Origin of the sequence: Microbulbifer sp. TB1203, from assembly GCF_030997045.1 — a bacterium.
Classification (GTDB): domain Bacteria; phylum Pseudomonadota; class Gammaproteobacteria; order Pseudomonadales; family Cellvibrionaceae; genus Microbulbifer.
This window is the reverse complement of sequence record NZ_CP116899.1, coordinates 1,268,776-1,384,118: the sequence shown is the minus strand read 5'-3', so window position 1 is coordinate 1,384,118 and position 115,343 is coordinate 1,268,776. Positions and strand designations below refer to the sequence as shown.

Below are 115,343 nucleotides of genomic sequence, written 5' to 3'. Positions count from 1 at the left end.
ATCGCGGCCGCGTGAAGCGCGTCTACATGCAAGCGGACGCCGAGTACCGCATGGACCCGGAGGACTTCAACCTCTGGTATGTGCGCAACGATCGGGGCGAGATGGTGCCCCTGTCCAGCTTTGCCAGCTACCGCTGGAAGTACGGTTCGCCGCGCCTGGAGCGCTACAACGGCGTGGCGGCCATGCAGATCAACGGTCAGGCCGCGCCCGGCGTCAGCTCCGGCGAGGCTATGGCAGAAGTCACGCGGCTGGTGGCTACCCTGCCGCAGGGAATCGGCATGGAGTGGACCGGTCTGTCCTATGAGGAGCGCGCCGCCGGCGCGCAGACGCCGCTGCTGTATGCACTGTCGCTGCTGGTCGTCTTCCTGTGCCTGGCGGCGCTGTACGAGAGCTGGACGGTGCCCACCTCGGTACTGCTGATGGCCCCGCTGGGGATTCTCGGCGCGGTGCTGGCGAGCAACCTGCGCGGCATGGAACGGGATATCTATTTCCAGGTGGCCATGCTCACCACCGTGGGCCTGACCAGCAAGAACGCCATCCTGATCGTGGAGTTCGCCAAGCAGAACCTGGAGAGCGGTATGGAGCTGGTGCAGGCCACCATGCAGGCGGTGCGCGACCGCTTGCGGCCGATTATCATGACGTCGCTGGCGTTTGGTCTCGGCGTACTGCCCCTGGCCATCGCCTCCGGCGCCGGCTCCGGGGCCCAGCGCGCCATCGGCACCGGGGTGTTGGGCGGCATGATCGTGGGCACATCGCTGGGGATTTTCTTTATCCCGCTGTTTTTTGTGGTGGTGCAGAAGCTGTTTGGCCGCAGGCAGCCCGGAGAAGTGGCGGTGAAAACCAGTGATACGGCACTGCCCCGCGAGGAAGCCGCCGAAGCCCTGTAGGAGCGGCCCATGGCCGCGATCGAGCTTGCCGCCGATTCGAGCCATCCATGATGCCCTGCGGGCGCCTTCGGCGCCCAAATTGGTCCAGCCAAATTCGATCGCGGCCATGGGCCGCTCCTACAATTCCCTTCCTGTTTATGCCCCGCAGCCTCGCGGGGCACATCCGAAAAAACCGCTTTCGCGCCAATCACAAAACTGCACCGCAGTTTTCTGTGATATATCACGAATCCCGCGCCAGCCGTCTGGTATTGGCCTGGCCACCTCTGTATAGTCCGCTCGCAATTTTGGCATCGATGTCGCCCGTGCGACGTATCCCGCCCCCGCAGCTGATGGATGCTGGACGGCTGCGCCCGGAACAAAACGTTCCCATTAAGAAGAACAACTAACTGGAAGAACGACAGTTCGCGCTTTTTCCCGATGGAAAAAGCAGCGGGAGCTGTTTTGCTGTTTGTGGCCGGAATCCGCCGGGTTGTCAGATGACCCTATATCTATTCAAGGATCGTGAAATGTTCGAGATAGTTCTGCTTTTCCTCTTGGCCGCGGCCCTGGTGCCGCCGCTCTACCTGTTGGGCCAGGTATCGGTGCTGAAAAAACGTGTTGAACGGGTGCTGGCGACCTCGGCCGGCCCTGAGGAGTGCAGGCATGTCCTGGTCACCGCCCAGCGCGATCTGGTGCAGTCCTTCGATGTTTTCGACAGCCTGCTCGCCTCCCTGCAATATTCACATGGGGCCCTGAGCCCCGCCGCCCGCATGTTTGTCTCCACTTTCCGCGAGCGGGCTGCCGCCTACGTGGAGCGGGGTTGTGAAGGCAGCCTCCTGAGTACGCAACTGCGCGAGGACCGCTTGAAACAGCTGGCAGTGATACTGGCGCAGAAGCACCAGGCGGATCTCATGCGACGAGGCTATCCGCCAGTGAATACGGATGCGCTGGATAACGGGGACTTCAGCGAATATCTCAAACTGCTGAAATATCTTGTGCAGTGCTACCTGGCGCATATCGAAGGCTCGGAAAGCGGGCGGGTCGTCGGGGCCAGGCTCTTCCCTGCAGAGGCTCTTTGAGGCGGTGATGGAAAAGACATCAACGACTGTGCCCGCAATTATCGGCTTGTGCCGGGAATGGTGCCGGGAAACGGAAGCTATCTGGCCCCGCCTGCAGAGGTTTGTGGAGCAGATGTCCGACAGGGTACGAATTCGCGAATTGGGAATTCAGGTTCAACGGGAACTGCCGGAGGATTCCCACACGGTGGCGGAGCTGGCCTATTGGCAGGTGCAGTGGGTACTGGACATGGAACCCGCGCAGCTTTGTGACAATACGGTTGCCATTGCGCGCTTCTGCCGGGTATTTCTCTTCGCCGGCGAACTGGACCGGCGAGCCCTCCCGCCGGGCTCCGAACAGCTTTTCGAAGAACTGCTGGAATATACCCAGTGGATGGAAATCACTCTGCTGATGGAAATACAGGGCACCGTCAAATCTCGCCGGCTGGAGCAACTGGCGGATGCGATCCACCGCAGTTGCCGGCGGCTGCCGGAACCGGCGCGGCTTTCGCGGATTTCACAGCGTTGCGGGCCACTTACAACGCTTTCAGGGAGCGGCCAGTAGTTTTAGAATCCCGGCAGGTCCAATAACACAAAAGGCACGGGAATGAGAAAAGGCACACTGGCGGCGGGATTGGTTTCACTTTTTGCCGGCAATCCGGTTACAGCCGAAGAAAACCGGCTGGAAACCATCGCGGTTACCGGCACCCGCTACGAGCAGCCGCTGCGGAATCACGCCGGCAGCCTTTCCCTGTTGAGCGGTTCCTCGCTCGAACTGATCTCCCACACCCACATCCAGCAGAGCCTGGCTCGCGTGCCCGGAGCGGATTTTGCCCGCGGCAATGGCCAGGAATATCTGCCTTCCCTGCGTTCGCCGGTATTGAGCGGCGCCGGCGCCTGCGGCGGGCTGCTGGCCGCGGAGGACGGCATCCCGCTGCGCGCCGCCGGTTTCTGCAATATCAATGAACTCTTCGAATCCGGCAGCGAAATGGCGCGGCGCATTGAAGTGGTCCGCGGACCCGCCGGAACGCTATACGGCTCCAACGCCATGCACGGTGTAATCAATGTGATCGGCCCGGAGGTAGAAAAGGAAGAGGGAGTGACCATAGGCTTGGAGGGTGGGCCCCACGATTACGCGCGTACAGGTATTTCCGGCAACAGCGGTTTGTCCGGCGCCCGCGGGTTGCGCGCGGATCTTTCTCTGACCCGCGACGGCGGTTACCGCGATCACTCCGGTTTCGATCAGCAGAAACTCCGACTGGCGCACCGTTACGACGGCGTTGAACTATCCGTGACCACGCGGCTGGCTGTTGCCAATCTCAATCAGGAAACCGCCGGCTATATCAAGGGGGAGGGCGCCTACCGCAGCCGGCGCCTGAGCCGCACCAACCCCAACCCGGAGGCATTTCGCGATGCCCAGGCCCTGCGATTGTCGTCGCAGGTGGAAATGGATCTGGAGGAGGGCGCCCGACTGAGCCTGACGCCCTATCTGCGCAAGACGGAAATGGAATTCCTGCAACACTTTCTACCCGGCAAGCCGCTGGAAGAAAACGGCCAGAGCAGTGCAGGTTTTCGCAGCAGCTACCGGACCGATCCCGATGCACCCTGGCAGCTGATCGCGGGATTGGATGCGGAATACACGCGTGCCTTTCTGCTCGAACGCCAGGACACACCCACCGAGGGCTCGGAATTTCTGCGGGAGACGATTCCTCTGGGCCGGCACTACGATTACCAGGTGGACGCGCTGATGGCCGCGCCCTTTGCGCTGGCGAACTGGCAGGCAAGCGAGTCGCTGGCGCTAAACGCCGGCCTGCGTTACGAGACGATGGTTTACGACTATGACAACCGCATGCTCGCCGGGCGCACCGCGGAGGACGGAACGCCCTGCGGTTTCGGCGGCTGCCGTTTCAGCCGGCCGCAAGACCGCGAGGACCGCTTTGAAAACTGGTCGCCGAAAATCGGCGGTATCTATCAAATGGCTGAAAACCAGCAGCTCTTTTTCAACCTGGCCCACGGTTTCCGCGCACCACAGGCCACCGAACTCTACCGCCTGCAACGGCAGCAGACAGTGGCGGAACTGGACCCGGAAGAAATTGCCAGTGTGGAAATCGGTCTGCGCGGTGAAGGGGAAAGACTCGGCTATGAATTGGTGGCCTACGCTATGCACAAGGACAATGTGATTTTTCGCGATGCGGATTTTCTCAACCAATCCAATGGCAAAACAAAGCACCGGGGAGTGGAGCTGGCCCTGGACTATGCACTGGCGGAAGACTGGCAGCTGGAGATGTCCGCCAGCTACGCCGACCACCGCTACCGGGACGACCGCCTGCTGGACGGTATGTCGATAGAGAATAATTTAATGGACTCGGCCCCGCGGCATTTCGGCAGCAGCCGCCTGCTCTGGCAGCCCTCGGCGCAAGTACATGCTGAACTGGAGTGGCTGCACCGGGGGCGCTATTACACCGATCCGCAGAATCTGCACAGCTACCCGGGACACGACCTGCTCAATCTGCGCACCCGGTTTCAATTGGACGAGCGCTGGGCGCTGTCGGCGCGGCTGATCAATCTCACCGACGAAGCCTACGCAGAGCGGGCGGACTACAGCAGTTTTTCCGGCAACCGCTATTTTCCCGGCGAGCCGCGTTCCCTCTACCTGGAACTCCACGCAAACCTCCTGTAGGAGCGGCCAGCGGCCGCGATCAACCTTGCTTCGTAGCTAGCGATATGCGGCTAACACGGAACAGCAACTTCTCCTTGTAGGATGGGCAAAGCGTAGCGTGCCCATCTTCCGGGGCCTCAATGGGCACGCTACGCTTTGCCCATCCTACAAAAATTGCCCTGGCCCCGGCAGCTCTGCAGGGCGGACACTCCATAAACATTCCCCTTTATTTTTCTCTTCGATTGATCGACTTACACAGTCGTGCAATGGATTTTCCATTGATTTTACAAGAGTGCTCGTGTTAGAAGAGGCGCCTCTGCTGTATAAGATCCCAATTTGAGGCCATTTCCTGATTGGCCTGGAAAAGTAAGCGCAAGCGCATTATTGCGGACATGGAGTGTGATGTGGGGGTACCAATAGCAAAAGGAAGCTACTTTTCCTGTTTGTCTGTCATTGCCAGATTTCACCATTTGGCAACCAATCCGACACAGTTAAATCGCGAATTCCCTGAATCCGAATACTTGGCGGCACACGAGGCGATAGCGGCGGCCAACTTCCTCGGCCTTAAAGCCAGGCTTGTCCAGAGAAAGGCCGAAGAGCTGAGCGAGCTGCCCTTGCCGGCAGTGGTCATTTCTGCGGAAGGTGCATGCGCCACACTGGGCCGCATTCACGATGGCAAGGCGCTGCTGCAGAAGGCCAGCGAGCCCAAACCCTATACCGTTCCGGTTGAGGAGTTACTCGATTCCGATTCGGGTGCGATCTCCCTGCTGGTCTTTCGCAGGAAGGGAGTACTGTCCTCTATCCAGCAGAAGTTCGATATCTCCTGGTTTATTCCCGCCATTCTCAAATACAAGAAGTTGCTGGGCCAGGTACTGCTGGCATCCTTCTTTATCCAGCTGTTTGCCCTGGTTACACCGCTGTTCTTCCAGGTGGTGGTGGACAAGGTGCTGGTGCACCAGGGGCTTACCACCCTGGACGTGCTGGCGCTGGGCTTTCTGGTGGTCTGTGTGTTCGATGTGCTGCTCAACGGCCTGCGGACCTATCTGTTCAGCCATACCTCCAATCGCATCGATGTGGTGCTCGGTGCCCGGCTGTTTCACCATCTGCTGCGCCTGCCAATCGCCTATTTCCAGAGCCGCCGGGTCGGCGACACCGTGGCGCGGGTGCGGGAGCTGGACTCCATCCGCCAGTTCATCACCGGTTCGGCGCTGACACTGTGTATCGATCTGTTCTTCACCCTGGTGTTCTTTGCGGTGATGTTTCTCTACAGCCCGACGCTGACCTGGATAGTGCTGGGCTCGCTGCCGCTCTACGTAATCCTTTCAGTGGTCATCACACCGATACTGCGCAATCGCCTCAATGAAAAATTCAAGCTCGGCGCGGAGAACCAGGCATTCCTGGTGGAAGCCTGCAACGGTGTGGAGACGCTCAAGAGCCTGGCGGTGGAGCCGCAGATGCAGCGCCGTTGGGAGGACCAGATGGCGGCCTACGTCAATGCGTCCTTCCGGGCCCTCAACCTGGGCAACGTCGCCAATCAGGTCGCGAGCCTGATCAACAAACTGGTGACCATCGGCATCCTGTGGGTGGGGGCGCACCTGGTGATCGCAGGCGAGCTGAGCGTGGGCATGTTGATCGCCTTCAATATGATCGCCGGCCGGGTCAGCCAGCCGATCCTCAAGCTGGTGCAGCTGTGGCAGGACTTCCAGCAGGCGGGCATTTCCGTCAAACGCCTGGGCGATATCCTCAATACACCCAGGGAGGCCGGGCATGATCCCAACCGCACCACACTGCCGGACATTCGCGGCGAGATCCGCTTCGAGCATGTGAAATTCCGCTACGGGCCGGACAGACCCCTGGTCATCGACGATATCCAGCTCGCCATCAGGCCCGGAGAAATCGTCGGCATAGTGGGCAGGTCGGGTTCCGGCAAGAGCACCCTCACAAAGCTGGTGCAGCGGCTACATGTGCCTGAGGCAGGGCGAGTACTGATCGACGGCGTCGACCTGGCGCTGGTGGACCCGGCCTGGCTGCGCCAGCGGGTCGGGGTGGTGTTGCAGGAGAGTTTCCTGCTCAACCGTACCGTGCGGGAGAACATCGCCCTGGCGGACCCCGGCGCGCCCATTGAGAAAGTGATTGCCGCGGCCAGGCAGTCCGGAGCCTACGATTTTATCCTGGAGCTGCCGGAGGGCTTCGATACCGTGGTCGGCGAGCAGGGCAGCTCCCTCTCCGGCGGGCAGAAGCAGCGCATCGCCATAGCCCGCGCGCTGATGGCAGACCCGAGGATACTGATCTTCGACGAGGCCACCAGCGCCCTGGACTATGAATCGGAAGCGGTGGTGCAGGCCAATATGCGCCAGATCTGCCAGGGCCGAACGGTGTTGATTATCGCCCACCGCCTCTCCGCCGTGCGCGACGCCAACCGCATCGTGGTGATGGACAAGGGGCGCATCGTGGAGCAGGGCGGGCCCAAGCAGCTGCTGCAGAAGAACGGCCACTTCGCCAAGCTCAATGCCATGCAGTCCAACCTGCGGGAGGTGGTGTGAGCAAGCTGCCTTCACTGTTTTCGGCCCGCCCCGGGCGGCGCAAGCGGGATTCACTATTGGACTTCGTGCCCGCGGCGCTGGAGATAGAGCAGTCGCCGCCCAACCCGCTGGGCCTGTGGCTGATCAACAGCATTTGCCTGTTCTTTGTCATCGCCATCCTCTGGGCCATCTTCGGCAAGATAGATATAGTCGCCGTGGCCGAGGGCACCATCGTTCCGGATGGCAAGGTGAAAACCATCCAGGCCAACGAACTGTCGGTGGTGCGGGAAATCCATGTGCTGGAGGGCAGCCGGGTTCAGGAGGGAGATCCCCTGATCACCCTGGACGCCACCAATGCCGCCGCCGACCTGGAGCGCCTGGATGGCGAACTCAAGACATCCCGCGCCCGCCTGGCGCGGGAGCGGGTGTATTCCACCTACCTGCCGCGGCTGGGGGAGGGGAAGGTCGCGATGATGCAGGAGGCACAAGCCGGCCTGCGGGACAAACTCGTCGGTGTGGATGCCCGGGAACAGCTCCCCTTCCAGCAGAGCCTGCTGCGTGGCTACTTTACCGACTACCTGGCCGAAAGCGACCTGATCGACCAGCAGATCGACTCCAAGCAGCAGGAACTCGACATGTCCCGCGCCCTGGTGCGCAAAGCGGAAAAGACCCTGCCCATACTCACCGAGCGCACCGCCTCCCTGGAAAAGCTCCTCAGCCGCGATTTGGTAGCCCGGGACAAATACCTGGAACTGGAACAGCAGCGCATAGACGCGGAGGAAGGGCTGGCACTGGAACAGGAGAGGATAGAGCAGCTCCAGTCGCAGCTTCGCGAACTGGACTTGCAGCGGTCCGCCCTTCTGAGCAAATCGCTGTACAACAGCCTCTCCCAGCAGGAAGAACTGGAGCGGAATATTACCTCCCTGGAAAAGGAGTACGCCAAGGCCCGGCTCAGAAACCACCAGCAGGTGATTCGCGCCCCCATCGCCGGCACCGTCCAGGAGCTGGCAATCCATACCCGCGGCGCGGTGCTCGAGCCCGCCCAGCCACTGATGCAGATAGTGCCCGCCGGCAGCACGCTGGAAGTCCAGGCCTGGGTACTGAATCAGGATATCGGCTTTGTCGAGGAAGGGCAGCCGGTCACCGTCAAGGTATCCACCTTTAACTTTACCAAGTACGGAATCATCGAAGGCACGGTCGCCAACCTGTCCGAGGATGCAGTAATGGACGAGGACAAGGGCTACCGCTACCTGTCCAGTGTCCGCCTGAACACCCAGAGCCTGCAACTGCCGGATCGGGAACTGCCGCTACGTGCTGGTATGCATGTGGTGGCAGAGGTGAAAACCGGTAAGAGAAATATCTACGAGTACTTTACCAAGCCGATTCGCGAATCACTTGGTAGCAGTTTTGGGGAAAGATAAGCATGAATAACAGCATCCAGAGCAACTCCCTGCTCCTGTGTTGGAGTTTTCCTCACAGGCGATTCGGCTGGCTGAGAGTATTTATGATGATAGTTTTCCTCCTGGTCGTAACCGCCTGTGCCACACCCCGGAAGAATGAATCGCCAGATAAGACACAAATCGATTCGAACCTCGCCGACTGTACGACAGAAAGCGAACCAGTAGAGAAGATGATCTGTAAAGATAAAGAGCTACAAGAACTCCACGCGGAACTTCAAGATATACACCTGCAGCTACAGGCAATACCGGAAGCTCGGGTTCCCATAAGAAAATCGCAGCAATCCTGGCTACGGACCAGAAATGGCTGCCGGCAAAGGCACTGTGTGGAATTGGCCTACAGTCTGCGTATCGGTCAGCTGAAAATGATGCTGGATATATGTGAGATGGAAAATAGCAGGATGTACTCTTCTCTGGTGAGGCCTACCGAACAATGCCAGAACTCCCTGGCTGGCCTGGAAACCTCAGGAATAGGTGGCGTAATGCCCATTCTGGGACCAAAACCACAGATACGAAAAGTTTATGGAAAGCTCAGTCCGACTCGGAATACTGTTGCCCCTGCTCGTCCCCAGAGTTCAGGATTTGACAATAAAGATAATTCAAGATACTCGAATACAAAGGTTTCCAGGGAGAGAATATCCTCGGAACAGGATCGGGAAGACGTAAAAGAAGTAAAGCCGGGATTTGATTGTAACCAAAAGCTGAATTACAGCGAAATGTCCATATGCTCAGATTCATATCTGTCTAGCTTGGATAATTATCTAAACCTCCTGTATAGGCAATATCAGGAGCTAAGTTTCTCTCCTGGTACCTTGAAAAATAAACAATTGAAATGGTTGAAGAAGCGCAACTCATGCAAAAAGTATGACTGCATAGAGAAAAATTACAATATCAGAATTTCAGAAATCATCCGCGGAATCAAGAATATTGACAATCGTTTTTCCGCTCTTGAGCCAAGTGTGGTGGTGGGTTTTTTTGAAAAAGAGAAAAAGTCTTATTCCGCCATATCAATAAAGGAAACTATTGGCGGTATTGATGAAAACAAGAAACTTTTCCCTGAAACGTTTTTTCGTCTTGCGTCGGCAGATATCGAGGCATTCGAGAGGGAAAAAAGGGATATGTATAAGTTTTATTACTCATATCAAGTTTCATATAAGAATATCTTTCCTGAGACATTGAAGGGCCAGTTTTTGGTAGATTCTTTGGGTAACTTGATCTCTGTAAATGTATATAAAAATACCAATTTTGAAAAGATTCTTGATGGGATAGCAAAATCTTCTATGCCCAATAGTAAGGACCATCTGGAGATAATGCATAGCGTCTTGATTGAGCTTCGATCTGAAGGAGTGGAAACCACCGGAGATTTCCTCAAATACTTTGAAATGGAGCCATTAAAAATATTAACGGGTTCTGGGAAAATTCCGTGTTCCAAACATAAGAAACGGCCTTACTTGATTAAAGGTAGCGTTCTAAAAGACATTGTTAACTGTAGCTGGGGGAATGATATTATCGACACCTACCAAGGTAGTGATGAAATCGAAGGCAGCTGGGGAGATGAAATAATAGCAGCCGGCGCAGGTGATGACATCATAGACGGTAGCTGGGGTAATGAAATGATCTATGCCGGCCCGGGAAATGACAGCATTGAGGGAAGTCACGGGAGTTTAACGCTTTTGTATGGTGCTGACTGGGGCAATGATTCTGTATCAGGGATTTGCGATCTTATCATCTTTTCCTCGGAAAATAAGTCTGATGAAATACTTTGGGAAAATAAACGAGAAATCGTAAACAAAAGAACTGGTGATAAAGTCAAGCTGACGAGCCAATGCAAAGATGTGCACTTCTCAAGCATTGGTTTTGAGTAACTGGCGCCACCGTACGGAATAGGGCAGCTATTATGAGTAGAAGAACGAAAACCATCCGTCACATTGCTTATTCGATAATCATGTTGCTCGTATCGACTATTTGCCATGCGGATCTTGTCGACGAAACCTCAACGACTACTATAAGCGTGCGAGAAATAAAGCAATCGGAAAGGCAGGAGCCTCGGAGCTTTGAAGGTCCGAGTTTCGACTGCAAGAAAGCTTCGACAAAAGTCGAAAAGACAATCTGTAATTACAGATACCTGTCGGATCTTGACCGAGAACTGGACGAAATATACAAGCAAAAGAGATCAATTCCGGAAATTCGGGAAAGTGTCAGAGAATCGCAGTTGGATTGGCTGCGCAATGATAGGACCAAGTGTGAAACTGCTGAAGGTATGTCTTATGACGGTAGCGGGCCAAGGATCGTGTCGTGTATCAGTTCCGCCTACCGGAACAGAATACAAGAACTCAATACTTTTAGTGCTCCTTTTCATTCCAGTATAGAAATACTTGACTCAAGGAGTGGGTCGGGTGCAGAACCTTCTGTAGCCTCAGGTAAGCCCATAAAGTTCAAGTTAATGATAGGAGGCGAGTATCCATTGTGTAGAGACTATGTGGATATGCTGAACCAAGCAGGATACAGAGAGGCGCCTGTTTGTGAAAGGAAAATCCTTCCTGATTTTCCAAAATTCAAGGCTGTCGAATGGGCTGAAATAACGGACAAAGAAGAAATAAAAAAAATAAGGAAAGAACAGATAATAATGGAGTTTCTGTGGCCGACAGAGGGCCAAAAGAAAGCGAAAAAATTCTGGCTTGCAGAAGAAAGGAAAATGGATTCCGGGGATTATCCGATTTTGCACAGAGCACATATTGATATTGATCATGATGGAGAGGTTGAAACGGTTTATCGATTTTCAGTATTGAAACCCGAGTTAGAGAAGTACGGAAACTGTACAACATTGAAAACTTATTTTATTAAGCATGATGACGCGAAGAAAAATGAGGAAGTTTATGGTCGTCCGTTAGGTGTTGCTAACACGCTTAATTCAAGATCAGGCCTATCTAGGTTGTTTTATTATGACAGTCGTGTGCGTATGGATTCATGGAGTCAAACTTATAGATATCAACTAACCGTTGCTGACATTGAACCAGGTCCGGGGAGTCATGCTTGCGGTGTAAATATTGTTCAACATGGAGAGGCTGACAAATGATTACGGTTAAAGATCAACTGACAGAAGAGCAGTATGAGGAGTTGCGCTGGAATGTTATCCGGTATATGGAGGAGCGGGGTGGCGAAATTTCATGGAGCCCTTATGTTGATTCTGCCACGCCTCCGCAAACTACCATTGGGGTAGGGTTCAATATCCAAGGAGTTCCTGGTTTAAGAAGGCAGATATACAACCTGCTTGGAATTGACCAAGTAGATGGTCTGGATGACTCCGGTTACCGTCTTCGGCTGGATGCAGCTATAGACAATAATGATCTTGCAGAACTGGATGCCATCATGCTGGAGCGGTATAACGATGCCACGCCCGAGCAGCGTGATGGAATGCCAAGTTCATTCACGATTCCTCACGACGACCTTGATGCGGCAACCCAGACAATCCGTTCGATTTTTGACGATGTAGCAGGTGATCCGGCTACTCCCGCTGCAGGAACCTATGAGGCACGCTTGAATACCTGGCTGGGCTCCGAAACCCTGGTAACGTCCAGCGAGCGCGTGGCGTTGTTATCGCTGATGTACAACGGTGTGCTGTCAAACAGTGTCAACCTGCAAGATGCCGTGCAAGCCGGTGATCGTATCCGCTCCTGGTTTGAGATTCGATATGCCAGCAATCCCGCAAGCGGTGGAGTGAGAGACAGCGGACTTGCCAAGCGGCGTGCTTATGAGGCGGCTTTGTTCGGCCTGTATGACAATCGCTCCGAAGAAGAGCAGGCACAGGACATATACGACTTTTTGAATGCTGCCGACCCCTATGACGGAAGCCAAAGGGTTATCGACCGAATCCTTGCCTATGAAGGTCATACCGGGACGGGTAACCACTATTTCAATAGTTGGATCAATAGCAATACTGTTCGTGATTACGACATTGCTGACCATGGGTTGATTCAGCAGGTTTCTTTCCAAACCCTGTTCCTTCCCATAGCTACAGAGCTTGCCGAGTTCTATGCCACTGATGGTTTGGGAGAAACTGATGAATCTTTCAGTGTGATTCTTTCCGTTATTTCTGGTGCCTCTATTGACAACCAAGTGGTGATTGGCCTGGAAACCAATGGCACGGTCCAGGCAACGAATGTGGGTGAAACCAGCAATGGCAATGACTTGCTGATAGCGGTTGATGAGAATGGTCAAACTCTAAATGGCGGAGCTGGCAGTGATGTGCTGATCGGTGCATCGGGTGTCGATACCTTGAACGGTGGTGAGGAGGGTGACGTTCTGGTTGGCAAAGGCGGTGGTGATCACCTCTACGGCCAGGACGGTTTCGATATCCTGGGGGGCGGCGCGGGTGCGGACACCCTGAACGGCGGCAAAGACGCGGACCTTTTGCTCGGCGGCACCGGTGGCGACACTTATGAATTCAACTCCGGTGACGGCGTAGACACCGTAAAAGACAGCTCCACGGGCAATACCCTTCAACTGGACGGCAGCGCCATTCCCGAACTGACCGGGGTCTCAGCCTCCAACATGATCTACAAAAGTGAAGAGGGCGATATCCGCCTGATCAAAACGGACGATGGGTTTGTCGTCATTTATGGCGACGCTTCCCAAACGGTTTCCGCCATCCAAGTTTCGGGGCTGGAAGACGATTTCGGGTTAACCCTCAGTGATTACCAGGAAGAGGATACTACCCAGCCCGCAATGGATCCGAACAGTTTTGAGGTGGGGGACAGCAATCTGGGTACGCCGGAGGAAGAGGATTGGCTTGACTTCGATCAAGAGTCCAGAAGCCCGGATTTCAACGCCCAACCGATCTTCTTCGACGCAAGCCTGATCAGTTCCGACAATCCAGATTTTCCCGAAGACCCTGGCGTCCACACCTGGAATTTCGACGGCGGCGAGGCCAATGACACTCTGATTGCGGATGGAGACTACTTCAACCCCCGTCTTTTCGGCCTGGACGGCGAGGATACGATCGTTATCGGCGCTTCCGACTGGGCCTGGGCTACCGGTGGGGAGGGCGGCGACTATATCCGGCACACCGGGGGCAAAGGCTTTCTTTTTGGAGATTTCCACCTGCCGGTGGACTTGCCGGAAGAATATCGCGAGTACGACGGGGAAGGCGAAGATACATTGATCAGCGAGTCCACCGCCTTCAAAAGCCTGGACGGCGGCGGTGGCAAGGACATACTGATTGCGGGTGCCGGCGGTGAGGGCTGGCTGATGGGCGGTAGTGGTTCCGACATCATCCAGGGCGGGGACGGTAAAGAGTTTATTTTCGGGGACGGCCGGGCAACCCTGGAGCAAGAAGGGAGTAGAGTCTCTCTCACCTTGCGAATACAGGATATTTTCGCCTCCGGCCTGGAGTATGACGACATCATCGACGCTGGGGATGGGGACAACGTTGTATTTGGCGGCGCCGGCAACGATACCATCACTGCCGGGGATGGCGATGACAAAATCTGGGGCGATGTCGGTAGCGCCCAGTTCCACGGCTCGAATTTACTCCCGGAGGATATTCCGCTCGATATGCACGGGGACGACGTGATCTACGCCGGCGGCGGCAAGAATCAAATCGTCGGCGGTGGCGGCCATGATGTCATTCTCGGGGGCGGAGACGTTGACTGGATCTGGGGCGATGACCCCACCCACGAAGACCTTGAAGGCGGCAACGACTACCTCAACGGCGGCGCTGGCAACGATTATATCCAAGCCGGCGGGGGCAATGACGTCCTGATCGGGGGGGCCGGCTCCGACATCCTGCGCGGTGGCGATGGCGATGATACCTATATCTTCAATCCGGGGGATGGCCTGGACTACATAGTGGATAGCGACGGCGACAACCGAATCGTGATTAATGGCGCTTCACTGCAAAACGCCCGCCTCTATCAATATGGCGACATAAGCTTCGGTGCTGATTTGAACCTGTCGATCGCCTATGGCGAAGGAGACATGATCGACCTCCCTGAATCTACACTGTCCTCCAGCACTGTGATTTTGGGTGGTGCCGCCTATGACTTTTTCGATCTCTGGAGCGCTTACACCCAGCAGTGGCTGCGCAGGAGCGAAGCCATACTGGATGCGATCACGGGCGGCTCCGGTGATTCTCCCGAAAGTGCGCCCGGCACCCAAGTCTCCACAGCCCTGAATGCCTCTATCTCCCCGATGGAAGCTGCGGCAACTGAATCAACCGCCACGCTTACCGACTGGTACGGCGGCCAGCTGGTCGCCATTGATGCCAGCACCGCCGGAATAGACTCTCAAGACCCCAGCACCTGGCTGCAAAACGGCGCCGTCTCCCTCACTGGCATACTCACCTTCTACACCGATGCCGAAGGCACGATCATGGCTGGTGTGCCAGACGGCGAGGGCGGCTACCTGGCCCCCGCGGGCGCAATACAGGAATATCGGCTGCTGCCCGATGGTTCCCTGTTCTCCCGCGAACCCGACTTTGCCCGCGGGGAAGCCCCGGCCCTAGGTCAGGACGTGGAGCCGCCCACCGGCGCCGAGGGCGACACCTCGGGCATCAATGTCGACGACGAAATCATCGACGGCACCAGCGGCGACGACACTATTGATGGCGGTGAGGGTATGGACCTGATCCGTGGCGGCGATGGCTCGGATCTGATCGACGGCGGCGTTGGCAAGGATATCCTCCTCGGCGGAGCGGGGAACGATACGCTACACGGTGGTGACGGCGATGACTTCCTGTACGGCAATGAAGGCGCTGACCAGTTGCAGGGCGGAGCCGGCAACGACTATTTGGATGGTGGGGATGGCGATGACATCCTGCAGGGCGGCAATGGCAACGACCTGCTCAAAGGCGGCAGCGGCAATGACACCTTGAGCGGCGGCGCCGGCTCGGACCAATACTTTTTTGGTCTTGGCGATGGCCAGGACACCATCGACAATAGCGGCGATACCGGAACCAGCACGGTCGCCTTCGCCGAAGAAATCAGCCCCCACGACGTAAAGGTCACCAGAAGCGGCGACCACCTGCTGCTGACGGTCGACGACGGCGGCGATTCAGTAACAATTACTGGCTACTTCACCCAGGACGCCACCACGGAAAGCGCCGTGGATAAAATCACCTTCAACAACGGCCGGACAGTGTGGACCATCGATGACGTTAAGGCACTCGCCCTGATCGGCGACGATGCCGACAACACCTTGCGGGGCTACAACAACAGCGACGACCTGCTGATGGGATTGGAGGGCAACGATCTGCTGATCGGTGGCGCCGGGGAGGATACCCTGGAAGGCGGCACGGGCGATGACACTTTGCAGGGTGGCAGCGGGGACGATACCTACATTGTTGACCTGGCCGAGGGGCACGACCGGATTGTTGACCTCGCAGGCCAGAACAATGTCCTGCAGCTGGGTTCCGACGTGCAGATCGAGGATGTAAAAGCCATACGCGAGGGGAATGACCTGTTGCTCTCGCTGGAGGGCGGCGCCAGCTCGGTCACTATTGCCAACTATTTCGGTGCCGCCGGTGAAACGGTTTCCTCGATTAACTTCGACGATGGCACCGCCTGGGATCTGGCACAGGTGAAACAGCTTGTGCTTACCGGCACCGATGCGGCGGATACCATCACCGGTTACGATTCCGATGACACACTCGTCGGCAAAGGTGGAAACGACCTGCTTACCGGCAACGGCGGCAGCGATACCTATTTGTTCTCCGCCGGGGACGGTCAGGACCTGATCGTTACCGGCGAGACGGATACCGCTACTACGGAAACCATTCTGTTCGACGAGAGTGTCAGCGAGGAATTAGTCTCGGTTCGTCGCAATGGCAACGACGTAATCCTGGATTATGGCGACGGCAACGCGGTAACCGTAAGGGACTTCTTCGTTGCGGAGGGTGCAACGACTTCGGCGATAGATCGGGTGGTGTTCAGCAGCGGGGCGGTGTGGACGACGGAGGACCTGAAAGCCAAGGTGCTGATCGGGGACGTCCAGGGCAACACTATCGAGGCGTACAGCTCCGATGACCTGCTGATCGGCAATGGTGGTAACGACACCCTGATCGGTGGTGCCGGTGACGATACCTATCGTTTTTCTGTCGGGGATGGCGCGGACTTGATTGACGATCAGGCCGGCATCCAGGATCGCATCGAGTTTACCGACGTGAACCCGGCGGATCTGCTGTTGCGGCGAGACGGAGAGGACCTGCTGATCACCAACACCGTCAGCGGCGATACCGTCCGCGTGCAAGAACAGTTCTCGACGATCCCCGGGGAAGTCAGCGCTTCGGCCATCGACAGCATTGTCTTTGCCGATGCCACCGTCTGGGATTACGAGCAGATCAAGCAACAGGCGCTGGCGGGAACCGGCAATGCCGATGAGATCCACGGCCATGCGGATGCAGACACCGTGCACGCGGGAGCCGGGAACGACACCGTGTACGGTGCGCTCGGTGCCGATACCCTCTTCGGTGAAGACGGTGCAGATACCCTCTACGGGGAAGAGGGCGACGATGAAATCCACGGCGGGGCCGGCAATGATTATCTTGCTGGCGGTTCCGGCTACAACCACCTCTACGGTGATGCGGGTGACGATACGCTCGTCGGCAATGGCTTGTTGGATGGGGGCGAAGGCAATGACGTCCTCAGCGGCGAAGGGAACAGCATGTTGATCGGCGGTGCCGGCAACGATACGTTATCCGGCTCTTGGGGTAATGATGTGTATCGCTTTACCGCGGGGGATGGCCTGGACCTGATCAATGATGGTGGTGGCGATCAGGATCAACTGCAATTCACCGATGTCAATCCGGGAGACGTGCTGTTGCGCCGCGACGGCAATGACCTGTTGATCACCAACACCCTGTCCGGGGACAGCATTCGTGTCGCGAACCAATTCTCCACTCAGGCTGGCGTGATCAATGCTGCCGGTATCGACAGTATCGTCTTTGCCGATACCACTGTCTGGAATTACGAGGAAATCAAACAGCAGGCACTGGCCGGCACGGAAGGTAACGACGAAATCTACGGCCATGCGGATGCGGACAACATAACCGCCGGTGCCGGAGACGATACCGTGTACGGTCGCGCAGGCAACGATACCATCGATGGCGGACTGGGTCAGGACAGCCTGTACGGCGAGAGCGGCGACGATGAGATCCACGGCGGTGACGGCGCCGACACCATTCTCGGTGGCGCGGGCAATGATCGGCTCTACGGCGATGAAGGCGACGATGTCATCGAGGATTACTCCGGAGAAAACCTGATTCGCGGTGGCATTGGTGACGATCAGTTGACCGGCAATGGCAGCCTGTATGGCGACGAGGGTGCAGATACACTGACCGGCAGCGGCCTGCTGGATGGCGGTGCCGGAAATGATCTCATTACCGGGGAGGGCAGCGATACGCTGGTCGGCGGAAGCGGCGGCGATGTGATCTCCGCATTCAGCCAGTTCTTCACCCAGAACAGCAACACACTGGAAGGCGGCACCGGCAACGATACCTTGTTTGGCTCTTTCGGCAATGACGAGTACCGGTTCAACCTGGGCGACGGCCACGACACGCTGACCGAGCGCCGCGAAGGAGAGGACTACAGCAATGTGGACCCCTCTTCGGATACGCTGGTATTCGGTGCGGGAATTTCCCAGGCCGACTTGCAGTTCGAGCGTCATGGAAACGATTTGTTTATCCTGCATAGCAACGGTACTGATTCGATCCGCATCACCGACTGGTACAGCGGCGGTACCGACCACTTCAAGATCAATACCATTCAATTTGCCGGTGGCTCCAGTCTGGCGTTATCGGAAATCGAGGACCTGGCTGTCACCTATGGAACCGCGGGGGACGATACCCTGCTGGGCTACCGGAGTCTGGACGACAGAATTCGTGCCGGCGACGGCAACGATCAGGTTTGGGGGCGGGATGGAAACGACACACTTTACGGCGAAGGCGGTGACGACTACCTGGACGGCGATGCCGGTGACGACCTGATCGAGGGCGGCGCCGGGGCGGATACCCTGATTGGTCGGGCAGGTTCGGATACGCTGATTGGCGGTATCGGCGATGACAGCTATGTCTATACCGCTGGCAGTGGCAGCGACCTGATCATTAACGGCGATGGTGGCTACGACGGCCTCTTTTTCCTGGACGGTATCGATAGGGAGCGACTCAGCTTCGAGCGCGACGGCGATGACCTGCTGGTATTGGTCGATGAAGACCCTACGCAATCCGTACGGGTACAAGACCACTTCCTCGGCGGTGATCACGCTATCGACTTCGTGCAGCCGGACGGTGGTTTCCTGCTGGATACCGAGGAAATCAACCAGATAATTGCCGGTGGCGGCAGTGACTACGACGCGGTGATCGAAGGCACGGCAAGTTCCGAGCAACTGGTAGGCACTTCCGGCAGGGATCTGATTCAGGGCCTTGCCGGCGATGATACCCTCTTCGGCATGGCCGGCGACGATGAGCTGCAAGGCGGAGCGGACAACGATTACCTTTCCGGCGGCAATGGCTCCGGAAGCGGTTCCGGCAATGACACTCTACTGGGAGGAGATGGCAACGATATCCTCAATGGAGAGGATGGCGACGATTGGCTCGCCGGCGGCCTGGGCGATGATCGCTACTACTACACCGCCAACGGCGGTGTGGACACGATAGACAATACCGGTGGCGGCTTCGACGGCATATTTACCCTGGATGGGGTAGGGCGCGATCGGCTGAGTTTTCATCAGGATGGGGACGATCTGGTTATCCTGGTGGATTCCGACCTGGGTCAGCAGATACGTGTGACCGGCCATTTTCTCGGCGGCGAGCAGGCAATCAGCTATGTACAGCCGGACGATGGCGGAGCCTCGATAATGGCCACCGATATTCCCGGTTTGCTGCAAGCACTGCCGGACGGCGACGGAGACAGTGGCGGGGACCCCGGCGAGGGTGGAGAACCACCGGTCCCTGAAACTGGCGGTGATGACGTAGTCAATGGCACTGCCGGCGACGATATCCTGCTCGGCGGGGAGGGCAGCGACACGCTCCATGGCGATTCCGGAAACGATACCCTGATCGGTGGATCGGGCGATGACGTATACCTCTATTCGGGCGGGCAGGACACCATCGACAGCCGCGGTGGCGGTACCGATACCCTCCGCTTTATTGGAGGCATTACCTTTTCCGAAGTCGCCTCATATCTCACCAAGTCCGGGGATCACCTGCTTCTCAGGGTCAACGGCGGTCCGGATCAGGTTACCCTGACGAACTTCTTCCTCGGCGGTGAGCACCTGGTCGAAAACATCGAATTCGAAACGGGCGGCTCACTGACGGCCCAGCAGATTTTCGATGCGTTCGGCCTTCCCATGCAGGACCCGCAACCGGCATTCGACAGCACTGTGGAAGGCACCACGGGAGACGACTCCGGGTTGTCCGGCTCCGCGGGACGGGACCTGATCCGGGGAGGCAATGGCAACGACCTGTTGCAGGGTATAGCTGGCGACGATCGCCTGGAGGGTGGCAACGGAGCCGATACCCTGGAGGGCGGAGAGGGCGCGGATGTCCTGTCCGGGGGGCGGGGCGACGACATCTATATTTTCCGTCCTGGAGACGGGCAGGACGTTATCGACAATACTGGCGGCGGCCATGACGAATTGCGCTTCGATGGTATTGACTTCAACCAGATTTCCAGCGGTCTCACCAAGAGCGGCAACGACCTGGTGCTGAACGTCAGTGGCGGCAGCGATTCCGTCACCCTGAAAAACTGGTTCCTGGGTGGAGATTACGTTGTAGACACCATCAGCTTTACCTCCGGCGGCAGTATTACCTCGGAGCAGATATTCGGTGCCTTCGGCCTCTCCAACCCCGATCCGGCCGGCTCTCCCGATTACCAGAATCTGCCCGACGAGCGCAGCTACGCCAACCTGGTAGCGGCCAATGCTTCCGCGCATACCATTCTCGGTTCCTCGGATGCGGACTTTATCGATGCCGGCGCCGGCAATGATGTCATTGATGGCGGGGCGGGGAATGATTACCTGATCGGCGGCGATGGTAACGACACCTATCGCGTGGGTGCCGGTGCTGGACAGGACACGATCAACAACCTGTCCAACAACCCTGCATCGGATACTGATGTCCTGCAATTCCTGGCCGGATTCGACGAAAACAACCTGTGGTTCAGCCGCGATGGCGACAATCTGGTAGTCGATGTGATCGGTTCCGATGAGCAGGTCACGATTCAGGATTGGTATACGGGCAGCGGGCAGCAGCTGGACGAAATCCGCACCGACGATGCCGTGCTGCAGGCCGATATGGTCGACAACCTCGTCAATGCCATGGCGGCATTCGGCGCGCCGCCTGCCGGTGATGCTCAGCTGCCGCAGGAAGTTCGCGACGAGATAGCGCCGGTTATCGCCGCCAACTGGCAGGCAGCCTGACCTGTAGGAGCGGCGACCACCAGGGATGGCGGGGTGCCGCCCAGCGGAAATGCAGATTTTGCAGGAGCAAAAATCTGTCGATGGCCGCGATCGATCTGTGGGTTGAACCACTGCCGATCGCGGCCATGGGCCGCTCCTACACGGTGTGTTCTTGACGTATCGAGAAATGATGAAGTTACAGGGAATTCAAAAACAAAAGGCCAAGGCTCTGTCCCAGCACAAGAGCGGTGCTTATAAAGAAGCCATCGCACTTTACCGGGAAATCCTTGCGAACTGCCCCGACGATGTGGACACCCTATCGAACCTTGGATCCGCCTATCGGTCGATCAAGCGGCCAGAAGTCGCGGTGCTTCTCTACCGCAGGGCGCTTGAATTAAAGGAAACCCGAGGGTATCGGTTCAATTTGGCCAACGCCCTCAAGGATTTGCATCGCTACCCCGAAGCGATCGAAACCTACCGGCAATTGTTGTTGGAGGAGCCAGGTAATTACCACTATCAATTCAATCTCGCTGTCGCTCTTCGGGACAGTGGTGATCACCGAAGCGCGCTGGATGTTTTGTCCGTTATGGAAAGGCGGTATCCGTCAGATCATTCCATCCGTTGGGAGGTGGCACAGAATTTCCTGAGGCTGGGGGATTATCGCAACGGCTGGCGTTATTTCGAGTCCCGTTGGAAACTGGGCAAAATTTCCCTGCCCGAGATGGATGTGCCGGTTTGGCGCGGCGAGCTGCTGGAGGGGAAACACCTGCTGGTAGTAGCCGAACAGGGTTATGGGGATACGTTGCTGATGGCGCGCTATATTCCTCGTCTGGTTGCGTCTTCCTGCCGAGTAACCTTGTTATGCAAACCGGAATTGCACAGTCTTTTCAGTGACTCGCAGATATCCTGTGTCGAAAACCACCTGGAAGTTCCGGTTGTGGATTACCTGGTCCCGATCATGAGCCTGCCGGGCTTGCTGGACCCGGACAATCAATGCACTCCCGAGCCTTTTCCGTTTTCGGTGGACGGTGAAAGGGCAGGGTATTTCGAGCGTATTTTGCGCCCGTCTTCTGAGCGGCCGAATGTCGGTATCGTCTGGTCGGGCAGTATCACCTTTCAGAACAATCACAACCGCTCTATGCGGTTCAGCCGAGTGTTGAAGCTCCTGAGCCCGCTGGATATCAAGTTATACAGCTTCCAGAAAGGTCAGCCCCAGGGAGCACTGCGGACCGCTGATATCGGGCATGCGATTGTCGATGTGGGCGATCTGTGCAACGATTTTTCCGATACCGCGGCCGCCTTGCAGTCGATGGACTTTATCGTGATGACGGACAGCAGCCTCGCCCACCTGGCGGCGAGCCTGGGAAAGCCCGTCGTCAATCTGCTGGACTCCGCCAGCTATTGGTTGTATGGCGCAGAAGGCTCGAGCAGCCCATGGTATTCCTCGATGCATCTGGTTCGACAAAGAGTTCCCGGAAGCTGGGATTCCCTGGAAGAGGAATTTTATGAAGTGATTAAAAACTTGATGGACTCCATCGGCAATCGGTCGGGGTATCTGCAGGCGCGCTCTACGGCCCTTCATTGATCTGCCCAGCCTCCTGTAGGAGCGGCCCGGCCGCTTCTACATCGGTCAGCAGCAGGGCGCTTCCCCGGAATTATTTGCAGTGGTATCGAAAGGCAGGCCACCGCCGCAGCCCTCGAACAGGCCGTAGTGCCGGCTGAAATCGCCGATAAATTCGAAGTGATCGGCAAAGCGGGTATCGCTCAGCATACGCCAGGTATTGCCGCATACAGGGAACACCCGTCCGGTTTCGATCAGGTGGTGTTTGTCCAGAGGGAGCTGGTGGGGGAAGTTGGGCACTGTACCGCGGTAGATCACCGCCTGGCCGTAGTCCTCACAGTCGCTCTCCAGGGCGTCCAGTTTGAACAGGCGGTAGGTGGCGGAGAAAAAACGCAGGCTGCGGGTGCGCGCGGCTAGTTCCGGGTCGGTGATTTCCAGCGGCCGGTCTTCCGCCAGGCGCGGGTCGATAAAGCCGCTTCGCTGGGCCAGGCGCAGGAAGTCGTTCCAGTAGAGGGCGCCGCCCAGGCACTCGCCGTAGAGCACCGGGTCCTCCCGCACGGCCTCGGGCACCCGGCGATCGGCGTAGACATCGGAGAAATAGAATTCGCCGCCTTCCTTGAGCAGCCGGTGCACGCCGCGCAACACCGCGTCCTTGTCCGGCGACAGGTTGACCACGCAGTTGGAGACAATCACATCGAAGCTGCCGGGCTCCAGGTCCAGTTGCTCCAGTTGTTCGATATAGCCGTGCAGGAAGCGCACATTGTCGAAGCCGAACTCCCGCGCATGGTGGTCGCGGTGGCGTTCCGCCACTGCCAGCTGTTCCGGGGTCATATCCACCCCCACCACCAGGCCTTCGGGGCCGACCAGTTGCGCCAGCGCGTAGACGTCGCGGCCGGAGCCGCAGCCCAGGTCCAGTACCCGGCAGCCCTCGAGCAGCGGCGGGCAGACCAGGCCGCAGCCGTAGTAGCGGGTAAGCACTTCCGGGTGGATCTTGGCGAGCAGTGGCTTCAGCCATTCCGGCACCGCGCTGGCATCGCAACAGGCGGTGGTTTTCAGGTCGTCGGAACTTTGCAGCTGGCGGCCGTAGTAGTCCTGTACTGCTTCGCGCATGATTTGCCTCTCCGGTTTTATCGTTCAGTCGCACTGGGGGCGGATTTGTTACGCTGCGAACTGTAGCCGATGAATCGCGGAGAGGCCATGAGTCAGGCCAGCTGTGCGATCCTGTCCCGCGCCGCAGCCAGGCTTCCCTCCCTGGCGTCTTCTACCGCCATGCCCTCCGCGTGCACGAATTCCACGTCGGCGATGCCGATAAAGCCCAGGAACTGGCGCAAAAGCGCGGTCTGCGAGTGGTCCTCGCCGTAGAAACCGCCGCGGGTGATAAACACATAGGCTTTCTTGTTCTTCAGCAGTCCCTCCGGGCCTTCCGGGGTGTAGCGGAAAGTGATCCCGGCGCGGGCGATATGGTCGAAGTAGGCGCGCAGGGTCGATGGAATACTGAAGTTGTACATCGGAACGCCCAGTACCAGCACGTCGGCCCCGGCGATCTCCTCCACCAGGCTATCGGAGAGTTTCACCATCTCCCGCTGTTCCGCGGTACGCTCGTCGGGCGGGGTGATAAAGGCCTGGAAGCGCTGTGCGTCCAGGTGTGGCACTGGTTCTGCCGCCAGGTCGCGGGAGACAACACGGCCATCCGGGTTGCGCGCCTGCCAGTTGCGGGCGAACTGCTCGGCGAGTTGGGAGGACTGCCCATCGCCCTGGAACAGGCTGGTCTGGATTTTGAGTAACGTTGCCATTCGACACCTCCAAAGGGGGTTGTTTTCGAGATGCCGGCATTGAATCATTGATTGATTCGATAAAAAATTATAAAAATGTGTACTTATGCATCGAATGAGTAGATATATGGGCAAGGATAATCACACTGCAACACCGCATATCAGCCTGGAGCAGTGGCGCTGCCTGGTGGCTGTGGTGGATGCGGGGGGCTATGCCCAGGCTGCGGAGCGGCTGCACAAGAGCCAGTCCTCCGTCAGCTATGCGGTGCAAAAGCTCGAGTCGGTACTGAACATCAAGGCGTTTTCCATCGAGGGGCGCCGGGCGGTGCTGACTCCCGCGGGAGAGATGCTCTACCGGCGGGCGAAAGTGTTGCTGGACGAGGCCGCCAGCCTGGAGCGCGCGGCGCACAAGGCCTCCGCCGGTTGGGAGTCGGAAATCGCCATCGCCGTGGAGACGCTGTTTCCCATCTGGCTGCTGCTCGACTGCCTGGACCAGTTCGGCGCCGAGAGTCCGCAGACGCGCATTGAGCTGTTTGAAGTGGTGCTCGGCGGAGCGCCGGAAGCCCTGCAGGAGGGGAGGGTGGACCTGGCGATATCGCCCTATATTCCCCCCGGTTTCAGCGGCCTGCCCCTGCCGCGGCAGGCGAGGATCATTCCTGTCGCGCATCCGGACCACCCCCTGCACCAGTTGAAACGGGAACTGACCCTGCGCGACCTGCGCAAGCATCGCCATCTGACCGTGCGCGACTCCGGTTCCCAGCGGGATAAAAAGGCCCTCACCGTGGAAGTGGAACAGCGCTGGACCCTCTCCAGCATGGCCACCTCCATCGGCGCCGCCTGCCGCGGCTACGGCTTCGCCTGGCTGCCGGAGGACAAGATCCGCAACGAACTGGGGGAGGGGCTGCTTAAACCCCTGCCACTACGCGGTGGCCGCGAACGCTATGTGCAGATGTACCTGATATTCGCCGACCGCGACGCCGCCGGGCCCGGAGCACTGCGCCTGACGGAAATCCTGCAGGAGCGGATCGCCGCCAGTTGCCCCGATCACCGTTGAGCCCGATGGGCGCCTATTTCACTCAGGGCCGCTCCGGGCGCACCTAAACTTCGGGTATGGAACCGAAAGGCGGAGTCTGCGGAAATGGTGACCGAGAAAAAGCTACGAGGCGGGCAGACGGTGAAAATCCGTCCCCTCCGCAAGGAGGATCTGGACCTGGAGCTGGACTTTTTCCGCAACCTGTCACCGGAATCCAGGAACCAGCGCTTTCTCGGCGGTATCAGCACCAAGAACCCTCCCCAGAAACTGATCGATATGTTGCTCGACATCGATCACTTCCAGAGTGAGGCCTATATCGCCCTGGCGGGAGAGGGTGAGGAACAGAAGCAGATCGGGGTTGCCCGCTACGCGGTGGACGCCGGCGGCAGCGCCTGCGAGTGCGCGGCGGTGGTCGCCGACGAGTGGCAGCGCCGCGGCCTGGGCACCCTGCTGATGAACCTCCTGATCGACAGCGCCCGCGATCGGGGTATAAAACGCATGTACACCATCGAATCGGCGGGGAACGCCAAAGTGCGCAAAGTGGCCCGCACCCTCGGGTTCCGGTGCGAGGCCTATCCGGGTGATCCCACCCTGCTTCTCTACAACCTGGATTTGCAACAGGAGTGAGTGACCTGAAGGAGTGCTCACGAGGCCAGCCACAGAGCCACACGGGCAACTTCCTCCGGCTGCGCCACCCTCTTCAGACCGCGCACCAGATCGTTGGCCCTGGCCACTGCGTGCGGATTGCTGCCGGTGGCGCGGCGGAACATCGGGGTGTCGGTGATACCCGGCGCCACCACGCAGACGCGCAACCCCTGATCGGCGTAATCCATTGCGCAGCTCTGCGCCAGAGATGCCCCACCGGGGCGGGTGGAAAAAGCGTGCTGAGAGGAGGTGACGATGATGCTGCCGCCTCCCGCCTTCAGTATCTCCGGGATCTGGTATTTCATCGCCAGGAAAGACTCCCCGCAGGTTGGTGTTGTGAATCCACTGCCATTCCTCCAGGCTGAACTGGTGCAGTGGTTTGAATAAGACTTCGCCGGCATTGTTGAAGGCGATATCGAGTTTCCGAAGGGCGTGCTGCGCCTCAACGTGCCGGTGGTTTTCGGCCGCCAGCACATAGCGCGGCTGTTGCGGCCGCTTCGGGAAAAATACCCGGAGCTGTCCATCGATGAAAGCTACGGTCTGAACCTGATATTGCCGGACGATGCCGCGTTCAAAACAGCGGATTTCAGCGGCGCCAGTAACCCGGATGCCTTCGGGTGGGCGGTGAGGCCCGCCGACTAAGCGGAAGTGGCGACCTCGGGCTCTTCCCGGGGTTCCCCGTACCAGAAGCTGTAAAAATCCTCTGTCACCCGTTGCTCGATATCGGTCGCTTCCTCCCGGGGGCAGAAGAGGGTGACGGTTACCACATCGTGGCCCAGTTCGTTGGTGGTAAAGCTCACTTTGGCATCCGGGCCCGCGAGTTCGACGCCCATGCGGTGTTCGATCATTTTACAGTAGCGCTCCGCCACCTCCCGGAAGGCCTCGCAATGTTCCCGTACCCGCTCAACGAGAAACGCCTTGGCTTTGAGGGGGTTGATGCCCTTGTTTTCGCGCACGATGGAGAAACTGTGCTCGATATAGCGGCGCATGAAGTTGAGGTTCTTGACCGGTTTGGAAAAAAACACGCTGTTGGGGACAAACAGCGTGGTGCCGGTATAGCCATTGCCCAGGCCCTTGGGATCCACCTCCAGCAGGGTGGTGCTCAGCCAGTCGCTGTCGGTCACTTCGCCCATCTGGTCGCCGATCTGGACCCAGTCCCCCACGGTGAAGGAGCGCATTCCCGCCTGGTAGACGCCCCCCACAAAGCAGTGCACCACCTCCCGCAGGGCCAGGACGATCGCCACGGAGAAGGCGGCAATGGATAGCGCAAAGTCCCGCAGTTCGGAAACCCAGATGGCGATCACCCCCACCACCAGCAACAGGTTGCCGATGTTGTGCACTGTGTTGATACGCCGCCGCACATCCTGTTTCGGCCAGCTCCGACGCGTGAAGAAAAACGACAGCAGCCAGCGCAACAGCAGGATGGCGGAAACGGCGACCAGGGTGAGAATCAGTTTGTTTTCCAGGAGGAATTCCAGCATTACAGCTCCACAGCGGATGATTGAGTTTTTGGAGCACACAGGATAAACCCATCGCAGGCGCGAGAAAATTCCTTCCGTTGGCGAGGGGGAGGGGGGGCGGCTATGCTGAGGTCGGAATCCTTCAATTGCCTCGCACTTGGTCAGGCTTGGGGTTGCCCCTGGGAGATGTTAATTCCTCAGGAGCCTGCTTGCAGGCGAACAGGGTTGGCACAGAGCCCGCCTATGTTCGCCTGCAAGGTGCCGTTCAACTCAAACAACGCGTATATGATGAAAAAAGTAGCAATCAATGGACTGGGGCGCATCGGCAGGCTGCTGCTGCGCCGCTACCTGCAGGGCGGCTTCAAGCGCTTCAACCTCGTCGCCGTCAATGACCCCATGCCCCTGGAGAATCTGCTCTACCTGCTGCGCTACGACTCAGTGCACGGCCGCGCGGACTTCGAGGTCTCCGGCGAGCAGGGCAAACTGGCTGTCGGCGCACTGGAGTTGCCATTGTTCGCGGAAAAGGACCCCGCGAAGCTGCCCTGGAGCGAGGAGGGGGTCGACGTGGTAATCGAGTGCAGCGGTCACTTTACCAAGCGGGCGGGGGCAGCCAAACATCTCGAAGCTGGCGCCCGTCGTGTCGTGATCAGCGCCCCTTCCCCCGACGCGGATATCACTCTGGTCCTGGGGGTGAACGACGCCGATTTCGATCCTGAAAATCATATGGTGATTTCCAACGCCTCCTGCACCACCAACTCGCTGGCGCCGCCGCTGAAAGTACTCGATGATGCATTCGGCATCGAGCAGGCGTTGGTTACCACAGTACATGCCTATACGGCCACCCAGAGCATGGTGGATACGGCAGCGGGCAAGAAGATTCGCGGCCGCGCTGGCGCGATCAACATTATCCCCACCGCTACCGGTGCCGATGCCGCCACCGCCCTGGCACTGCCCCGGCTGAAGGGCCGCTTGAGCGCGCTGGCGGTGCGGGTACCGGTGGCGGACGGCTCCCTCACCGATATCAGCGCACAGCTGCGCAATGCTGCCGACGCCAAGGAGGTGAATGCGGCGTTCAGGGCGGCGGCGGAGGGGGACCTCAGAGGCATTCTCGCCTACAGCGAAGAGGACCTGGTTTCCTCGGATATTATCGGCGATCCCCATTCCGCAATCATTCACAGTCTCTCCACCCGCGCCCAGGGCAACCTGGTCAAGGTTCAGGCCTGGTACGACAACGAATACGGCTACGCCTGCCGCTGCCTGGATTTGCTGGAGCGCCTGCCGTTGTAGCGCTTGCGTCCTGCACCATGGCACGTCGGGAGACAGCGGCAGACAGCGCGGGAGAGCCGATCGGCTTCATCGCCGAGGTGCACGGCCCGGTAGTGGTGATTCGCTGTGCGCAGCTGCCACCGCTGCGCCAGGCGTTGCGCGCATCCCTCGACCACGAAACCTACCTGTTCGAAGTCCACCAGCACCTGGACCAGAAACATGCGCGCGCCATCACTCTGCATCGCACCGCTGGCCTCAGCCGCGGCATGCCGGTATTCGACACCGGTGCGCCTCTGCATGTGCCGGTCACCCCGGACTGCCTGGGGCGGCTGCTGAATATCTTCGGCGAGCCGCTGGATGACGGCGAGCCGCTTGCGGCACAGGACTACCGAAATATTCACGCCGCTCCCGCGGCACTGTGGGACGCGGTGGGCACCGGCGCCATCCTGCAAACCGGAATCAAGGTCATCGACCTGCTGTGCCCCTTTGTCAGGGGCGGCAAGACTGGCCTGTTCGGTGGTGCCGGGGTGGGCAAGACGGTTCTGATAATGGAGTTCATGCACGCGGTGGCCGCGCTGCACAGCGGTGTGTCGGTATTCGCCGGCGTCGGCGAGCGCATTCGCGAGGCCCACGAACTCTGGTACGAGATGCGCGAGGCGGGGGTAATGGAACAGACGCTGATGGTCTTCGGGCAAATGGACGAATCGCCCGGGGTCCGCTTTCGCGTCGGGCTGTCTGCGCTGACCTACGCGGAATACCTGCGCGACACCCTGCAAAAGGAAGTGCTGTTCGTGATGGACAATATTTTCCGCTTTGTGCAGGCGGGCAGCGAGATCTCCAGCCTGCTCGGGCGCATGCCCGCCACGGTCGGCTACCAGCCCACGCTGATCAGCGAGGTGGCGGAGCTGCAGGAGCGCATTCTCTCCACCCGGGAGGGCGCCATTACCGCGGTGCAGGCGGTCTATGTGCCGGCGGACGATATGACTGATCCAGCGGTGAGTGCCATTTTCAGCCACCTGGATTCCTCGGTGGTGCTGTCGCGCGCGCAGGCGGGAAAGGGCTTATACCCCGCGGTCGATCCGTTGCAGTCCAGCAGCCAGGTAATGGACCGGCATACCTTGGGCGACCGCCACTATGCGGCGGCCGAGGCGGTGCGCGAACACCTGGCGCGCTATCACGAGTTGGAGGACATTATCGCCATGCTCGGTATTGAAGAGCTGTCGCCGCAGGACCGCCGCATCGTATTGCGGGCGCGCAAGCTCCAGCGTTATCTGACCCAGCCATTTATGGTCACCGCCTCCCACACAGGTATCGCCGGCGTCTCGGTGCCGTTACAGGACACACTGGACGATTGCGAGGCTTTTTTGCGCGGCGACTACGACGAGTTGTCGGAGGAGGACTGCTATATGCGCGGCAGTATGCGGGAAGGCGCGCGGTGAAAACCTTCAGCCTGCAACTGCTGTCCGCCACCGAACAGCAACGGATTGACGGCGTCACTTCCTTCGTCGGTGAGGACGCATCCGGCAGTTTCGGCATCCTCGCCGGGCATATGCGCACAATGACCGCCCTGGTATTTGGCCTGGCGCGTTTTCGCCGTGCCGAAGAGGGCTGGCAGTATCTGGCGCTGCCCGGTGGACTGCTCTATTTTCTCGATAACCAGTTGCAGATCTGCGCCCGCCGCTACCTGATCGACAGCGACTACGAGCGCATTTCTGGGCTTCTGCAACAGCAACTGCTGGCAGAGGAGCGGGGTCTGCACGCAATGAAAGAAAGCCTGCGCCGGATGGAGGAATCCATTCTGCGCCGGCTTTGGGAGGTGGGGCGCCAGTCACCAGGGCGCTGAATAATATGTAGGATGGGCAAAGCGCAGCGTGCCCATCAACCAGCCCGTGATGGGCACGCTGCGCTTTGCCCATCCTACATTACTGTTTCTATGGCAACGGACAGGGACAAACAACTGCGTGAGAAAGTCGAGCGCCAGGCCAAACGGATGAAGCAGGCCGAACGCGAGCGTCCGACACTATTCGCGCAGACCATCTATATCGGCACCCTGGGCTTGGTATTTGTACTGCCGGTGGTGGGCGGTGCCTATCTGGGCAACTGGCTGGACAGCCTGACCGCCGGCTATTCCACTCGCTGGACTCTCAGCCTGATATTCGTCGGTCTGGTGGTGGGTGCCTTCAATGTGTATCTGTTGATTCGGGAGTAGTGAGTGAACGGCAGCGAGTTATTCCCCTCGGTACTTTTTCGCATAGGGCCGCTGCAGATCACCGGCACCGTGATCACCACCTGGGCGATTGTCGCCGCCATCGGCTCTGCGGCCTGGCTGCTGTCGCGCCGCCTCCGGCTGCAACCGGGTGCACTGCAGACTTTGGCGGAAGGTATCGTGATTGCGATGGAAGACGCCATTCGCGCGGTGGCGCCGGATCACGTCAAGCTGCTGCTGCCGTTTATTGCCAGCCTGTGGATCTTCCTGGTGGTGGCCAATCTCTGCGGCTTGATTCCCGGCGTACATTCGCCCACGCGGGATCTCTCCGCCACCGCGGCGCTGGCAATACTGGTATTCCTGTCGGTGCACTGGTTCGGAATCCGCAGCCAGGGACTGAAACGCTATCTGCACCACTACCTGACCCCGAGCCCGATACTGCTGCCGTTCCACCTGATCAGCGAAGTCACCCGCACTGTCGCCCTGGCGGTGCGCCTGTTCGGCAATATCATGAGCCTGGAAATGGCTGCGCTGCTGATTCTGCTGGTGGCCGGTTTTCTGGCACCAATTCCTATACTGATGCTGCACATTGTCGAAGCCCTGGTTCAGGCCTATATCTTCGGCATGCTGGCACTGATTTACGTTGCCGGCGGCCTGCAATCACAACAGCTCAGGCAACCACCACAAGGAGAGCGCCATGAGTGATATGACCTGGTTTGCGCTGCTTTCGACCATCGCCGCGATACTCGGCATGGCGATCGGCGTATTGCTGCCGGCCTACGCCATGGGGCGGGCGATCAGCAGCGCGCTGGACGCGCTGGCGCGGCAGCCGGAAGCGGAGCGTTCGATCATGCGCACCCTGTTTATCGGCCTGGCGATGATCGAGTCCCTGGCCATCTATGTGCTGGTGATCGCGCTGATCGTCCTGTTTCGCAATCCACTGCTGGAATATCTTCTCAAACCGTAGGGATATTTCCGCATGGAACTCAGCTGGTCGACCTTCCTGTTGGAAATCGTCAATTTCCTGGTGTTGGTGTGGATACTCAAACGGTTTTTCTACAAGCCGTTGCAATCCGTTATCACACGCCGCCGGCAGGATATCGAACAGCGCCTGGCGGAAGCTGAGAAAATGCGGGAGGAGGCCGAGCGGTTGCAGCGGGAGTACGAGGGCCGCATGAATGATTGGGAGCGCGAACGTCAGCGGGCCCGGGCAGATCTGCAGCAAGAGATGAAAGCCGAGCGCGCGCAGCTGGAGCAGGCATTACAGGACGCCCTGCAACAGCAGCGACAGAAGGACGAAGTGATCGAGCAGCGCCGCCAGCGGGAACAGCGCCATCAGTTGCAACAGCGGGCGCTGGAGCAGGGCAGCCGCTTCGCCGCGCGCCTGCTGGAACAGGCCGCCGGCCCGGAACTGGAAACGAATCTTCAGCAACTGCTGCTGGCCTCGCTGGCGGAACTGCCGGAGGATCGACTGGCGGAACTGCGACGGCAGTTGCCCGCGGCTGGAGAGCCGGTGGAAGTATCCAGTGCCTTTCCTCTGTCCGCCGACCGGCGCGAACAAGTCCGAAATGGATTGCAGCAAATACTGCAGAACACCGTGCACTGTCATTTTTCAGAGGACAGCGACCTGGTAGCGGGTTTGCGCCTGGTGATCGGTCCCTGGGTGCTGGGTGCAAATGTGCGCGATGAACTGCGGGGATTTGCGCGGATAGCGCGGGATACGGGTAGTGAATAACGAATTGCTGCAGCGCCGGGAGGACTGGCTGAGGAGCTACCGCCCTCAACTGCGCATTCGCGAACAGGGCCGCGTGGTGTCGGTAGGCGACGGTATCGCCTGGGTCAGCGGGCTGCCCACCGCCGCCATGGATGATGTACTGGACTTTGCCGACGGTAGCCGCGCGCAGGTCTTCGATCTCACAGGTGAACTGGTGGGCGCGATACTGTTGAGGGAAACCCGGGATCTCACCGCTGGCACCGCCGTAAGTCTGTGTGAAAAAAAACTGGGTATCCCCGTGGGCGACGATCTGCTGGGGCGGGTGATAGATCCGCTGGGCGATCCCCTCGACGGCGGCGCCGCGCTCGAGTGTTCCGACTGGCGGCGCCTGGAAATGCCTTCGCCGGCAATTACGCAGCGCGATTTTGTGCACCGGCCACTGTATACCGGCAGCAAGGTGCTGGATACCATGATTCCCATCGGCCGCGGCCAGCGGCAGCTGCTGATCGGCGACGAGGGCCTCGGGCGCAGCTCTCTGGCACTGGACACGGTGATCAACCAGCGGGATCAGCAAGTCTATTGCGTCTATGTGCTGATCGGCCAGAAGCGCTCGGCGGTGGTCACCACTATCGAGCTACTGCGCGACTACGGCGCACTGGATTTTTCCACCGTGGTGGTGGCCGAGGCCAGCAGCCTGCCGGGACTGCAACACCTGGCACCATTCGCCGGTTGCAGTATCGCCGAATACTGGATGCGTAGGGGATTGCATACGCTGGTGGTGTACGACGATCTCTCCACCCACGCCAAGACCTACCGCGAACTCTCGCTCTTATTGCGCAGGCCGCCGGGGCGCGAGGCCTATCCCGGCGATATATTTTCCGTGCATGCGCGCCTGCTGGAGCGGGCCACCTGTCTCAACGCGGAACAGGGCGGCGGCAGTATGACCGCGCTGCCGGTCGTGGAGACCAAACAGGGAGAGATCGCCGCCTATATTCCCACTAACCTGATCTCCATTACCGATGGCCAGATCTACCTGGATCGCGAGTTGTTTAGCAGTGGTTTCCGCCCGGCCATCGATATCGGCAAATCGGTATCCCGCATCGGCGGCCGCGCCCAGCACCCGGCCATCAAGCGGGAGGCCGGGCGCATGAAACTCGACTACCTGCAGTTTCTCGAATTGGAAATGTTCACCCGCTTCGGCGCCAGGCTGGAGGCGGGTATGGAAAAATCCATCCGCCGCGGCCGCGTGCTGCGGGAGATTCTCAAGCAGGAGCGGCTGGCGCCGCTGTCGATCGAGTTCCAGCTGGCGTGGATGATCGCCTTTAATGACGACCTGCTGGACGGCGTGGAGCTGCAACAGGTACAGGACCTGATGGCAGGGCTGCGGGGCAGGGTGGAGGCCAGCGGCCTGCAGCTGGACGACCCGCGCGAGCGGTGGGTGGCGCTGGCGCAGGACTGGCTGCCAAGTACCGCGGGAGCCCAAAAGTGAGGGGAGAGAGGTGAGCCGTCGCCGCGAGCTCCAGCGCCACGGGCAGCAACTCGGCGAGACACGTGAGATTGTCAGCGCGATGAAGGCGATGGCTTTTATCGAGGTGCGACGGCTGGGGCGTTTTCTCGACAGCCAGCGGCGCGCGGTGGAAGCCATGCGCACCGTCGCTGCGGACTTCCTCAGCTTTTTTCCGCCGGCACTGCCCCCGCCGCAGGAGCGGCAACTACGGCGCATCTACCTGCTGATCGGTTCCGAGCGGGGTTTTTGCGGCAACTTCAATGAAAGCCTGATACAGCGTTTGCATCAGTGCCTGGCGGACGAGCCTGTGGAAGGCGGCGGCACAAAAGCGGGCATTATCGGTTGGGGGCAGAAGCTGTGCGTCAAATTGGGAGAACACCCGCTGCTGCTGGCGGCCGTCGAGGGCGCCGCGGTGCTGGATGAGGTGGGCGTGCGATTGCTGCAACTGGTGAAGCGGCTCTCGGAACTGCAGGCCGGGGGCGCCATAGCACTGGCGGTGCTCTACCACGACCCGCAGCGACAGGGGGTGGCAGTGCGCGAACTGCTGCCCCCGTTTGAATCGCTGCGCAATGCGCCGGAAAAATTCCCCTTTGCGCCCGGGTTAAATCTGGCACCCGGTGACTTTCTGCGCGAGCTGGTGGAACAGTACCTGTTCGCGGCCCTGCACGAAATACTCTACGTCTCCCTGATGGCGGAAAACCAGCAGCGCATGCAACACCTGGAAGGCGCGCAGCGCTACCTGGACGAAAAACTGGAAGCGCTGCGTCGCAGGGGCAACCAGCTGCGCCAGGAGGAGATAACCGAGGAAATCGAGGTGATACTGCTGAACGCCGACAGCGCAAAACTGCCACCGCAAATAAAATCCCGGGAGGGCGATCACTGATGCCAGACCCTCTGGCTTGGATTATCGCCGGCGGCCTGTTGATGAGCGCCATCGCCATGGTGGGCGGCGTCACCGTGTTTATGAAGCCCGCCACCCTGGATCGCATACTGCTGCCGCTGGTTTCCCTGGCCGCCGCCACACTCCTCGGCGGCGCCTTCTTCCATATGCTGCCCGAGGGCCTGGAATCCCTCGCGCCGCTGGCCGCGACCGCCTGGCTGGTGGCAGGTTTCAGCGCCTTCCTGCTACTGGAACAGTTGCTGCGCTGGCACCACTCCCACAGCACACCGGATGAGAAGTACCGGTCGGTCACCTACCTGATCCTGCTCGGCAATGGCATCCACAACTTTATCGGTGGTCTCGCCATCGCCAGCACCTTCCTGATCGACCCCCGCGCGGGCTTCTCCGCCTGGATCGCCGCCGTCGCCCACGAGGTGCCGCAGGAACTGGGCGACTTCGGCGTGCTGGTACACGGGGGCTGGTCGCGGCGGCGCGCGCTGACGTGGAATGTGCTGTCCGCGCTAACCTTTCCACTCGGAGCCCTGATCGCCTATGTGATCTCCCGCCATTTCGACGTAGCCTGGCTGATGCTGTTCGGTGCCGGAAATTTTGTCTATATCGCCGCGTCGGACCTGATACCGGAAATAAAACAGCAGGCCAGCCTGCGAACGGCGGCGGTGCATTTCGGATTCTTCGCCGCAGGCCTGTTGCTGATGTTTATTCTCGCGTGCTGCTTTTATCACTGAGCAGGGCTAGAAATCGAGGGTGACGCTATATTCAGAATAATTGGGCAACTTATACACGTCACACATCCACCTTGAAGAAATACTTCGACCTCTGTGCCAGAGGAGGTTTTGTTGGAGCGCAACAACGGCGCCTGGAGACCCTATCATCGCCGATGCACTGGCGGGTTGCCATCTATGCGGAACTGTACCCCTTTTTCAAATCCACCGTCCTGGTCTGGAAGGACTACGGAAAAATTGGATTACCTGATTCTCTCGGCAATTCGTCCTGGTTTTTGGTACTACTGTTCTAATCTATAGCATTCCCACTCTTCTACCTATTTGAAAAAAGTAGTCTGTAAACCCCCGCTCGAGGGCGCACTGCAGGATGGGCAAATCGAAGGCAGAAAACTCCCGCCATCCTTGGCGGGCTCGTGCCCATCAAGAATCTTACTATCGGGTCGGAAGGAAAGGATATCCCTCTCCCGGGACACGGGCTCTGAGCGTGAGTGGGTGGGATGGACCACCGGTCTGGCAGCCTCGTCAGGAGATTATGAACAGATTCCAAGGCCCTGAAGGCGAGCGCAACGCTCGATGTGTACTTTTTTGAGCAAATAGGCATTTATAATTCCTATACTCCTGTTCCACCGACACGAACCAGGAGGGATTCCCAATGAGAAAATTCATACTACCGAGCAACCGCAGCCTGAGCGTCCATTCCGTCATGATGCCCATACTGGGGACGAAGATGCTGGCGGGAATTGTGGGTATGGCCGCAGTGATGCTGGCGGGAAGCGTGAGCATGGCCGCGGCGCACGACGGATCGGGGCAGTCAGTAGAAATCGAGCCTGAGCTGGAGACCAGACCCACGTTCGACGACGAGGTGGGCGGATACCGGGCGACCGATGATGTGGCGATCTGGATCAATCCGCGGGACACCGAAGCCAGCCTGGTGCTGGCCAGCCAAAAGGAGGGTGGGCTGGCGGTGTACGACATTGATGGCAAGTTGCTGCAAGATATTCTCGCGCCGACTCCGCCGGGGCCGGACGACAATCCGGGTCGTATCAACAACGTCGACGTCGCCTACGACTTCCTGTTGTCCGGGTATGGTCAGGTCGATATCGCGGTTGTCAGCGATCGCGGGCTCGACCAGCTGCGTATCTATGTGATCGACCGTGACGATCCGAATGGCCCACTGATCGATGTATCGGCGGCGAGCTTGCCGTGGATCTTCGCTGCCAGTCAGGAAGAGGTGAAAGAGGAATTCACGGCGTATGGATTGACCACTTGGCAGTGGTTTGGCAATACCGAGGTATTCGTTACACAGAATGGTGAACCGGTCGTCGCGCGTCTGCGCCTGGTAAACCGGGGCGATGGCACAGTGACCTACGAGCACCTCGGCACCATCGATCTGCCCACGCAGTTCCTGCTGCCTGATGGCACAACCTGGGAACCCTGTACCGACCCGGACGAGCGCCCGTTCGCGGAGGGGCTTGTCGTCGACGACGACAGGGGGATCCTCTATGTCGCCCAGGAAGCGGTGGGCATCTGGAAGGTCCCGGTCTGGTTTTATCAGGGGCGTCCGCGGCTGGTCGACACCGTCGGTGAGTACGGAGTGCCATGGACCTATGAAGCTGACGCCGATGAGGAGTGCGTGATCCACTACGACCAGGATTCCGGTTATGGCGGTAAATGGCTAACCACCGATGTCGAAGGGTTGGCGATCTATGACGGCGGCCATGGTCGTGGTTACCTGATTGCGTCGAGTCAGGGCAGCGACACCTTCGTGATCTACGACCGAGGGTGGGGTAACACCCCCATCGGAGAATTCCGGGTCGTGGCTGATGATGGAATCGATGGCGTCAATGGTACGGACGGCTTCGATGTCACGAATGTCGACGTCGGGGGTGAATTCGACGATGGCCTGCTTGTGCTGCAGGACGAGCCGAACACGCCGGATGTTTACGACGATGAAGGAGAGTTGCGTGACAACGCCAACCTGAAGTTCGTGAAGTGGGACGATGTGGCCGAGGCATTCGAGCCAGAGTTGATCGTGAACACCGATCCCGATCCGCGGGACTGATGAAGACGCGGCACAGCCCATTCCCGAGTAGCGCTAATGGGCCACTGCCGGTATTCCGCAGCCTGGTGAGAGCCTCGGCTGTTTAGCCCTCGATGACGCCAAGAGCCTCGGCTATCAGAAGTCGTTGGAGGTTGAACGATCTGGATAACTTTCGTGACAAGGGAGATGCCTTACCTTCCTTACTGAGGTCTTCGCAAATACTGTGTGAGCGCCGATGATTTCTCCGGATTCTGATCGGACCATTTCGCGATTCTTCAGTCGGTGTGCCAAGTGAGCTGTTAAACAAAGTTTCGGATTTTGGCTATTAGAAAAATCAGCGAGTTCAAGTTTGGGCTTTGTCGTGAATTTATAGTTCCCCTGCTGATTTCGCTTAAATGTAAAACGATATGTCTGTTGCTGCTGTTAATAAAAACAATGGTTGATTTGGCATATTCATAGAAAAATTTTCAGATGAAAAATTTTTGCGACAAAGATTATAAAATGTGACAAAAACACGATTCTGAAAAATTAAAAGCGAGAAACTGTCTATGAACAATAAGCGGTCACAAAACTATGAACACGTCAAGGATGAAAATACGGGTTCTGATCGCCGATTCCTATCCGGCATTTGTGGGGGGTGTTGAATCCACCGTGCAAAGTGAGCCTGACCTGCTTCTGGTTGGTAAGACACAAGAAGGTGTTCAAACTATCCGGGAAATTCGCCGCTTGCGCCCGGATGTCTGCTTGGTTGAACTCAAATTGCCGAAAATAAACGGCTTGAATATTATTACATCAATTTCTCGTGAAGGTATTGCAAGCCGAATCATAATTATGGCCGGATCTGCTAAGGGTTCTGTTGTTCATAGAGCTGTGGCTGCAGGTGCCGCAGGATTCTTAAGCAAACGAGAACCACTGGGAAGAATCTACAAAGCTATCCGAAGTGTCTATAATGGCTCTCAGGTTTTATCTGAAAGCCTTCAGGTTGAACTGCAAAAATATCTTCAACAATCACAAAATTCCATGGTTCCCGATGTCCCTCCACTGGTGAACTTTCTCACTGGTCGTGAACTGGAAGTTTTGCGCTGCATTGCTCGGGGAATGTCTATTGTCGAAACAGCGCGTGAACTTCATATCAGTGTCACAACAGTCAAGCATCACCGGCATGTAATTTTCGCCAAGCTTGGTGTTGCCAATGCTCCAGCTGCGGTTTACACCGCCATGCGGGGAAACCTGCTGCCTTAATATTCCTGCCTTATACTGCGATTATCCACTTGTTACTTTCAGCCAAAAGTCCGACCAAAAGTAGGATTGTTAACTTATTCAATGAGAGATAGCGTAGCCGATAACTTGGTGTAATAAACCAGTATACATTTTTTATACTTGACTAATTAATAATAATCTAAGAGTTTAATTTTATTAGATAGAAAAAATATATGTAACGATAGAATTATCCGTAAAAAATTGGAAGTTATAGTGTTTTATTTTAGGTAAGAAGTCTCTGAAAGACGGTTAATAAAAGTTTATTGATTATAAATAATAAGCGGGCGAAAAATTATGAACACGTCAAGGATGAAAATACGGGTTCTGATTGCTGACTCCCACCCGGCATTTTTAAGAGGGGTTGAGTCCGCCGTGCAACAGGAACCTGATCTGACTCTGGCCAGTAAGACCGAAGAGGGTATTCAAGCTATTCGGGAAATTCGCCGCCTACGCCCGGATATCTGTCTGATCGAGCTGGACCTTCCGAAAGTCAACGGTTTGAATATTATTGCATCAATCGCTCGTGAAGGAATTGCAAGCCGAACCATAATTTTGACTGGATCTGCTAAGAATTCCACTATTCAGCAGGCTATTACCGCAGGTGCTGCTGGATTTCTAAGCAAGCGAGACCCATTGGAAAAAGTCTGCAAGGCTATTAGAAACGCCTACAACGGCTTGCAGATTCTATCAGAAAATGTTCAGGATGAGCTGGAAAAATACCAAGCAAAAAAATCGCAAGATTCCGTTGTTACTGGAATCCCTCTACTGTCGCACATTCTCACTGATCGTGAGCTGCAAGTACTGCGCTGTATTGCTCATGGAATATCCATTGCCGAAACAGCACGTAAACTCCACATGAGCGCGACAACGGTCAAACACCACAGGCAAGTAATTTTTTCCAAACTTGGTGTTGCTAACGCTCCAGCTGCGGTTTATACCGCCATGCGGGAAAACTTGCTACATTAACCTACCTGCGGTTCTAAGATTATGTACCAATACTTATTATTTCCGACTAAAAGTCTGACCAAAAGTAGGATTGTTAGCTTTTCCGGTGATCGATAGTGTAGTCGCTAATCTAATGGATACCGGGGGCGAAGGCCATGATGGAAAATATGTTGCGATCTATATTGACCGCAACCAAAAAAAAGATGCGGGGTATCGCCAAACCCGATCGGCAGAGAACAGGATCATCCGATGCCCGTGTTATTACAACCGGCCGGCTGGTTGGTTTGGTAACCGGTCCGATCCTGCTGGCCATTATTCTGATAACACCAATGCCGCTAACCATGCCACAGCATAATTTGCTGGCGGTAGTCGTGATGACCATCACTTATTGGGTTTTTCGCGCACTGCCTATTCCGATCACCTCGATTCTGGCTTTGGCCCTGGCAGTCGTATTGAATGTGGCCACCGCGGAAAAAATATTTGGTGCATTTTCCTCACCAATACTATTTCTTCTTATTGGCGGATTTATCATTACCCGAGCCATGGTCAAATACGGACTGGGGCGTCGCATTGCTTTATTCGTATTGTCTATTCCGGGAATTGCAGGCTCAACGAATCGTATCATCATCGCCTTTGGTGCACTCGGCGCGCTGTTATCCGGTGTTATTGATAATGGTGCTGTCGCAGCCATGTTACTGCCTATTGCGGTTGGGCTGATCCATGCGCTGTCTAGTGATATTCGTGAACAAAGTTCGATTTCTATGGATGAGAAGCGCCGCTTGAACTTCGGTACCGCGCTGATGTTAATGACGGCATACGGACCTACGGTCGGTGCCTTGTTAACACCTTTCGGTGATGCCTCAAACCTGGTCGGCTGGGATTTCATTCAGGACCACTTTGGTATCAGTATTTCCCTGACCACATGGATGGCCATGTCAGTTCCCATAGTTATTATGTTATTTGCTGTTTTGTCCGTAGCCGTTCTGTTGGTTAACCGACCCGAAGTCAGACGCCTGCCAGGAGCAGAAGTGTTGATTGCTAAACACAGACGTGAACTTGGTCCGATGTCGCGCGGAGAAATAAATACCGCCATCGCTTTTACATTAGCAATACTGCTATGGCTGTTACCTCCCGTCATTGGATTAATAAGTGGCCCTTCTTCACCGTTGCACGATCTGTTCATCGAGCGCCTACAACCCGCGGTCGTTGCAGTACTCGCTGCTTGCCTGTTGTTTGTGTTGCCGATCGGCCGTCGCAAGGGATTTACATTAAGCTGGCGTCAGGATGTCACCAATATGGATTGGGGACCTGTTTTGCTAATGGGCTCAAGCCTGACCCTGGGACATCTGATGGCCGACACCGGGCTAGCCCAGGTCATGGGAACTGAGCTGGCGGAAAAGGTCGATGGCGTAGGCGCAATCACCGTTTACCTGTTCGCTGCGGCTGTTGCCATTATGATTTCGGAGCTGACCTCCAACCTAGTTAGCATCAGCATCCTTGTGCCAATTATTCCTACAGTCGCCGTCTCCGGAGGCGGAGATCCACTTCAAGCCGCACTGATCGCGACATTTGCTGCCGTTTACGGTTTCACACTGCCTATATCGACTTCGGCTAATGCCATCGTTTACGGGTCGGGACAGGTTCCTTTTATGCGCATGGTGAGAACCGGAATAATAGTGGATGTGTCCGGCATTGTAATGATCGTTATCGGGGTCCTAACGATGTTGCAGTTCGTCAACTTAAACTGAGGCAAGAAAGCGTTTACGAAAATCAATAACTTGGAGGAATCGTTATGAAACGCAAATCAGAAGAATGTGGCAGCAATAATTCAAATGCAAAAAATCAAACTAAAGGCTCTAGCGGCAATGAGCAGGACAGTGGACAGCCGTCGAACTTGAATCCCGTATCGGAAACAGGCTCTGAATCTCAGGGCGACGAACCGGTGGCTAGCGGTAACAACGGTTCGGTAGAGAATGAGAATGTTTCCGAAATGGCTCCGGTATCAATCTCCATCGGAACCGACTACGCCGCGGCGGCCTGCGAATTTGGAGTTGCTGTTGTAGGGCCGAACTCCGCTGCCGCAGCGAGCCAGGTAGGAGTTGTTGCGGTCAGTCCAGGGGGCGCCGCCGCGACCAGTAATTCAGCTAATTCCAGCAGTGTGGCTACGGGCAGTAATCTGGAAGCTGTGGATAAGCAAACCTGACAGCGGCCATGAAAAATATAGAGTTCAAATGAATGCGCTTTGAATAAAGTCAGGTACAAATCTCGCAAATCTGTCTGCAACGCCGCAGACATGTGAGACAACTGTGCGGGTCATATGACCCGTCAATATTAACCCACCAGGAGATTTATTATGTCAACAACGCCAATTGATATGCAACTTCAGAGCAGGCTGGATAGGGCTGTATCCCTATTGGAGGAGATTCGATCCGATAGGAGAACGGACCGGTTGTTTGATGTCATGAAAATTGTGCGCGATGAAGTGAATGGACTTTCTCGGGAACACGATGCGATTCGTGATGATGTACGGGAACTCGTCCATCTGCTTATGCAGCAGCAGTCAACAACTGGAGCTGACTGATCGGTGATGATCCGGGCTGTGAGTTTTTTTAATCACGGCCCGGTATCGGCCCGAAGAGCAATGAAGCATTGCGATACAAAATCACAGGCTTGCAATCCTGGTATTGATCAGGTCCCTTTCATGCGCATGTTGGAAATGGGCATGACTGTTGATGCATTGGACATTCCGATGAACGTCATCGGAGTTCTGGTCATACTGCAATTCGTCATTTAACCTGACACAAGGATGCATGGGAAGCTTAATTTTTGGAGGAAACATTATGAGTAGCGCATCAGCGGGCAGTAGCAGTAGCAATTCCGGGGAGAAGAATTACGCCGAAACTCCCGATGGCAGTGAGCAGGATTATGGAAGGTTACCTCAGTTTAGCGCCACATCGACAACATGCGCCGAAGCCCAACAGGGCGATGGTCCGGCTGCTGCCAGTGCCAGTGGTTCTGCGGTTGGGGTAAATGTTGCCAAAACCACTTCAGTATCAACCTGCATCGGAACTGATTATGCAGCAGCAGCCTGTGAATACGGGGTCGCTGTTGCTGGACCGCATTCGGCCGCAGCGGCGAGCCAGGTTGGAGTTGTCGCTGTCGGGCCAGACGGCGCTGCGGCGACCAGCGATGCTGCCAATTCCAGCAATGTGGCGAATGTCAGTGATACAGTTGTGGTGACAAGCGAGCCAGAAAGTAGTCAGGAAAACCAGGATGTCGAGAAGAAACGCTCCGAATGAATTTGGAGAAAATCTCGCGAATAATGCCTGACACAGAATGTATATAAAAAGTTGCGTGGTCCAGAACGCAACCCCTCTATATCAACCACACAAGGAGATTAATTATGTCAACCACACCAATTGAGACGCAAATCCAGAGCACGCTGGATCGAGCCGTAGCCCTATTGGGAGAAATCAGATCCGATAGGAGAATAGATCGCCTGTTCGATGTACTGGAAATCGTGCGCGATGCGGTGAATGAGCTCTCTCGGGAGCATGAAGCGATTCGTACCGATATACGGGAACTCACCATCTTAATGATTCAACAGCAGTCAGTTGAGTAAGCACTGATAAGCCGGGCTGTGAATGGTTGTTCAGTTACAGCCCGGTATCGGTCCTGATAACAATGGAATATCGCGATACAGCCAAGAGAAAACTTGCAATCATGGTGTTGACGATGCTGGTGACGGGAACGACATTTTACAGCCTGGTGGAGAACTGGTCTGTGCTGGATGCGCTTTATTTCAGTGTCGTCACATTGACCACCGTCGGGTTTGGAGATCTGACGCCAACCCGACCGATCTCCAAGGCATTTACGATCATTTACATTCTTGTCGGCGTTGGCCTGCTGACAGCCTTTATTCGCATAGTGGTACGGCAGGCTGTTCCACCAGATAAATCGTCCACAGCGCCAAATAAAACCGTTACCCGTCAAAAACTTCGGCGAGCTATGTATAGGAGATAATTTGTGGAAGCACCAATGGTTTATACAGGCAATTGGAGCAATATATGTATACTGGCAATCGCCGTTTAAATGTATTTTACACCGTTGCCAATACTCATAGTTTCACCCGGGCGGCCAAAATATTGCATATGACTCAGCCTGCGGTTTCGTCGCAAATACAGCGATTTGAGGAGTATTACGGCATCCGTCTGTTTCATCGCAATCACGACGGCGTGGTACTCACTGATACTGGCCGGATGGCGTATGGTTATGCTGAACGCGTCGTTCAAATACTCAATGAGCTTGACTACAAGCTCCGCAGGATCGATGCCGATGATCGGGACTTACGCTTGGGAGCCACGTCGGATACGATCATTTTCTTTGTGCAGACATTTCTGACGGGCTTCATTGCGAATAACCCAAATATTAATGTCCGTATGAGTGTGTATGATGATGAAAAAATTTTTTTCAAATTAGGAGATCAAAGTATAGATCTTGCGGTAACAATGAAGATTAAAAATAATAGAAACATTTCGGTGGAGCGTAGTTGGCAGGTCCCGCTGTCAGTCATTATTCCCCGGGATCATCCTCTGGAAAAACGGGAACATGTCACCGTCGATCAATTGCTTGGATATCCGATTGTTTGCCGCGGCAGTGCCGAGGATGCCTTCAATATGATCGCGCCTCATGTGGAGGTAAACATTAACCGGAACGCCCTGGATATCATAGACAACCTGGGCAGCCTGGAAACCATGACTGCCGCGGTGCAGGCCGGCATGGGAATCGGAATTGTCCCGGAGGTAGAAGGAAAAGGCCTGCAGCAAAGACCAGAACTGACCGTGCGAAGAATAGATCCACCAATCATGTTGGGCTATCACCTGATTCGAGATACACGCTACAGCCGTCACGAGTCTGTTCATGCATTCCTCAAGCATGCAGACTGCCACTTCACGACATAGCCATCGCAAAAATCATATCATCCAATACAGTTACCACCGGGTCGTAAGGAAAGGATACTCCTCTCCCGGGACACGAGCTGGGCGCCCCATCCCTGTACGCTCGTGATCGGCGTCCCTGCCTCATACGCTCCCGGGAGAGGAGTATCCTTCCCTTCCGCCTTATTAGTATAACCGGCGCGATGGCAAGCGTTATTTTGCGATCGGCAGTTGCCTGTCCCCACCAGATTAAAAATTCTCTTCCGGCAGCAGGATGTCTTGTAACAATTCCAGGCTTTCCGCTACCTCGTGAGGCTCACGGAAGTAGGCGATGTGGTACATGGCCTCGCCCTCCTGCACCAGCGGGATGTTCTGCCGGCCGATAATGATTCCGTCCTGGTTGCACAGCACTCGATCCAGTTCGCAGCCGTAGGGATCGGCGATGGTGGCCAGCAGCTCACCCTTGCGCACGTGATCGCCGAGGGATTTCCTGTGGTTGACGATGCCGCTGTCGCTGGCCCGCAGCCAGCCGCTGCTTCGGGCAACAAACGGCTCGATGGCATGGCGTGCGCGACCCCGGGGCAGCATGCCCAGGTGGCGCAGTACGTTGAGGATGCCCTTCAACCCGGCGCGGATACACAGTTCATCGAATCGCAGCGCCTCGCCCGCTTCGTATAAGAGAGTACGCACCCCCAAGTCAGTCGCTGTCTCGCGCAGGGAACCGTCGCGCAGCGTGGAGTTGAGCAGCACCGACACGCCAAAGGCGCTGGCCATGGCCCGGGTCTCTTCGTCGTCAAGGTTGGCGCGGATCTGGGGCAGGTTGCTGCGGTGCAGTGCGCCGGTGTGCAGGTCGATGCCGTAGTCGCACTTGGAAACGATCTCGTGGAGAAACACATGGGCCATGCGTGCCGCCAGTGAGCCTTTGGGAGAGCCGGGGAAGGAGCGGTTGAGATCGCGCCGGTCCGGCAGGTAACGGGACTGTCCCAGCACGCCGTAGACGTTTACCACCGGTACCGCGATCAGGGTGCCACACAAGGACTTGAGTGCGCGGCTGTTGATCAGCCGGCTGATAATTTCCACACCGTTGAGTTCATCGCCGTGGATCGCCGCGCATAGGAAGACGCAGGGTCCGGCTTTCCTACCCCGCTGAACGTGCACCGGGATTGACATTTCGGTGTCCGTGTACAGGCGCACCACCGGCAGGTCGATGCGCCGGGTCTCGCCCGGGGCCACCACGACCTCCCCGATTTTGAATTCGTCTGCCATGATCGGGCCTGGATCCGCCAGTATCTCGTTGGCGAAAACTAAACAGGTCGCAATGACCTGTTTAGTTGTTTGGGTTAATAGAATCAGCCGTTGTTCGGAGATATTATCCCGGAGGAGGGAAGAAATTCTCCACGGCTGCCATCTGCAATTTCTCCTGGATTGACAGTAATGTTTGAACTGAATCATGCGTAGTTCCGACAGCATCTGTCAGCCATGAGATAAAGTCGCCGGGGGTTGTGCTATTCGGCGGCAGTTCCTGCAGAAGCTCATTAAAGAGTACAATCAGCTCTGTATCGGTATCGATCAAAAGCTGTATAAGTTGCTCGACGGTAAGCTGCTTTGCCGTGGGCATCATTGTCACCTCTTATGCAAAACATGTTAAATGGACTGTGTGGCAAGCCCTTCCAGAAGGGATTGTACAACGTTACGGGATTTCTCAATTTCCTGGATAAGGTTGTTCAGCCCGTTTTCCAGTTCTACCTGAGGTACCTGATCATCCCCCCAGTTGATTACCACAGACTCCAGCACATTCTGAAAGACCAACACATTCCCGAGCACCTCCTTATTCTGCTGAATAAGGATCAGCAATGCCTCTGCCACCGATATATTTATGGGCATAACAACGACCTTTAATCCTGTGCGGGGAAATAGCTTTCGATAAAGCGCGTCTGGAGATTCTCCTGAAACGACAGCAAAGTCTCTATGGCCTTATCGGCGGTTTGTAGGATTGAACGCAATAGCTCTTCTACTTCTCCTTGAAGCTGTCCCGATCCAGCCGTTATCAAATCATTCTCGATCTTTTCCATAAGGCTAACGAATCGGTCCAGCATTGAAGAGTTAAAGTTTATCAGTGCATCAATAGTATCGCTTACAGATACTTCGCTAGGTGTAGTTGACATGTTTTGTCTCCTGTTTGTATGAATACGGGTTCTATATAAACAATTTAAAACAGGGAAAACCAATCGTTTCTTTTTATGTGTTTGTATAAATATGGATTGTGGAGGAAAGCTAAGAGGGAAGGGTAAAAGTATTTTTCTACCAGGATTTTGTACTTTCGGATAGATTGATTTGGATAAATATATCTGTGTAGGAGTTTGCGGGATTTAACAGCGCGGGCGGAGAGCAGTGCAGAATCCGGTGGTTCCTGAAGTGAGGGTCAGCACCATGACAATCGCATCTTCGCGGCTGTCTTCAGCGGGGTAGTAATTGCGGCGCAGGCCGACTTCACTGAAGCCGATGGATTTGTAGAGGCGGATGGCGGTTATATTTGATGGCCGTACTTCAAGGAATGCCACCTGCGCGCCATACTTCCGCCCCACATCAAGCATATGTTTCACCATTAGACGGCCGAAGCCGCGGCCCTGCCACTGCGGCGCAATGCAGAGATTGAAGATGCGCGCTTGGCCGAAGGGAGCCGACATGATGCCGTGGCCGACAATCTTATTGTCTGTTTCCGCCACCAGACAACTGCAGCCGTTGGTCAGGCAATCGTTAAAGACATCTTGTGTCCAGGGATGGGAATACGCCAGTATTTCATTAGTGTGAACAGCGGCGATATCATCCGCGCGCATGGCACGAAAGCGCAGTGGCCTTGGTTCCGGCACTGCGCTACGCGGGTCGCCAGCCCGATTCAAAAGACCGGTCTCCTTGTGGCGACCGGGCCGTTATTCTGGCCATCCCTGGCCCTCACCCTGCGAGCAGTCTTCGGCTGTGCAAAACGACTGTCCTGCCGTTCCAGGCATTCACGGCGCCTTCGGCCCTGCCGTTTTGTTATTGATTGCTGCTTGCTGATTACAGGCACCCGTTTCTCCAAGGGCCGCGAATCGCAAAAGTCACCCCTGGCGATTGCACATTGGCAAACAACCAGTCGCCATAAAAAGTGGCGCCGGCCCACTCGCGACCGCGGTAGTCGTCCACGGGGTCGTCCCAGAAGTTGTCCCGGGTGCCCGGAAAGACCGCGTCGATGACGTCGATATCTCCGTCGTTCAGCACAATACGATTTTCCGCAAAGGGGAAGGTGGTGCCGCCGGTGGTCAGCCCCACCAGGCGGCTCGGGGTCCAGCTGCCGTCCTCGCACAAAATGATGCCCCCGCGGGAACTGATGGCGATGTTGTCCGGGTTGTCCACGTCCGCGGAGTCGCTGGACTCGTACAGCATGGTCAGGGTTTCCGCACGCGGGTCGTAGACCCACACCTGTCCCAGCTCCTCTGCACCGCCGTCGGTGGAAACGAAATAGATTTTACCGGCGTCCTCAAAGCAGCCCTCGCCGCGAGAGAAGATGGCCGCGCCGGGGGCCGAGTCGAACGGGCGGCCGTTGACGCCCTCGGGATCGGTGACGCGCACCCAGGTGACCGGGAAGGTGTCCCCGGCATTGAAGCCGCCGCGCAGATCTTTGCCCGATTCGCCCTCGACGGCCAGGACATAGAGTTCGCCGCCGTCGCGAAGGCCTTCATTTCTGTTGCGTCTGCCGCGCCAGTGTCTGTGCCCGGCGCCCGGCTGTACGTATTTGTAGAAACCACAGGGGTTGGCGTCCTCGGTCTCGTACATGACGCCGGTACGCGGATCTATGGCCACCGCTTCGTGACTGAAGCGACCGGCGGCGCGAATCGGTAGTCCGTTGCTGGTGCCGAAACCGGGCACGTCAAAGACATAGCCGTGGTTGAAGCCATCGGCGCGGCTGCCCCAGGGGTGGAAGGTCTCCTCGCAGGAAACCCAGGAGCCCCAGGGCGTCGGACCGCCGGCACAGTTGCGTATGGTGCCCCCGAGGCTGGTGTAGGAGTAGACAAACCGGCCCCGGAAAAGATCAAAAATCAGGTTGGTGGTACCGCCGAACTCATCTGGGTTGTACATGCTGCCACCCACCAGGCACTGATTGCTCTCGCCGGCGGAGAGTTCGTGGTTGCGTACCAGGGAGATGAAGGGTCCGCGCCGGGCGGAAACCGCCATGCCATCGTGGTCGGTGGGAGTGGGACGTCCGTCATCCATGATCTGGCCGGTCCAGCCGAAGGACATGTATTCGAAACCTTTTGGCAGGGCTAGAAGCTCCAGCCCTGTGGCCAGGTCCCTGGTCGGCTGCAGCGGGCCATAGTCCGGCGCGTGAGATCTTCCGTGCCCCCTACTCACCGGCGTGCCGGATGCCCGCGCAGCCAGGGAACTGAAGGCGAGGGCTGCAACTCCGGCCGCCAGGCCGGATTTGACAAACCGGCGCCGGTCGAGCGCTGTATCGTTGTGATTTTCCATAGATCCTCCATTTTTCTTATGGTGGGGAATGTCCTGGTTTGGACGGGTGAGCGCCGGAAAAGTACGTATGCAGGCATGACGTTCTTGTCTCGAAGTCGTGAAGCTTCGATGAATCCCGGAAGTTACTACCGGGTCGGAAGGAAAGGATAGTATGTGATCCAGTCCATAAGCTCACACGCTGCTTCATTCTTGAGGCACTAAAGCCAATCGATACGCCAGTAATTCCGCTTGCAGATATTTCCCGGAAGTTTTGGTCGCCATATTTTCCTTTTTGATTGCGGAAAATACCCGAGCCATATAAACAATTTACAGAGAGTAAATCCAACTAGTTTCTTTAATGCGCGTGTATAAATCCGCCTTATATACGGAAGGGATAAAAGAGACGAAATAATTTCCCGTGATCTGTTTGGATGATGATATTTTGGTACCAGTTTTGAATTTGAATGCTTATCAAACTCAAAAATAGAATTCCGATATAGAGGAATAGATTACAAGGCCTCTTCCCCGATTCAACAGTGGCTCCCGGTAGCGCGAGCCCTTATTCAAGTGCCGATCTCGCCACCATCATTTTTCTGAATTACCACCACGGAAGGCCGCGGCGGCATGCCCTCGGTAAAATCGGGCCAGCGTGTGGCCGGGTCCTCGAAAGTCGAGTTCCGTTCGAAGCCGGGGAAGTGCTCGGTTCCGTCGGTGCCGGGATGCTGCACGGCGACAAAGAGCGTCCCGTTATCAGCGGTAAAACGGGGACTGCAGAGCTCCGCCCCGATCGGAGTACGAAAGAACATCTTACTGTAACCGCGCAGGTCGCCTTCGGTCTCCAACCCGAAAAGGCCGTCGGCATTGCCGGTCTTCATCCAGTTGGGGCCCTGGTCGGTGGATACCCAGAGACGCCCCCTGGCATCCACGCAGCAGTTGTCCGGCGAGCCGAACCAACCGTTCTCCGAAGTCGCCTCGTGGTAAATGGCGCCGGACTCGGAATACTTCGGATTGCCGGCGACCACCAGCAGTTCCCAGGTAAAGCGTTCAGCCGTATGGTTCCCCTCCGGTGGCGAGAGCTCGACGACCTGGCCAAAGTGGTTGGGACCGCGCGGGTTGGGGCTGTCTACGGCGTCGGCCGTGCGCATGGAGTTATTGGTCAACATGACGTAGACCTTATCGGCCCACGGGTTCGGTTCCACGTCCTCCGGACGGTCCATCGGCGTTGCCCCCAGCATGTCGGCGGCGGTACGGGCCTCGATGACCACATCGGCCTGGCTGTAGAAGCCGTTTTCCGCCGTCAGCGGCCCCTCGCCGTGCACCAGAGGCAGCCATTCCAGAGAGCCGTCTTCGTAGAAACGCGCCACAGACAGAGTGCCGCTATCCAACAGGTCCATGTTGGCCGGGCGGTCGTCCGGGCTGTAGCGCCCCTCGGAGACGAAGCGGTAGAGGTAGTCGAAGCGCTGGTCGTCGCCCATATAGACCACAACGCGGCCGTCGGAATTGACGATCGGCTCGGCGCCCTCGTGCTTGAAGCGGCCCAAGGCTGTGCGCTTCTTCGGCCTGGAGTCCGGATCGAAGACGTCGACCTCGACCACCCATCCGAAGCGGTTGGCCTCGTAGGGCTCGGCATTGATGTCGAATCGCTTGTGAAACTTCGACCAGGCGCACCAGTCAGAGGGTACGCCACAGCGCCTGTAGTTGCGTGCTTCCGGATGGCCGTTTTTCAGAATGCCGCCGAAATAGTGGTGGAAGTTCTCCTCCGCCATCAGGTAGGTGCCCCAAGGGGTGATGCCCCCGGCGCAGTTGTTGAGAGTGCCGATGCAGACTACGCCGGCCGGATCGGCCGAGGTTTTCATGCGGTAGTGCCCGGCAGCGGGGCCGGTGATCTCCATCTCGGTATTGCCTCCGGTAATGCGCCGGTTGTACTGCCCGTCGGTCACCACCCGCCAGCGGCCGTCTTCGCGTTTCACTTCGATGACGGTACCGCCGTGAGCGGCCAGCTCGATATCGACCAGCTCCTCGGTCATGTCGGCAAAGCCCTTGTTATCCTGCCGGCCGATACCGGGGAACATCATTTCCTCGTTGGTGTATTCGTGATTCACGCAGAGCAGGCCGTGGTCCGGGTTGTCGGAGCCCAGCGGCAGGCCGATGTAGCCGAGGTAGTCGTTGTTGTAGCCGAACTGCTTCCGTTGTTCGGCGGCAGTCTGATTCATCGGGTCGAAGGGCGGCGAGTCGGCGAAGACCGGATCGCCCCAGCGGATCAGAATCTCGGCGCTGTAGCCGGGCGCCACGTGATGCGTCTCATCAACACCATGGGAAACCTCGTCCCAGAGGTAACAGCTGTCGGTTGCTGCCCTGGCTGAGGTCGATTCCTTCGGCATCGCGCGCTGCTCGTAACGGCTTTCTGTCACCTTATCGAAGGTGACCTCCGGATTGGGGTTCAGGGGGGTATCGTCGGAAGCCTTGAAGGTGGCTCCTTTGGATCTAAGGATGTCTTTGAGTTGCATGTCTGCTGCCTTTCCACATAGGTGCAATCGCTACCCTGGGCGCTGAAAAAATCCAGCTAATTTATTGATGGCATGCCTGAATAAAGCAGGTGTTTTTATATAAAAGATTCACGATAAATAAATCCAATCAATTATTCTTATGCGCTTGTATAAGTTCTGCCAGAAGTACGCTTAGCTGAGAGTCTGTGGACTTGTTCAGAGGTCCCCAGGCAATATAAATTTATGGTGAATTTTGCGAAAAAAAACGGGCTTGCGCCCGCTTCAATGTCTCTCTTCCTGTGAGCGATTATATTGCCGCGGCCTGCTCCGGCTCTTTTACTGCTGAGCCGGGCAGGTGCGGTGGTACTGGCCGCGCTTGCATGGTCGCGACGCTCTCCCCCGAGAGTCCTTTCTATGCCTGTCGGCTACGAATCAGGTTTTTCTACAAAGCACTGATCCGAGAATATTGTATTGCATATGCCTTATATGGTGTATGGCCAGAGGCGAGTTCTTACATTGGTGCTAGCGTCCCTGTATCTGGTCCATTGTTATTTCTCCGCGATTAAACCGATCAACCACTTCCAGGGCCAGTTGTTTCTTCTGCTCAGTGGTTAACTGATCAAATTTTGGGTCTGACGACATGGCTTCCATCAGCGGCTGTCCGGATGTGGCGTAAGTGTATATGCGCTGTTCCATGGTATCGTAGAGTTTGTGCTGTTCTTCCGTCGGACCTGTCGGATATACGGTAGTCGATGCTGCCGTAATTGGGCCTGGTGATGAATCTAGAATTGATTTGCTGATTGTTTCCCTGATGCTGGACAGCAGTCCGGCGTAGGTCTGACAATTCCCGACTGCGAGCCTTTTAATCGACTCCGTTTCAAGTTGGTTTAAGCGGTTATGCACTTTTTCGAGTAAGGTATTGTTCTCATGAACCATATTATAGTGTTTATCCATGAGGTTATGCTGTGCCGGATTTCCGATCCAGAAGCCGATAGCAATACCAAACAATAAGGATGCGCTGACCAACAGAGTATATCTCTTCATGACGGCTTCCTGACTTTGGGTATCTGTATCAAATCAAAATCAATGAAGTTCTTGAAAGGCGCGGAAGCACCCGTTAGTCCGGCGCTTCCGCGCCCAACAATCAGCTAGTCGGAACCTGATACCAGTTGAAGCTGCTGAGCCTGGCCCGTGTCACTGCATGTTAAGGTCACTTCCGTGCCTTGCACGGAGGCAGTGGCCGCTGAACTCATCAGTGTGCCCCCGAATGCGGTCGTCGCATCAACGGCACAGAACACGGATCCACCGCCGCCTCCGTCACCGCCACCACCGACGGATATCAGCGAAAATCCCGGAGTCTGTGATACAGACCATAGGTTCACCATGCCGGTCGCAGTTTGGGCCGCAAATGCTGAAATGGACGATGTGAGCAAAAAGGTGAATAAAAACACGTACTTGAATACTAACTGTTTCATGACAGTAGTCCTCCTTCATTAGTGTCAAAAGACTCCAACTTCTCATGTGGGAGCCCAGGCAGGTGGATAACCTGCACGGCCGAGTTAAGCAAACGAAATTTGCATGCGCCAATCACTTCTCGTTATGTGTATGAATAAACGCGCTTTATCCTTGCGTCTGTTGACGCTAAAACCTTCCTGGACCTGGTGAGGCACCACTTCTTAAATGAAGTAGAGTTCTTCCTCCTGGGTAAAATACAAACGGCGGGGACCTCTGGCGCTAAATCGGCTGACCCGGCCGCACCGGGTATCGGCGGCGCCTTAGGGCCTGCCGAGCCGGAGCTTCATAACCCGTGTCGCGGCCCGCGCCGGCTCTGTGACTGCTTGAGCCGGGCGGGTGCGAGTGGTCTTGGTCGCGCTTGCGCGGTTACAACGCTCTCCCCCGAGAGTTCCTTCTGTCTTTTCAGGCGGGCCTGGGGCCCCGCAAGCGGAGCTGGAGTTCCGCGTTCCCGGCAATTACTGGCAGGTCTAACACTTACTAAGTAAGGCGGAAGGGGAGGATACCCCTCTCCCGGGACCGTATGAGGCAGGGATGCCGATTACGAGCGTACAGGGATTTAAGGGGGGCGCCCAGCCCGTGTCCCGGGAGAGGGGTATCCTTTCCTTCCGACCCGGTAGTATGTCAGCATCAGCGTCCCTGTATCTGGTCCATTGTTATTTCACCACGGTTAATCCGGGAAACAACTTCCATGGCCAGCTGTTTCTTTTGCTCGTTGGTTAACTGCTGAAACTCGGGATCTGATGACATGATTTCCATAAGCGGCTGCCCGGATGTGGCGTAAGCATAGATACGCGCTTTCATGGCGTCATAGAGTTCGAGCTGTTTTTCAGTTGGGTCCGCATGCTGGCTGGCAGGTACTGTTGCTTCGACAGACCCGGCTGATGAATCTCGAATTGATTCACTGATCGTTTCGCGAATGCTGGACAGCAGCCCGGCGTAGGTCTGGCAGTTCCCGGCCACGACCTGTCTCGTCGCCTCGGTTTCAAATTGATTCAGCCGGTTATGTACTTTTTCGAGCAAGGCATTGTTTTCATGGATCATGTTGTAGTGTTTATCCATTAGATCCTGATTTGCCGGAGTTCCGGTCCAGTAACCGATAACAATGCCGAACAAAAATAATGCGGCGATCAGCAGGGTATGTGTTTTCATAATTTCTTCCTGACTTCGGATCTATATCAAATCAAAATCAATAGCATTGGTGAGCGGCGCGGAAGCGCCCATTAACCCTGCGCCTCCGCACCATCGGCCAGTTAATCGGAGCCTGACAGCATTTGAAGCTGTTGGGCTTGGCCGGCATCACTACACGTTAAGGTTACATCTACGCCTTGTACGGCAGCAGTGGCGGCAGAACTCATCAGTGTGCTTCCGAATTCGGCTGTTGCATCAACCGCGCAAAACACGGAATTGCCTCCATTTGCAGTGCCGTCGACGGCAATCAGCGAAAATCCCGGGGTTTGTGATATAGACCACAGGGACACCAGGCCGGTTGCGGTTTGGGCCGCAAATGCTGAAACGGACGATGTGAGTAAAAAAGTGAATAGAAAAACGTACTTGAATACTAACTGTTTCATGACAGTAATCCTCCTCCATTAATGTCAAAGGACTCCGACTTCCCGTAAGTGAGAGTCCAGGCAGGTGGATAACCTGCATGACGGAGTTAAGCAAACAATAGGAGAGGGGACCAATCGTTTCTCGTTATGTGTAGGGATAAGCTCGCTTTATCCCCTTTGTCTTCTTCCCCTTATTCCAGGTGGAGGTATCACCCTAGGGCAGGCCCTGGTCGCGCACTTTCAGCAGATGGCGCATAATTTCTCCGGGACGGGTGCGCGGCTGGACTTCGATTTCTTTCTGGGCTATCACCGATCCAACCGTTGACCCGATGCTCGGAGTCGAATTCCTCTCGGTCTACAGAGTGCGGGAGTGCGTTCGCTGAGAGCGAACACGCGATCGCCTTTCCCGACATCCGGTCTCCAAATATGTTGGCAAAGGATTGGTCAGTTCGCCGTAGTTGAAGCCTGTATCGATCCGTCGCGATCGATTCAGCGCAGCGCCGGGTGACTCTCAATGGTTAGTGCTTTTCAGTTCCGCCACCATCTTGATAAGAGTTAGGATTCTCCGCGCCAACTCTCGGGACAGGTTAATCAAAAGCACGCCGAAGTCTGATGGTTTTTCGTAATGCAAGGCGTAAAACAGATCTTTAGTCACCTCCAACACATAACTGTCACTGGTGGCTATCGCTGTTCCAGGCCATGGTGTCAGTGCGATCATGCTGACGAAGCCTATCGCCTCCCCGAAATGAAAATCGTATATGTGCTCGCTGTGATTATTCAACGCTTGGTAGTAGGCAATAGACCCCTCGAGAACGACAAAGAAGGAACCCGCCGGTTTTCCTGTTTCGAATATTGCTTCGCCTTTGCGTAGCGCGTGAATACGACCTTTTTTCATAAGATAAGTAAGCGCCTGGTCGGACAGGGCGCCGAGTGTCGCAGCATTTTTCAAATAGTCGATGCCGAGTTTGTCCAGCAAAAGACCACCATCTACCTGTTGCATGGCAATCGTTCCGGTAGAGTGATCCTTCCCTTCCGCCTTATTAGTAAGATACGACCTGATTGATATTGATCAATACTGTCTAAAGGTGGGGACATAAAATTTTTCATCTAATGTTGCAGAATCGGGGGCCGCATGTTTACCAAGCCGTGTACAGCCGGATGCCGCAAGTGCCGATATGATCGATCCTGACAGCCAGCGCCAATGGCACTGCTTACCTCTGGCCGAAGCGACCGCTCGACTGAATAGTGGTGAAGATGGTTTGTCGGCCATGGAGGCCGCGCGGCGCCTTGCCAGTTATGGCACCAATGCGCTACCCCTGCCACAACTGCCGGGTTTCTGGCGGTTGTTCCTGCGCCAGTTTGTCAGCCCGCTGATCTATGTACTGCTGGCGGCAACAGTTGTCTCACTCGGCGTGGGGGAGCTGATCGACGCAACGTTTATCGGTCTGGTCCTGCTGCTCAACGCGCTTATCGGCGCACTACAGGAATACCATGCACAACGCAGTGCCGAGGCTCTCCGTAACCTCCTGGTCAGCCACACACGAGTACTGCGCGACGGGAAAATCGTCGAGCTGGCTACCGAGCAACTGGTGCCCGGTGATCTCGTGCTGCTGTCGTCCGGAGATCGCGTGCCCGCGGACTTGCGTTTGCTGGAAGCCCGCGGCCTGGAGGTGGACGAATCCTTTCTAACCGGTGAATCGCTGCCAGTGAATAAGGATAGCCATGCCATTTGCGAACCCGATACGCCTGTGGCGGAGCGCTGCAACCAGTGCTTCGCTGGCAGCCTGGTTACTGCTGGGCGAGCCAGGGGCCTGGTGGTGGGTACGGGTTTGAATACCGAGATGGGGCGATTGAGTCTCAGCCTGGAAAGCGCCGACGTCGTCAGGCCGCCGTTGTTCCAGCGTATCGAGCGCTTCAGTAAAAGGCTCACGGTCGCGCTGTTGATTACGGTGGCGCTGCTGGCGATGATCGAACTCGCGCGGGGCACGCCGGTATTGGTGATCTTTATGACGGCAGTGGCACTGGCGGTATCGGCGATACCTGAAGGTCTGCCGATGGCGCTCACCATAGTGCTGTCTGTCAGCATGCGCAGGATGGTCAAGCGCCACGTTATCGTGCGCAAGCTGGTGGCGGTGGAGAGCCTCGGTTCCTGCACGGTGATCGCCGCCGACAAAACCGGCACCCTGACTCTGAACCAGTTGGTGGCCCGTGAAGTGGCTTTTTTCGACGGGCGTGGATTCCATGTGACCGGCGGCGGTACAGAACCGATCGGGGATTGCCTGCCGTTGGAGGGTGAGGTACAGCCCGGGGATGCCGAACGCCTGGCCCGGCTCAGTCGTGTGGCGGCACTCTGCAACGAGGCTGAGCTGCGCCAGTTGGAGGGCGGCCAGTGGCACGGCAGCGGCGACGCGGTGGATCAGGCGCTGCTGGTGCTCGCGCACAAAAACCACCAGGCGCCGGGCCAACTGCTGGACCGATACTCGCTGCAGGCCCAGATTCACTACGAACCGGCACTCGGCTTTGCCGCCACGCTGCACCGCGACGACGGGCGCCAACTGGTCTGCGTCAAGGGAGCGCTGGAAAAGCTGCTGCCGATGTGCAGCTATATGGCCGGTGCGGATGGCGACATTCCGCTGGATCGGAAGCTGGCTCTGGCGCGCATGCAGGAGCTGGCGGGCAGGGGAGCCAGGGTGCTGGCGATGGCTGAGGGAAGCTGGGACAACCGACATTCCTTTGCCGCGGACAATCTGGAAAACCTGTGCCTGCTGGGCCTGGTGGCGATGTTCGATCCGCTGCGGGATTCGGCCCCCGACGCGATTGCACAGTGCAGGGCGGCGGGAATCAATGTCTGTATGCTGACCGGAGACCATCCGCACACCGCCCTGAGTATCGCGTGGGAACTGGGGCTGGCCGGCAGGGGGGAAACCGCGGTCACTGGTATGCAATTGGCGGACGCCGAAGCCCGGGGAGGGCAGGCGGTGGATGCGCTGACCAGTGGCACCCGGGTCTATGCCCGGGTGTCGCCGGAACAGAAACTCACCATCGTGCAGTCGCTGCAAGGCCGGGGGGAATTTGTCGCGGTAACCGGCGACGGGGTGAACGATGCGCCGGCGCTCAAGGCTGCCCACGTCGGTGTGGCCATGGGGCGGCGGGGCACCGATGTGGCGAAGGAGTCCGCGGATCTGCTGCTCACCGACGACAACTTCGCCTCGGTGGTGGCGGGGGTGGAGGAGGGGCGGATCGCTTACCAGAATATCCGCAAGACGGTTTTTTTCCTGGTTTCCACCGGCGCGGCGGAAATCGTGCTGTTTCTGCTGGCTTCCGCATTTGCGCTGCCCCTGCCACTAACGCCGGTGCAGTTACTGTGGCTCAACCTGGTGACCAACAGCCTGCAGAGCATCGGGCTGGCGCTGGAACCCGGTGAGGGCGACGAGATGCAAAAACCCCCACGGTCGCCCAGTGAATCGCTGTTCAATCCGTCGATGGTGCGCCGGGTAGTGGTTTCGGGGGTGGTGATGGGCGGCCTCGGCTTTTTGTGTTTCAGCTGGCTGCTGCGACAGGGCTGGGAAGTGGAGACAGCGCGCAACAGTGTGCTGTTGTTGATGGTGCTGTTCGAGAACGTCCAGGTGTTCAATAGCCGCTCGGAAAACCGCTCGGTATTCCGGCAGCCGCTGTTCACCAACCCGGTTCTGCTCCTCGGCACACTGGCCGCCCAGGCGATACATATCCTCGCCATGTATTCACCGTTGATGCAAGGCGTGCTGGGTGTTTCCCCCGTAAGTCTTGCGCACTGGGGGGCACTGCTGTCGGTGGCGTTGTTGCAGCTCTTGGCGATGGAGCTATTGTTGTATATGTCGAAGTCCGGCTACCTCAAATCGCAGTGATGGCCTGGTGCCGCGCGCCTCTGCCATCCCGCGAAAATCAACCAGAGGGTTGTCTGTGAAAAGTGGAACCGAAGGCTGGCATCCATTGAGCAAAGGACTACACTGGTTGATCGCCATATTGATTTTGTGCGCCTGGGCTTCTGTGGAGATGCGCGAACTCTATGAGAAGGGTGACTCGATGGGGCAGTGGTGGGAATACCTGCACTTCACTGTTGGGTTCAGCATACTGCTGCTCGTCCTGCTGCGTCTATACTGGCGCGCTACCCACCCTCGGCCAGAGCTCTTTGGCGGGCGTTGGCAGCGCAAAGTCTCGCTACTGGTTCAGGCGCTCTTATATGTCCTGATGCTGGCCATGCCGATTACCGGCGTTGCCATGCGCCAGTTTTCCGGCAAGGAAACGCCCCTGTTTTGGCTGGTTAAACTGCCGCCGCTGGTAAAGGAGAATACCGATACCGTCGAGCAGCTGGCATTCATGCACGAGGATCTGCTGTGGAATGCGCTACTGGCGCTACTACTGTTGCATGTCAGCGGCGCGCTGTGGCACCACTTTGTCAAAAGTGACGATACGTTGCGGCATATGTTGCCATGGATAAAGTAGGGCTGAATCCGATGACGGAGTTATGGTCCGGGAGCGGTCGCCGAGCGGAACCGGTGCGCCAACGCATCTCCTCAAGGCTCCGGTGTCCCAGTGTCTTGAACACCGCGAGCTAACTCCTCCCTGGCGATGGCTGCCAGTCGTTCATATCTGCGCAAGAATTCTTGCAGGCTGTTTTCATCCAGTTCCTCCAGGTCGAGTAATGCATTGTGTGCTCCCTTGGTTGCTCGGATCAGTTCGTCCAATTTGAGTTGCATTGCCTCTGTATCCCGGTTCTGGGTATTCTGGATCAAAAATACCATCAGGAAGGTGACAGTGGTGGTAACCGAATTTATGATGAGCTGCCAGGTATTGCTGAATGCGAATAGCGGTCCAGTGATTGCCCAGAGCAGAATAATACCCAGGGCGGCTACAAAAGTTCTCGGCCGGCCGCAAAAATGTGCAGAGGATTTTGCGAGCTTTGAGTACCAGGTTGTGGGACGCATAACGCTTTCCTCGATGCTGGGTGGTCTATGGATTGATTGGTCAGGCAGGCCGGAGCCTAGCCGTCGACAACGGAGAAATTTTAATCGCGTGTTTCGAGCTGGTGCAGATTTTTCTCTTTATGGACGCGGCACGGATAGATCGATACTCGGATATTAAAACGATAGTCATATTTTAAACATTATCACAGCACCCAAAAATCGCCATCGACGAAAACCTGCGCGTTACCGACTGCGGCAATAATTCGCTGTGAACGCGTTCTGAGTAAAGGCAGAATGGTTGTCTCAGACGGTTTCGCGAGTTTCAACTCCGTCACTGAGGCAGGCTGCTTTGTTCGGCGATGCCCGGTGCTATGAATATGTGGCGCGCCGTGGAAGTTATCGACTTTATGACCGCGCGCTGGGCGAATCTGCCCAATGAACTGCTGAAAACTGTCTCCAACCGCATCATCAGCGATGATCGCGGCGTAGTGACGTCCAAATGCACAAACTTCGCGTGGCAGCAGGGAGAATGCCCTACTAGTGCTCGTGAATTACCGTTGGCAAGAACGGAAAGGGGCGTTTATGCTTCCTGTACTCAGGATCAAAATATGACATTTGACGTCGTTACCATCGGAAGCGCCACCGTCGACCACTTCGTTGACATCGACTCTGAACTGATCAAGGTTGACACCCGTACCAGCCACGAAGAGCTGATTGCGTTCCCCCTGGGCAGCAAATTGTTGATCAAGGAACTCAACACCACTACCGGTGGCGGTGGTACCAATACGGCAGTCGCCTTTGCCCGATTGGGATTGAACACGGGCTTCCTGGGCAAGATCGGTGAAGATGCTGCCGGCGATTTCGTACTGGACCGACTGAGCCAGGAAAAGGTCACCTTTATCGGCCCACGCGGCGGCCAGACAGGTTTCTCAGTCATTCTCAACAGTATCGAGGACGACCGCTCCATCCTCGCCTACAAGGGCGCCAACGATTTTCTGACCAAAGCGGACATTCCCAAACTGGATACCCCATGGTTGTATATTTCCAGCATGCTGGGTGAGAGCTTTGAAACCGTGATCCACATTGTTGACGAAAATCAGTTCAAGGTCGCCTTCAATCCCAGCAGTTATCAGGCGGAATTGGGTTATGAACGTCTGCAACGGCTGGTGGATCGGGTGACTCTGCTGGTAATGAACCGGGAAGAGGCCTGTAAATTTCTTGGCCTAAACTACACATCTCTGCCACCGGTAACCGAAATGTTGCAAGCCATGGCGAAACTTCCCTGCCAATATATGGCCATCACCGATGGTGCCGCCGGAGCCTGGGTCTATGATCGCGAGTACTGCTATCACGGCACGCCTAGAAGAGATATCAGTATCTGCGAAACTACTGGTGCCGGGGATGCCTTCACGTCTACCTTCACCGCCGCCATCATTCGTGGAAAGGACACAGAAACCGCCCTGCATCTGGCTATGTGTAACTCAGAATCAGTGTTGCAGTATAAGGGAGCAAAAGAGAAACTGCTCACATGGGAGGAACTGCGCGACGTGGCGAACCAGTGCGAACACCGGATTGAAAAGTTAACTCTGGCGGTTTCTTCCTGATGGGTGCGCAGAGCACATCACATTTATTAGTTATAAACAAATGTCCTAATATTTCATACGCTGACAATTTCCTGCAAAAAGAAAGGTGGTTGTGAAAGAAATGTTAGGAGATTTGGCTACTGGAATTTGCCAAGGCAATGGTGAATGATGAAGAGGCACATCCTTTCCGATCCCGGCGAGATTTGGAGTCTTATTAATGCAAACTACAGAAATCATCACCATTGATATCCACAATGCCATTCCCAACGGCAGCGCGGACACCAGCGCCCGGATTGTGGCATTGTGGCAGTTTATCGATGGTTTTTTCAACGCCCGTAAATTTGTGGTTGAGGACCCGTGCCGGGACCAACTGGGGGAATACAAAGTATCAGTGGATGCCAGCGCCCTGATTGGGTTGATGCAGAGCGCCGTTAGCGCAGCCGGCAGTTTTGACAGCTGCCGTCAGCAACATGCAGCTGACAGCCAAGTGCAAATCGGCAGCCGCCTGGACCTGACCATAGAAGCTCTGGACGCCAAGACTGATCTCTACTCCATGTATAACACCGCCAGCGTTTTTATCCAACAACTGCTGCTGGGGATGAACCTTGCCCTGCCCGGGTCCTGCCAATTCCTGAGCACCGACTTTGCCGGCACCCATGCCCATCGTTTTGAAGCTCAGGATTTTGACTCCAAGGCATTCCATGATGCCCACCTCAGTGCTATCGACCATAGTTGGCCGAGCATCCGCCAACTGGATTTTGAAACCGTGTGGAACTGGTTCGAAAATGCCGGCACAAGTGAACGCAACACCGCCATTTCCCCAATCAACAAAGTGGTCATCGACCTATTGAAAATTGCCCAGCAGCGTTATCGTTACGGTGCCCGAACAGCCATGCTTGTGGCCAACCAATTGGAACAACTGGTTGGCACGCGCAACGACGAAGATATGCAGCACGCCAGGGAGCGGGTCAGCCTGATCCTGGGTCGCCCACCGGAAGCCGCCGATTGCTTCAAGGAACTCTACCGCCTGCGCCTGGCCCTGTTCCTGGGCGAGCATCCGGTTCGGCGCCCGGACCTGGTGTTCCATAATGCCGATGAGGAGATCATGCAGCAGTTGGCGCAACACAACTCCGGTATCGAGAAATCACTAGCGGTGGTATTGGCATTGTTGCAGGATCTGATTTTGAATAACGCTGAGGGATATCAGTTCAGCGAGCAGATGGCGCGGAAATAGGTTATTAAAATAGGAATCTGTGGGTAATGGCAGATTCCGAGCCGGTGACGTTGGAGGGCAGTGACGAGCGCGAGCTGTTCCCGCTCGGTATCTGGCATCGCAACTGGCGAACCGCGACCCCATTGAGTTGCCGATCTTCCATTATATCGGCGAGCATTTTTCCGACTTGGACTGGTTGGCATCGACCCGGCGCCGAAGAGCGTTTCAGCGTTGCCTGCGGACCGGCTCCTGAGCACGGGCGCGATCGCGAAAATTGTGCTTGAGCCGGCCCGCGCGGGCGGCCCGCGCCAACTCGTCCCCGGGTAGGGCGAAGTGGTCCATGTCCAGGAATTCGTAGCCGGCGTTTTCCAGCGCCGAAACCGCTGCCAGCTGCATGGCGATCTTCTCCATCGGCCCCGGTGTGGTGTCGGTGTCGATCAGCCGCTGTGCCTTGAAACGGTGCGGCAGGTGGGCGTAGTGGTAGAGGGCGATGTGGTCCGGCGCCAGCTCCATCACTTTGTCCAGGGTGGATTGCAGGCCAGCGACCGTCTGCCGGGGCAGGCCGTAAATCAGGTCGTAGGAGATGGAGCGGAAGCCGTTCTCCCGTGCGGCGGTGGTCGGTTGCTCCACCTGCTGCGGAGAGCAGATACGGTTGATCGCCAGCTGGACTTCGGTATTGAAGTCCTGGATGCCGAGACTCAGGCGGTTGAAACCGAGTTCGTGCAGGGTGACCAGGGTGTATCGGGCTCCAGCGTGCGCGGGTCGGCCTCGATACTGTACTCGACGGCGTCGCCGGAGCCGAGCTGGAACACCTACCTCAGCCCCTCCACCAGGCGCCGCAGGTCGCTATCGTTGAGGAAGGTGGGCGTGCCGCCACCGAGATGCGGTTGCACCACCGGCGCACTGGCCACCCGATCACGGTACCAGCGCGCCTCCTTCAGCAGGCAATCGAGGTGATTACCTTGTTGCAGGCGCAGAAGTAACACAGCGAGTGGCATAAGGGGGTATGCACATACAGTGACAGCCTGCGGATATTCTCCAGGGCGAGCCAGGGCTCCGTCCTCTCCAGGGGCTCGAACCGGTCAGCAGTAGGGTAGGAGGTGTAGCGCGGGCAGGAACCGCTGTAGCGGGACAGCAGTTCCGGCGAGAGATCGGCGCGCAGGCGATTGGATGCTTGTGTCATTTCGGGAAAACCGCGAGTCAGAAGTGATTGCCAGGGCCGGCCATATGGACGAGCGGGCCCAGCCCCATATGGCGATACGCTCTGTTAACAAATTCAAACGGCGACGCCACAGGCTCTTTTCCGCTGGCGGGCCGCCGGGGACGGAAAGGAGGTTAATCGACCGAGAGGGGGGGGCATCCCTTGATCCAGGTCAACCCGAGGTGTCGTTGCCCTTTCCGGCAGAAGTGCCTTCGCGCTCCTCTAGCGCTGCCACCTTTTCGATGGTGTCCAGCAGCGCATCGGGGGTGAGACTGATGGAGTCGATGTTGTGATGCACCAGGTATTCCGCCACCTCCGGATAGTCCGACGGCGCCTGGCCGCAGATACCGGCGTGGATGCCGTTGCGGTGCGCGCCCTCGATGGCCCAACGGATCATTTCCAGCACGCCGGGGTCGCGCTCGTCGAAATCGAAGGCGACGATATCCGAATCCCGGTCCACGCCCAGCACCAGTTGGGTCAGGTCGTTGGAACCGATGGAGATGCCGTCGAATAGTTGACTGAACGCATCGATCTGCACCACATTGTTGGGGATCTCGCACATCACATAGACTTCCAGGTTCTCCTCGCCCTGTTTGAGGCCGTGATTCGCCATGGCCTCGAGGACCTTTTCACCCTCCGGAATCCGGCGGCAGAAAGGGATCATCACCTTGATGTTTTTCAGCCCCATCATCTCCCGCGCGCGCTTGATCGCGGCGCACTCCAGGGCGAAACCCGCTTCGTAGGCTTCGTGCGCGTAGCGCGCGGCGCCGCGGAAGCCGAGCATGGGGTTGTCCTCTTTGGGCTCGAAGGTGCTGCCGCCGATCAGTTGCGCGTATTCGTTGGACTTGAAGTCCGAGGTGCGTACGATCACCGGGCGCGGGTAGAAGGCCGCGGCGATAGTGCCGATGCCTTCCGAAAGCTTTTCGATAAAGAAATCCCCGCCGCTCTCGTGCAGGGCGGTCAACTCGGCGATCCGTCGCCGCGCCTCCTCGTCCTCCACCCGCTCGGGAAAGCGGAGTGCCATCGGATGCGCCTTGATGTATTCGTTGACGATAAACTCCATGCGCGCCAGGCCGACACCGTCGCAGGGAAGGGCACTCAGACGAAAGGCCTGTTCCGGGCTGCCCAGGTTGATCATCATTTTTGTGTGCGGCCTGGGCAGGTCTTCCAGTTCGATGGTGGTGACATCGAAGGGTACCTCTCCGCTGTAGACTATACCGACATCCCCTTCGGCACAGGAGAGGGTGACGGTTTCTCCATCGTTCAAATTGACGCTGTCGCCGCCGATACCCACCACGGCGGGAATACCGAACTCGCGCGCGACAATGGCGGCGTGACAGGTGCGTCCGCCGCGTATGGTGATGACCGCAGCGGCGCGGCGCATAGCCGGTCCCCAGTCCGGACTAGTGTTCTCGGCAAACAGCACTTCGCCCTCGTGAAAGTCCTTGAGCTGTTTGACATTGTCTATTTTGCGCAGTTTTCCGCTGGCGATATTGGCACCGATGGCGCGTCCGCGCGCCAGCACGGATTGCTTACCGGGCTTTTCGGTCAGGTGGTAGCGCTCCAACTGGCTGCGTTTTTTTTGCGAGGCGACGGTTTCCGGGCGCGCCTGCACAAGGTAGAGCTGGCCGTCGTCCCCGTCCTTGGCCCATTCGATATCCATCGGGGATTCTTTGCCGCGCTGGTCGCTGTAGAGCTTTTCGGTTTTTATGGCGTAGTCCGCCAGGGTCAGGACCTCTTCGTCGCTGAGACAGAAGTGTCGCCGGCGTTCGTCCGGTGTGTCGATATTGTGCATTTCCTGGCTGTTGAGGTCTTCGTCGCACACCAGGGTCTGCTGCTTGGCGCCGAGTTCCCGGCGCAGCACGCAGCGGTGGCGGAGTTCGAAGGTGGGTTTGTGCACATAGAATTCGTCCGGGTCCACCGTACCCTGGACGATATTTTCACCCAGGCCGTAGGCCCCGTTGATAAAGACAACATCGCGGAAGCCGCTGTCGGTATCCAGGGTAAACATGACCCCGCTGGCGGCCAGGTCGGCGCGCACCATCTTCATTACCGCGATGGCCAGGAAGACTTTGAAGTGATCGAAGCCGTTGCGTTCGCGATAGCTGATGGCGCGCTCGGTAAACAGGGAAGCGAAGCAGTGGCGACAGGCGTCGAGCAGGCCGTCGTTGTCGCCGATATTCAGGAAGCTGTCGTGCTGCCCCGCAAAGCTGGCATTCGGCAGGTCCTCTGCTGTGGCGGAGCTGCGCACCGCCACCCGCAACCCCGGACCGTATTGCTCGCAGAGGTCGAGATAGGCCCGGCTTATCTCTTCGCTCAGGTCATCGGGCAGGCCCGCATCGTAGATCAGGGCTCGAGCCTCTTTGGCAATTTCCGCCTGGTTGTTGTCTTTCTGCGCCCGGTCCATCAGCCGGCGGAGGGGCTTCCAGAGGTCGGCGCGATCGAGAACCTCGCGATAGGCAGCACTGGTAATTGCAAATCCATTTGGCACGTGAATTCCCTGTGAACCCAGGGCCCGGTACATTTCCCCGAGGGATGCGGTCTTGCCGCCTACCAGGGGGACGTCGTCCAAGCCTATTTGGTCGAACCAGCGGATATAGCGATCACCTGGCATTGCGAATGCACCTCCGGGATTGTCCATTCTTTCAACCTGAGCGCCCATCTTTCTTTTGTATCCTTGATCGTAGCTGAGGCGGCTCCCAGCTGCTGGTCTATAGTTTCCCGGTGCCTGGGCCCGGGCCGCGATGGTGCTAATCCCGCCGGAGGTGATTGGGATGACATTAAACCGCAGGGATTTTTTGCGTTCGTTAGGGCTGGGGGCAACCGCCAGCACCCTTCAAGGCGTTGTCGCCTGCGGAAAGTCGACGGCGAATGGCCAGGCTAAGAAAAATGGTTCTGATGAATGGGAGAGTATACGTGCGCGCTTTGCGCTGTCTCCTGATTACATTCATCTTGCTGGCCTGCTGATTGCCTCTAATCCCGATCCTGTCCGCAAGACCATCGAGGAGCATAGGAAAGCGCTCAATGAAAATCCGGCAGTGTATGTACTGGATAATAACGTGGAGCTTCAACGGAAAGTGCGGCAGGCTGCGGCCAGGTACATGGGAGTGGAAAGCGACGATATTGCACTGACCGACAGCACTACCATGGGGCTGGCTCTTGTATACAATGGAGTGAAGATCCGGGAAGACCAGGAAATGCTCACCACGGATCACGACTATTACTCTACCCATGAGTCCTTGCGTTATAAGGCAGCCCGCTCGGGCGCTTCTGTACGCGAGATCCCTCTCTACGAGGGAATTGAGCCTGTCTCCGAAAGCAGAATTGTGGAGAGACTGATTTCGGAAGTTCGCCCCAATACGCGGGTTATTGCACTCACCTGGGTCCACTCGAGTACAGGGTTAAAGTTTCCCATTCGGGGTGTGGCCGATGCTCTTGTTGAGATTAATGCGGGCCGCAACGAAGATGATCGGGCATTGCTCTGTGTCGACGGAGTTCATGGCCTGGGCGTCGAGGACATCGATATCAGTGCTTTGGGCTGTGATTTCTTTATCGCCGGAACACATAAGTGGATGTTTGGTCCCCGCGGGACAGGGATTGTCTGGGGGGCTCCCCAATCCCAGGGAGCCGTGTCACCGACCATTCCCACTTTTTCGCATGGTGAAGGGTGGGGAGAGGTTATGTCGCCAGGCGGATACAAACCGTTTGAACATCTCTGGGCGCTGGCGCAAGCATTTGAGTTCCATCAGGGGATCGGCAGGACTCGTGTCACTGATCGCATTCATTCCTTGAACCGGAAATTCAAGGAAGGGATGGCCGAGATGTCTCATGTGAAGCTGCATACCCCCATGGAGGAAAATCTCTCTGCAGGAACCATTTGCTTTGAAGTCGATGGGATGTCACCCGAGCAGGTGGTGGATCGGTTAATGGAGCGCAATATCGTTGCCAGTACCACCCCTTACAGTCCCTCATACGCTCGGATCGCACCGGGACTTATCAATTCCACGTCAGAAGTCGAACCGGTGTTGCAGGCACTTCGAGAGTTGGGAAGTTAGTGCCAAGCCTTCTTCAGGCTGTCTGTCTATACCTCCTCGATGCTTTGGATTGGCAGCCTGCGCTTCCCAGGTTGACCTTTATTTCAACCTGGGCGCCTGTTTTTCTTTTGTATTCTCGATCGTAGACAAGGCAGATTCCGTCTACTGGTCTATAGTTTTCTGGTGCCTGGTCCCGGTGCCCCACGGCCTCACAGGAATTCATTGCGAGAAAGGCCAGCGGGCAATTGCGCTGCCTATAGCACAACTGTTGCCGAGACAATAAGCGCCATATCTGTCGGTTTCCATGCCCGGTCCAGGTACAAAAAATTCATCAGAGAAATACTAATGCGACAGTCGAATCGCCAGGCATCCATTTGCCAGCCGCGATGACGACGCAATGCCGGACTTCGCAGAGGAAATACACGTGCCATTCAAACAAATACTCCTGCCACTCGATGGCTCCTCCACAGCGGAGGAGGCCGTTTCCCACGCTATATTCATTGCCGAGAGCTGTGGTGCCCGGATTCACCTGCTGCATGTGCAAACCTCTCACAGCGATGAGCACAGCCCCGATTCCGTGGACTGGCGGCTGCGCAGGGCCGAAATGCGCAGCTACCTCAGCCAGCTGGAGCAGCGCCTGTCGAAGCGAAATATTTCAATGACTTCGAATATCGTCGAGGGCCGACCTTCGGAACAGATCGTTGAGTATTCGGAAGAGAACGACATCGATCTGCTGATCTTTACTGCCTATGGAAAGGGGGGCATCAGCCGGTTCCGCTTCGGCAGTACCGCGCACAAGGTCATCAGCGGTTCCGGGATTTCCTTTATGATCGTTCGGCCCGGGGAGCTGCCTCCAGGGCGGGCGGACAAGGCCTACAAGCGCATCCTGATTCTGATGGACGGCTCGCACAGCTCCGAGTGGGTGGCCTGCCAGGTCGCGGCCATGGTGCGCGGCCAGGAGGTGGAACTGATTTTACTGCAGGTCATCTCGGTGCCTGAAATGCCGCGCCGCATGCCCATTACCCAGGAAGAGCACGCTCTGCGGGAGAAATTCGTCGAATGCAACCGGCGAGCGGCGAAAGCCTACCTCGAGGATATTGCCCGGCAGCTGCAGAACGGTATCAAGGTCCGCGTTCGCCTGGAGGTGACGCAGAGTGTTGTAGAGAACGTTTGCGGCGTAGCAATGGAGGAAGAAGTCGACCTGATTGCCATGGATGTCCACGATACCCAGGGCGGCACACACTGGGAAAAGGGCAACCTCTGCCAGGCGGTAATGTGCCGCTGTTCCCTGCCGTTGCTGGTCTTCCAGGACCTGCCCGACACCCATCCCCAGCACCTGCACACGGGCGGCGAGTTCTGCCCGATATCGCACTTCAATCATCCCAGTGACAGGAATGTCGAATGAAACTGTATGGGCGTAAGTTCTTTTCGCGCCCGGTAGCATCCGGTGGGGCGCAACCGCAAAGCGTGAAGCGGGGCATTGTCGAGGACGAAAGCGAGCAGGGCGGTCCGGAGGAGGAAATTTCCGCCCTGGCGAAGGAGCACCGGAATATCCTTTCCGGGCCGGGGAAATACCATCTCAAACCGAAGCTGAGGGCACTCGAACGGCTTTTCCCGGATATTTACAAGCGCATTGCCGCCCGCATCGAGGCTGGCGAAACGGGAACCCGCGGCGAGGAGTGGTTGCTGGACAATCGCCATGTGGTGCAGGAAGCGCTGGAACTGGTGCGGGAATCCCTGCCGCCGTCTTTCCTGAAGCAACTCCCAAAAATCCGCGGGAGGGAGGGCCGCCCGGACCTGCGGGTGCGCGTCCTGGCCGTGGCCCTTTTGTCCACCGACGACAAGCCACTGGATATGGAACGTATCCGCCCGCTGGTGGAGCGCTATCAGGATGACACTGTCCTGACCACCGGTGAGTTGTGGGCACTCCCTGCCGTCCTGCGCCTGGCCCTGCTGGAGTCCCTGGCCGGTTATGCCGAGGATGTGCTCGGCTCCGAGGATCACGAGCAGAATTTCGAGGCGGCGGAACTCGGCGGGGTAGGCGTGGCCAGTGCCATTATCAGCCTGCGCCACCTCCGCACATGCGACTGGCGCGAATTTGTGGAAGGGCTCAGCCGCGTGGAGAGGGTCCTCCGTCAGGACCCGGCGGACGCCTACACCCGCATGGATTTCAAAACCCGCGACAGTTACCGCGGCGCCGTGGAAAAAATCGCGCGCGGCAGTGGGAAGCCGGAGTACGAAGTGGCGGAGCGGGCTCTGGAACTGAGCCGGGCCCAGGCATCCGACAGCCGCGAGCAACATGTGGGCTTTTACCTGGTGGGGGAAGGGCGCCGCCAATTTGAGGAATCCGTCAAGTGCCGGCTTCCCTGGGGGCCTCGTCTTTACCGCTGGATCACCGACCACGCGCTTGCAGTTTACTTTACAGGGCTGGCCGTATTTTTCCTGCCACCGCTGGTTGGCCTTGCCATTTACCTGATTGCCGGAGGAACATCCGCCTGGGTAGTGGTATTGGCCCTGCTGCTCGCCACGATACCGCTGCTGGGTTTTGCCCTGGCGCTGGTGAACGGCCTGATCACCCACAGCCTGCCGCCGCGCAAGCTTCCCAAGCTCAATTTCGAGACGGGGATTCCGGCGGATTACCGCACCGCGGTAGTCATGCCCGTGCTGATCGCCGATACCGAGGACGTGCACCGTATTCTGCAGTGCGTGGAAATCAATTACCTGAACAACACCGACAACAACCTCGTCTATGTGGTGCTGAGCGATTTCGCCGATGCAGGTGAGCAGGACTGCGATAGCGACAACATCCTGCTGAAAATCGCCGAGGAGTCCCTGTCCGCGCTGAACCGGCGCTATGGCCGTGACAGCACCTTCCTGCTGCTGCACCGCAGGCGCTGCTGGAACGCCGCCGAGGGCTGCTGGATGGGTTGGGAGCGCAAGCGCGGCAAGCTGGTCGAGTTCAACCGACTGATCCGCGGCGACGAGGACACCACCTTCGAGACCTGTTTCGGCGATCGCGCCGCGCTGCACGGATTGCGCTATGTGATCACCCTCGATGCGGATACCCAGATGCCGCCGGGCACCGCCCGGCGTCTTGTAGGCACCATCGCCCATCCGCTGAACCGCGCGCAGATGGACGCCGCCGGGCAGCGGGTGGCGGCGGGCTACGGCTTCCTGCAGCCGCGCCTGGAAATTGATCCCGCCGACACCGCAGACACGATGTTCACGGAAATATTTTCCGGAGACAGAAGCGTGGACCTCTATACCCACGCAGTGTCGGACGCCTACCAGGATCTGTTCGGTGAGGGCATTTTCGCCGGCAAGGGGATTTACGATCCGGAGGTATTGGAGCAGACCCTGGCGGGCCGCCTGCCGGAGAACGCGGTGCTCAGCCACGATCTGCTGGAGGGCGCTATCGGCAGCACCGCGCTGCTGTCCGATACGGTGGTCTACGAGCAGTATCCGCCCAATGTCTTCGCCCTGTTGCGGCGCTCCCACCGCTGGATACGCGGCGACTGGCAGCTGCTGCCCTGGCTGCGCCGCCGGGTGCCGGCCGACGGCGACACCCGGGTGAAAAACCCGCTTCCGCTGATCCACCGGTGGAAAATCGCCGACAATCTGCGGCGCAGCCTGGAGGCACCCGGCGTATTGCTCCTGTTCCTGCTCGCCTGGAGCGGATGGCTGCCCGGCTCCGCCTGGGCCTGGACCCTGGCGCTACTGGCGTTGACCGCGGCACCGGTGTGGGTGGAGCTGTTGTCGCTGTTGTGGCGCAGCGCGGCCAATCCCCTGAGCGCGCACCGGCATTTCCGGGGCACGCCGGGGCTATTGCGCCAGCGGTTGCTGCACTGGTTGTTGTCGCTGGCGCTGCTGCCCTACCAGGCGGTCAGTACGCTGGACGCGATAGTACGCACCCTCTACCGGCTGGGTATTTCCCGGCGACACCTGCTGGAGTGGCGGTCCTGCGCCCATGTGAACCGGGCGCTGGGCCGGGCCATGGGAGCGGTCGGCGTCTGGCGGGAAATGTGGATTTCCCCCGCGCTGGCCGCCATCGTGGCACTGGGCCTGATCTTCCGCGAGCCGGTGAGTCTGCTCGCCGCCGCTCCGCTCCTGCTGGCCTGGCTGATGGCGCCGCAACTGACCCGTTGGATAGACCGGCCGCCGGTAATCAAACAATTGCCCGTCGGCGACGAAGACCGGCGTGAACTGCGCCTGCTGGGGCGGCGCACCTGGTTTTTCTTCCAGCAGTTCATGGGGCCGAATGATCACTGGCTGCCGCCGGACAACTACCAGGAAGAGCCCCTGGCGGTGCTCGCGCGCCGCACTTCTCCCACCAATATCGGCCTCGGGCTGCTGAGTGTCCTGAGCGCCTACGATTTCGGCTATATCGATCTGACCCAACTACTGGCCAGCCTGAACAACAGCTTCGACCGCATGAGTTCCCTGGAACGCTACCGGGGGCATTTCCTGAACTGGTTTGAAACCCGCGAACTGCGCCCGCTATTGCCGCGCTACGTCTCCACCGTGGACAGCGGCAACCTCGCGGGGTCCCTGCTGGCCCTGGCCGGCGGTCTGGAGGAGATGTTGTACCTCCCGCCGGCAGGGCGGCAATTGGTGCGCGGCGTTGTGGACACCCTCGGGATCATCGAGGAGACCCTTCAGCCCAGCGATGGCTCGAAACCCGGGGAGGAGCTGCGGGAAATCATCGCGCAGATACGCGACCTGCGCGACCGCCTGGAGGAACGGGCGGAGGAGGGCGACTGGTGGCCTGTGGTAGAGGAGGCCTACCAGCGGGAAATACCGGAGCTGCAGGAGCGGATGCTGGCGCTGATCGAGAGCGACGACAAGAGCTTCAGTGCCGAGGCGCTGGGACGCCTGCGGCACTGGCTCGACGAACTGCACCACCAGCGGATATTCCTTCGCCGCCACCGGGAAAGCATCGAGGCCTGCCACCCCCTGCTCGAGGAGCCGCCCGCGGCGTACCGGGAGGCGGATACCCCCCTCGCAGACAGCTACGAAGTACTGGCAGTGGCCATGGACCCCCAGGTTCCCCTGGGGAAACTCGCCGAGCGCTGCTGGGAGGCGGAAGAGATCCTCGAGCGGCTCGAGGCCGCTCTGGCGGACTCGGATATTTCGCAGGAACAGCGCCGACAAGCAGAAGACTGGAACAGGGAATTGCGGGCCGCATTGCAATCCACCCGCGAACATGCGGACAAGCGCGCGGGGGAACTGCGCGGGCTGGCCACGCGGGCCCGCAACTGGGTGCAGGAGATGGAGTTCGGTTTTCTCTACGACCGGGACCGCCACCTGTTTCGCATCGGCTACAACGTCACCGACGCCAGCCTCGATCCCAATTACTACGACTTGCTGGCCTCGGAATCGCGCCTGGCCGGTTTCATCGCCGTGGCCAAGGGGGATGTCCCCAGCCAGCACTGGCTGCACCTGGAGCGTCCCTTCCGGCGACTGAAGGGGAAGGTGGTGCTGATGTCCTGGAGCGCCACCCTGTTCGAATACCTGATGCCCCGCCTGCTGATGGAGACCCCGGACCACAGCCTGATAGCGAAGGCCTGCCGCAACGCCATCGACGTTCACCGAGATTTTACCCGGCGGCTGGGACTGCCCTGGGGGATTTCCGAATCCGGCTACTACCAGCTCGATACCCACCTGCACTACCAGTACCGGGCCTTTGGGGTGCCGGGCATCGGCTTTCGTCGGGACCTGGGCGATCGCCTGGTGATCTCCCCCTATTCGTCGATGATGGCGTTGCCTTTCGACGCCGCGGCTGTGGTGGACAACCTGCGCGGATTGCGCACCCACGGCGGCTACGGCCAGTACGGTCTGTACGAGGCGATCGACTTCGGTCGCACCGCCAAGGCCGCGCCGCGCAGGGCGCGCACCGTGCGCTCTTATATGAGCCACCACCAGGGCATGATCATGCTGGCCCTGAATAATTTCTTTCACGCTGACATCATGCTGCGGCGTTTTCACCGGGAACCGCGCATCGCCGGCCTGACGCCGCTGCTGCACGAACGCATCCCCTCGGCGCCCGCGGCACCGATACCCTGGAGCCGCCCCGGGGCTGTCCGCGGTTTCCACCCGGCGGTGCCCCTGGAGAGCTGGTGGGCGAGCCTGCACGGGGCGCGTCCGCAGTACAACCTGTTATCCAATGGCCACTACACCCTGATCAACAGCGCCGAAGGCGGCGGCGGCAGCTACTGGCACAACATCGCCCTGACCCGCTGGCAGCCGGACCCCACCAGGGAGCAGTTCGGGCACTGGTGCTATGTTCGCGACCTGGACAAGGGGACTCTCTTTTCCATCGGCCTGGACCCCTGTGGCGCGGATACCAGCCTGTGCGCCGCCAGCTTCGCGCCCCACTGCACCGAGTACCAGCGGCGGGAGTCCGAGCTGTTCTGCCGCCTGCGCATCGCCATCAGCTCCCAGCACGACCTGGAGGTCCGCCGGCTGATCATCAAGAACGAGAGTGCGCGACCGCGCCGGCTGCTGCTGGGCACCTATGCGGAAGTGGTGCTGGCTCCGGAACAGGAGGACCGCCGCCATCCGGCTTTCGCCAAACTTTTCGTGGAGAGCCACCACCTGCCGGAGGAGCAGACCATGCTCTACCGGCGCCGGCCGCGCAGCAGCGAGGAGAAACCCATCTACCTGGGCCACAGCGTGCTGGTACAGCCGGGGGTGAAACACAGGCTTGCCTGGGAAACGGACCGCTGGCGTTTCCTCGGGCGCGGCGGCTCCCCGGCGCGCCCCCAGGCCCTGCAGAAGGGGCTGGCGGGCTTCAGTGGCACCACCGGCGCGGTCCTCGATCCGGTGATCGCCACCGGTGTGGAGCTTACCGTGCCGGCGCAGTCGGAAATTGAAGTCGCCTACCTGACCGGGGTCAGCAAATCCCGGCAGGAACTGATGGCGGTACTGCGCTCCCGCCGCTCACTGCCCCAGGTGCATTGGATTTTCGACCTGGCGCGCATGCAATCGGAGCACGAACTGCAGAACCTGCGCATGGCGTCGGGTAACCTGCGCTGGATGATGGAGTTGCTGTCAGCGCTGCTCTCGCCGGACAGCAGCGTGCGCGCACCCTCCCGGATACTCGGCCGCAGCCGGCAATTGCAATCCAGCCTGTGGAGCCGGGGGATCTCTGGCGATAACCCGATCCTGCTGCTGCAGATCCAGAGCTCCGGGGAGGTTGCCTTCGCCGAGCCCATCCTCCAGGCACACACCTACTGGTGCGGCCGGGGGATAGCCATCGACCTGGTGATCATCGATGAGGATTCCGCCGGCTACGAACAGAACACCCGGGACCGGCTGCAATATATCAGTACCGATGTCCGCGGCAGGACCCTGCGCAAACTGAACGGCTCGGTATTTATTGTCCCCGGGCGGGAGCTGCCCGGGGAGGAGCGGGAGCGGCTGATGGCCGCGGCGCGGGTTGTACTGGATTCCGCTGCCGGCCCGGTCTCGGCGCAGATCGCCGCCTCCGGAGTGCCCCAGCACTTGCCCCCCTTCGTGCCGGTGCGCCCTGCGGACTACGAGCCGCAGCCCACGCCGGAATTGGAGCGGCCGGAGGACCTGCTGTTCGACAACGGCATCGGCGGCTTCAGCGCCGACGGCAGGGAATACGTGCTGCACCTGGAGAGGGGACAGCGTCCGCCCGCGCCCTGGGTCAACGTAATCGCCAATCCCTCTTTCGGCTGCCTGGTGACAGAAGCGGGTTCTTGCTGCACCTGGTCCGGCAACAGCGGCGAGCACCGCCTGACCGCCTGGCAAAACGATCCGGTGCGCGACCCCAGTGGCGAGGTCCTTTACCTGCGCGACGAGGAGACCGCCGAGGTGTGGTCGCCGACACCGGCGCCGCGCCCCGCAGATGCTCCCTACCAGGTGCGCCACGGTGCCGGCTACACCGAATACCGGCACAACAGCCACGGCATGGAACAGGCCTGGCGGGTCTTCGTGCATCGGGAGGCGCCGGTCAAGATCGGTCGCCTGACCCTGACCAACAGCTGGGACCGGCCGCGGCGTATCACCGCCACCTATTACGTGGAGTGGGTCCTGGGGCTGACCCGGGCGGGCACCTGGCCCTATATCGTCAGCGAATTTGAATCCCACAGTGAAGTGCTGTTGGCACGCAACACCTTCACCCGCGATGCCGACGCCGGCGTGGCATTTCTCGCCGCAAGCCTGCCGGTCCACGGCCTGACCACCGACCGCACGGAATTCCTGGGGAAATCCGGCGGGCTTCATGCTCCCGCAGCCATGTTCTGCATCGGCCTTTCCGGCGAGGTGGACCACGGCGGCGATCCCTGCGCGGCCTATCAGGTGCATATCGACCTGGAGCCCGGCGCCACGGAGCAGATCTATTTCGTGCTGGGAGAGGGCGCCGACCGCAAGCTGGCCCTGGAGTTGGCCGAGAATTTCAGCGATCCGCAGCGGGCGGAAGCGGCCCGCGAGGATGCTGAAGGATTCTGGGAAGAATACCTGGGCAGCGTGCAAATCGAGACGCCGGACAAGGCCACAGACCTGCTTGTGAACCGCTGGCTACCCTACCAGACACTGGCCTGCCGGCTCTGGGGGCGCAGCGGCTACTACCAGTCCAGCGGTGCCTTCGGTTTCCGCGACCAACTGCAGGATGTGCAGGGGCTGCTGTGGACGCACCCAGAGTGGACCCGGGAGCATATCCTGCGCGCCGCTTCCCGGCAGTTCCAGGACGGTGATGTGCTGCACTGGTGGCACGAGAATCCCTTACGGGGCGTGCGTACCCGATGTTCCGACGACCTGCTGTGGCTGCCGTTTGTCACCGCGGAGTACATCCGCACCACCGGGGACTACTCGATCCTGGAGGAGTGGGTCAGCTACCTGCAGGGGCCTCCCCTGGAAAAGGACGAAAATGAACGCTACACGGAATACGAAACCAGCGCGGAAACCGGCTCCCTTTACGAACACTGCTGCCGGGCCATAGAGCGCGCCGGCGCGGTGGGCCCCCATGGCCTGCCGGTGATCGGCAACGGCGACTGGAACGACGGCTTCAACCGCATCAGTACCACCGGGCGCGGTGAGAGCGTTTGGCTGGGCTGGTTCCTGGTGCGGGTCTGCCGGGATATGGCGCCCCTGTGCGAGCATATGGGCGACGGCGCCCTGGCCGACCACTACCGCGAACTGGGCGAGAATCTCAAGCAGCAGGTGGAGGAAAACGGCTGGGACGGCGCCTGGTACCGGCGCGCCTACTACGACGACGGCACACCGGTGGGTTCGGAGAAGAGCGACGAGTGCAAGATCGACCTGATTGCACAAACCTGGTCGGTCCTGGCCCCGGAAAAGCCGGTGGAGAGAGCGCCCATGGCAATGCAGTCCGCCTACCGGCACCTGGTGCGCGAGGAGGCGCGGCAGATACTGCTGTTGGCGCCGCCCTTCAACCGCACGAAAAAAGACCCCGGCTACATCAAGGGCTACCCGCCGGGCATCCGCGAAAACGGCGGCCAGTACACCCACGCCGCCACCTGGGCCGTCTGGGCCGCCGCCGGCCTCCGCGACAGCGGGCGCGCCTGGCACCTGTTCGACCTGCTCAACCCGATCACCCACACCTCCGACGCCGAAGGCGTGCAGCGCTACCGCACCGAACCCTATGTGCTGGCCGGGGACGTCTACGGGGTGGCGCCGCACGTGGGCCGGGGCGGCTGGACCTGGTATTCCGGCGCTTCCGCCTGGCTCTACCGCGGGGCACTCGAAGCACTGCTCGGCCTGCGGGTCCGCGGGGACACCCTGGAGATAAAACCCTGCCTGCCACCTTCCTGGGACCGCTACCGCGTGACGCTGCGCCGCGGCGGGAGCAGCTATGACATCGAAGTGGAAAACTGCGGCGGCTGCCCGGAGGCGATCCGCGAACTGAACCTGGATGGAGAGAAGGTCGACGGGCCGCAGATCCCGTTCAGGGACGATGGCGAGCGCCACCGGGTGCGCATCGTCTTCGAAGCGCAGGATAGTGGGGATTGACCCTTGACCACCGGCTGGGAGCATTTCAGCCACGAGGCCGATATGGGCCTTCGCGGCTATGGGGCGACGCCGGAGGAAGCTTTCGAACAGACTGGCCTGGCACTGACCGCGACCGTTACCGAACTGGACAGTGTATCGCCGGATGAGCGCGTGGACGTCGAGTGCGAAGCCCCCGATCTCGAACTGTTGCTGGTGGATTGGATCAATGCGATGGTCTACGAAATGGCCACGCGCAATATGCTCTTTTCCCGTTTCGCGGTGAAGCTGGACGGGAACCGGTTGAGCGGCAGTGCCTGGGGCGAACCGGTGCAGCGGCAGAAGCATATGCCGGCGGTGGAAGCCAAGGGGGCGACCTACACTGCATTGAAAGTCCGTGAACAAGAGAACGGCGGCTGGATGGCGCAGTGCGTAATCGATGTGTGAAGTGGGCGCAGTTCTGTAGGATGGGCAAAGCTGACCTCTGGTTGGATTCAGGGTGGGCTCTATCTGAGGTGGCGATATGAGAAAAGGCGAATACACCCTTCAGCGTGAATCCGAATTCGCCTGGCGCATCGACCCCACTGGCAAAATGCGCGTGCCCGGAGTGGTCTACGCCGATGAATCGCTAATCGAGGGCATGGACGACAAGGTGTTCGAGCAGCTGGCCAACGTGGCCAGCCTGCCGGGCATCGTACAGGCGGCCTACGCGATGCCCGACGCCCACTGGGGTTACGGATTTCCCATCGGCGGCGTGGCGGCCTTCGATCCCGATGAAGGCGGCGTGGTTTCCGCCGGCGGTGTCGGCTTCGATATTTCCTGCGGGGTGCGCTGCCTGCGCACCGGCCTTACCGTGGACGACATCGAGCCCCACAAAAAAAAATTGGCCGACCAGCTTTTCAAACATATTCCAGTGGGCGTCGGCAGTACCGGGCGCATTCACCTGAACGCCAAGGGGATGCAGGGGATGTTGCGCGGCGGCGCGCGCTGGGCGGTGGAGCAGGGGTTCGGCAACCCCGAGGACCTGGAACATATCGAAGAACGCGGCTGCATGGCCGGCGCCGATCCGGCGGAGGTTTCGGATAGGGCACGCAAACGGCAACAGGACGAAATGGGCACGCTGGGTTCCGGCAATCACTACCTGGAAGTCCAGCGGGTAGCGGAAATTTACGACCGCAACACAGCCGCGGCATTCGGCTTGCAGGTGGACGACGTGGTGGTGTTTATCCACTGCGGCTCCCGCGGCCTGGGCCACCAGATAGGTACCGAGTTTCTCAAGTACATGGTGCTCGCCGCGAGCCAGCACAAGATTGAGTTGCCGGACCGCGAGCTGGCCTGCGCGCCGATCAATTCCGAACTGGGGCAGGCCTACCTGGGTGCCATGCGCGCGGGCATCAACTGCGCCCTGGCCAATCGCCAGATCATCACTCACCTGACACGGGAAGTGTTTGCGGACGTGCTGCCGAAGGCGGACCTCACCCTTTTGTTCGACGTTTCTCACAACACCTGCAAGGTGGAGACGCACCGGGTGCAGGGCGGAGAGCGCAAACTCTATGTGCACCGCAAGGGCGCCACCCGCGCCTTCGGTCCCGGGCACCCGGAGATTCCCGAAACACTGCGCGCAGTGGGCCAGCCGGTGCTGATCGGCGGCTCCATGGGCACTGAATCACACGTTCTCGTCGGCACCGAGCAGGGTGCGGATCTCTCCTTCCACTCCGCCTGCCACGGCGCCGGCCGCGCCATGAGCCGGCACCAGGCCACCAAACAGTGGCGCGGGCGCTCACTGGTGGACGAACTGGCGGAGCGGGGCATCCAGATCCGCAGCCCGTCCATGCGCGGTGTTGCGGAGGAGGCGCCGGGTGCCTACAAGGACGTGCGTGCAGTGGTTGATGCCGCGGAGGCAGCGGGCCTGGCGCGCAAGGTGGCGCGGCTGGAACCACACGTATGTGTCAAAGGTTGAATCCGGATGGCTTCTATCGCCGTTTGAATCGCAGCGCAAGGCGCGGGAAAAATCCCCTTTGCGCCAGGGCTTAATCTGGCGCCCGGCGACTTTCGGCGCGAGTCGCCGCCGTTCACGAAGTGCCGCGGGAACTGGATGACTTCGGTGCGGCGCGCACAGACGTAGAATGTGCTGTCCGCGCTGACTTTTCCACTTGGGCCCTGGTTGCTATATGTGCTCGCTGTCACTCAAGGTAAAGTAGAGTTCTTCTTCCTGGGCAAAATGCAGCCGCAAGATGGCGACGAGGCTGAATAGGAGCCGCCTGAGTTCCTGTAGCTGGAAGTCACCGGGCCTGTCGCCCGCGAGTTCTGCCGTCAACTGGTCGTAGCGGCGGGCGAGGCGGAAAATCTCACGATGTGTATGGCTCATGGCCGCCATGGGGTCGAATCCGCGAACCATTCCGGCGAGCATTGGATAGAGCTGTTCCTCGTCCTCGTGCTCGTGAGGTAGCAGTTCCTCCCGTATCATTTCGGCCACCGACGTCAGCTCGGCCTGAAAATTTGCGGGCAACCCGCTGTTGAGCGCGCTCGCCGCCGCCTCCATGCGGTCCAGTACCGGTCGCAGTTGGAGGTGCTGCGTGCGCAGGTGATCGACAAACTCCGGCGGCAGGCGCGGCTCGGCACGTCGCTCCGGGTCCGCGCGCAGGGCCCGCAACGCATTGAGAATCACCGCTACATCAATTCCCTCCTGCAATAGCGCCCCGGCCACCGGCGGCAGAAAGCCGAATGCGGCGAACAGCATGGCCACTCCCGACAGTCCCATGCCAAATGCGACGCTCTGCAGGGCGATGCGCCGGCCGCGGCGGGCGATATACAGCCCCTCCGGCAGACGGTCGAGGCGGTCCACCAGCAACACCACATCGGCCGCCTCGGAAGAGGCTCCGGCCCCGCGCGCGCCCATGGCGATACCCACATCGGCGGCGGCCAGTGCGGGGGCGTCGTTAACTCCGTCGCCCACCATTGCGGTGGTCGTGCGCTGGCATTCGGCGGTGACTGTGGCGACCTTGTCCGCTGGCGAGCGCTCGGCTAGTACCGAGTCGAACCCCATTGCAACGGCAACGGTTTCGGCAACATCCTGGCGGTCGCCGCTCAGCATCACAGTGCGGCGGATACCGGCCCGGTGCAGCTCACGCAGTGCGCGCGGAGTTTCCAAGCGAATCTGGTCGGCCAGCAGCAGAGCACCGGCGAGCCGGCCGTCGATGCCGACAAAGGCGGCGGACAGGCCGCTCAGTGCCATGCGCTGCAACTCGGCCCTGGCCCAGGCATCCGGAGCGGCGTCGTTCAACACCAGGGCAAGGCTGCCGACCGCTACCTCGTATCCCTCCACCCGCCCGCGCAGCCCCTCGCCGGGTTGTTCCCGCACCTGCTCGGGGAGGCTGAGGGCGAGACTGCGCTGCCGGGCCTCGGCAACCAAGGTCTCCGCGGTGACGTGCTGCGACACCTGGTCCAGCGACGCCGCCAGGCGTAGTAGCTCATCCGGATTGAAACCCTGTGTTGTGTCGATAGCCACCAATTGGGAGCGCCCCGTGGTGAGGGTTCCTGTCTTGTCGAACAGCAGGGTTTCTATGTTCGCCAATTGTTCCAGGGCGGCGCCGTTCTTGATCAGGATGCCGCGCCTGGCCGCTTGCGATATGGCGGCGATGATCGCCACCGGCGCGGCCAGGATCAGCGGGCAGGGGGTGGCTACTACCAACACCGCCAGCCCGCGCACCGGGTCACCGGATAACAGCCAGGCTATCCCGGCGACGGTCAGTGCCGCGGGGATAAAATACAACGCGTAGCGATCGGCCAGGCGGGTGAAGGGAGCCCTGCCGGCCTGGGCTTCCTCCACCATGCGCACTATGCCGGCATAGGTGCTGTCGGCCGAAGTTTTCAGCGCTTTCAGCTCCAGCGGCCCACCGGCGTTGACGACACCGCTCAACAGCTGTTCGCCCTGGTCGCACCGCCGCGGTAGCGACTCCCCCGTCAGGGCTGACTCGTCGAGTTGAGCCGATTCGGACAACAGCAGTGCGTCGACGGGGATCGCCTCTCCGGGTTTGACCAGCAGCAGATCCCCCGGACACACGGCCTCCACCGCAACCTCCTCTATGCCGGATTCGCCGTGGCGGTGGGCCACGCGAGGATTGCGCTCGAGCAATGCCGACAGCTCCCTGCGCGCCCGTCCGCTGGCAAACTCCTCGAGGGAGCGGCCGCCGGCAAACATAAAGGCGATGATGGCGCCGGCGAGATACTGCTCCAGGGCCAGTGCCCCGGCCATGGTCAGCAGTGCCAGCAGGTCCACCCCTGCCCGGCGGTGCAGCAGGGCGCGCAGGCTTTCCATCGCCGCCACGACGAGCATCAGTGCCACGGCGGCAGCCCACGCCGGCGAGGGGGATGCGCCCAGCAGCCAGGCTAGGCCGCCGGCAGCCAGTAGCAGGGCTACCGCTGCAGCCAGGGCGGTGTGGAACCTATTGACGCATTTGCGCGTATTCATGGTCGGGAGACTTCATATAGTGGTGTGCGACCGGCTATAGGTTGTTTCGCCCACAGCACTGCGTTCGCGCAGGTTCGCCGTGGCAATAGACTATCAGTCTGGCACGGATGCTCGGCGCCGGTGCTTCAACGCGGATCAGCGGTTGTCTCTTTTTTGTCTTTCCAAGAGTCTCCGCGCCAACTCTCGGCACATGTTCATCAGCAGCACGCCGAAGTCCAAAGGTCTTTCATAATGCAGGGCGTAGAACAGGTCTGCTGTTATCTCCAAGACATAACTGTCACTGGAGGCTATCGCAGTTCCTGGCCGCGGTATTAGCGCGATCATACTGATGAACCCTATCTCCATCCCAAAATTGAATTCGCGTATATACTCGCTACGATTATTCGATGGCAGATAATAAGAAAAAGAACCCTTGAGAATGATAAAAAACGTGTCTCCCGGTGCACCGTCTTCGAACAGTGTCTCGCCTTTGCGCAGAGCGTAAACACGTCCCTTTTTCATTAGGTAGGCGATCGTCTGGTCGGACAGGGCGCCGAGAGCGGAGGCATTTTTTAAATGGTCGACGCCGAGTTCGTCCAGTAAAAGCTCACCATCTATTTGGCGCATGGCAGCCTTCTCAATAAAGTGGTCATTGATGCCTGCAGATTACTTTAAGAATATTCTGTGTACTACCGGTCGGAAGGAAAGGATTCTCCGCTCTCGGGAGTGGAGAAAGGTGCCGAAAGAGTAATCCTCTGGGAACGCCGAGCCATTCACCTGAAGCGCTGAAGGCTCCAGCTCAGCGCGCGGGCTCGCGGCCCGCCGGGTGAACACAGGGTTCGCCCCTGGAAATTTCATCATTCCGGCGCAGGCCGACCACTCAGTCATGGATGCGGTAGCGAGCATTCGCCAAGCGAATGGCCCGGAGAACCTGGCGCAGGATCGCCGAGCCGGCTAATTCAGGTGCCAGGGAGCTGGATACCGGCCTGCGCTGGTATGGCTGCTTGCAGACGAAGGCTATTCCCCGGAGGCACTGTCGCCGATATTCCGTGCCAAGTAGTCGACGGCGCCGTCCAGGTTCTGCAGTTCCGCGTAATCCTTTTCCGGAATATCCATCTGGAACTCCCGCCCCAGGGCGATGGCGAAATTCAGGAAGTCCATGGAATCGAAATCGTACTGGCCGCGAAGTGGCACTGCCGGGTCCAGCTGATCGGGATCGATGTCCGGCGCCACCTGCAACAGCTTCTCCACTGCCAGGGCCCTGATCTCCTCGTGGGTCATAGTTTCTCTTCTTGTCAAAGTTTCTGGGGCTCCTGCAACAGGCGGTCGATTTCGGCCAGGAAGAGGGCACCACGGTGGCCGTCGCTGGCGCGATGGTCGGCGCCGAGGCTGGCGTTGATGATACGCCGTATCTGCGGCTTTCCGTCCACCGGCCAGACTCTCTCGACAACGGAACCGAAGCCGACGATCGCCAGCTGCGGCGGGTAGATGATCGGGAACACCATCTCCACGCCCTGTTCGCCGAGGCTGGTGACGGTGATGGTGGCATCCTGCAGCTCCGAGCTGCGCAGATGGCCAACCCGGGCACGGCTGACCAGGTCGGCGAAATCCGGCATCAGGCTATCCAGGTCCTTTTTGTGCACGTCGCGCAGGCCCGGCACCAACAGGCCGCCGCGGCGCAGGGAGATGGCCACGCCGATATGCACCTCGCTGTGGACCTGCGCTTGGTCGTCGACAAAGAATCCGTTCATCTCCGGCACCTTTTCCAGCGCGCGTGCCACTGCCTTCAGCAACAGCACCGCGTAGACCATACGCTGCGGCAGCGGGCGCTCGGCGTTGCGCAGCGCCAGCCAGCTGAGAGCTGGGGTCAGGTCGATGCTGGTGGAGAGGTAATAATGGGGGATTTCCTTTTTCGAGCGGGCCATGGCCGCGGCTATGGCGCGGCGCATGCCGGTTTCGGCTTTTTCCTCCCCTTTCACGGCTGTTTCCACCAGCGCTGCAGGGCCGGCGCTGCTTATGACATCTTCCAGAGTGACAGCGCCGCCGGAACCGGTGCCGTGGATCTTCTCCGGATCTATGCCCAGTTCGCGCGCGCGCTTGCGCGCGGCGGGGGAGATGCGCTTGCGTTCCTTTGCCTCCGGTATCGCGACCGCCGGCGCCGTAGCGGCAGGCTCTGGCGCGGCCGGTTTTCCCCTTTCGGCGGCTATCTCTTTTTTAACTTTTTCCTTTTCGATTTTTTCTTCGGGCTCTCCCTCGCCGCGATAGGTAGCGAGCACAGTGCCCACCGGTACTTTTTCATCCGGCTGCACCAGGATTTTTTCCACGGTGCCGGCCTCGAAAATCTCGATATCGATAATGCCCTTGTCGGTTTCCACCGCGGCGACGATATCCCCTTTTTTTACCCTGTCGCCGGGATTTACGAACCACTCGCGCAGGGTCGCGGATTCCATATCCGCGCCCAGGGACGGCAACTGGAACTCAGACATTTTGCGCCATCGCCTCCTGTGCTTTGCTTACAATGGTTTCCACCTGCGGCAGCGCGGCTTGCTCCAGGTGCCCGGGGTAGGGGATGGGCACTTCGGCAGTGCACACCCGTGCCAGGGGTGCATCCAGGTCGTAGAAGGCCTGCTCGGCGACGCGCATGCCGATTTCCGCCGCCAGGCTGCCACTGCGCCAGCTTTCGTCGATCATCACTGCGCGGCGGGTCTTGCGCACCGAGGCGAGAACAGTTTCCTCGTCCAGCGGGCGCAGCGAGCGCAGGTCGATCACCTCGGCGTCGATGCCGTTCAGCACCAGCTGCTCTGCGGCCTCGAGGGTCTTGTGCAGGTTGCCGCCGTAACAGATGAGGCTGATATCTTTTCCCTGTCGGCGCACTGCGGCGCGGCGAATATCCGTAACGTTGTTGTCTTCCGCCAGGTCGCCCTCGCGGTTATAGAGGGCGTTGTGCTCGAAGATGATCACCGGGTCGGGATCGTCCAGCGCCAGGCGCAGCATGCCGCGCATATCCTCCAGGGTTGCCGGCGCAATTACACGTAGGCCCGGCACATGAGCGTACCAGCACTCCAGGCTGTGGGAGTGTTGGGCGGCCAGTTGGCGGCCGGCGCCGGTAGTCATGCGCAGTACTATGGGCACGCTGAACTGCCCGCCGGACATATGGCGTAGTGTGGCGGCGGTGTTCACTATCTGGTCTAGGCACAGCAGGCTGAAATTGACCGTCATCACTTCGACGATCGGCCGCATGCCGCCCAGTGCAGCGCCTATGCCCGCACCGACGAACGCGGATTCGGAAAGCGGCGTATCGCGGATGCGCTCCTCGCCGAATTCCTGCAGCAGTCCCTGGCTCACCGCGTAACAGCCGCCGTAGCGGCCCACGTCCTCGCCCATCAGGAATACCCGCTTGTCCTGTTGCAGCGCTTCGCGTAATGCGGCGCGTATGGCTTCGCGGTAGGTGGTTTTCATCGCCGTTCCATTTTGTATTGCAATCCCCTTGTGGAGCTCGCCTGCAGGCGAACACTGGCGAACTTGCATAGGCACCTTTTTGTTCGCCTGCAAGCAGGCTCAACGCAAACACTGTAGGATGGGCAAAGCGTAGCGTGCCCATCAACTGGCCGATGATGGGCACGTCGCTGCGCTTCTTTGCCCATCCTACAAGGTGGTTCTGCTTAACCTCGATTCGTGTAGATGTCTTTCATGAGGTCTTCCACCGGCTCCCAGTGCCCGGCCTCGGCGAAGTCGATGGCCGTTTGGATTTCCTCGGCGACGGCATTTTCGATTGCGGCGATATCCTCCTCGCCGATCACCTGCTGCGCGCGCAGGCGCGCGGTCAGGGTGGCGACCGGGCACAACTGCTTCCACTGCTCCACCTCCTCCTTATTGCGATACAGCTCCGGGTCGAACATGGAGTGGGCGCGGAAGCGGTAGGTGCGCATCTCCAGGAAGGCCGGGGCGGATTTTTTGCGGATTCTTTTTACCGCGTCGCATACTGCGGTGTTCACCGAAATCACGTCCATGCCGTCCACCGCCGCGGAGAAGATGCCGTAGCTCTCGGCTTTCAGATGAATGTCGGTGACCGATTCCGAGCGCGCCAGGGCGGTGCCCATAGCGTAGAGGTTGTTCTCGCACACGAACAGCACCGGCAGCTGCCAGAGCGCGGCCAGGTTCAGGGATTCGTGGAATTCGCCCTCGGCCACTGCGCCCTCGCCGAAGAAACAGGCGGTGACCCGCTTGCGGTTTTGCATCTTGTCCGCCAGGGCCAGGCCGATCGACAGGGGCAGGCCGCCGGAGACTATGGCATTGCCGCCATAGAAACGCGTCGCCGCGTCGAACAGGTGCATGGAGCCACCACGACCGTGCGAGCAGCCCTCCAGTTTGCCGTACATTTCCGCCATGATCGCGTTCATGGAAATGCCGCGCATCAGGGCGTGGCCGTGTTCGCGGTAGGTGGCGACGACTGCGTCGTCCTCGCCCAGTTCCGACATGGCGCCGGCGGCCACTGCTTCCTCGCCGATATAGAGGTGCAGAAAGCCGCGGATCTTTTCCTGGCCGTAGAGTTCCGCGCATTTCTCCTCCATGCGGCGGATGCGGCTCATATCCTTCAGCCAGCGCAGCCCCTGTTCGCGGCTCACCTGGGAGGGTTTTTGTTCCATCGCTTTCAGTCCCCTCCCTCCAGGGTGGAGGTATCGCCCTCGGGCAGGCCCAGTTCGCGCGCCTTGAGCAGGCGGCGCATGATCTTGCCGGAGCGGGTGCGCGGCAGGCTGTCCTCGATTTCGATCTGCCGCGGCGCCACCGCCGGGCCCAGGCGCTGGCGGGCGAAGGCGAGCAGTTCGGTGCGCAGCGGGTCGCTGGCTTTGTGGCCGGGTTTCAGGGAGACGAAGGCTTTGACCACCTCCAGGGCCACCGGGTCCGGCACACCGATCACCGCGGCCTCGGCCACCGCCGGGTGTTCCATCAGCGCGCTCTCCACCTCGAAGGGGCCGATCAAATGGCCGGAGGATTTGATCACGTCGTCGGCGCGGCCGACGAACCAGAAATAGCCGTCCTCATCGCGGCGCGCCAGGTCGCCGGTCAGGTACCAGTCGCCGCGGAAGCATTTGCGGTAGCGTTCATCCTCATGCAGGTAGCCGCGGAACATGGACGGCCAGCCGCGCTTCAGCGCCAGTTCGCCCTCCTTGCCGGCTTCCTCTATCAATTCGACCGCGCCGTCTTCGCGCAGGCGCACTATGGCCGCCTCGATACCCGGCAGCGGCCTGCCCATGGAGCCGGGGCGGATCGGCTGGCTCAAAAAGTTGGCGATCATGATGCCGCCGGTCTCCGTCTGCCACCAGTTGTCGTGAAAGGGCAGGTCGAAGGCCTCCTGGCCCCAGAGCACCGCCTCCGGGTTCAGGGGTTCGCCCACGCTGGCCATAAAGCGCAGCGCCGGCAGCTCAAACTGCCGTGCCAGTTCGGCACCGTATTTCATCATCATGCGCACTGCTGTGGGTGCCGTGTACCAGACGCTGACTTTCTGATCGCGTAATATGCCGTACCAGCGCTCCGGCTCGAATTCCTCCCGGTCCACGATCATAGTCGCGCCTATGATTAATGGGGCGATAATGCCGTAGCTGGTGCCGGTGACCCAGCCGGGATCGGCGGTACACCAGAAGACGTCCTGCGGATGCAGGTCCAGCGCCAGGCGTGCACTGGCGTGGTGAGCCACTACAGCCTTGTGTACGTGAATCGCGCCCTTGGGTTTGCCGGTGGTACCGCTGGTGAAATGCAGCAGCGCCGGGTCTTCGGGGTCGGTCTGCACAATGGAAAACTCTTCCGTGGCGCCATCCAGTAATTGCTGGAAATCCAGGGTGCCTTCGGGCAGGCCGCCCTGCGCCTTTTCCCGCACCAGCAGTAAGTGCTGCAGCTGCGGCAGGGAGTCGCGCAGGGCGGCCACCTTGCGCCGGTAGAGGCTCTCGGTGGTGACCAGCACTTTCGCCTCGCCGATGGACAGGCGCGAGTGGAGCGGCTCGGGGCCGAAGGCGGAAAACAGCGGGCAGAAGACGCTGCCGTTTTTCAATGTGCCGAGGGCGGCGATATAGAGAGCGGGAAGGCGCTCGCTGAGAGCGAAGACGCGCTCGCCTTTTTCTACGCCCAGGTCGCGCAGCACATTGGCGAAGCGATTGCTCAGTCGGCCCAGGTCGCCGTAGCTGAAGTCTGTCGCCCGGCCGTCTCTGTCCAGCCAGCGCAGCGCCAGGTGCCCGCGCCGCTCGCCGGCGGCATGGCGGTCCACCGCTTCAAAGGCGATATTCAGGCCGCCGTCGGGCAGGCCGTCGAGCGACTCCAGCTCGTGCTCCCAGCTGAAGTTTTCACGGGCGGCGTCATAATCCAGCAGGTTGGGAATCAACTCCCAGTTCTCGCTGTTCTTTTTGATCACCTTTTCATACATAGGCGTTTACAATTACTGGCGGGCCACATAAAAATGCGGTATTGGAGGAACTAGGCCACGTGCGCAAAATATCGTGACCAGGATGACCCAACTATAGTCGGCGGCGTCGGCCCCAGGAGGAAATTGACGCGCAGATGGAGAAGATTCACGGACAACTGGAACACACCCCTCGGATTACAACAGGCTGTCCGACGGTATGGCCCTGATCAAAGTCGGTGGCGTGATAATATGTCTGGCTCGGGGCTGCGCCGGAAATGCGGGATGCACTGTGCGCACCGAAGAGGGCCAGGACCACGACAATACACAGCCGGCCCGCGCCGTAGCTAAGCGGCGGCGGTCAGATCGAGACTGTAAATTACCTGGGCGCGGTCTCCAGGGTCTGTATGACACTCCCAGCCCATTTCGCGCGCCACCTCCCGGAGCTTGAAATTCCCACTTGAGTCTATCGAGTAGAGGCTCCCTATGCCGCGAGCCCGGGCCGTCTCGATCAGGCGGTTGATCAGAAGCGTGCCCAGGCCCATATTCTGCCACTCATCGGCCACCACCACCGCGCACTCACCGCTCCTGCCGTCCGGGTCCAGCGCGTAGTGGGATACGCCGATTTCCTTTTCCGCGGAGCCGTCCTGGATAAGCGCAATAAAGGCCTCGTGCCGATCATGATCGATATCGGTCAGCTGCTCCAGCAATTTCTGGCTCGGCTTACTGACAGCGCCGAGAAAGCGGAAGTGGCGGGATTCCGGCGACAGGTTGGTGATGAATTCTCTCTCCAGCTCAATATCACCCCTGTCCATCGGGCGAATTGTCACCACTCGTCCGTCGCGTAGTTTTTCCGTAACGGTTCTCGATAATGCCGCATGGGACTGGTTGTTGGACATTGTCACCTATCTCCTCTCAAACGGGGCCGCGGGATTCTACAATCTGACTCAATAATAGATCTTTGCCCTTGCTCCCCGCCAACCAAACAGATTCATTTATGCGCAGGAATGAGCCAGTCATGGCCCAGAAATAATGAAAACGTTCATTTTGCAGGCGGGAGACCTGATAGATTAATTCAGGCGATTCGCGCGGATGGTTATCAGGTGCTTGGCCCGACGCTGGCGGAGAGAGCCTTTTTCTACGATGGAATCCGTTCCGTCGACGATTTGCCGCGAGGGTGAATTGACGAGCAGGAAAAGGGCTACTACCGGGTAAAGCGCCGTGACGACGACGCCTATTTCGGCTACGCCGCCGGCCCCCACTCGTGGAAAAAGTTTCTGCAGTTGCCGCGACGTCCGGTGTGGCGGGCACAGAAAAGCATCCGCCGATGAAAATAACCGCAGTTGTGGAGGAGGCGCCAGCCATGGCCTTTCTACTGTCGCTAAAACGTGCCGCTAAGAGGCATCGCGAGGCCGAGCGCGATTCGATTCAGCAGGCAAAGCCACGTATTGCATATCGCCATGCTGCACGCACCGGATTTCCTCGGTTACCCCAGTGCTGGGTATGCTTCCCCATGCATTGGATATCTACGCGATCTGCGGCGAGGAATTTTCCACTGGAGGGGATCTCTCCCCCGCGGTAAGAATTTCGGCGGATATTGTAGCTGAACATATTGTCACTGAGTTAAAAACAGAACAATCGTACAAACCAGCTCAGGTTTGAGATCGTATTTTGATCAGGCCGGCAATCCACCTTCGTTTTTGCGAGAAGAATTACAACCAGAAATTAAAATACACTTGCCTTACCTCCTGTGGTGCCGCAAGGTATCCGGGCCAGAAGAGGTTGCCGAAGGTGTAACCAGTAATAATAAACGGCACTTCCCTGACACCAATTCCTTTGGTTAACCATGTTGGGAGAAAATAACTATGAGATGCCACTCACATCCATTCTTGTCGCTGCTACTCGGATTTGTTCTAGCGGGAAGTGGTCTTTCACAAGCACAGGAGAAAATCGAAGATACAACCCTGGAAAATCCCAAGCCCGCCGATCTCAGCTTGCGCCGGTTGGACGATAGTATCGCATTGATTTCCGGATACTTCCCGCTACAAGAACCCGGCAGAACCCTGGAGGTCATTATTGAGGGAAAGCCTTTCACACTCAGCGACAACGGTGAGGGCGGAGACGAAAGAGCGGGGGATGGATGGTTCTCGATCAAGACGGAGTTCGACTTCCAGACTTTTGCCGAGGCCAATCGTCTGTATGCGGAACTCCATAGGGGTAAAGAACGCATATTGTTTGCTCCCGGTGGCCGCCATCAAATAGGAACCCAGAGCATCTTCGTCGAAAACGAAGCAGCGACCGTAATGGAGCATGTCGGTGGCAAAGAGCGCAGGTTCAGCTTGCCGTTCAGTCCGGATGGTATCAAGTTCGATGTGCCGATACAGCTGCCGGTAAAGGGTTTCCCCTTGGGGCTGCCGGAGAACCCTGACTTCGCAGCTGCAGCCAGTATTCCGGATTCACTGATGATCACCAAGCTGGATGTGGTCACCGACCCGGACCGCACCTGGTCCTGTTCATCCACAAACCAGCAGCCTGTTGGCAACCCCGTCGGGGAATGGACCTTCTGGCAATTGATGGGAAATATCAACAACGGTACCGCGTCCACATCCGATTACATCAAAGCGCTTTTCGATCACTGGAATGGAACCCAGACCATCAACGGCCAGACGGTCCCGGCCAGAAGCCATGTCTTCGACGAGGTGATCGGGGAATGGGAGATCCGCAGTGGCGGGCCCGGTGCCACGCTATTGCCTCAGCACAGTCCCTTCAAGCTGCTGGGAATTGTCCTGCGCCTGGACCTTCGCGGCGGAAGTACCATCTACGGCGGTGGGGATGCCGGGGAAGGGCGTTTTGTTTTCTCGCTTCACGACGGCAATTGCAATAGCCTCGGCAAGACCCTGATCCTGGAATACAAAGTGCCTATTTCCGGTTGTGCCAATGTTCGGGACTGGGCGCAGCAGTGGAAGGCCCTGGCGGGGTCGGCCAACTACAACAGCGACCTGGCGGCCCTGACCGAGGTATTCAGCGCCGCGGGAGCCAATCCCTCCGCGCCCAATGGCAGCGCGATCAGCCAGGTGCGCACCAACGAGTTCCTGCCGATCTCTCCCGAGTGGGAGCTGCGTGAGTTCATACTGCCCGCGGGGGGAGGTCACCTAGAGCAGACGACCGTCAAACAGGAACCCCAGGAGGTTCACAACAACAGCCCGTTGCTGGCCGACTATGTCAATCAGGAGTGGATGCACCTGGTTGCGCAGACGCATGTGGTGCCGGAACTCTTTAACGGAAATGACTTCCTCGCCGGGCGCGCACCAGCTCCCTTGCTCTGGAATGTACCTGCAGCAATGCTGTCTATACCCAACTCACCACCGCCGGCTACACCGGGGGCTACCAATACCGACGAAGCATTGTTCGGGCTCGCTGTGAACACCTGCAGTGGCTGCCACACCCTGGAAACCGGCACCGGTTTTGCGCATATGCACTACAACACCCAGCCCGGCCAGGAGGCTATTCTGTCCGGCTTCCTCACCGGGACTTCACTGCCGGACCCGCGCGAACCGTCCATCATGCGTCATTTTGATGACCTGGCCCGCCGAGCGGATGATCTGGATACAGTCGCCGCCAGTGCCTGTTTCACTATCGGTGACGTAGCAGTGGGAAATTCCATACTGCATGAGCTGACGATAGCGCCGCTCCTCAGAGCGGAACATTGATTGTTACCTGATTAAATTGTTTCCCGGGCGCCCGACACCCGCTCGCGGTGGTGTCGGGCAGCCGGTTAGAAAGGCTTTAATACAAATCTGCCGTAGGCAACAAACGCGCATATGGCGGCCACGACGAGCCAATAAACAATAGGACCGTAATTCGTGTCACCGGATAGAATATGCAACACGGAAAAGAGCAGCATTTCCACGGCTATGCAGGCCGCCGCGATAGGGGCCAGGATAGCCAGCGGCTTATAAAATGCCGGCAGGATCAGACACAGGCTGAAAAACAGCTCAACCACACTCATCGCCAGCCAAACTCCATGGGGAATCGCATTCAGGGAAGGCACGGTTTCCTCGGAGTTGGAAAGCTTCCATACCGCGCCGATGGCGGTATGCAGGGCCAGGGCAATTTGAAGAACCCATAAGAGAATGTTCATGTTTGTCTCCTTAAAGGTCTAAATCGGCTGGTCGAGGCCGGACCACCTTCCTTTATTTAAAATTCACTGTTATTCGTTTGGTGCGTTGGCAGAATCTGTAAAAGTGGGTCGTTCCACTCGCGCCAAGACCTCCTCCAGAGAGGTAAGGAACCCCCGCCACCCGTACTTGGCACCTTGGTAGGCCTGCTTCTGATCCGGCCGGAAGCCCGACTGCTCCATACGCAAGTGGGTCCCGGTGCTCGTTGGGGTGAGGGTAAAGGTCACCACACTCTGAAGATTGTAGGCCGCATCGTCGTGGGAAAAATTCCAAGTGTAGGATAGCGTTTTGTTCGGCTCGACGGTGAGGACCTCGCAATCCAATACGCCGCCCCAGTCTCCGTGAAGGTTAAAGCGGTGACCGAGGACTGGCTCGAAATTGTTTTTCATCAACCACTCCTCGACCAGGTGCGGTTGCGTGAGCGCGCGCCAGATTTTTTCCGGCGGATAAGGCATCTCGCGTTCGACAACAACGGAGAGTGTTTCGCTCGATGTTTCGTTCACTGGTCCATCCTTTTCAGTAGATCTTCGAGATCGTCAAAGCGACTCTGCCAGAACCCGGCCATTTCGCTCGTCCAGTCGATCAGCGGGGCCAAGGCACCCAGCTGCGCGCTATAGTGCGTCTGGCGACCTTCGTGACGGTCGCGCACCAGCCCGGCCTGCTTCAAAACGCCGAGATGCTTTGAGACGGCTGGTTGCGAGACCCCGGCCTGAGCCGTCAGGGCCCCGACCGTCTGTTCTCCCTCGCGACACAATCGTTCAAATAGAGCCCGCCGGGTCGGATCGGCGAGCGTTCTGAAGAGCACGTCATGGGCGTTTGGCATTTTGAATCTATAACCCCCTGGTTATTGGTTTAAACATAACCCTTGAGGCATATGTTGGTCAAGCTGTCCTGCAAAAATCTTCGATATCTGGTCCTTCGCACCAGGGATATCGCTTAAGAGATCTCGTAACGCGTTGATCTTATTGGTATTGAAGAGGTCTGGTTAGCTTACCTGGCGATTCTTGCCGCTTTTTGCACGCACACGGTTTTCCGTTTGTACGTATACGGTGTCCGTGGTTGCCATACTTGAGTGCCCTAAATCCTCGGAAAGGTCCTTTAAGGCGCGGCCGCGCTCAACTTCCATACTGGCGCCGGTATGTCTCAGCCAGTGTGTGGAAGCCTCTTTTAGCTTGCGTGCGCTGTCCTCACCCTCAGTCAGCCGCATTGCTTCATAGGCTTTATCAAAAACCTGCTGAACAATGCGGGTAAGCTGTCGCGATGTCATGCCGCCTTGGCCGCGGATTTTTTCGACTATGGGATGGTTTTCTCCCAATGAGGGCAGGGGGCTCAGGCCTCGGTAGATTCGATAGCGTTTGAGATAATCGATAAAGCTGGTGGGAACTGTGATATCCCTCAGTTTTCGCCCTTTCCCGAAGATCTTAAGCCACCAGTTCCCGTCCGAGTCCTGCCAAAAGTGGCTCATCACAGGGGTCCAATTCTTACGTTCAGACAGCTCGGATATACGCAAAAACAGGGTTTTTAGTGCACAAATGACGAAGAGGCTGCGCTCGTAGATTGGATCTTCATCGGCGAGGCTTAATGCCACATTAAAGACATATTGCCACTGGGCTTCGGTTAACCGCCGAATCTCCTTGACCTGTGCATCCTTAATGAAATGACGGCAGTCGGACTTGGCAATCTGTGCAGGGTTACCGTACAGATATTCCTCGTTCATCAAGTACTTGTAGAAAGCGATGATCCCGGTAAACGTGGCGGCCAAGGTCTGTTGCGATGGTTTGTACTTCCTCTTGTCCGGTTTGGACTCTGGGTTATCGTTATTTTTGGGCTGCTTGAGCTTATACGGTGCCCAGGACGGGTTTTGAATAAACCGGCCGTTGTTGAACAGGAACTTCTCGTGGTTGGCCAGGCAGATCCAGGATACCGGCGGCTGCCAGCAGAAATCCGCGTACTCGAGGATATCGGCCTTGCGCAGTCGCTCCATAGGTATGCCTTTGACCAGGAACACCCACAACAGGAAGCGTTCGGTCTCATTGCGGAAGCGTGTAAAGGTATGCTCGGACTTGTTGCGGCCCGTGTAACTCAGGAACTCCTGGCCCCAGCGCCAGTGGGACTGCCACCAGGACTCGCCGGATTCCAGGAAGTCCCGTAGATCTGGATAGTCGTTGAGGCTGAAGTCCTTGAGCTCGGCATAGGTCGGGTACAGCGGGACGGGTTTGGAGACAGTCATGGGTGGGCCTGAAGTCCGGGTTTTCAGTAGAGAAACCCATTCTAAAGGCTTCAACATCTAATGTCGAATACTAAACAGTATCGGATATTTTGAATTCGACATTTTGAAGTAGTGAAGCTGCTCTCCCCTGAATGCCTACCTTTCCATTTGCCATGTCGGCAGTCAGCTTTACTTGGCGATACAAATTAGCCACATCGAACGGCTGCTGGCGAAATCACCGCCGCCTATGTTCGCCCGGGCTATATCGCGGCCCGCACCTTTTGGCGACCCCTAGCAACCCTCTGCTACTCTGTAGGTCAATCTGGTTCTCCGGGCAGCCACGATGCGACTTGGACAATTCTTCTCTATCCCGGGATTGCTGATCGGCGCAGTATTCTTTGCGCTTTCCCTGACTCCCTCCCTCACCCCCCGCAGTGACCTGGTTCAGGGGAGCATTTCCGGGCTGTCCTTTGCGGCGGGCTATGGCGTCGGGGTGCTCGGATCCTGGTTGTGGTCCTTTCTGGGCCTGCCGGTGCCGGCCGACAGAAGCCGGCGAATCCTGCAGTGGACAGTCGCTGCTCTGTGTGTGCTGCTGGCGCTGGTATTTCTGCTCCAGGCGAGCAAATGGCAGAACTCCGTCAGGGCCCTGATGGGAATGGAGGAAGTTTCGGAAGTGCGCCCCTTCACCGTCACATTGGCGGCTCTGGCGCTGTTTTTACTGGTGCTCGCATTGGCCAGGTTATTCCGGGATGTATTTTTCTTTCTGGCGCGCAAACTGGAACACCTTATACCCCGGCGCGCCTCGCTGTTGTTGGGGCTTGTTGCGGCCTTTGCGCTTTTCTGGGGGATTATCAACGACGTTCTTATCTCGACGGCCCTGCGCACCCTGGATTCCTCCTACCAACAGCTGAACGCGCATATTGAGCCGGAGATGTCCCCACCCGGTGACCCGATGAAACCCGGCGGCGCCGAATCACTCCTGAGCTGGCAGGATATGGGGCGCCAGGGCAGGCGCTATCTGGGGCTGAGACCCAGCGCGGCCGATATCGCTGAATTGACAGGCGAGGCCCGGAACCCGATCCGGGTCTACGTGGGGCTGAATGCGGCGGAGAGGCCGAAGGAACGCGCCCGCCTTGCGCTCGAGGAGTTGAAACGGCTGGGCGGCTTCGAGCGCTCGCTGCTGGTACTGATCACACCCACCGGGACGGGCTGGGTGGATCCCGGCGCAATCAATTCCGTCGAGTATCTGCACCGCGGGGATATTGCCAGCGTCGCCGTCCAGTATTCCTATTTGCCGAGCCCGGTCGCACTGATGACTCAGGCTGCTTATGGTCGGGAGACGGCGGAAGCGGTGTTCCGGGCCATCTATGGGCACTGGCGTAAACTGCCGAGGGTGACACGGCCGAGATTGTACCTGTTTGGTCTGAGCCTGGGGGCGCTCAATTCCGACCGCTCCTTCGACCTCTACGACATTATCGATGATCCGTTCGACGGCGCTCTCTGGGCCGGGCCGCCGTTTCGCAGTGACACATGGAGGAAGATCACGGTGCACCGCGATCCTGGCTCACCGGCCTGGTTACCGCAATTTCGCGGCGGTGGTGTGGTGCGCTTCGGTAATCAATTCGGCGGTTTCCGCAAGGGGAAGGTCCCCTGGGGCTCATTTCGTATCGCCTACCTGCAGCACGCCAGCGACCCGATGGTCTTCTTCGAGCCGCAGGTGCTGTACCGGAAACCGGCCTGGATGGAGGCACCGCGCGGAAAGGATGTCTCGCCGGATCTACAGTGGTATCCGATCGTGACCATGCTACAACTGGCGGCGGATATACACGCGGGTGAGGCACCGATGGGCTTCGGACACAGCTACGCGCCGGTCGACTATGTGCGCGCCTGGCTGGCGCTGACCGAGCCGAAAGGATGGAGCGAGGATGACTTGGTGTACCTGCGGAAAAGACTCGCCAGGTACAATCCACGGTAAATCTGCCTAAACACTTGGACACAAGCGCGGGGGATCGGCAAAGCCGAGTACATAGGGCTGCCCCAATCCCCGCTTCATCACCACCAACCTCGAAGAACTTGTCAGAGCCTCCATGCACAGGTGCCGCGGCGAATCCAGCCAATGACGTTTTGCAAGCGGGGCGAGCTTGTCAGATGTCGATGCGGATGCCGACCGCCAGAAAGTCGTCGCTAATTGGCTGGGCCACTTCGTTGCTGTTGTCCCAACGGTTCTCCAGGAACAGGTTGACCCGCTGGTTCCAGCGGTAGTTGAGCCCCAGGTAGTACTGGGCCAGGCGGAATTCGTCGTCGGCTACCAGTGCCTGTTCAAATTCGTCGTCGTCCGACTCCAGGATATTGTGTCCGAAGTATACGGAATGGCAGTCGTCCCAGCCCCAACTGAACAGACTCTCGCTGCCCACGGCGTCGAAGAGGTTGACCACCTCCTCGGTCGAGCCCGGCGGTGCGAGTTCGTGATTTCTGGATTTATTCCATACTACGGCGCCGTAGAAACCCGGCTGATAGGCGGAAGGTCCATAGGCAATACCGATTGCAAAGGCTTCGTCATTGCGGCTGGCATCAAAGGAAAATCTGTCGTCGATCAGTATCGGTTCGGCGAGATCGGTGGCATCGAACAGCTTTCCCCTGCGGGTTTCCACCACCAGCTCGGCGTGGTTGTAGGCCACGCCGAAAAACAGGTTGTCGTACCAATCCAGGGTATAGGTGAGGGAGGCGCCGTAGATATTGTCGAATTCGCATTCGCCGGCGGGACAGATCAGCAGGGTGCGATCGATACCCTCCACCTCCACGACGTTCTCTACTTCAATATCAATATCGGCGGTGTGTGCGGCATACTGCAGCCCGACCTGCAAGTGATTGGCGCCGATGGGGAATTTCTTGCGCCAGCTGATGGCGCCGTCCGCGCGTCCGGTACCGGACGGGCCGCCGTCGGTGCCGAAGTTGTAGGTGCCGCTGCCGAAGCCACCGCCCACGCGGAAGTCGTCGGTTTTGCTTGTCACATCGTAATAGACGGACCACTGTTTGCCGGCGCGAAATTCGCCCCATGTGTCATGGCTGGCGAACAGATTGCCGCGGCGCAGAAAGAGGGAATTTATGGTCTCGCCTGGAGACGCCTGCTGGTTGCCGGAGACGATGATGTCCTGGCGCGCCGATGTCAGCCGCAATCCCCATTCCATGGCGACACCGGCGGTCCAGCCGCCGTATAGGTCCGGCACCGTCAGGTCGAAGGAATAGCGCGAGGGGCCGTCGTCCAGGAAGGTTTCTCCGTCCGTGTTTATTTGTTCCAGACTGACCCAGCCGTTCATTTCCAGTATCACCTCGTCAGACTGGTAAATGGGAAGGGCCTGCGTTGCGGCGGCGGCCAGAGACAGCGCAAAGCCGATGGCCTTACACACTGCCTTGTGCAATTTAACCCGCATACTGATTCCTATAATTCAGATTGCTCTATTGATGAGCGACTTAAAAAGTAGTCCAGTTGGCTGAAGCGGAGATCGCTTGGCGGTACGTTTAAGGTTTTTTGGCGGTCACTGCCCTTTCTGGCGACGCCTTTGTCGGTCCACATGTTAGAAACGGGGAATGACCGGTTGTTCGCGCACCATCAGCGCGTCCACTGGCGGCGGCGCGGCGGCTGGCGGGACTATTCGAGGAAAATCCCGCTGCACCGGAAGCCTTGGCCGAGCAAAAAATGTCTACACTTTTGAGAGTAACCCTGCCAACCCGATGGTTCGCAATGGCCACAGAGACGCAGCGCAACCTCACCCGCACCACCATGATGGGGATGGTGGTCGGCTCCATGATCGGCGCGGGCATCTTTTCCCTGCCGGCCACATTCGCCAATGCCACCGGTCCCTTCGGGGCCATCATCGCCTGGCTGATCGCCGGTACCGGCATGTTGATGCTGGCCTTTGTTTTCCAGTTCCTCGCAATACGCAAGCCGGAACTGGATTCGGGCATCTTCGCCTACGCACAGGAGGGTTTTGGCAACTATATCGGCTTTATGGCCGCGTTCGGCTTCTGGGCCGGCAGCTGCCTGGGCAACACCACCTACTTTATCCTGATCAAGTCCACCCTGGGCGCGGCGGTGCCGGCCTTCGGCGAGGGCAACACCCTCCCAGCGGTGGCCATATCCTCGGTCATCCTGTGGTGCATTCACTTCATGATTCTGCGCGGCGTCAGGCAGGCGGCGATCATCAACAAAGTGGTGACTGTGGCCAAGATAGTCCCCATCATCATTTTTGTCGTCATACTGGCGTTTGCGTTCAAGAAAGACCTGTTCGCCGACAGCTTCTGGGGTGGCGGCAACTACAACTTTCGCGATGTGATGGGACAGGTGCGCCGCACCATGCTGGTCACCGTATTCGTGTTTATCGGTGTGGAGGGCGCGAGCGTCTTCTCGCGCTACGCAAAAAATCGTGCGGATGTAGGTTGGGCCACGGTAATGGGGTTTATCGGCGTACTCTGCCTGATGATCCTGGTCACCCTGCTGCCCTACGGCGTGATGTTGCGTCCGGACATCGCCGATCTGCGCCAGCCCTCCATGGCCGGTGTACTGCGGGCGGTGGTGGGCACCTGGGGTGCAGTGTTCATCAGTGTCGGCCTGATCATTTCCGTGCTGGGTGCCTACCTGGCCTGGACCCTGCTGTGTGCAGAGGCACTTTTTTCCGCATCCAGGTACCAACTGGTGCCGAAAATTTTCAGCCACGAGAATAAAAACCAGGTTCCGTCCACCGCGCTGTGGCTGACGAATATTCTGGTGCAGCTATTCCTGATCCTGACCATTTTCGCCCAGTACGCCTTTGACCTGACACTGGAACTGACCAGCGCCATGACCCTGATCCCCTACTTCCTGGTTGCCGCCTATGGTTTCAAGCTGGCATTTACCCGGGAGACTTACGCGGGCGACCCCGCCAGCCTGCGCTACCGGGAGCTGGTCTTCGCATTGATCGCGACCATCTACACGATATTCATGATCATCGCAGGCGGACTGGGGCATGTCCTTCTCGCCTGCATCCTGTTCGCGCCCGGCACCCTGCTGTTTATTTTCGCGCGCCGCGAGAGAGACCTGGCCACATTTACAACGCCGGAAAAGCTCCTGTTTGCGGCCATCGTCATCGGCGCCATTGCCGGTATTTATGCACTCGCGACCGGCGCCATCACCCTGTAGCCGCAACCGGATTCTCAAGTGGAGAAATTTCAATGGCCAAAGCCAAGCCGGATTCAAATGCCACCTTGGGCGTACATTCCGAAGTCGGGGTACTGCGCAAAGTCATGGTGTGCGCCCCCAGCCTGGCACATACACGTCTGACCCCCACCAACTGTGACGACCTCCTTTTCGACGATGTGCTCTGGGTACAGAACGCCAAGCGCGACCACTTCGATTTCATGACCAAAATGCGCGAGCTGGATATCGAAGTGCTGGAGATGCACAACCTGCTGGCGGAAACCGTGGCCATTCCGAAGGCGCGCGACTGGCTGCTGGACCGGAAGGTCACGCCAAACAATGTGGGCCTGGGCCTGATGGAGGATACCCGCGCCTATCTGGAGAGCCTGGAGCCGCGCAAGCTGACGGAATTCCTGATCGGCGGCCTGTCGGTGGTGGATGTGCCAGATGAATTTTCCCGTTCGGACTATATGGAACTGGCGCGCGAGGCGCACGGGGCCACCGAGTATCTGCTGCCGCCACTGCCGAATACCCTCTACACACGCGACACCACCTGCTGGATCTACGGCGGGGTCACCCTGAACCCGCTCTACTGGCCTGCGCGCAAGGAGGAGACGCTGCTCACTACCGCCATCTACAAGTTCCACCCGGATTTCACCAGAGAGAAATTTGAATTCTGGTGGGGCGATCCGGACACCGATTCCGGGCTCGCAACCGTGGAAGGCGGCGATGTAATGCCGGTGGGCAACGGTACTGTGCTGATCGGCATGAGCGAGCGCAGTTCGCGTCAGGGGATATTGCAACTGGCCGTGGCACTGTTCAAGAAGGGTGCAGCACAACAGGTGATTGTCGCCGCCATGCCCAAACTGCGCTCCGCCATGCATTTGGATACGGTATTTACCTTTGCCGACCGGGACCTGGTCACCCTCTACCCGGAAATCATGGACCGGGTCCACGCGCTGGTGATCCGTCCCGGGGACAAGGCCGGGGACCTGCATATCACCCTGGAAGACAAGCCTTTTGTGGATGTGGTGGCGAAAGCGCTCAACCTGAAGAAGCTGCGCCTGGTGGAAACCGGTGGCGATCACTACGCCTCCGAGCGCCAGCAGTGGGACAGCGGCAATAACCTGGTGGCCGCCAGGCCGGGGGTGGTGTTCGCCTACGACCGCAACACCTGGACCAACACCCAGTTGCGCAAGGAGGGCATAGAGGTGATCACCATCGTTGGTGCCGAACTCGGGCGCGGGCGCGGTGGTGGCCACTGTATGACCTGCCCCATCCTGCGCGATCCGATCGACTTCTAGGAGCGCTGCACAACCGATATAAACCATGACAAAAAAAACCGACTCCGAAGCGATCCGCAAACCCTCGCTCGCCGATGCACTGATTCCGCTGATTGTCCTGACGCTCCTGATCAGTGGCGCTCTGCTGCTGTTTGGAATGGATGCGCTCGACGGTCCCATCCAGACGGCGCTGATCATCTGCTGCGTGGTGGCGGGACTGATCGCGGTGAAGAACGGTCACTCCTGGGAGGCTGTGCAGAAGGCCGGCCGGGGAGCCATGGAGTCTATCACCAGTGCCATATTTATCCTGCTGGCGGTGGGCGCATTGATCGGCACCTGGAACCTGTCCGGTACCATTCCCACCCTGGTGTACTACGGCATTCAGGTGCTGTCGCCAGCCTGGTACTACCCGGCCGCCGCCCTGATCTGCGGTGCCATCGCTATGTCCATCGGCAGCTCCTGGACCACTGCCGGTACCATCGGCGTCGGCCTCGTGGGAATTGCGACGATGATCGGCGTATCCCCAGCCATCGCTGCCGGTGCGGTGGTCTCCGGCGCCTATCTCGGCGACAAGCTGTCGCCGCTCTCCGAGACCACGATTCTCTCCGCACAGATGGTTAGGGTCGACGTCTACACCCACATTCGCAATCAGGCCTGGACGTCGGTGCCGGCCTTTCTGATCGCGGCCCTGCTTTTCACCTTTCTCGGCCTGGGCAGGGTGGATGCGGAGGGGCAGAGTGAGATGCAGGAAGCGGTGGAACTGGCCGAGCTGAACGGCATCTACTCGATCGGCATCCTCAATCTGCTGCCGCTGGCACTGCTGGTGTGGCTCTCCATTCGCAAGACACCCGCCTCCCTGGCGCTGCTGCTGTCGGCCCTGTTCGCGGGCGCACTCGGCGCCTTTCTGCAGCCGGGCGTCTACGCCGAATTTGCCGGCGCCGACTCGCTGGGCCCGGCGGATGCCGTCGCCGCCGTGTGGCAGGCGATGGCCAACGGTTTTGAGATGAACTCCGGCATTGCCGACGTGGACCGGCTCCTCTCCCGCGGTGGCATGTCGAGTATGCTGCATACCCTTTGGCTGATCATGGGCGCGGTGACCTTCGGCGCCTTGCTGGATGAGTTCGGGTTGATCGGGCGGCTAGTAGACCCGCTGATCTACCGCGCAAAGTCCACGGGAGGGTTATTCCTGACGGTTTTCGCCAGTGCATTCGGGCTCAACCTGGTTGCCGGCGACCAGTACATAGCATTGGTGCTGCCCACGCGCATTTACCGTGCCGAGTTTGAGAAACGCGGGCTGGCACCGCAGAATCTGTCCAGACTAGCAGCCGACAGCGGCACCGTCACCTCACCGCTGGTGCCCTGGAACTCCTGTGGTGCCTTTATGGGGGCTGTACTCGGCGTACCCACACTGGTTTACCTGCCCTTCTGCTTTTTCAATATCATCAGCCCGCTGCTCAGTGTTCTGTACGGCATCACCGGCTTCAAGATAGTGAAGCTGGATAAGATAGGGAAAACGGGGCGCTGACGGCGCCTGTCGGCGCCTGTCGGCGCGGGTATACTCGCGCCATGAAATTCTGCAATCATTGCGGCAGTGATGCCGTCACCTTTTCCATCCCACTACTTCAACTCCATGTGATCGTCGGCACACAGGTAATCGTTGCCACCCCACATTACGTAAATCAACACCCTGCAATTCAGCGATAATATGCGGCCAATCGAAGGGGCGCACCTTTGAGCTACAGCGTTGTACCGCCCGATTCACATGCTTCCAGGCACACCGGTCCCTTAGGATCAATTCGCTGCCCCCCAAAGCACTCTGCAACAACCTGCTCATCTTTATTGCCTACAGATCTGTATCAGCCCCTTAAATTTCGAGCTAAAACATCCAGAGAGTACACGCTATTACAGCCGATGGTGTGTGGAGCGGCCCATGGCCGCGATCGGTCGGCCCCCTCTCCCTTAGCCCGTTGATTCATGCAATCCTTGGCGCTCATCTGCTTTGCGGGCGCCTTCGGCGTCCAAACTGGTCCATGACGATTTGTCCCCGTAAGCGTGGGAGGGGAATAAAAGAGTCAGGTGACCCTGCCGGTAACCCGCACGCGCTTGGCGTGGGGACCATCCTGACGTTCTCACTGGGGCGCTCTATACCGGTGTCTATAGTGTTTTTGTTCGCCTGTTGCCGTTGGCCCTGCGCTTCGAGCAGATTGACATAGTTACGGAAACGGCCCTCGATCTTGCGCACATAATCGAACGGCTCCCGACCGCGGGCATAGCCATAGCGGGCACGTTCGCAATAGTCCGGGTCGGAGAGCAGCAGCATGGCGTTCTCCACGCTGTTGAACCAAATGTTACGGTCCCAGCCTTTCTGCTCGGCCAGATCCTGGGCATCGAACACGTGGCCGAGGCCGGCGTTGTAGGCAGAGAGGGTGAACCACATACTGTTTTCCGGCGTCAAACCCCGGTCGACAAACTTGCCGTGCAGCCAATGGAGATATTTGACGCCTGCCCTGATACTGGTTCGCGGATCGAACAGGTCCGTTTTACCAACCTGTTTGCCGGTATTCGGCATCACCTGCATCAGCCCTCGGGCACCGGCCCAGGACTCGGCCTGTGGATCAAAGCTGCTTTCCTGAAACATCTGGGCAACGATCAGTCGCCGGTCGAATTGGTCCGCGTAATTGCGCACCAGATCATCGAAAGGCGAAATATTGCCTTTCTTGTCCAGTTGCGTGATCTCCTTGCGCGTGCGCTTGGGGCGATCGAAATAGCGGGTATAAAGACCTGGCAGCGCATTGTTGACGCTGCGTTCTGCAAAGAACATGTTGACTGCCTTGCGCAATTTCCGGTTGCCTTTGCGCATCATCCAAGCATAGCGGTTGTCGCGCTGCCGCAGGTCCAGGGCAAAGGCGATGTCGTCGCGCCAGGCGCGTTCGAGCTTGTAGGAGACTTCGTCGGCAATGGTCAGATCGTATTCGCCATCGGCGACCTTATCGATGATTCTCTGAATATCCAGTTTTTCCGGTGCCAGTTTGATCTGCAGACCAGGCACCTGTTTCTGTATGCGCAGGGCGGTATCGTAATGACTGCCGGATTTTCTCACATGGACGGTTCGCCCGCGCAGTTCGCGGATGGAACTCACAGCGTCGTCGCTGCGCGACACTATGCCGGTGCGCGTTTCGATATAGGGACGCGAAAAGGCCATTCCCTTCCGCTGGCGGCGTCTGGTGTCTGCGAGCAGGCTTGCGGCGATATCGGCGTCTCCGTTTTGAAGCATGCGCACGAAGTCGTCGTGGCGCTTCGCGACGACGATCTCGAGCCGCAGGTTACGTTTGTTGGCAAATTTTTCCAGCAGGCTGAATTCGAACCCGAGGATTCTTCCCTTCCACATGAAATAGGTGCCGGGATGGTTGCGTGTCACGGCACGCAGCACACCGCGCTGCTTGATCGCGTCCATATCTCCGGTCGATCGCCGGGTGGAGCGAGTCAGGCGGATAAGCTCTACGCTGTCGCTGATGGATTCGAGCAGCTGTGGGGAACCTTGTCGGATGGCCCAGGCCAGTTCGTATTTCTGCGGAAAAACTCGGTTGGCCTTCAGATCGTCGCGAAATTGTTGCACCAACTCCAGCAACAGCTCATCGGCGACGGTGAAATCTGCTTTGCCATTGGCGACGTCAACCAGGATATCCATGTAATTTTTTTTTTTGGTCTCAAGTTGAAGGCCCGGATGTTGCCTGGCAAAAGCTCGGGCGCGCTCGGCGAATACTGTCCCTGCGGTCACCTTGAGCGTTTTGCCGTCGAGCGTGTCGCGATCACCCACCTCGGGTGTTCCCGTGGCGGAAACCAGTACCAGCTGGATCTCCGCACTGGGAGTCGAGAAATCCACTTGACGGCGCCGCGCGTCGGTCACAATCAGGTTGTTGGCGATCAGGTCCCCTTGCCGGCATTCAGTTGCGGAATTAATTCGCTGAAATTTTCCACTTGCAGCACGGCCGTGCGAGTCCGAGTTCCCGCGCCATCAGTTGTGCCTGGGCAATTTCAACATCCTGTTGTGTCGCCGCGCGTTTGAGCATGCTGGAGCGGCTCGGATCGACCAGTAGCCGCAGTTACTCGTGTTTGCGGATGGCATCCAGGTCGCCGGTTTCCGTGTAGTTGTCGAACAGCTCAATCGGATACTCACCGAGTATCTCCGGCGTCCAGGCGAGCTCCTCGCTGCCGGCGCTCTGGGGCGCAGCAGCGTCTTCGCGCGACGTCCGCTCACAACCTGTGGAGAGACACAGCGGCACGAGCAGGAGATAGCTTGCGATATGGCGCAGAAAGGTGTCCATGTATGGTTACGACAGTTTACGGCGGGCTTCTTGAATACTAGCTCGTGCTTTGCGGCTGTCGACGGAGGCGGGTGCCGGGGCCGACGGGCTTGGAGGAGACGGTGGCAACGATTTCACCGTAGCTGAAGATGAGGGTTGGCAGGGATTCTGGAAATTTTCGCCAGAATGGGGTTGACTTGTTGTTTCTAAGAGCTTTTTCACTGGCCGCATCCTTTGAAAACCCTCCTCATTGTTGATTTAGAAGCCACCTGCTGTAATACCGCTACCTTAAGCGTTGTTTCGGCCGTAGGATGGGCAAAGGAGCGTAGCGACGTGCCCATCTTCCGGGGCCTTGATGGGCACGCTACGCTTTGCCCATCCTACAAATATGCTGATTTTCGGCTTAAGGTAGCGGTATTAGCCACCTGCTGGGATGATCGCCCGCAAACAATCCACCACCTGGAGATCATCGCGTTCGGTTGTGCCCTTGCCTTCACCTAAGGTGTTGTCACAAGCCTGTTCCATCAGCTTTTCCAATGTTGAGCGCGAACGGCATGGTATCGCTCCGTTATTTGTCACTACTCCCCACATCAATCTCAAAGCCTTGAGGCACCAACAGCCTGACTTAGCTGCTCTCGCAGAGAGGAGAACCGCGCTTCGGACAAATGCTGAAGTCCTCCTATATATTGAGCTATTTGGAAAGTACTGAGTTGCGAAGGAATGTTCAAAAGCAATTGAACCGTACTACCAACTATCAAATGATCAACAGCGCCAAGGGTCATCGATTCCATTGCTAACGGTTCGGTAATTGCCTGGGCACACGTCAATATGCATGGGGTCTACGACTTTGATCGCTCACCGGGGAAGTCGTTCAAATCAACCATTGCGCAATGCGTGCATTGAAACTGAAATGAAAGTTCTAAAGATTAAAAATACAATAAAAACAATAAGTTAGGTAGTATTTGCCGGTCAATTCACCCAAAAACAGTCAAACACCCTACTCCCGCCACTCAACAGATCCGCGGCAACTGCTCGCCGGGCAGTCGAGCCACTAGGCGCTCGCAGCCAAGAGCGTTCTGCAGTATTACCCCGGGTCTGTTGCCGCGGGCGACGGCGCCTATGATCCGGCTGCCCACGGAGACTGGGTTTCTCGCCAGGACCGCCAATGCCAGTTCGGCTTGCTCTGCCGGTACAAAGGCAACAAAGCGCCCCTCGTTGGCCACGTAAAGTGGGTCCAGGCCGAGTATCTCGCAGGCGCCCTTTACCGGTTCGCAGACCGGAATTACTGTTTCCCGCACAATGAATTTTTTATCGGCACTTTCGGCCAGCTCCACCAGTGCAGTGGCCAGGCCGCCGCGGGTCAGGTCGCGCAGGCAGTGCACGGCAATTCCCGCGTTCAGTAGATCCTCGACCGCGCCGTGCAGTGGCGCGCAGTCGCTGCGCAGTGGGCCGTCGAACTCCAATCCCTCGCGCCTGGCCATGACCGCCATGCCGTGACGACCGATATCACCGGACAGCAGTATCAGGTCTTCGGGCTGGATTTGTCGCGGCTCGATTGCCATTGGATGCTCAATTGTGCCGATACCGGCAGTATTGATATAGAGTCCGTCGCCCTTGCCTCTCTCCACCACCTTGGTGTCGCCGGTCACCAGCTGCATCCCTGTTTCGGCCGCGGCCTCGCCCATGGAGGACATCACTCTGGCGAGGGTGGCCATTGGCAGTCCCTCTTCCAGTATCAGGCTGCAACTCAGGTACAGGGGTCGGGCACCGCTCATCGCAAGGTCGTTTACAGTGCCGTAGACCGCGAGCTTACCGATATCGCCACCGGGGAAAAACAGCGGCGTTATGACGAAAGAGTCGGTGGTGAAAACCACACGATCGTTTTTTACCGGCACTGTCGCGCTATCGTGCGCCTGGGCTATCCATGGGTTGTCGAAGTGGGGGTAGACGTAGTCTCGCAACAGTTTCTGGCTCAGCTCGCCACCGCTGCCGTGACCCAGGCGCACGACTTCTCCGGTATCTGTCGATAGGGGGCATTCAATGTTCATCGGCAGTGACCTGTCTGCTGTATCGATAGTAGGCCGCGCAGGCTCCCTCGGAGGATACCATGGGGGCACCCAAGGGCTGTTCCGGGCGGCAGCGCTGGCCGAAGTGTGGACAGTCGCAGGGCTTTTTCTGCCCCTGCATTATCTGGCCGCTGATGCAGCCGCTGCTGTCTATCTGCGGGCTGATGTCGAGGCTGAATTTTTTCTCCGCATCGAAGGCCGCGAACTCGGGTCGCAGGCGCAGACCGCTGGCACCGATAGTGCCGACACCGCGCCAGGTCTGGGCGGCGATATCGAATACCTGTTCGAGCATTTCTTGCGCCGGGATATTGCCGCGCCGCTCCACAGCCCGCGCATACTGGTTTTCCACGCTGCAGCAGCCCTGCTCCAGCTGGCGCAGGCACATCATCACGCCCTCGAGGATATCCAGTGGCTCGAAGCCGGTAACCACTATGGGCACACGGTACTTACTCGCCAGCGGCGGGTACTGCTCGTATCCCATGATGGCGCACACATGGCCGGCGGCGAGGAATCCCTGCACGCGCGAATCGGCCGCGGAGCAGATGGATTCGATGGCCGGGGGGACCAGGAAGTGGGATACGAGGAGGGATAAATTGCGCAGGCCTTTTTTCCTGGCGAGGAAGGCGGCCATCGCATTGGCGGGAGCGGTGGTCTCGAAGCCGATGGCGAAGAACACCACTTCCCTGTCCGGGTTCTGCTGCGCGAGTTCCACGGCGTGCAGCGGTGAGTAGACGGTGCGGATATCCCCTCCCCCGGCCTTGACCGCGAGCAGGTCCCGCTCGCTACCCGGCACCCGCAGCATATCGCCGAAGGAGCAGAAAATAACCTCCGGCCTGGCGGCAATGGCGATGGCCTTGTCGATGATTTCCAGCGAGGTCACGCACACGGGGCAGCCGGGGCCGTGCACCAGTTCCACCTGTTGCGGCAGGAACTGCTGCAGGCCGTACTTGACGATCGCATGGGTCTGGCCGCCGCAGACTTCCATGATGGTCCAGGGCCTGGTGGTGATACGGGCAATCTCCGCGGAGATTTTTTCGATACTTTGCCGCTGCCGGTACTCGTGCAGGTATTTCATAAACTAACCCAAATCCCCCAGTTCGCCGATTTCTTCCAGGTAGCGAAACACCCTTTGCGCTTCCTCCTCACGCACGCGGCTGATCGCGAACCCCACATGTACAATCACATAGTCGCCGACGCGGGCCTCGGGGACATAGGCGAGGTTGATTTCCTTGCTGATACCGCCAAAGCTCACCCTGGCGCTGCGCTCCAGCGGTGCGCTGTTGAGTATCTCCTCGACGCGGCCGGGAATACCTAGACACATAGGGCGCTACCCTCCCCGACCTGAATTCCGCAGGCGGCCATACAGCGGGCATAGTAGATTTGGCCCAGCGCGATGCCACCGTCATTGGGGGGAATACTGCTGTGGCAGTGAACCCGGAAATCGTTTCGCCGCAGAAGGGCCGCCGCAGTTTCCGTCAGCCGCCTGTTCTGGAAAACGCCGCCGGAAAGAAACACATGCTCCTCGCCGATATTTAACGCGACAGACAGGACTATCTGCGCCAGGGTGTTGTGAAATGCGGCCGACCTGTCGGCGATAGACGTCCCCTTTCTACCCTCCTCCATCAGCGCGACGACTGTCGGTACCCAGTCAATAACCCAGCGGCCGTCTTGTTGCTCCATGTCAAACGGATAGCTGGCTGCAGTGTCCGATTCCTGCGCGACATACTCCACCGCCATGGCTGCCTGCCCCTCGAAACTGATTTCCGTGGCCAGGCCGAGCAAGGTGGCCACCGCGTCGAACAGGCGGCCGACACTGGTACAGCGCGGACTGTTAATGTTCCGCTCCAGCATTCTGGTGAGATTTTTTATCTCGCTGTTGTTGAAACAGTTGTGCAGCGGCTCTTGCGCAAAGGCTTCCCTTCCCAGCGACTCGAACAAAAGCCCTGCCGCCGATCGGCGCGGCTCGCGGACGGCCCGCTCGCCCCCCGGCAGCGGGAAGGGCCGCAGGCTGGCGAAATGTTTCACTTCAGCACCGTCATTCCAGTGCAGGAACTCGCCGCCGCGCACGGTGCCGTCCTCGCCGTAGCCAGTGCCGTCCCAGCAAACGCCCAAGGCGGGACCACGGTATGCATGTTCCGCCATACAGGAAAAGAAATGGGCCAGATGATGTTGGACGCCGATACGCTTGGTCTTTTTTTTCTGCGCCCAGTGGTTGGAGGCGTAACCGGGATGAAGGTCGCAAAGCAGAGCCCGGGGTTCCAGCCGGTAAAAATCCGCGAGATCGTCGATAGCCCGCTCAAAGGTCTCCAGCGCAATACGATTTTCCAGATCGCCGATATGCTGGCCCGGGTAGACGATATTGCCGCGCGCGAGTGCCACGCAGTTTTTCAAATCCGCACCCACTGCCAGCAAGTCGTCGTCTGCGGCAGAAAGGTCCGGGAGTTGCAGCGGTAGCGGCGCATAGCCGCGCGCGCGGCGCAGCATCACCGGCCGCTCATCCATTACCCGCAGCACCGAGTCGTCCAGCGGACGCAGTATCGGTCGGTCGTGTAACAGGAACAGGTCGGCGATATTGCCGAGCCGGTCAACTGCCTCGTCGTTGTCGATGCAGATCGGTTCGCCGGCCAGGTTGCCGCTGGTGGCAACCACGGGGCGCCGCAGCGACTCCATCAACAGATGGTGCAGTGGCGAACAGGGCAGCATCGCACCCAAGTTCGGGTTCTGCGGGGCGACCTCCATGGCTATGCGTGCGCTGGACCGCCCGTTCGCAGACAGAAGGACTATCGGCCTCTCCTGGGCGGACAACAGCAGTTCTTCCCGCTTTGAAATATCGCAGTCCCTGTGCACTGCGTCGATATCCGGATACAACAGTGCAAAGGGCTTGTGGGGCCGCTGCTTCCTTTCCCGCAGTTTCCTTACCGCTTTGGCATTGGACGCATCCACCAAAAGCTGGATGCCGCCGACACCTTTCAGGGCGACAATCCTCCCCGCATCGATTGCCACTACTGCCTGGTGCAGAGCATTTTCCCGCACCGCAATTGTTTTCCCCCGCCGATCGCAAAGCTGCAACTGGGGCCCGCATTCGGGACAGGCATTGGGTTCGGCGTGATAGCGCCTGTCCCCGGGATCGGCGTACTCACACCGACAGTCTTCGCAAAGTGGGAAGTACTTCATCGCGGTGTTGGCGCGATCGTAGGGTAGCCGCTCGACGATACTGTAGCGGGGGCCGCAGTGGGTGCAGTTGGTAAACGGATAGCGGTAGCGGCGGTTGTCGGGATCAAACAGCTCTTTCAGACAGTCGTCACAGGCTGCCAGGTCGGGCAATACAATCGCGGAGGGCGCGGCACTGTCGTCGCTCTCCCGGATCACAAATCCGGACTCTTCCCGCAACGGAATCGGCTCGCTGGTGAGATCATGAATACGTGCGTGTGGCGGCTTTTCTGCCGTCAATCTTTGCGCGAATTCGCGGATCTGCAGAACTTCGCCCTGCACTTCCAAGCAGACACCGCGGGCATCATTCGCGACCCAGCCACACAAGCCGCAGGCGCGGGCCAGGCGGTAGACGAAGGGCCGGAAGCCGACGCCCTGCACCAGTCCGGTGATATCGATGCGCCGGCGTTCAGTCGCCATGACTGTCTTCGAATTCCAGGCTGTCCAGTATTATTTCCTGGGCCTCGGCATGATGGATGTCCGACTGTTCTTCGATCTGCAGGCGCAGGCCCTCCAGTGGGGTGCCGATGATTTCGCGCTCGAAGTGCTCGCGCAAATGTTCCGCGGAGATATGGGCAAGGGCGCCGAGGCGGAGTCTGGCTGCCACCAGTCTGTCGCTCTCACTGCTGGCCAACAGGTGGATTTTTTCCACCAGGTTCTTGATCAGGGATTGCTCGTGCACGGCGGACCTCCTGTCTGCGTCATTAAAGATTTCAGAATTTCCTGTTCGACTTTCGCTGCGGCGGCCTCCACCGCCGGCGATAGGGCCGCACTGGTGGTGAAGTTCTCGCCACAGATCCCGTAGATATCCAGCTGCAGCGGCAGTGCACCCATAACCCGCCCCAGTTCAATCGCCTCGGCCAGGTTGAGGCCGTGGCTGGATGTCGTGCACACACTGGCTGGCATCGCTTCCGCCAGACCGTTCAGGCGGATAATGTCGCCGGCCTGCCGCCCATGGGCCATTATGGCATCCACAAGGCAAACCCGGCGGCGCGTCCAGTCTTCCAGCAACCGGGTCATATCGCCGCCGTTTTCTATGCAGTCCACGGAGTCGCCCAGCTTTTCGCGCAGCCTGTGCAGAAGGTAGGGGCCGACGCTGTCGTCGCCGCGAAAGTGGTTACCGAGGCTGATAACTGCCCAGTCCGTCACTGCGCTATCCATCACTGCCCCACTCTTCCACTGCGCTCCAGGTGCAGCTGCAGGAAGTGGGTGGAGCAGGAGATGCAGGGGTCGTAGTTGCGGATCGCCTGCTCGCACTGGGCCTGCAGTTTGTCCTCCGGCAGGTGCAGGAACTTCGGCAGCATATGGCGCAGGTCGTCTTCAATGGTCTTCTGGTTCTGGGACGTGGGCGGCACTATCTTGGCATCGGTGATTTTGCCCCGCTCGTCGATGCTGTAGCGGTGGTAGAGCAAACCCCGCGGCGCCTCGGTGGCGGCGCAGCCGGTGGACGCGCGCGGCTCGGTATTCAGGTAGGGCTCTTGCGGCTGCTGGTAGCCATCGATAATCCGCAGCGCTTCATCAAACGCATAGAGCACTTCCAGACTGCGCACCACTATGCTTTGGAACGGGTTGGCACAGAATGGCGGGAAGCCGATATCTTCCGCCGTCTGCCGCACCAGCGGCGACAGGCGATCGTAGTTCAGGTTGTAGCGCGCCATGGGGCCGACGAAATAGGCACCGCGTTCGACCAGCACGCTGTGCAGCGCATTGGTGTATTCGACGTGTTCCTCGCGAAAGTGGGAATCGTATTCGCTGACGGGAATATCCAGGCCGCGGGTGGAGGCGATGCGCCCCTTGTTCATCGGATATTCCTGCGAATGGCTGAGAGCGACAAATTCGTATTGATCCTCCGCGGAACGCTCGAACTTGGGAAACGGCAGCGACGCCGCCCAGCGTACCGTTTCCGCAGCCATATCGCGGGCTTGCAACAACTGTTCCCGCAAAGGTTTCAGTTCACTCGCTGCCGGCACGCGGTAGAAACCACCCACGCGCACATTGATCGGGTGAATTTCCCGGCCGCCCAACAGCTTCACAATCGCGTTGCCGGCCTTCTTGATCTGCAGGCCGACCTGTACGATTTTCGGGTGGTCTTTGGCCATGGCCACCGCGCTTGGATAGCCGAGAAAATCCGGTGCGTGCAGCATATAAATATGCAGCGTATGGCTCTCGATCCACTCGCCGCAGTAGATCAGCCTGCGCAGGGCGCTCAATTCCGGCGTCGGCACCAGGCCAAGGGCGTCTTCCATCGCGTGCAGCGCGCTCATCTGGTAGGCCACCGGGCAGATGCCGCAGATGCGCGCGGTGATATCCGGCGCTTCCAGGTAATCGCGCCCGCGCATAAAGCCTTCGAAGAAGCGCGGCGGTTCAAAAATTTTCAGTTTCACATCGTGCACGCCGCCGTCGTCATAGCGAATATAGAGCGCGCCCTCGCCTTCCACCCGCGCCAGGTAGTCGACCTTGATGGTTTTACTTTTCGCCATTGTCCTGCTCCTCGCGGCGGCTCGCCGTCTCGAAGGCGGGCGCGGCGGCGTTGAAGTTGCGCAGGTTCTCGACAACTGTGGCTTTATCCGCGCCCAGCTCCGTTTTCCACCAGTGGCACAGGGATTCGGTGTTCGGATTCTCCTTGGGGCCGTAGCAAGCGTAGCAGCCGCGGTTGTAAGTTGGGCAAAGGGCGCCGCATCCGGCGTGGGTGACGGGGCCCATGCACGGGGTGCCATGGGCAACCCAGACGCACACATTGCCGCGGATTTTGCACTCGATGCAGACCGAGTGCGGGGGCACCTGGGGCGGTCGGCGGTACAGGAAGGCACTGATCACTTCCAACAATTGCCGCTTGTTGATCGGGCAGCCCTGCAATTCGAAATCCACCGGCACATGGGCGCTGATCGGCGTCGAAGTCTTCAGCGTGGCGATAGTTTCCGGGTGGGCATAGACGATGGAGGTGAATTCCTCCACGTCGGCAAAGTTGCGCAGTGCCTGGATACCGCCGGCGGTGGCGCAGGCGCCGATGGTGACCAGGGCGCGAGACTGTGCGCGCACTTCGCGAATGCGCCGCTCGTCCTCTGCGGTGGTGATGGAGCCCTCCACCAGCGAGAGGTCGTAGGGGCCCTCCACCGGTTGACTGGAGGCCTCCATAAAATAGGCGATATCCATTTTGTCCGCCAGCTGCAACAGCTCATCTTCGCAATCCAGCAGGCTCAGCTGGCAGCCGTCGCAGGAGGCGAATTTCCACACGGCGAGCTTGGGCCGGGTTGCATTACCCATTGCAAATCCCCGGGTGGAATCTCACAGCGCGCGAATATGAAACCATTGCCGGATATCCTCGTAACGAAAGACAGGGCCATCCTTGCAGATAAAATTTGGGCCCCACTGACAGTGGCCGCAGTGGCCGGTAGCGCATTTCATATTGCGCTCCATGGAAAGGTAAATAGCCGATGGCGGCATGCCTTTTTCCAACAATACCCGGATACAGAAGCGCATCATGACTTCCGGACCGCAGAGAAACGCGAGAGATTTCCCGGCGTCGAAGGACGCCGCCGCCAGCGGATCGGTGACCGCGCCGATACGTCCTGTCCAGTCCTGCTCCGCTTGGTCGACCGTTACCTGCACATTCATGCTTTGCGACCACTCAACCAGTTCGTCCCGATAGAGCATTTCCCGAGGGCTTCTGGCTCCGTAGAAGAGGCGCACTGCCGCACCGCTTCCCGCCTGCGACAGCAGGGTGTAAATAACCGGGCGCAACGGGGCCAGCCCCAGGCCACCGGCGATCAGCAGAATCTCCCTTCCGGCGAGAGAAGTTATCGGCCAGTCGGTGCCGAAGGGGCCCCGCACACCCAACTGCCCGCCCTCGGGAAGGTTTTCCAATGCGTGGGTAACCATTCCGTGGGTCCTGATGGTATACGCATAGCCGCTGCCCTGGTCGGAAGGACCACTGATGGAAATCGGCACCTCGCCGGCTCCGAAAGCGTAGAGCATACTGAACTGCCCCGGCTGGAATCCCGCCACCCTGCCCGGCCCGATCGGCGAAAGATGCAAGGTGAAAGTGCCGGGGAATTCCTCCGTTCTACGCTCGATGCGGAACACTTCGGGAACCACTACCGCCCTCCCGCCGGCCGCAGAGGGTGGCCGTAGATATCCAGCATCTGCATCCGGGTAGCCTGCAGCCGCTCGGTCATAAT

Annotated in this window: 94 protein-coding genes and 2 pseudogenes (2 of these 96 only partly in view); 50 read left to right on the top strand and 46 right to left on the bottom strand. The window is 58.5% G+C overall.

Annotation, left to right across the window (positions count from 1 at the left end; translation table 11 throughout):
* The 9 genes and pseudogenes from PP263_RS05870 to PP263_RS05835 all read left to right on the top strand — a co-directional run.
* Positions 1-887: the 3' end of an efflux RND transporter permease subunit gene (locus PP263_RS05870; RefSeq protein ID WP_308367430.1), read on the top strand. Its footprint begins 2,296 nt before the window's first position; only the last 887 of its 3,183 coding nucleotides appear in the window; its start codon lies off the left edge, out of view; it ends in the stop codon at positions 885-887.
* A 506-nt stretch (positions 888-1,393) separates the two neighbouring features.
* Positions 1,394-1,945 carry a hypothetical protein gene (locus PP263_RS05865; RefSeq protein WP_308367429.1) on the top strand — a complete coding sequence of 184 codons (552 nt, stop codon included), beginning with the start codon at positions 1,394-1,396 and terminating at the stop codon, positions 1,943-1,945.
* A gap of 7 nt (positions 1,946-1,952) precedes the next feature.
* Positions 1,953-2,486, top strand: coding sequence for a hypothetical protein (locus PP263_RS05860; RefSeq protein ID WP_308367428.1), 534 nt, complete (start codon positions 1,953-1,955; stop codon positions 2,484-2,486).
* Positions 2,487-2,528: 42 nt separating this feature from the next.
* A complete protein-coding gene (locus tag PP263_RS05855) occupies positions 2,529-4,601 on the top strand; it encodes a TonB-dependent receptor (protein WP_308367427.1) in 2,073 nt (690 codons plus the stop codon).
* 371 nt (positions 4,602-4,972) lie between these two features.
* Complete coding sequence (locus PP263_RS05850) at positions 4,973-7,123, top strand: type I secretion system permease/ATPase (RefSeq protein ID WP_308368569.1); 2,151 nt, start codon at positions 4,973-4,975, stop codon at positions 7,121-7,123.
* Entirely contained in the window at positions 7,120-8,523 is a 1,404-nt protein-coding gene (locus PP263_RS05845) for an HlyD family type I secretion periplasmic adaptor subunit (protein WP_308367426.1), read from the top strand. Before PP263_RS05850 ends, PP263_RS05845 begins: the two co-directional genes overlap by 4 nt.
* Positions 8,524-8,525: 2 nt before the next feature.
* Positions 8,526-10,424, top strand: a complete 1,899-nt coding sequence (locus PP263_RS05840) for a hypothetical protein (RefSeq protein ID WP_308367425.1) — start codon at positions 8,526-8,528, stop codon at positions 10,422-10,424.
* A 32-nt stretch (positions 10,425-10,456) separates the two neighbouring features.
* Positions 10,457-10,882, top strand: a pseudogene (locus PP263_RS22675) (lysozyme inhibitor LprI family protein); the annotation flags it as partial.
* Between the two features lie 156 nt (positions 10,883-11,038).
* Positions 11,039-11,635: a hypothetical protein gene (locus PP263_RS05835; RefSeq protein ID WP_308367424.1), complete on the top strand. Its 597-nt coding sequence runs from the start codon at positions 11,039-11,041 to the stop codon at positions 11,633-11,635.
* A 545-nt stretch (positions 11,636-12,180) separates the two neighbouring features.
* On the opposite strand, the gene PP263_RS05830 is transcribed toward PP263_RS05835, so the two are convergent.
* Complete coding sequence (locus PP263_RS05830) at positions 12,181-12,777, bottom strand: hypothetical protein (protein ID WP_308368670.1); 597 nt, start codon at positions 12,775-12,777, stop codon at positions 12,181-12,183.
* Between PP263_RS05830 and PP263_RS05825 the strand changes: the two genes are divergently transcribed.
* Positions 12,676-20,970 (top strand): calcium-binding protein, encoded by an 8,295-nt coding sequence (locus PP263_RS05825; RefSeq protein ID WP_308368568.1) that lies wholly within the window; start codon positions 12,676-12,678, stop codon positions 20,968-20,970. The genes PP263_RS05830 and PP263_RS05825 overlap by 102 nt on opposite strands.
* 166 nt (positions 20,971-21,136) lie before the next feature.
* Positions 21,137-22,534 carry a tetratricopeptide repeat-containing glycosyltransferase family protein gene (locus PP263_RS05820; RefSeq protein WP_308367422.1) on the top strand — a complete coding sequence of 466 codons (1,398 nt, stop codon included), beginning with the start codon at positions 21,137-21,139 and terminating at the stop codon, positions 22,532-22,534.
* Positions 22,535-22,579: 45 nt separating this feature from the next.
* On the opposite strand, the gene PP263_RS05815 is transcribed toward PP263_RS05820, so the two are convergent.
* The gene (locus PP263_RS05815) at positions 22,580-23,620 is read right to left on the bottom strand and encodes a methyltransferase domain-containing protein (protein ID WP_308367421.1); all 1,041 of its coding nucleotides are present in this window, start codon (positions 23,618-23,620) and stop codon (positions 22,580-22,582) included.
* A gap of 92 nt (positions 23,621-23,712) precedes the next feature.
* Positions 23,713-24,303, bottom strand: coding sequence for an FMN-dependent NADH-azoreductase (locus tag PP263_RS05810; RefSeq protein WP_308367420.1), 591 nt, complete (start codon positions 24,301-24,303; stop codon positions 23,713-23,715).
* A 106-nt stretch (positions 24,304-24,409) separates the two neighbouring features.
* Between PP263_RS05810 and PP263_RS05805 the strand changes: the two genes are divergently transcribed.
* Together PP263_RS05805 and PP263_RS05800 are read left to right on the top strand one after the other, a co-directional pair.
* The gene (locus PP263_RS05805) at positions 24,410-25,336 is read left to right on the top strand and encodes a LysR family transcriptional regulator (protein ID WP_308367419.1); all 927 of its coding nucleotides are present in this window, start codon (positions 24,410-24,412) and stop codon (positions 25,334-25,336) included.
* Between the two features lie 84 nt (positions 25,337-25,420).
* Positions 25,421-25,942: a GNAT family N-acetyltransferase gene (locus tag PP263_RS05800; RefSeq protein WP_308367418.1), complete on the top strand. Its 522-nt coding sequence runs from the start codon at positions 25,421-25,423 to the stop codon at positions 25,940-25,942.
* Positions 25,943-25,959: 17 nt separating this feature from the next.
* On the opposite strand, the gene PP263_RS05795 is transcribed toward PP263_RS05800, so the two are convergent.
* Positions 25,960-26,265, bottom strand: coding sequence for an SDR family oxidoreductase (locus PP263_RS05795; protein ID WP_308367417.1), 306 nt, complete (start codon positions 26,263-26,265; stop codon positions 25,960-25,962).
* Positions 26,266-26,392: 127 nt separating this feature from the next.
* On the opposite strand from PP263_RS05795, the gene PP263_RS05790 reads away from it, so the two are divergent.
* The gene (locus PP263_RS05790) at positions 26,393-26,602 is read left to right on the top strand and encodes a hypothetical protein (RefSeq protein WP_308367416.1); all 210 of its coding nucleotides are present in this window, start codon (positions 26,393-26,395) and stop codon (positions 26,600-26,602) included.
* On the opposite strand, the gene PP263_RS05785 is transcribed toward PP263_RS05790, so the two are convergent.
* Entirely contained in the window at positions 26,599-27,441 is an 843-nt protein-coding gene (locus PP263_RS05785; protein WP_308367415.1) for a mechanosensitive ion channel family protein, read from the bottom strand. The genes PP263_RS05790 and PP263_RS05785 overlap by 4 nt on opposite strands.
* Positions 27,442-27,705: 264 nt before the next feature.
* On the opposite strand from PP263_RS05785, the gene gap reads away from it, so the two are divergent.
* From gap to PP263_RS05685, 20 genes are all read left to right on the top strand, one after another.
* Positions 27,706-28,707, top strand: coding sequence for a type I glyceraldehyde-3-phosphate dehydrogenase (gap, locus tag PP263_RS05780; RefSeq protein ID WP_308367414.1), 1,002 nt, complete (start codon positions 27,706-27,708; stop codon positions 28,705-28,707).
* A gap of 17 nt (positions 28,708-28,724) precedes the next feature.
* Positions 28,725-30,125 carry a F0F1 ATP synthase subunit beta gene (gene atpD, locus PP263_RS05775; RefSeq protein WP_308367413.1) on the top strand — a complete coding sequence of 467 codons (1,401 nt, stop codon included), beginning with the start codon at positions 28,725-28,727 and terminating at the stop codon, positions 30,123-30,125.
* Entirely contained in the window at positions 30,122-30,529 is a 408-nt protein-coding gene (locus PP263_RS05770; RefSeq protein ID WP_308367412.1) for a hypothetical protein, read from the top strand. The genes atpD and PP263_RS05770 overlap by 4 nt, the downstream gene beginning before the upstream one ends.
* A gap of 90 nt (positions 30,530-30,619) precedes the next feature.
* The gene (locus tag PP263_RS05765) at positions 30,620-30,895 is read left to right on the top strand and encodes an AtpZ/AtpI family protein (RefSeq protein WP_183457264.1); all 276 of its coding nucleotides are present in this window, start codon (positions 30,620-30,622) and stop codon (positions 30,893-30,895) included.
* A gap of 3 nt (positions 30,896-30,898) precedes the next feature.
* Positions 30,899-31,597: a F0F1 ATP synthase subunit A gene (locus tag PP263_RS05760; RefSeq protein WP_308367411.1), complete on the top strand. Its 699-nt coding sequence runs from the start codon at positions 30,899-30,901 to the stop codon at positions 31,595-31,597.
* Positions 31,590-31,859 carry an ATP synthase F0 subunit C gene (atpE, locus tag PP263_RS05755; RefSeq protein WP_308367410.1) on the top strand — a complete coding sequence of 90 codons (270 nt, stop codon included), beginning with the start codon at positions 31,590-31,592 and terminating at the stop codon, positions 31,857-31,859. Before PP263_RS05760 ends, atpE begins: the two co-directional genes overlap by 8 nt.
* Positions 31,860-31,871: 12 nt before the next feature.
* The gene (locus PP263_RS05750; RefSeq protein ID WP_308367409.1) at positions 31,872-32,627 is read left to right on the top strand and encodes a F0F1 ATP synthase subunit delta; all 756 of its coding nucleotides are present in this window, start codon (positions 31,872-31,874) and stop codon (positions 32,625-32,627) included.
* Complete coding sequence (locus PP263_RS05745; RefSeq protein WP_308367408.1) at positions 32,620-34,095, top strand: F0F1 ATP synthase subunit alpha; 1,476 nt, start codon at positions 32,620-32,622, stop codon at positions 34,093-34,095. Before PP263_RS05750 ends, PP263_RS05745 begins: the two co-directional genes overlap by 8 nt.
* A gap of 10 nt (positions 34,096-34,105) precedes the next feature.
* Complete coding sequence (locus PP263_RS05740; protein ID WP_308367407.1) at positions 34,106-34,996, top strand: FoF1 ATP synthase subunit gamma; 891 nt, start codon at positions 34,106-34,108, stop codon at positions 34,994-34,996.
* Positions 34,996-35,739, top strand: coding sequence for a ZIP family metal transporter (locus PP263_RS05735; protein WP_308367406.1), 744 nt, complete (start codon positions 34,996-34,998; stop codon positions 35,737-35,739). Before PP263_RS05740 ends, PP263_RS05735 begins: the two co-directional genes overlap by 1 nt.
* Before the next feature lie 649 nt (positions 35,740-36,388).
* Entirely contained in the window at positions 36,389-37,798 is a 1,410-nt protein-coding gene (locus PP263_RS05730) for a phytase (protein WP_308367405.1), read from the top strand.
* 567 nt (positions 37,799-38,365) lie between these two features.
* Positions 38,366-39,019, top strand: coding sequence for a response regulator transcription factor (locus PP263_RS05725; RefSeq protein WP_308367403.1), 654 nt, complete (start codon positions 38,366-38,368; stop codon positions 39,017-39,019).
* A 327-nt stretch (positions 39,020-39,346) separates the two neighbouring features.
* Positions 39,347-40,003: a response regulator transcription factor gene (locus PP263_RS05720; RefSeq protein WP_308367402.1), complete on the top strand. Its 657-nt coding sequence runs from the start codon at positions 39,347-39,349 to the stop codon at positions 40,001-40,003.
* Positions 40,004-40,137: 134 nt separating this feature from the next.
* Complete coding sequence (locus PP263_RS05715) at positions 40,138-41,730, top strand: DASS family sodium-coupled anion symporter (protein ID WP_308367401.1); 1,593 nt, start codon at positions 40,138-40,140, stop codon at positions 41,728-41,730.
* Between the two features lie 44 nt (positions 41,731-41,774).
* Positions 41,775-42,185, top strand: coding sequence for a hypothetical protein (locus tag PP263_RS05710; protein WP_308367400.1), 411 nt, complete (start codon positions 41,775-41,777; stop codon positions 42,183-42,185).
* A 150-nt stretch (positions 42,186-42,335) separates the two neighbouring features.
* Complete coding sequence (locus tag PP263_RS05705; RefSeq protein ID WP_183457236.1) at positions 42,336-42,563, top strand: hypothetical protein; 228 nt, start codon at positions 42,336-42,338, stop codon at positions 42,561-42,563.
* Between the two features lie 259 nt (positions 42,564-42,822).
* Complete coding sequence (locus tag PP263_RS05700) at positions 42,823-43,281, top strand: hypothetical protein (protein WP_308367399.1); 459 nt, start codon at positions 42,823-42,825, stop codon at positions 43,279-43,281.
* A 104-nt stretch (positions 43,282-43,385) separates the two neighbouring features.
* Entirely contained in the window at positions 43,386-43,604 is a 219-nt protein-coding gene (locus PP263_RS05695; protein WP_308367398.1) for a hypothetical protein, read from the top strand.
* Positions 43,605-43,666: 62 nt separating this feature from the next.
* A complete protein-coding gene (locus tag PP263_RS05690) occupies positions 43,667-44,005 on the top strand; it encodes a potassium channel family protein (RefSeq protein WP_308367397.1) in 339 nt (112 codons plus the stop codon).
* A 44-nt stretch (positions 44,006-44,049) separates the two neighbouring features.
* Positions 44,050-44,943, top strand: a complete 894-nt coding sequence (locus PP263_RS05685) for a LysR family transcriptional regulator (protein WP_308367396.1) — start codon at positions 44,050-44,052, stop codon at positions 44,941-44,943.
* A gap of 225 nt (positions 44,944-45,168) precedes the next feature.
* Here PP263_RS05685 and PP263_RS05680 read toward each other — a convergent pair whose 3' ends face one another.
* The 12 genes from PP263_RS05680 to PP263_RS05625 all read right to left on the bottom strand — a co-directional run bounded on the left by PP263_RS05680 (position 45,169) and on the right by PP263_RS05625 (position 55,955).
* Positions 45,169-46,185 (bottom strand): succinylglutamate desuccinylase/aspartoacylase family protein, encoded by a 1,017-nt coding sequence (locus PP263_RS05680; RefSeq protein ID WP_308367395.1) that lies wholly within the window; start codon positions 46,183-46,185, stop codon positions 45,169-45,171.
* A 103-nt stretch (positions 46,186-46,288) separates the two neighbouring features.
* A complete protein-coding gene (locus PP263_RS05675) occupies positions 46,289-46,540 on the bottom strand; it encodes a hypothetical protein (protein WP_308367394.1) in 252 nt (83 codons plus the stop codon).
* A gap of 23 nt (positions 46,541-46,563) precedes the next feature.
* Positions 46,564-46,803, bottom strand: a complete 240-nt coding sequence (locus tag PP263_RS05670) for a hypothetical protein (protein WP_308367393.1) — start codon at positions 46,801-46,803, stop codon at positions 46,564-46,566.
* Between the two features lie 11 nt (positions 46,804-46,814).
* Positions 46,815-47,084: a hypothetical protein gene (locus tag PP263_RS05665; protein ID WP_183457223.1), complete on the bottom strand. Its 270-nt coding sequence runs from the start codon at positions 47,082-47,084 to the stop codon at positions 46,815-46,817.
* Positions 47,085-47,288: 204 nt separating this feature from the next.
* Entirely contained in the window at positions 47,289-47,789 is a 501-nt protein-coding gene (gene rimI, locus PP263_RS05660; protein ID WP_374693718.1) for a ribosomal protein S18-alanine N-acetyltransferase, read from the bottom strand.
* Positions 47,790-47,976: 187 nt separating this feature from the next.
* Positions 47,977-49,425, bottom strand: coding sequence for an alkaline phosphatase PhoX (locus PP263_RS05655; protein ID WP_308367391.1), 1,449 nt, complete (start codon positions 49,423-49,425; stop codon positions 47,977-47,979).
* A gap of 542 nt (positions 49,426-49,967) precedes the next feature.
* Positions 49,968-51,911 carry a PhoX family phosphatase gene (locus tag PP263_RS05650; RefSeq protein ID WP_308367390.1) on the bottom strand — a complete coding sequence of 648 codons (1,944 nt, stop codon included), beginning with the start codon at positions 51,909-51,911 and terminating at the stop codon, positions 49,968-49,970.
* Between the two features lie 501 nt (positions 51,912-52,412).
* Positions 52,413-52,934 (bottom strand): hypothetical protein, encoded by a 522-nt coding sequence (locus PP263_RS05645; RefSeq protein WP_308367389.1) that lies wholly within the window; start codon positions 52,932-52,934, stop codon positions 52,413-52,415.
* 104 nt (positions 52,935-53,038) lie between these two features.
* A complete protein-coding gene (locus PP263_RS05640; protein WP_308367388.1) occupies positions 53,039-53,365 on the bottom strand; it encodes a hypothetical protein in 327 nt (108 codons plus the stop codon).
* 667 nt (positions 53,366-54,032) lie between these two features.
* Positions 54,033-54,554 (bottom strand): hypothetical protein, encoded by a 522-nt coding sequence (locus tag PP263_RS05635; RefSeq protein WP_308367387.1) that lies wholly within the window; start codon positions 54,552-54,554, stop codon positions 54,033-54,035.
* A 101-nt stretch (positions 54,555-54,655) separates the two neighbouring features.
* A complete protein-coding gene (locus tag PP263_RS05630; RefSeq protein WP_308367386.1) occupies positions 54,656-54,976 on the bottom strand; it encodes a hypothetical protein in 321 nt (106 codons plus the stop codon).
* A gap of 490 nt (positions 54,977-55,466) precedes the next feature.
* Positions 55,467-55,955 carry a Crp/Fnr family transcriptional regulator gene (locus tag PP263_RS05625; protein ID WP_308367385.1) on the bottom strand — a complete coding sequence of 163 codons (489 nt, stop codon included), beginning with the start codon at positions 55,953-55,955 and terminating at the stop codon, positions 55,467-55,469.
* A gap of 175 nt (positions 55,956-56,130) precedes the next feature.
* Between PP263_RS05625 and PP263_RS05620 the strand changes: the two genes are divergently transcribed.
* Positions 56,131-58,839 (top strand): HAD-IC family P-type ATPase, encoded by a 2,709-nt coding sequence (locus PP263_RS05620; RefSeq protein WP_308367384.1) that lies wholly within the window; start codon positions 56,131-56,133, stop codon positions 58,837-58,839.
* 55 nt (positions 58,840-58,894) lie between these two features.
* On the top strand, positions 58,895-59,437 hold the full coding sequence (locus PP263_RS05615; RefSeq protein ID WP_308367383.1) for a cytochrome b/b6 domain-containing protein: 543 nt from the start codon (positions 58,895-58,897) through the stop codon (positions 59,435-59,437).
* A gap of 71 nt (positions 59,438-59,508) precedes the next feature.
* Here PP263_RS05615 and PP263_RS05610 read toward each other — a convergent pair whose 3' ends face one another.
* The gene (locus tag PP263_RS05610; RefSeq protein WP_308367382.1) at positions 59,509-59,919 is read right to left on the bottom strand and encodes a low affinity iron permease family protein; all 411 of its coding nucleotides are present in this window, start codon (positions 59,917-59,919) and stop codon (positions 59,509-59,511) included.
* A 362-nt stretch (positions 59,920-60,281) separates the two neighbouring features.
* Between PP263_RS05610 and PP263_RS05605 the strand changes: the two are divergent.
* The 3 genes and pseudogenes from PP263_RS05605 to PP263_RS05595 form a co-directional block, all read left to right on the top strand.
* Positions 60,282-60,386: pseudogene (locus PP263_RS05605) on the top strand (hypothetical protein); the annotation flags it as partial.
* Between the two features lie 120 nt (positions 60,387-60,506).
* Positions 60,507-61,502 (top strand): carbohydrate kinase family protein, encoded by a 996-nt coding sequence (locus PP263_RS05600; protein WP_308368567.1) that lies wholly within the window; start codon positions 60,507-60,509, stop codon positions 61,500-61,502.
* A 196-nt stretch (positions 61,503-61,698) separates the two neighbouring features.
* Positions 61,699-62,715 (top strand): hypothetical protein, encoded by a 1,017-nt coding sequence (locus PP263_RS05595; RefSeq protein ID WP_308367381.1) that lies wholly within the window; start codon positions 61,699-61,701, stop codon positions 62,713-62,715.
* A 204-nt stretch (positions 62,716-62,919) separates the two neighbouring features.
* Here the strand turns inward: PP263_RS05595 and PP263_RS05590 are convergent, their stop codons facing one another.
* From PP263_RS05590 to ppsA, 3 genes are all read right to left on the bottom strand, one after another.
* Positions 62,920-63,384 (bottom strand): hypothetical protein, encoded by a 465-nt coding sequence (locus PP263_RS05590; RefSeq protein WP_308368565.1) that lies wholly within the window; start codon positions 63,382-63,384, stop codon positions 62,920-62,922.
* Between the two features lie 247 nt (positions 63,385-63,631).
* On the bottom strand, positions 63,632-63,877 hold the full coding sequence (locus tag PP263_RS05585; protein WP_308367380.1) for a hypothetical protein: 246 nt from the start codon (positions 63,875-63,877) through the stop codon (positions 63,632-63,634).
* A gap of 190 nt (positions 63,878-64,067) precedes the next feature.
* Positions 64,068-66,509, bottom strand: coding sequence for a phosphoenolpyruvate synthase (gene ppsA, locus PP263_RS05580; protein WP_308367379.1), 2,442 nt, complete (start codon positions 66,507-66,509; stop codon positions 64,068-64,070).
* 160 nt (positions 66,510-66,669) lie between these two features.
* On the opposite strand from ppsA, the gene PP263_RS05575 reads away from it, so the two are divergent.
* The 5 genes from PP263_RS05575 (at position 66,670) to PP263_RS05555 (ending at position 79,861) form a co-directional block, all read left to right on the top strand.
* The gene (locus PP263_RS05575; RefSeq protein ID WP_308367378.1) at positions 66,670-67,950 is read left to right on the top strand and encodes an aminotransferase class V-fold PLP-dependent enzyme; all 1,281 of its coding nucleotides are present in this window, start codon (positions 66,670-66,672) and stop codon (positions 67,948-67,950) included.
* A 403-nt stretch (positions 67,951-68,353) separates the two neighbouring features.
* Positions 68,354-69,334 (top strand): universal stress protein, encoded by a 981-nt coding sequence (locus PP263_RS05570; RefSeq protein WP_308367377.1) that lies wholly within the window; start codon positions 68,354-68,356, stop codon positions 69,332-69,334.
* A complete protein-coding gene (locus PP263_RS05565) occupies positions 69,331-77,925 on the top strand; it encodes a GH36-type glycosyl hydrolase domain-containing protein (RefSeq protein ID WP_308367376.1) in 8,595 nt (2,864 codons plus the stop codon). Before PP263_RS05570 ends, PP263_RS05565 begins: the two co-directional genes overlap by 4 nt.
* 3 nt (positions 77,926-77,928) lie before the next feature.
* The gene (locus tag PP263_RS05560; protein WP_308367375.1) at positions 77,929-78,348 is read left to right on the top strand and encodes an archease; all 420 of its coding nucleotides are present in this window, start codon (positions 77,929-77,931) and stop codon (positions 78,346-78,348) included.
* A gap of 76 nt (positions 78,349-78,424) precedes the next feature.
* Entirely contained in the window at positions 78,425-79,861 is a 1,437-nt protein-coding gene (locus tag PP263_RS05555; RefSeq protein ID WP_308367374.1) for an RtcB family protein, read from the top strand.
* 207 nt (positions 79,862-80,068) lie between these two features.
* Here the strand turns inward: PP263_RS05555 and PP263_RS05550 are convergent, their stop codons facing one another.
* The 8 genes from PP263_RS05550 to PP263_RS05515 form a co-directional block, all read right to left on the bottom strand.
* Positions 80,069-82,372, bottom strand: a complete 2,304-nt coding sequence (locus tag PP263_RS05550) for a heavy metal translocating P-type ATPase (protein WP_308367373.1) — start codon at positions 82,370-82,372, stop codon at positions 80,069-80,071.
* A 135-nt stretch (positions 82,373-82,507) separates the two neighbouring features.
* Complete coding sequence (locus PP263_RS05545; RefSeq protein WP_308367372.1) at positions 82,508-82,978, bottom strand: cyclic nucleotide-binding domain-containing protein; 471 nt, start codon at positions 82,976-82,978, stop codon at positions 82,508-82,510.
* A 390-nt stretch (positions 82,979-83,368) separates the two neighbouring features.
* Positions 83,369-83,650: a phosphopantetheine-binding protein gene (locus PP263_RS05540; RefSeq protein ID WP_308367371.1), complete on the bottom strand. Its 282-nt coding sequence runs from the start codon at positions 83,648-83,650 to the stop codon at positions 83,369-83,371.
* The gene (locus PP263_RS05535) at positions 83,647-84,837 is read right to left on the bottom strand and encodes a dihydrolipoamide acetyltransferase family protein (protein WP_308367370.1); all 1,191 of its coding nucleotides are present in this window, start codon (positions 84,835-84,837) and stop codon (positions 83,647-83,649) included. The genes PP263_RS05540 and PP263_RS05535 overlap by 4 nt, the downstream gene beginning before the upstream one ends.
* On the bottom strand, positions 84,830-85,810 hold the full coding sequence (locus PP263_RS05530; RefSeq protein ID WP_308367369.1) for an alpha-ketoacid dehydrogenase subunit beta: 981 nt from the start codon (positions 85,808-85,810) through the stop codon (positions 84,830-84,832). Before PP263_RS05530 ends, PP263_RS05535 begins: the two co-directional genes overlap by 8 nt.
* A 203-nt stretch (positions 85,811-86,013) precedes the next feature.
* Positions 86,014-86,997 (bottom strand): pyruvate dehydrogenase (acetyl-transferring) E1 component subunit alpha, encoded by a 984-nt coding sequence (pdhA, locus tag PP263_RS05525; protein ID WP_308367368.1) that lies wholly within the window; start codon positions 86,995-86,997, stop codon positions 86,014-86,016.
* Positions 86,998-87,002: 5 nt separating this feature from the next.
* Positions 87,003-88,754, bottom strand: coding sequence for an acetate--CoA ligase (gene acsA / locus PP263_RS05520; protein WP_308367367.1), 1,752 nt, complete (start codon positions 88,752-88,754; stop codon positions 87,003-87,005).
* A gap of 335 nt (positions 88,755-89,089) precedes the next feature.
* Complete coding sequence (locus tag PP263_RS05515; protein ID WP_308367366.1) at positions 89,090-89,641, bottom strand: GNAT family N-acetyltransferase; 552 nt, start codon at positions 89,639-89,641, stop codon at positions 89,090-89,092.
* A gap of 966 nt (positions 89,642-90,607) precedes the next feature.
* Here PP263_RS05515 and PP263_RS05510 point away from each other — a divergent pair.
* Positions 90,608-92,452, top strand: a complete 1,845-nt coding sequence (locus PP263_RS05510) for a hypothetical protein (protein ID WP_308367365.1) — start codon at positions 90,608-90,610, stop codon at positions 92,450-92,452.
* A 65-nt stretch (positions 92,453-92,517) separates the two neighbouring features.
* Here PP263_RS05510 and PP263_RS05505 read toward each other — a convergent pair whose 3' ends face one another.
* The 4 genes from PP263_RS05505 to PP263_RS05490 form a co-directional block, all read right to left on the bottom strand.
* The gene (locus PP263_RS05505) at positions 92,518-92,883 is read right to left on the bottom strand and encodes a hypothetical protein (protein WP_308367364.1); all 366 of its coding nucleotides are present in this window, start codon (positions 92,881-92,883) and stop codon (positions 92,518-92,520) included.
* 69 nt (positions 92,884-92,952) lie between these two features.
* On the bottom strand, positions 92,953-93,423 hold the full coding sequence (locus tag PP263_RS05500; RefSeq protein WP_308367363.1) for an SRPBCC domain-containing protein: 471 nt from the start codon (positions 93,421-93,423) through the stop codon (positions 92,953-92,955).
* Entirely contained in the window at positions 93,420-93,743 is a 324-nt protein-coding gene (locus tag PP263_RS05495; protein WP_308367362.1) for a metalloregulator ArsR/SmtB family transcription factor, read from the bottom strand. The genes PP263_RS05500 and PP263_RS05495 overlap by 4 nt, the downstream gene beginning before the upstream one ends.
* A gap of 162 nt (positions 93,744-93,905) precedes the next feature.
* Positions 93,906-95,150 carry a site-specific integrase gene (locus tag PP263_RS05490; protein ID WP_308367361.1) on the bottom strand — a complete coding sequence of 415 codons (1,245 nt, stop codon included), beginning with the start codon at positions 95,148-95,150 and terminating at the stop codon, positions 93,906-93,908.
* Between the two features lie 322 nt (positions 95,151-95,472).
* On the opposite strand from PP263_RS05490, the gene PP263_RS05485 reads away from it, so the two are divergent.
* Positions 95,473-97,104, top strand: a complete 1,632-nt coding sequence (locus tag PP263_RS05485) for an alpha/beta-hydrolase family protein (RefSeq protein WP_308367360.1) — start codon at positions 95,473-95,475, stop codon at positions 97,102-97,104.
* Positions 97,105-97,273: 169 nt separating this feature from the next.
* Here PP263_RS05485 and PP263_RS05480 read toward each other — a convergent pair whose 3' ends face one another.
* Positions 97,274-98,560: a porin gene (locus tag PP263_RS05480; protein WP_308367359.1), complete on the bottom strand. Its 1,287-nt coding sequence runs from the start codon at positions 98,558-98,560 to the stop codon at positions 97,274-97,276.
* A 311-nt stretch (positions 98,561-98,871) separates the two neighbouring features.
* On the opposite strand from PP263_RS05480, the gene PP263_RS05475 reads away from it, so the two are divergent.
* The 3 genes from PP263_RS05475 to nhaC are packed head-to-tail and all read left to right on the top strand — an operon-like array spanning position 98,872 to position 103,110.
* Complete coding sequence (locus PP263_RS05475) at positions 98,872-100,305, top strand: basic amino acid/polyamine antiporter (RefSeq protein WP_308367358.1); 1,434 nt, start codon at positions 98,872-98,874, stop codon at positions 100,303-100,305.
* A 32-nt stretch (positions 100,306-100,337) separates the two neighbouring features.
* Entirely contained in the window at positions 100,338-101,606 is a 1,269-nt protein-coding gene (locus tag PP263_RS05470; protein ID WP_308367357.1) for an arginine deiminase, read from the top strand.
* A gap of 25 nt (positions 101,607-101,631) precedes the next feature.
* Positions 101,632-103,110, top strand: coding sequence for a Na+/H+ antiporter NhaC (gene nhaC, locus PP263_RS05465; protein WP_308367356.1), 1,479 nt, complete (start codon positions 101,632-101,634; stop codon positions 103,108-103,110).
* 465 nt (positions 103,111-103,575) lie between these two features.
* Here nhaC and PP263_RS05460 read toward each other — a convergent pair whose 3' ends face one another.
* Both PP263_RS05460 and PP263_RS05455 read right to left on the bottom strand, forming a co-directional pair.
* Entirely contained in the window at positions 103,576-105,492 is a 1,917-nt protein-coding gene (locus tag PP263_RS05460) for a transglycosylase SLT domain-containing protein (RefSeq protein ID WP_374693698.1), read from the bottom strand.
* A gap of 196 nt (positions 105,493-105,688) precedes the next feature.
* Positions 105,689-105,910, bottom strand: a complete 222-nt coding sequence (locus PP263_RS05455; protein WP_308367355.1) for a hypothetical protein — start codon at positions 105,908-105,910, stop codon at positions 105,689-105,691.
* Positions 105,911-106,554: 644 nt separating this feature from the next.
* On the opposite strand from PP263_RS05455, the gene PP263_RS22670 reads away from it, so the two are divergent.
* Positions 106,555-106,686: a hypothetical protein gene (locus tag PP263_RS22670; protein WP_374693697.1), complete on the top strand. Its 132-nt coding sequence runs from the start codon at positions 106,555-106,557 to the stop codon at positions 106,684-106,686.
* A gap of 213 nt (positions 106,687-106,899) precedes the next feature.
* On the opposite strand, the gene hypE is transcribed toward PP263_RS22670, so the two are convergent.
* The 10 genes in view from hypE to PP263_RS05405 are tightly spaced (at most 21 nt apart) and all read right to left on the bottom strand, a layout consistent with a single transcriptional unit that may run on beyond the window.
* Positions 106,900-107,937 carry a hydrogenase expression/formation protein HypE gene (hypE, locus tag PP263_RS05450; RefSeq protein ID WP_308367354.1) on the bottom strand — a complete coding sequence of 346 codons (1,038 nt, stop codon included), beginning with the start codon at positions 107,935-107,937 and terminating at the stop codon, positions 106,900-106,902.
* A complete protein-coding gene (hypD, locus tag PP263_RS05445; protein WP_308367353.1) occupies positions 107,927-109,030 on the bottom strand; it encodes a hydrogenase formation protein HypD in 1,104 nt (367 codons plus the stop codon). The genes hypE and hypD overlap by 11 nt, the downstream gene beginning before the upstream one ends.
* A 3-nt stretch (positions 109,031-109,033) precedes the next feature.
* Entirely contained in the window at positions 109,034-109,276 is a 243-nt protein-coding gene (locus PP263_RS05440; protein WP_308367352.1) for a HypC/HybG/HupF family hydrogenase formation chaperone, read from the bottom strand.
* Complete coding sequence (gene hypF / locus PP263_RS05435) at positions 109,267-111,585, bottom strand: carbamoyltransferase HypF (RefSeq protein WP_308367351.1); 2,319 nt, start codon at positions 111,583-111,585, stop codon at positions 109,267-109,269. Before hypF ends, PP263_RS05440 begins: the two co-directional genes overlap by 10 nt.
* Positions 111,575-111,847: a hydrogenase/urease maturation nickel metallochaperone HypA gene (locus PP263_RS05430; protein WP_308367350.1), complete on the bottom strand. Its 273-nt coding sequence runs from the start codon at positions 111,845-111,847 to the stop codon at positions 111,575-111,577. The genes hypF and PP263_RS05430 overlap by 11 nt, the downstream gene beginning before the upstream one ends.
* Positions 111,829-112,326 carry a hydrogenase maturation protease gene (locus PP263_RS05425; protein WP_308368563.1) on the bottom strand — a complete coding sequence of 166 codons (498 nt, stop codon included), beginning with the start codon at positions 112,324-112,326 and terminating at the stop codon, positions 111,829-111,831. Before PP263_RS05425 ends, PP263_RS05430 begins: the two co-directional genes overlap by 19 nt.
* A complete protein-coding gene (locus tag PP263_RS05420) occupies positions 112,326-113,645 on the bottom strand; it encodes a Ni/Fe hydrogenase subunit alpha (RefSeq protein WP_308367349.1) in 1,320 nt (439 codons plus the stop codon). Before PP263_RS05420 ends, PP263_RS05425 begins: the two co-directional genes overlap by 1 nt.
* Positions 113,632-114,429: an oxidoreductase gene (locus PP263_RS05415; protein ID WP_308367348.1), complete on the bottom strand. Its 798-nt coding sequence runs from the start codon at positions 114,427-114,429 to the stop codon at positions 113,632-113,634. Before PP263_RS05415 ends, PP263_RS05420 begins: the two co-directional genes overlap by 14 nt.
* Positions 114,430-114,450: 21 nt before the next feature.
* A complete protein-coding gene (locus PP263_RS05410; protein WP_308367347.1) occupies positions 114,451-115,260 on the bottom strand; it encodes an FAD/NAD(P)-binding protein in 810 nt (269 codons plus the stop codon).
* A protein-coding gene (locus PP263_RS05405; RefSeq protein ID WP_308367346.1) for a cyclic nucleotide-binding domain-containing protein crosses the window boundary here: on the bottom strand, positions 115,260-115,343 show its end. The gene runs 396 nt beyond the window's last position; only the last 84 of its 480 coding nucleotides appear in the window; its start codon lies beyond the right edge, outside the window; it ends in the stop codon at positions 115,260-115,262. Before PP263_RS05405 ends, PP263_RS05410 begins: the two co-directional genes overlap by 1 nt.

Bases quoted from the DNA above. Each gene is read 5' to 3' on its own strand.
- PP263_RS05610 (WP_308367382.1), bottom strand. From the start codon at position 59,919: ATGCGTCCCACAACCTGGTACTCAAAGCTCGCAAAATCCTCTGCACAT.
- PP263_RS05840 (WP_308367425.1), top strand. From the start codon at position 8,526: ATGAATAACAGCATCCAGAGCAACTCCCTGCTCCTGTGTTGGAGTTTT.
- PP263_RS05765 (WP_183457264.1), top strand. From the start codon at position 30,620: ATGGCAACGGACAGGGACAAACAACTGCGTGAGAAAGTCGAGCGCCAG.
- PP263_RS05480 (WP_308367359.1), bottom strand. From the start codon at position 98,560: ATGCGGGTTAAATTGCACAAGGCAGTGTGTAAGGCCATCGGCTTTGCG.
- PP263_RS05800 (WP_308367418.1), top strand. From the start codon at position 25,421: ATGGTGACCGAGAAAAAGCTACGAGGCGGGCAGACGGTGAAAATCCGT.
- PP263_RS05715 (WP_308367401.1), top strand. From the start codon at position 40,138: ATGATGGAAAATATGTTGCGATCTATATTGACCGCAACCAAAAAAAAG.
- PP263_RS05690 (WP_308367397.1), top strand. From the start codon at position 43,667: ATGGAATATCGCGATACAGCCAAGAGAAAACTTGCAATCATGGTGTTG.
- PP263_RS05555 (WP_308367374.1), top strand. From the start codon at position 78,425: ATGAGAAAAGGCGAATACACCCTTCAGCGTGAATCCGAATTCGCCTGG.
- PP263_RS05650 (WP_308367390.1), bottom strand. From the start codon at position 51,911: ATGCAACTCAAAGACATCCTTAGATCCAAAGGAGCCACCTTCAAGGCT.
- PP263_RS05795 (WP_308367417.1), bottom strand. From the start codon at position 26,265: ATGAAATACCAGATCCCGGAGATACTGAAGGCGGGAGGCGGCAGCATC.
- PP263_RS05585 (WP_308367380.1), bottom strand. From the start codon at position 63,877: ATGACACAAGCATCCAATCGCCTGCGCGCCGATCTCTCGCCGGAACTG.
- PP263_RS05515 (WP_308367366.1), bottom strand. From the start codon at position 89,641: ATGTCCAACAACCAGTCCCATGCGGCATTATCGAGAACCGTTACGGAA.
- PP263_RS05695 (WP_308367398.1), top strand. From the start codon at position 43,386: ATGTCAACCACACCAATTGAGACGCAAATCCAGAGCACGCTGGATCGA.
- gap (WP_308367414.1), top strand. From the start codon at position 27,706: ATGATGAAAAAAGTAGCAATCAATGGACTGGGGCGCATCGGCAGGCTG.
- PP263_RS05485 (WP_308367360.1), top strand. From the start codon at position 95,473: ATGCGACTTGGACAATTCTTCTCTATCCCGGGATTGCTGATCGGCGCA.
- PP263_RS05475 (WP_308367358.1), top strand. From the start codon at position 98,872: ATGGCCACAGAGACGCAGCGCAACCTCACCCGCACCACCATGATGGGG.
- PP263_RS05425 (WP_308368563.1), bottom strand. From the start codon at position 112,326: ATGGATAGCGCAGTGACGGACTGGGCAGTTATCAGCCTCGGTAACCAC.
- PP263_RS05785 (WP_308367415.1), bottom strand. From the start codon at position 27,441: ATGCTGGAATTCCTCCTGGAAAACAAACTGATTCTCACCCTGGTCGCC.
- PP263_RS05550 (WP_308367373.1), bottom strand. From the start codon at position 82,372: ATGAATACGCGCAAATGCGTCAATAGGTTCCACACCGCCCTGGCTGCA.
- PP263_RS05420 (WP_308367349.1), bottom strand. From the start codon at position 113,645: ATGGCGAAAAGTAAAACCATCAAGGTCGACTACCTGGCGCGGGTGGAA.
- PP263_RS05655 (WP_308367391.1), bottom strand. From the start codon at position 49,425: ATGGAAAATCACAACGATACAGCGCTCGACCGGCGCCGGTTTGTCAAA.
- PP263_RS05685 (WP_308367396.1), top strand. From the start codon at position 44,050: ATGTATACTGGCAATCGCCGTTTAAATGTATTTTACACCGTTGCCAAT.
- PP263_RS05850 (WP_308368569.1), top strand. From the start codon at position 4,973: ATGGAGTGTGATGTGGGGGTACCAATAGCAAAAGGAAGCTACTTTTCC.
- atpD (WP_308367413.1), top strand. From the start codon at position 28,725: ATGGCACGTCGGGAGACAGCGGCAGACAGCGCGGGAGAGCCGATCGGC.
- atpE (WP_308367410.1), top strand. From the start codon at position 31,590: ATGAGTGATATGACCTGGTTTGCGCTGCTTTCGACCATCGCCGCGATA.
- PP263_RS05645 (WP_308367389.1), bottom strand. From the start codon at position 52,934: ATGAAGAGATATACTCTGTTGGTCAGCGCATCCTTATTGTTTGGTATT.
- PP263_RS05640 (WP_308367388.1), bottom strand. From the start codon at position 53,365: ATGAAACAGTTAGTATTCAAGTACGTGTTTTTATTCACCTTTTTGCTC.
- PP263_RS05565 (WP_308367376.1), top strand. From the start codon at position 69,331: ATGAAACTGTATGGGCGTAAGTTCTTTTCGCGCCCGGTAGCATCCGGT.
- pdhA (WP_308367368.1), bottom strand. From the start codon at position 86,997: ATGGAACAAAAACCCTCCCAGGTGAGCCGCGAACAGGGGCTGCGCTGG.
- PP263_RS05630 (WP_308367386.1), bottom strand. From the start codon at position 54,976: ATGAAACAGTTAGTATTCAAGTACGTTTTTCTATTCACTTTTTTACTC.
- PP263_RS05855 (WP_308367427.1), top strand. From the start codon at position 2,529: ATGAGAAAAGGCACACTGGCGGCGGGATTGGTTTCACTTTTTGCCGGC.
- PP263_RS05575 (WP_308367378.1), top strand. From the start codon at position 66,670: ATGACATTAAACCGCAGGGATTTTTTGCGTTCGTTAGGGCTGGGGGCA.
- PP263_RS05545 (WP_308367372.1), bottom strand. From the start codon at position 82,978: ATGCGCCAAATAGATGGTGAGCTTTTACTGGACGAACTCGGCGTCGAC.
- nhaC (WP_308367356.1), top strand. From the start codon at position 101,632: ATGACAAAAAAAACCGACTCCGAAGCGATCCGCAAACCCTCGCTCGCC.
- PP263_RS05820 (WP_308367422.1), top strand. From the start codon at position 21,137: ATGATGAAGTTACAGGGAATTCAAAAACAAAAGGCCAAGGCTCTGTCC.
- PP263_RS05455 (WP_308367355.1), bottom strand. From the start codon at position 105,910: ATGGACACCTTTCTGCGCCATATCGCAAGCTATCTCCTGCTCGTGCCG.
- ppsA (WP_308367379.1), bottom strand. From the start codon at position 66,509: ATGCCAGGTGATCGCTATATCCGCTGGTTCGACCAAATAGGCTTGGAC.
- PP263_RS05710 (WP_308367400.1), top strand. From the start codon at position 41,775: ATGAAACGCAAATCAGAAGAATGTGGCAGCAATAATTCAAATGCAAAA.
- PP263_RS05805 (WP_308367419.1), top strand. From the start codon at position 24,410: ATGGGCAAGGATAATCACACTGCAACACCGCATATCAGCCTGGAGCAG.
- hypF (WP_308367351.1), bottom strand. From the start codon at position 111,585: ATGGCGACTGAACGCCGGCGCATCGATATCACCGGACTGGTGCAGGGC.
- PP263_RS05730 (WP_308367405.1), top strand. From the start codon at position 36,389: ATGAGAAAATTCATACTACCGAGCAACCGCAGCCTGAGCGTCCATTCC.
- PP263_RS05700 (WP_308367399.1), top strand. From the start codon at position 42,823: ATGAGTAGCGCATCAGCGGGCAGTAGCAGTAGCAATTCCGGGGAGAAG.
- PP263_RS05505 (WP_308367364.1), bottom strand. From the start codon at position 92,883: ATGAACATTCTCTTATGGGTTCTTCAAATTGCCCTGGCCCTGCATACC.
- PP263_RS05735 (WP_308367406.1), top strand. From the start codon at position 34,996: ATGCCAGACCCTCTGGCTTGGATTATCGCCGGCGGCCTGTTGATGAGC.
- PP263_RS05865 (WP_308367429.1), top strand. From the start codon at position 1,394: ATGTTCGAGATAGTTCTGCTTTTCCTCTTGGCCGCGGCCCTGGTGCCG.
- PP263_RS05470 (WP_308367357.1), top strand. From the start codon at position 100,338: ATGGCCAAAGCCAAGCCGGATTCAAATGCCACCTTGGGCGTACATTCC.
- PP263_RS05600 (WP_308368567.1), top strand. From the start codon at position 60,507: ATGACATTTGACGTCGTTACCATCGGAAGCGCCACCGTCGACCACTTC.
- PP263_RS05725 (WP_308367403.1), top strand. From the start codon at position 38,366: ATGAAAATACGGGTTCTGATCGCCGATTCCTATCCGGCATTTGTGGGG.
- hypE (WP_308367354.1), bottom strand. From the start codon at position 107,937: ATGAACATTGAATGCCCCCTATCGACAGATACCGGAGAAGTCGTGCGC.
- PP263_RS05620 (WP_308367384.1), top strand. From the start codon at position 56,131: ATGATCGATCCTGACAGCCAGCGCCAATGGCACTGCTTACCTCTGGCC.
- PP263_RS05495 (WP_308367362.1), bottom strand. From the start codon at position 93,743: ATGCCAAACGCCCATGACGTGCTCTTCAGAACGCTCGCCGATCCGACC.
- PP263_RS05535 (WP_308367370.1), bottom strand. From the start codon at position 84,837: ATGTCTGAGTTCCAGTTGCCGTCCCTGGGCGCGGATATGGAATCCGCG.
- PP263_RS05670 (WP_308367393.1), bottom strand. From the start codon at position 46,803: ATGCCCATAAATATATCGGTGGCAGAGGCATTGCTGATCCTTATTCAG.
- PP263_RS22670 (WP_374693697.1), top strand. From the start codon at position 106,555: ATGCTGAAGTCCTCCTATATATTGAGCTATTTGGAAAGTACTGAGTTG.
- hypD (WP_308367353.1), bottom strand. From the start codon at position 109,030: ATGAAATACCTGCACGAGTACCGGCAGCGGCAAAGTATCGAAAAAATC.
- PP263_RS05750 (WP_308367409.1), top strand. From the start codon at position 31,872: ATGGAACTCAGCTGGTCGACCTTCCTGTTGGAAATCGTCAATTTCCTG.
- PP263_RS05680 (WP_308367395.1), bottom strand. From the start codon at position 46,185: ATGGCAGACGAATTCAAAATCGGGGAGGTCGTGGTGGCCCCGGGCGAG.
- PP263_RS05530 (WP_308367369.1), bottom strand. From the start codon at position 85,810: ATGAAAACCACCTACCGCGAAGCCATACGCGCCGCATTACGCGAAGCG.
- PP263_RS05625 (WP_308367385.1), bottom strand. From the start codon at position 55,955: ATGCAACAGGTAGATGGTGGTCTTTTGCTGGACAAACTCGGCATCGAC.
- PP263_RS05665 (WP_183457223.1), bottom strand. From the start codon at position 47,084: ATGTCAACTACACCTAGCGAAGTATCTGTAAGCGATACTATTGATGCA.
- PP263_RS05810 (WP_308367420.1), bottom strand. From the start codon at position 24,303: ATGGCAACGTTACTCAAAATCCAGACCAGCCTGTTCCAGGGCGATGGG.
- PP263_RS05595 (WP_308367381.1), top strand. From the start codon at position 61,699: ATGCAAACTACAGAAATCATCACCATTGATATCCACAATGCCATTCCC.
- PP263_RS05635 (WP_308367387.1), bottom strand. From the start codon at position 54,554: ATGAAAACACATACCCTGCTGATCGCCGCATTATTTTTGTTCGGCATT.
- PP263_RS05415 (WP_308367348.1), bottom strand. From the start codon at position 114,429: ATGGGTAATGCAACCCGGCCCAAGCTCGCCGTGTGGAAATTCGCCTCC.
- PP263_RS05860 (WP_308367428.1), top strand. From the start codon at position 1,953: ATGGAAAAGACATCAACGACTGTGCCCGCAATTATCGGCTTGTGCCGG.
- PP263_RS05705 (WP_183457236.1), top strand. From the start codon at position 42,336: ATGTCAACAACGCCAATTGATATGCAACTTCAGAGCAGGCTGGATAGG.
- PP263_RS05510 (WP_308367365.1), top strand. From the start codon at position 90,608: ATGAGATGCCACTCACATCCATTCTTGTCGCTGCTACTCGGATTTGTT.
- PP263_RS05490 (WP_308367361.1), bottom strand. From the start codon at position 95,150: ATGACTGTCTCCAAACCCGTCCCGCTGTACCCGACCTATGCCGAGCTC.
- PP263_RS05675 (WP_308367394.1), bottom strand. From the start codon at position 46,540: ATGATGCCCACGGCAAAGCAGCTTACCGTCGAGCAACTTATACAGCTT.
- PP263_RS05720 (WP_308367402.1), top strand. From the start codon at position 39,347: ATGAAAATACGGGTTCTGATTGCTGACTCCCACCCGGCATTTTTAAGA.
- PP263_RS05815 (WP_308367421.1), bottom strand. From the start codon at position 23,620: ATGCGCGAAGCAGTACAGGACTACTACGGCCGCCAGCTGCAAAGTTCC.
- PP263_RS05440 (WP_308367352.1), bottom strand. From the start codon at position 109,276: ATGTGTCTAGGTATTCCCGGCCGCGTCGAGGAGATACTCAACAGCGCA.